This is a genomic window from Paenibacillus jiangxiensis (assembly GCF_046098255.1).
GTDB lineage: Bacteria > Bacillota > Bacilli > Paenibacillales > Paenibacillaceae > Paenibacillus > Paenibacillus jiagnxiensis.
In genome coordinates, this window is record NZ_JBJURI010000031.1 from 1 (window position 1) to 81,702 (window position 81,702).

At 48.7% G+C, this 81,702-nt stretch carries 79 protein-coding genes and 1 pseudogene; 67 read left to right on the forward strand and 13 right to left on the reverse strand.

What is annotated here, in order from left to right; all coding sequences use genetic code 11:
- Positions 1-261 precede the first annotated feature (261 nt).
- The 4 genes from ACI1P2_RS24745 to ACI1P2_RS24760 all read left to right on the forward strand — a co-directional run bounded on the left by ACI1P2_RS24745 (position 262) and on the right by ACI1P2_RS24760 (position 2,910).
- Complete coding sequence (locus tag ACI1P2_RS24745) at positions 262-462, forward strand: hypothetical protein (protein WP_355324261.1); 201 nt, start codon at positions 262-264, stop codon at positions 460-462.
- Positions 422-733 (forward strand): YqeB family protein, encoded by a 312-nt coding sequence (locus tag ACI1P2_RS24750; protein WP_355324264.1) that lies wholly within the window; start codon positions 422-424, stop codon positions 731-733. Before ACI1P2_RS24745 ends, ACI1P2_RS24750 begins: the two co-directional genes overlap by 41 nt.
- A gap of 107 nt (positions 734-840) precedes the next feature.
- On the forward strand, positions 841-1,773 hold the full coding sequence (locus tag ACI1P2_RS24755; protein WP_355324267.1) for a LysR family transcriptional regulator: 933 nt from the start codon (positions 841-843) through the stop codon (positions 1,771-1,773).
- Positions 1,774-1,788: 15 nt separating this feature from the next.
- On the forward strand, positions 1,789-2,910 hold the full coding sequence (locus ACI1P2_RS24760; RefSeq protein WP_355324270.1) for a 5-methyltetrahydropteroyltriglutamate--homocysteine S-methyltransferase: 1,122 nt from the start codon (positions 1,789-1,791) through the stop codon (positions 2,908-2,910).
- Here ACI1P2_RS24760 and ACI1P2_RS24765 read toward each other — a convergent pair.
- Positions 2,907-3,830 (reverse strand): DNA-3-methyladenine glycosylase family protein, encoded by a 924-nt coding sequence (locus tag ACI1P2_RS24765; protein WP_355324273.1) that lies wholly within the window; start codon positions 3,828-3,830, stop codon positions 2,907-2,909. The genes ACI1P2_RS24760 and ACI1P2_RS24765 overlap by 4 nt on opposite strands.
- A 308-nt stretch (positions 3,831-4,138) precedes the next feature.
- Between ACI1P2_RS24765 and ACI1P2_RS24770 the strand changes: the two genes are divergently transcribed.
- Together ACI1P2_RS24770 and cysI are read left to right on the forward strand one after the other, a co-directional pair.
- Positions 4,139-5,959: an assimilatory sulfite reductase (NADPH) flavoprotein subunit gene (locus ACI1P2_RS24770; protein ID WP_355324276.1), complete on the forward strand. Its 1,821-nt coding sequence runs from the start codon at positions 4,139-4,141 to the stop codon at positions 5,957-5,959.
- Between the two features lie 293 nt (positions 5,960-6,252).
- Positions 6,253-7,980, forward strand: coding sequence for an assimilatory sulfite reductase (NADPH) hemoprotein subunit (cysI, locus tag ACI1P2_RS24775; protein WP_355324280.1), 1,728 nt, complete (start codon positions 6,253-6,255; stop codon positions 7,978-7,980).
- A 67-nt stretch (positions 7,981-8,047) separates the two neighbouring features.
- Here cysI and ACI1P2_RS24780 read toward each other — a convergent pair whose 3' ends face one another.
- On the reverse strand, positions 8,048-9,166 hold the full coding sequence (locus tag ACI1P2_RS24780; RefSeq protein ID WP_355324283.1) for a mandelate racemase/muconate lactonizing enzyme family protein: 1,119 nt from the start codon (positions 9,164-9,166) through the stop codon (positions 8,048-8,050).
- A 213-nt stretch (positions 9,167-9,379) separates the two neighbouring features.
- Here ACI1P2_RS24780 and ACI1P2_RS24785 point away from each other — a divergent pair, with 213 nt between their 5' ends.
- The gene (locus ACI1P2_RS24785) at positions 9,380-10,465 is read left to right on the forward strand and encodes a glycosyltransferase (protein WP_355324286.1); all 1,086 of its coding nucleotides are present in this window, start codon (positions 9,380-9,382) and stop codon (positions 10,463-10,465) included.
- Here ACI1P2_RS24785 and ACI1P2_RS24790 read toward each other — a convergent pair.
- The gene (locus tag ACI1P2_RS24790) at positions 10,449-11,750 is read right to left on the reverse strand and encodes a DUF6395 domain-containing protein (protein WP_355324289.1); all 1,302 of its coding nucleotides are present in this window, start codon (positions 11,748-11,750) and stop codon (positions 10,449-10,451) included. The genes ACI1P2_RS24785 and ACI1P2_RS24790 overlap by 17 nt on opposite strands.
- 19 nt (positions 11,751-11,769) lie before the next feature.
- A complete protein-coding gene (locus tag ACI1P2_RS24795) occupies positions 11,770-12,363 on the reverse strand; it encodes a polysaccharide deacetylase family protein (RefSeq protein ID WP_355324292.1) in 594 nt (197 codons plus the stop codon).
- A gap of 356 nt (positions 12,364-12,719) precedes the next feature.
- On the opposite strand from ACI1P2_RS24795, the gene ACI1P2_RS24800 reads away from it, so the two are divergent.
- From ACI1P2_RS24800 to ACI1P2_RS24810, 3 genes are all read left to right on the forward strand, one after another.
- Positions 12,720-14,075, forward strand: a complete 1,356-nt coding sequence (locus tag ACI1P2_RS24800) for a nucleotide sugar dehydrogenase (RefSeq protein WP_355324295.1) — start codon at positions 12,720-12,722, stop codon at positions 14,073-14,075.
- Positions 14,076-14,182: 107 nt separating this feature from the next.
- On the forward strand, positions 14,183-15,529 hold the full coding sequence (locus tag ACI1P2_RS24805; RefSeq protein ID WP_355324298.1) for a phenylacetate--CoA ligase family protein: 1,347 nt from the start codon (positions 14,183-14,185) through the stop codon (positions 15,527-15,529).
- A gap of 100 nt (positions 15,530-15,629) precedes the next feature.
- The gene (locus tag ACI1P2_RS24810; protein WP_408976338.1) at positions 15,630-17,309 is read left to right on the forward strand and encodes an AMP-binding protein; all 1,680 of its coding nucleotides are present in this window, start codon (positions 15,630-15,632) and stop codon (positions 17,307-17,309) included.
- A gap of 134 nt (positions 17,310-17,443) precedes the next feature.
- On the opposite strand, the gene ACI1P2_RS24815 is transcribed toward ACI1P2_RS24810, so the two are convergent.
- Genes ACI1P2_RS24815 through ACI1P2_RS24825 form a run of 3 tightly spaced genes read right to left on the reverse strand, consistent with a single transcriptional unit; the run spans position 17,444 to position 18,886 of the window.
- Positions 17,444-17,914 (reverse strand): hypothetical protein, encoded by a 471-nt coding sequence (locus tag ACI1P2_RS24815; RefSeq protein ID WP_355324304.1) that lies wholly within the window; start codon positions 17,912-17,914, stop codon positions 17,444-17,446.
- Between the two features lie 5 nt (positions 17,915-17,919).
- Positions 17,920-18,534, reverse strand: a complete 615-nt coding sequence (locus ACI1P2_RS24820) for a hypothetical protein (protein WP_355324307.1) — start codon at positions 18,532-18,534, stop codon at positions 17,920-17,922.
- Between the two features lie 49 nt (positions 18,535-18,583).
- Entirely contained in the window at positions 18,584-18,886 is a 303-nt protein-coding gene (locus tag ACI1P2_RS24825) for a hypothetical protein (RefSeq protein WP_355324310.1), read from the reverse strand.
- Between the two features lie 258 nt (positions 18,887-19,144).
- Here ACI1P2_RS24825 and ACI1P2_RS24830 point away from each other — a divergent pair, with 258 nt between their 5' ends.
- The 9 genes from ACI1P2_RS24830 (at position 19,145) to gerPC (ending at position 25,228) form a co-directional block, all read left to right on the forward strand.
- The gene (locus tag ACI1P2_RS24830; protein ID WP_355324313.1) at positions 19,145-20,491 is read left to right on the forward strand and encodes a hypothetical protein; all 1,347 of its coding nucleotides are present in this window, start codon (positions 19,145-19,147) and stop codon (positions 20,489-20,491) included.
- A gap of 18 nt (positions 20,492-20,509) precedes the next feature.
- Positions 20,510-21,463: an aldolase catalytic domain-containing protein gene (locus tag ACI1P2_RS24835; protein ID WP_355324315.1), complete on the forward strand. Its 954-nt coding sequence runs from the start codon at positions 20,510-20,512 to the stop codon at positions 21,461-21,463.
- Between the two features lie 72 nt (positions 21,464-21,535).
- Positions 21,536-22,126: a 4-hydroxybenzoate synthetase gene (locus ACI1P2_RS24840; RefSeq protein WP_355324318.1), complete on the forward strand. Its 591-nt coding sequence runs from the start codon at positions 21,536-21,538 to the stop codon at positions 22,124-22,126.
- 149 nt (positions 22,127-22,275) lie between these two features.
- Positions 22,276-23,067 carry an alpha/beta fold hydrolase gene (locus ACI1P2_RS24845; protein ID WP_355324321.1) on the forward strand — a complete coding sequence of 264 codons (792 nt, stop codon included), beginning with the start codon at positions 22,276-22,278 and terminating at the stop codon, positions 23,065-23,067.
- Between the two features lie 257 nt (positions 23,068-23,324).
- Positions 23,325-23,555 carry a spore germination protein gene (locus ACI1P2_RS24850; protein ID WP_355324324.1) on the forward strand — a complete coding sequence of 77 codons (231 nt, stop codon included), beginning with the start codon at positions 23,325-23,327 and terminating at the stop codon, positions 23,553-23,555.
- Positions 23,555-23,827: a spore germination protein GerPB gene (locus ACI1P2_RS24855; RefSeq protein ID WP_355324327.1), complete on the forward strand. Its 273-nt coding sequence runs from the start codon at positions 23,555-23,557 to the stop codon at positions 23,825-23,827. Before ACI1P2_RS24850 ends, ACI1P2_RS24855 begins: the two co-directional genes overlap by 1 nt.
- 82 nt (positions 23,828-23,909) lie before the next feature.
- Complete coding sequence (locus tag ACI1P2_RS24860) at positions 23,910-24,083, forward strand: spore gernimation protein GerPD (RefSeq protein ID WP_355324490.1); 174 nt, start codon at positions 23,910-23,912, stop codon at positions 24,081-24,083.
- A 3-nt stretch (positions 24,084-24,086) separates the two neighbouring features.
- Positions 24,087-24,455: a spore germination protein GerPE gene (locus ACI1P2_RS24865; RefSeq protein ID WP_355324330.1), complete on the forward strand. Its 369-nt coding sequence runs from the start codon at positions 24,087-24,089 to the stop codon at positions 24,453-24,455.
- Positions 24,456-24,628: 173 nt separating this feature from the next.
- Positions 24,629-25,228, forward strand: a complete 600-nt coding sequence (gerPC, locus tag ACI1P2_RS24870; protein ID WP_355324333.1) for a spore germination protein GerPC — start codon at positions 24,629-24,631, stop codon at positions 25,226-25,228.
- On the opposite strand, the gene ACI1P2_RS24875 is transcribed toward gerPC, so the two are convergent.
- From ACI1P2_RS24875 to erm, 3 genes are all read right to left on the reverse strand, one after another.
- Positions 25,207-25,578 carry a YmaF family protein gene (locus ACI1P2_RS24875; protein WP_355324336.1) on the reverse strand — a complete coding sequence of 124 codons (372 nt, stop codon included), beginning with the start codon at positions 25,576-25,578 and terminating at the stop codon, positions 25,207-25,209. The genes gerPC and ACI1P2_RS24875 overlap by 22 nt on opposite strands.
- 7 nt (positions 25,579-25,585) lie before the next feature.
- A complete protein-coding gene (locus tag ACI1P2_RS24880; RefSeq protein WP_355324339.1) occupies positions 25,586-26,017 on the reverse strand; it encodes an Hsp20/alpha crystallin family protein in 432 nt (143 codons plus the stop codon).
- A gap of 261 nt (positions 26,018-26,278) precedes the next feature.
- Complete coding sequence (erm, locus tag ACI1P2_RS24885) at positions 26,279-27,139, reverse strand: 23S ribosomal RNA methyltransferase Erm (RefSeq protein ID WP_355324342.1); 861 nt, start codon at positions 27,137-27,139, stop codon at positions 26,279-26,281.
- Between the two features lie 104 nt (positions 27,140-27,243).
- Between erm and ACI1P2_RS24890 the strand changes: the two genes are divergently transcribed.
- The 28 genes and pseudogenes from ACI1P2_RS24890 to phnE all read left to right on the forward strand — a co-directional run bounded on the left by ACI1P2_RS24890 (position 27,244) and on the right by phnE (position 57,626).
- Positions 27,244-27,486: a hypothetical protein gene (locus tag ACI1P2_RS24890; RefSeq protein ID WP_408976339.1), complete on the forward strand. Its 243-nt coding sequence runs from the start codon at positions 27,244-27,246 to the stop codon at positions 27,484-27,486.
- Positions 27,487-28,113: 627 nt separating this feature from the next.
- On the forward strand, positions 28,114-29,133 hold the full coding sequence (locus tag ACI1P2_RS24895) for a response regulator transcription factor (RefSeq protein WP_355324348.1): 1,020 nt from the start codon (positions 28,114-28,116) through the stop codon (positions 29,131-29,133).
- Positions 29,130-30,941, forward strand: a complete 1,812-nt coding sequence (locus tag ACI1P2_RS24900) for a sensor histidine kinase (protein WP_355324351.1) — start codon at positions 29,130-29,132, stop codon at positions 30,939-30,941. Before ACI1P2_RS24895 ends, ACI1P2_RS24900 begins: the two co-directional genes overlap by 4 nt.
- Positions 30,938-32,458 (forward strand): extracellular solute-binding protein, encoded by a 1,521-nt coding sequence (locus tag ACI1P2_RS24905; RefSeq protein WP_355324354.1) that lies wholly within the window; start codon positions 30,938-30,940, stop codon positions 32,456-32,458. The genes ACI1P2_RS24900 and ACI1P2_RS24905 overlap by 4 nt, the downstream gene beginning before the upstream one ends.
- Positions 32,459-32,763: 305 nt before the next feature.
- Positions 32,764-34,128 carry an MFS transporter gene (locus ACI1P2_RS24910; protein WP_355324357.1) on the forward strand — a complete coding sequence of 455 codons (1,365 nt, stop codon included), beginning with the start codon at positions 32,764-32,766 and terminating at the stop codon, positions 34,126-34,128.
- Positions 34,129-34,238: 110 nt separating this feature from the next.
- Entirely contained in the window at positions 34,239-35,786 is a 1,548-nt protein-coding gene (locus ACI1P2_RS24915) for a sulfatase family protein (RefSeq protein WP_355324493.1), read from the forward strand.
- A gap of 192 nt (positions 35,787-35,978) precedes the next feature.
- Positions 35,979-37,307 (forward strand): amidohydrolase family protein, encoded by a 1,329-nt coding sequence (locus ACI1P2_RS24920; RefSeq protein WP_355324360.1) that lies wholly within the window; start codon positions 35,979-35,981, stop codon positions 37,305-37,307.
- 136 nt (positions 37,308-37,443) lie between these two features.
- Positions 37,444-38,229, forward strand: a complete 786-nt coding sequence (locus ACI1P2_RS24925; protein ID WP_408976340.1) for a class I SAM-dependent methyltransferase — start codon at positions 37,444-37,446, stop codon at positions 38,227-38,229.
- Between the two features lie 248 nt (positions 38,230-38,477).
- Complete coding sequence (locus ACI1P2_RS24930) at positions 38,478-40,016, forward strand: spore germination protein (RefSeq protein WP_355324366.1); 1,539 nt, start codon at positions 38,478-38,480, stop codon at positions 40,014-40,016.
- A 6-nt stretch (positions 40,017-40,022) separates the two neighbouring features.
- Positions 40,023-41,201 (forward strand): Ger(x)C family spore germination protein, encoded by a 1,179-nt coding sequence (locus ACI1P2_RS24935; protein ID WP_355324369.1) that lies wholly within the window; start codon positions 40,023-40,025, stop codon positions 41,199-41,201.
- Between the two features lie 24 nt (positions 41,202-41,225).
- The gene (locus tag ACI1P2_RS24940) at positions 41,226-41,450 is read left to right on the forward strand and encodes a hypothetical protein (RefSeq protein WP_355324371.1); all 225 of its coding nucleotides are present in this window, start codon (positions 41,226-41,228) and stop codon (positions 41,448-41,450) included.
- A 15-nt stretch (positions 41,451-41,465) separates the two neighbouring features.
- Positions 41,466-42,554 carry a GerAB/ArcD/ProY family transporter gene (locus tag ACI1P2_RS24945; RefSeq protein WP_355324373.1) on the forward strand — a complete coding sequence of 363 codons (1,089 nt, stop codon included), beginning with the start codon at positions 41,466-41,468 and terminating at the stop codon, positions 42,552-42,554.
- A 48-nt stretch (positions 42,555-42,602) separates the two neighbouring features.
- Positions 42,603-42,686: pseudogene (locus tag ACI1P2_RS24950) on the forward strand (3-hydroxybutyrate dehydrogenase); the annotation flags it as partial.
- A 635-nt stretch (positions 42,687-43,321) separates the two neighbouring features.
- Positions 43,322-43,411, forward strand: coding sequence for a helix-turn-helix domain-containing protein (locus tag ACI1P2_RS24955; protein WP_355324376.1), 90 nt, complete (start codon positions 43,322-43,324; stop codon positions 43,409-43,411).
- A complete protein-coding gene (locus tag ACI1P2_RS24960; RefSeq protein ID WP_355324379.1) occupies positions 43,396-43,620 on the forward strand; it encodes a transposase in 225 nt (74 codons plus the stop codon). The genes ACI1P2_RS24955 and ACI1P2_RS24960 overlap by 16 nt, the downstream gene beginning before the upstream one ends.
- 484 nt (positions 43,621-44,104) lie before the next feature.
- A complete protein-coding gene (locus ACI1P2_RS24965) occupies positions 44,105-44,623 on the forward strand; it encodes a GrpB family protein (RefSeq protein WP_355324382.1) in 519 nt (172 codons plus the stop codon).
- Complete coding sequence (locus tag ACI1P2_RS24970) at positions 44,620-45,423, forward strand: inositol monophosphatase family protein (RefSeq protein WP_355324385.1); 804 nt, start codon at positions 44,620-44,622, stop codon at positions 45,421-45,423. Before ACI1P2_RS24965 ends, ACI1P2_RS24970 begins: the two co-directional genes overlap by 4 nt.
- Before the next feature lie 549 nt (positions 45,424-45,972).
- Positions 45,973-46,740 carry a DeoR/GlpR family DNA-binding transcription regulator gene (locus ACI1P2_RS24975; protein ID WP_408976341.1) on the forward strand — a complete coding sequence of 256 codons (768 nt, stop codon included), beginning with the start codon at positions 45,973-45,975 and terminating at the stop codon, positions 46,738-46,740.
- A gap of 369 nt (positions 46,741-47,109) precedes the next feature.
- Positions 47,110-47,892, forward strand: a complete 783-nt coding sequence (locus ACI1P2_RS24980; protein WP_408976342.1) for a carbohydrate ABC transporter permease — start codon at positions 47,110-47,112, stop codon at positions 47,890-47,892.
- Positions 47,893-48,017: 125 nt separating this feature from the next.
- Complete coding sequence (locus ACI1P2_RS24985; protein WP_408976343.1) at positions 48,018-48,731, forward strand: carbohydrate ABC transporter permease; 714 nt, start codon at positions 48,018-48,020, stop codon at positions 48,729-48,731.
- A gap of 24 nt (positions 48,732-48,755) precedes the next feature.
- Positions 48,756-50,078, forward strand: a complete 1,323-nt coding sequence (locus ACI1P2_RS24990; RefSeq protein WP_355324397.1) for an ABC transporter substrate-binding protein — start codon at positions 48,756-48,758, stop codon at positions 50,076-50,078.
- A 16-nt stretch (positions 50,079-50,094) separates the two neighbouring features.
- On the forward strand, positions 50,095-51,597 hold the full coding sequence (locus tag ACI1P2_RS24995) for an alkaline phosphatase family protein (protein WP_408976344.1): 1,503 nt from the start codon (positions 50,095-50,097) through the stop codon (positions 51,595-51,597).
- Positions 51,598-51,901: 304 nt separating this feature from the next.
- Positions 51,902-53,110: a pyridoxal phosphate-dependent aminotransferase gene (locus ACI1P2_RS25000; protein ID WP_355324406.1), complete on the forward strand. Its 1,209-nt coding sequence runs from the start codon at positions 51,902-51,904 to the stop codon at positions 53,108-53,110.
- 6 nt (positions 53,111-53,116) lie between these two features.
- Entirely contained in the window at positions 53,117-54,256 is a 1,140-nt protein-coding gene (locus ACI1P2_RS25005) for a M20 family metallopeptidase (protein ID WP_355324409.1), read from the forward strand.
- 65 nt (positions 54,257-54,321) lie between these two features.
- A complete protein-coding gene (locus ACI1P2_RS25010) occupies positions 54,322-55,068 on the forward strand; it encodes an HpcH/HpaI aldolase family protein (protein ID WP_408976345.1) in 747 nt (248 codons plus the stop codon).
- Positions 55,069-55,118: 50 nt separating this feature from the next.
- Positions 55,119-56,036 (forward strand): phosphonate ABC transporter substrate-binding protein, encoded by a 918-nt coding sequence (gene phnD / locus ACI1P2_RS25015; protein ID WP_355324415.1) that lies wholly within the window; start codon positions 55,119-55,121, stop codon positions 56,034-56,036.
- A gap of 23 nt (positions 56,037-56,059) precedes the next feature.
- Positions 56,060-56,842 (forward strand): phosphonate ABC transporter ATP-binding protein, encoded by a 783-nt coding sequence (phnC, locus tag ACI1P2_RS25020; protein ID WP_355324418.1) that lies wholly within the window; start codon positions 56,060-56,062, stop codon positions 56,840-56,842.
- On the forward strand, positions 56,835-57,626 hold the full coding sequence (phnE, locus tag ACI1P2_RS25025) for a phosphonate ABC transporter, permease protein PhnE (RefSeq protein ID WP_355324421.1): 792 nt from the start codon (positions 56,835-56,837) through the stop codon (positions 57,624-57,626). The genes phnC and phnE overlap by 8 nt, the downstream gene beginning before the upstream one ends.
- 79 nt (positions 57,627-57,705) lie before the next feature.
- Here phnE and ACI1P2_RS25030 read toward each other — a convergent pair whose 3' ends face one another.
- Positions 57,706-58,230 carry a GrpB family protein gene (locus tag ACI1P2_RS25030; RefSeq protein ID WP_355324424.1) on the reverse strand — a complete coding sequence of 175 codons (525 nt, stop codon included), beginning with the start codon at positions 58,228-58,230 and terminating at the stop codon, positions 57,706-57,708.
- A gap of 42 nt (positions 58,231-58,272) precedes the next feature.
- Complete coding sequence (locus tag ACI1P2_RS25035) at positions 58,273-59,061, reverse strand: AraC family transcriptional regulator (RefSeq protein WP_355324427.1); 789 nt, start codon at positions 59,059-59,061, stop codon at positions 58,273-58,275.
- Positions 59,062-59,183: 122 nt separating this feature from the next.
- On the opposite strand from ACI1P2_RS25035, the gene ACI1P2_RS25040 reads away from it, so the two are divergent.
- Together ACI1P2_RS25040 and ACI1P2_RS25045 are read left to right on the forward strand one after the other, a co-directional pair.
- Positions 59,184-61,433 carry an FAD-dependent oxidoreductase gene (locus ACI1P2_RS25040; protein WP_355324430.1) on the forward strand — a complete coding sequence of 750 codons (2,250 nt, stop codon included), beginning with the start codon at positions 59,184-59,186 and terminating at the stop codon, positions 61,431-61,433.
- 116 nt (positions 61,434-61,549) lie between these two features.
- Entirely contained in the window at positions 61,550-62,314 is a 765-nt protein-coding gene (locus ACI1P2_RS25045; RefSeq protein WP_355324433.1) for a TrmB family transcriptional regulator, read from the forward strand.
- 18 nt (positions 62,315-62,332) lie between these two features.
- Here the strand turns inward: ACI1P2_RS25045 and ACI1P2_RS25050 are convergent, their stop codons facing one another.
- Positions 62,333-63,475, reverse strand: a complete 1,143-nt coding sequence (locus ACI1P2_RS25050) for an MFS transporter (protein WP_355324436.1) — start codon at positions 63,473-63,475, stop codon at positions 62,333-62,335.
- A gap of 236 nt (positions 63,476-63,711) precedes the next feature.
- Between ACI1P2_RS25050 and ACI1P2_RS25055 the strand changes: the two genes are divergently transcribed.
- The 18 genes from ACI1P2_RS25055 (at position 63,712) to ACI1P2_RS25140 (ending at position 81,558) form a co-directional block, all read left to right on the forward strand.
- Positions 63,712-64,839, forward strand: coding sequence for an ROK family transcriptional regulator (locus ACI1P2_RS25055; protein ID WP_355324439.1), 1,128 nt, complete (start codon positions 63,712-63,714; stop codon positions 64,837-64,839).
- Positions 64,840-65,023: 184 nt separating this feature from the next.
- Positions 65,024-65,989, forward strand: a complete 966-nt coding sequence (locus ACI1P2_RS25060; RefSeq protein WP_355324442.1) for an ROK family protein — start codon at positions 65,024-65,026, stop codon at positions 65,987-65,989.
- Positions 65,958-66,683 (forward strand): glucosamine-6-phosphate deaminase, encoded by a 726-nt coding sequence (locus ACI1P2_RS25065; protein WP_355324445.1) that lies wholly within the window; start codon positions 65,958-65,960, stop codon positions 66,681-66,683. The genes ACI1P2_RS25060 and ACI1P2_RS25065 overlap by 32 nt, the downstream gene beginning before the upstream one ends.
- 67 nt (positions 66,684-66,750) lie before the next feature.
- On the forward strand, positions 66,751-68,061 hold the full coding sequence (locus tag ACI1P2_RS25070) for an ABC transporter substrate-binding protein (RefSeq protein WP_355324448.1): 1,311 nt from the start codon (positions 66,751-66,753) through the stop codon (positions 68,059-68,061).
- Positions 68,062-68,142: 81 nt separating this feature from the next.
- Complete coding sequence (locus tag ACI1P2_RS25075) at positions 68,143-69,063, forward strand: carbohydrate ABC transporter permease (protein ID WP_355324451.1); 921 nt, start codon at positions 68,143-68,145, stop codon at positions 69,061-69,063.
- Between the two features lie 3 nt (positions 69,064-69,066).
- A complete protein-coding gene (locus tag ACI1P2_RS25080; protein ID WP_355324454.1) occupies positions 69,067-69,906 on the forward strand; it encodes a carbohydrate ABC transporter permease in 840 nt (279 codons plus the stop codon).
- 19 nt (positions 69,907-69,925) lie between these two features.
- A complete protein-coding gene (locus ACI1P2_RS25085) occupies positions 69,926-71,314 on the forward strand; it encodes a family 4 glycosyl hydrolase (RefSeq protein WP_355324457.1) in 1,389 nt (462 codons plus the stop codon).
- A 20-nt stretch (positions 71,315-71,334) separates the two neighbouring features.
- Positions 71,335-73,458: a glycoside hydrolase family 3 N-terminal domain-containing protein gene (locus tag ACI1P2_RS25090; protein WP_355324460.1), complete on the forward strand. Its 2,124-nt coding sequence runs from the start codon at positions 71,335-71,337 to the stop codon at positions 73,456-73,458.
- Between the two features lie 159 nt (positions 73,459-73,617).
- Positions 73,618-73,986, forward strand: coding sequence for a GntR family transcriptional regulator (locus tag ACI1P2_RS25095; protein ID WP_355324463.1), 369 nt, complete (start codon positions 73,618-73,620; stop codon positions 73,984-73,986).
- 7 nt (positions 73,987-73,993) lie between these two features.
- Positions 73,994-74,872: an ABC transporter ATP-binding protein gene (locus tag ACI1P2_RS25100; RefSeq protein WP_355324466.1), complete on the forward strand. Its 879-nt coding sequence runs from the start codon at positions 73,994-73,996 to the stop codon at positions 74,870-74,872.
- Positions 74,862-75,548: a hypothetical protein gene (locus tag ACI1P2_RS25105; protein ID WP_408976346.1), complete on the forward strand. Its 687-nt coding sequence runs from the start codon at positions 74,862-74,864 to the stop codon at positions 75,546-75,548. The genes ACI1P2_RS25100 and ACI1P2_RS25105 overlap by 11 nt, the downstream gene beginning before the upstream one ends.
- Positions 75,549-75,829: 281 nt before the next feature.
- Positions 75,830-76,462 carry a YkoP family protein gene (locus ACI1P2_RS25110; RefSeq protein WP_355324472.1) on the forward strand — a complete coding sequence of 211 codons (633 nt, stop codon included), beginning with the start codon at positions 75,830-75,832 and terminating at the stop codon, positions 76,460-76,462.
- A gap of 87 nt (positions 76,463-76,549) precedes the next feature.
- The gene (locus ACI1P2_RS25115; RefSeq protein WP_355324495.1) at positions 76,550-77,176 is read left to right on the forward strand and encodes a YqaA family protein; all 627 of its coding nucleotides are present in this window, start codon (positions 76,550-76,552) and stop codon (positions 77,174-77,176) included.
- Positions 77,154-77,675 (forward strand): phosphatase PAP2 family protein, encoded by a 522-nt coding sequence (locus ACI1P2_RS25120; protein ID WP_355324475.1) that lies wholly within the window; start codon positions 77,154-77,156, stop codon positions 77,673-77,675. Before ACI1P2_RS25115 ends, ACI1P2_RS25120 begins: the two co-directional genes overlap by 23 nt.
- Positions 77,676-77,699: 24 nt before the next feature.
- On the forward strand, positions 77,700-78,866 hold the full coding sequence (locus ACI1P2_RS25125) for an MGDG synthase family glycosyltransferase (protein ID WP_355324478.1): 1,167 nt from the start codon (positions 77,700-77,702) through the stop codon (positions 78,864-78,866).
- A 30-nt stretch (positions 78,867-78,896) separates the two neighbouring features.
- Positions 78,897-79,598, forward strand: a complete 702-nt coding sequence (locus ACI1P2_RS25130; RefSeq protein ID WP_355324481.1) for a polysaccharide deacetylase family protein — start codon at positions 78,897-78,899, stop codon at positions 79,596-79,598.
- Positions 79,599-79,718: 120 nt separating this feature from the next.
- Positions 79,719-80,942, forward strand: a complete 1,224-nt coding sequence (locus tag ACI1P2_RS25135; protein WP_355324484.1) for an MFS transporter — start codon at positions 79,719-79,721, stop codon at positions 80,940-80,942.
- Positions 80,920-81,558, forward strand: a complete 639-nt coding sequence (locus ACI1P2_RS25140; protein WP_355324487.1) for a DedA family protein — start codon at positions 80,920-80,922, stop codon at positions 81,556-81,558. The genes ACI1P2_RS25135 and ACI1P2_RS25140 overlap by 23 nt, the downstream gene beginning before the upstream one ends.
- The last annotated feature ends 144 nt before the right edge of the window (positions 81,559-81,702 follow it).

The window sequence follows — 81,702 nt, forward strand, 5'->3', positions numbered from 1 at the left end:
CAATCCCGAGAATACCCTACTTTTTTATGATCCGACTAGATCACAAATATTGGTACACAAACAATTTTACACCGTCTAGACTCTTGTTTTTGCTCAAATAGCGTCACTCACACCCGTTAGATTTTGTTCGCGCTTTTTTGCGCTGTCCCACCTGTCCCACGGTCAAGCACCGCTTTCGGTTTTGACCCCAATTTTTCCGGAATTGCTTATCTCTTCTCCACTGCGCTGATTTCTTATCATTTCACCGGCAAAGAGGACTTGATGAACAATACGCTGATGTATTTGACCCAACTGGAATGGTCCTACATAGGCGAAAAAGTCTGGCTGAAGCTGACTCCTTCGGAAAAATTAGCCGCCTTTATTGAGTCAAGCCTGGATTATCAGGCCACATATCGTCTGAACAACACTGGCTGGGAGAATTATGGGAGAAAACAGGACGATATTAGGGATAAATACTTTTGAAAAATCGCTTATCATTGCAATTTGTACTATACTGGGAGCTGTTATCGGATGGTATTTGCCTGTTATTGCTGATTGGGTGTTAAAGCTGCCGATTATCCCTATGGAACAATGGGTACGTTTTATTTCCTCGCTTGATCATTTTTGGGTTTCTGTGACTGCTGCAGGGGTTGGCGTCATTGCAGGTCTGAATTTGCGCGAGGAGCTTGCGGAATTAGGTGTTGTTATTTGGGACAAAAGAAATGGTCAATTCGCCAGACGGATTCATGGATAAGAAAAACGTCTATCGCCGTACATTCAAAGAGCCAGACCGCGTTTAGCGGAAGTTTTTCTTGCGATATAGGAAGCAAAATGGCATCCGGCAGGAAGGGGGGGGACGGATTGACACTACAGCAACTGCGGTATGTGATCGAAATTGCAAACTGCGGCTCCATGAGCGAGGCGGCCAAAAGGCTGTTCATATCCCAGCCAAGCCTCTCCAATGCGATCAAAGAGCTGGAGAGCGAGCTGGGGATCACGATATTCGAGCGGACCAACCGCGGTATCAGCCTCTCCGTCGAGGGGATGGAATTCCTGGGATATGCCAGGCAGATGATTGAACAGGCTGACTTCATCGAAAACCGCTACAGCGGAAAGCAGCACAGCAGCAACCGTTTTGCTGTGTCTACTCAGCATTATGCATTTGCCGTGGATGCGTTTGTGAGGCTGATGAAGCAGAGTGAATTGAGCGACTACAGCTTTCATTTACGCGAAACGCAAACCTATGAAATCGTGGACGATGTCAAAACTCTGCGCAGTGATTTGGGGATATTGTATATCAATGAACGCAATTCCAAAGTGTTAAACAAGCTTTTCAGCGACGGAAGCTTAAAATTCACGCCGCTTTTTAATACAAATCCGCATGTATTTATCCGTGCAGGCCATCCTTTGGCGGGCAATAAGACGATTTTGCTTGAGGATATCTCGCCTTATCCTTTTATCAGCTTCGAACAGGGGGACAATAACTCACTGCACTTTGCGGAGGAGATGGTGGTTGCTGCCCGTATCGATAAAAGCATCAAAGTGAACGACAGAGCCACCTTATCCAATCTGCTGACAGGCACGGACGGATATACGATCGGCACAGGCCTTCTGGCCTCGGAGCTGGACGGAAATTCCATCATCACCATTCCGGTGGAGAGTGGCGAAATGTTTACGGTCGGCTGGATAACGCATAAGGAGCGAAAACCAAGTCCAATTGCGGCAGCCTACATTGATCTGCTGAATGATTTGGTTTCCAGACATTTCTTTAGTATCAATCACTTCTTACTTTAGCCCAGGAGGAACTATATGCCAACATCTATTACGGGGAGCAAGCGAAATACACCGCCGTTTCGGTATGATATCGTCGGCAGCTTTCTCCGTCCTGAAAGTCTGAAAGAGGCGCGCCGCCGTTTCGCAGAAGGAGAAATCACAGAGCAGAAGCTGCAAAACGTGGAAAATGAGGAAATCGCCAAACTGGTCAGCATGGAAAAGAAGCTTGGACTGCAGGCCGTAACGGACGGCGAATTCCGCCGTTCCTGGTGGCATCTCGATTTCTTTCTCGGGATCCAAGGCACCCGGAAGATTTCGCTTAACCAGGGAGCCGGGCGGCCAGAAGCCGGGACACGGGCGGAATCCTTTCAGATTGTGGATAAAATAGCCTTTGACCATCACCCCATGGTCGAGCATTTCAAACAGCTTCATGCCCTGGCAGGAGCTTCGGCAGTTGCGAAGATGTGTATTCCTTCTCCGTCGCTGTTCCATTTCGTCCAGTATTATAACGGAAATGCAGTGTATGCCGATCAGGAAGAGCTTTACCGCGACATCATCCAAGTGTACCGGTCAGCCATTCAAGCCTTTTACAATGCGGGCTGCCGTTATCTGCAATTGGATGATACTGCTTGGGGCACGCTGTGCAGCACAAGGCACCGGGAGCATCTGCAATCGGTTGGCATGGACCCGGACCAGCTTGCCGCAGATTATGTGCGCCTGATTAATGAAAGCATCGCGGACAAGCCGCAGGATATGGTCATTGCACTGCATGTTTGCCGCGGGAATTATCAATCCACCTGGTTTGCGGCAGGGGGATATGAACCTATCGCTGAGCAGTTGTTCTCGCAGGCAAAGGTCGATGCTTTCTTCCTGGAGTATGACAATGAGCGTGCAGGTGATTTTCGGCCTTTGCGCCATATCCGCGATCAATTCGTCGTCCTCGGGCTGGTCACGACCAAGCATGGAGGGCTTGAGAGCAAGCAGCAGCTTAAGGAAAGAATTGCCGAAGCTGCTCAATATGTAGATATTGATAAGCTCTGTCTTAGTCCACAGTGCGGCTTTGCCTCGACTGAGGAAGGCAACTTGCTGTCAGAGGAAGAGCAGTGGGATAAAATCCGGCTTGTGATTGATACCGCAAATGAGGTCTGGACTGACTAGTACAGCACCCTCCACAAATAAAAGGTGGCATAAGCTTCCCACGGTGCCCAGTTGGCGGAGAGCTGCAGCAGCTCCTGCTTGGTCGGCTTGCGGTCGGAGCCGAGCAGCGCTTTAACGGAGTTATGCAGTCCTACGTCATCAATCGGAAAAGCTGACGGGAAGCGCAGGCACCTCATCAATACATAGTTGGCCGTCCAGGGGCCAATGCCGCGGATGGAGGTCAGCATTCGCTCCGCTTCTTTGATGCTGCCTGCTTGCAAGAGCTGCTCCTTGTTGAGCTGCCCGCTTGCGATCAGGCGGGCGGTGTCAATAAGATATTCACTTTTTCTGGCGGTGAAGCCGAGAACCTTAAGCTCTTCTGCCGTGAGAGACGCAATCCGTCGGGGAGAGGGGAAGATCCAATATGGCTCGCCTCCATATAATACGGAGCTGCCGTAGGCTTCAACGAACCTCCTTTTCAAAGTATAAGCAAACGCGAGGTTGATCTGCTGCCCGATGATGCCCCAGCAGACGGCTTCGAACAAATCGGGAATTCCCATAATACGCAGGCCATAGAACGATTTGGCCGTCTGGCTTAGCAGCGCATCCGCTTGGGCCATCTCGTAGAAAGGAGCAAGGTCCCTATCCAGATCGAACCAATCACGTATGTAAATTGCAATATCCTCGCGAAGCTGACTGCTTATGCTGCCTGATTTCTCCAAAAAGCGGACATGCAACCCGCCGTTCTCATCCGGACCGATTTCAACCATCACGACTTCTTGTCCTGCCTGAATGGCCTTATAGACTTTGCCGTCATGAATCTGCAGCATGCACTCGTTGGTCGATCTGGCGAGGTATTTCAAGTTCTCCTGGAAGCTGAATTCAACCGGCACAGGCACAGTAATGCCATCCGGCAGATCCGTCCAAAGGGGCGTATTCATAAGCTCTCTTCATTCCTTTCTATACAAAATCCCTCATTATTGGCTTCGCGCAATCATAAGAACATATGTTCACATCTATCTTAATATGCAATATGGAGCTTAGCAAGCAAAATAAATTCGCCGCGGGAGAGGCGGGGACCTCTTATTTTCCCGGGCCTTTCCTTTTTATCAGCAGAATTGATAAAACATATAAAATGAATATAATTGACCTGCATCGCCTGCTGTGATAGGTTCAATAGAGCGAAAAATAATTTGGATCAAAATACTAGGAATTCATATTACAGCAGTTTTTGCGAGGTGGGATATCGTTGGAATTACAAGTAACTAATAGCCCTTTTAATCAGGAACAAGCGGAATTGCTGAATCGTGTTTTGCCTACGCTGTCACCGGTACAACGGATCTGGCTGAGCGGATATCTCACGGCACTTCAGAGTGCCGTGGCTCCGGAGGCATCTGCTGATGCAGTTCCCCAGACATCTCTCCCGGCCGCGGTAAGCGTATCCAAGGAGGCCACAGTACTCTTCGGATCCCAGACGGGCAACAGCAGCGGGCTGGCGAAAAAGACGGTCAAGCTGCTCGAAGATCGCGGCTTCCAGGTAACAGTGACCTCCATGGGAGATTTTAAGCCCAATACATTGAAAAAGCTGCAAAATCTGCTGATTATCGTCAGCACCCACGGCGAAGGCGAACCGCCGGATAATGCAATTGCCTTCCATGAATTTCTGCACAGCAAGCGGGCTCCTCAGCTGGAAGAGCTGCGTTATTCCGTGCTGGCGCTGGGTGATACTTCCTATGAGTTCTTTTGCCAGACAGGTAAAGACTTTGACAAGCGCCTGGAGGAGCTTGGAGCCAAGCGGATCGTGCCGCGTGTGGACTGCGATGTTGACTTTGACGAGCCGGCAGCGGAATGGATGAACCAAGTGGTTCAGGAACTGGGGCAGGCATCCGCATCGGCGGTCACCCCCGTTTCCGCAGGCTCGGCTGTTGGAAGCGGAGTGGAAACGGAATATTCGCGCACCAATCCCTTCCATGCAGATGTTCTTGAAAACCTGAATCTGAACGGCCGCGGTTCGGACCGTGAAACCCGCCACATCGAGCTGTCTCTGGAAGGATCCAATTTGCAGTACGAACCAGGGGACAGTCTGGGCATTTATCCGGAAAACCACCCTCGCTTGGTGGACGAACTGATCACCGCGATGGGCTGGAAGCCGGAGGAATCCGTCACGCTGAAGAACGGCGACGTGCTGACTTTGCGTGATGCGCTGATGCGCCATTATGAAATTACCGTTCTGACCAAACCGCTGCTGGAACAGGCTGCACAGCTCATTCCTGACAGCGGAATTTCCAAGTTGCTGGAACCGGGCAAGGAGCAGGAGCTGAGAAGTTATATCGAAGGCAGAGACCTGCTGGATCTGGTGCAGGATTACAGCCTGAAGGGGGTTCCTGCTTCAGCATTTACAGGAATACTGCGGAAAATACCTGCCCGTCTGTATTCGATCGCCAGCAGTCCGAAGGCATTCCCGGAAGAAGTGCATCTGACGGTGCGGACAGTGCGCTATGAATCGCAAGGACGGGATCGGTACGGCGTATGCTCCGTCCAGCTTGCGGAGCGCGTTCAGCCTGGCGACAAGCTGCCGGTGTATGTTCAGCATAATCCAAGCTTCAAGCTGCCGGAAAATCCGGATGCTCCGGTGATCATGATCGGACCGGGCACGGGTGTAGCCCCGTTCCGAGCTTTTCTCGGGGAACGTGAAGAGACCGGGGCCGCAGGGAAGACATGGCTCCTTTACGGGGATCAGCACTTCAGCACGGACTTTCTGTACCAGGTGGAATGGCAGCGCTGGCTCAAGGAAGGTATCCTCACCCGCATGGATGTGGCGTTCTCCCGTGACACCGACCGGAAGGTGTACGTCCAGCATCGCATGCTTGAAAAGAGCCGTGACCTCTATCAATGGCTGCAGGAAGGCGCCTATATTTATGTCTGCGGTGATGAGAAGAAGATGGCGCATGATGTCCATGCCGCCCTTGGAACCATCCTGGAGCAAGAGGGCGGTCTAAGCTCGGAGCAAGCCTCGGAATATCTGATTCGTATGCAACAGGAAAAACGTTATCAGCGGGACGTATATTAGAAGTTGTTCAAAAAGTCATCTTTTGATCACGAAGGAAGTCAGGAAGCGGGCTCGACATCGAATCTTGAATTCAGCCGGGCCTAAGCGGATGCTTCCGAAGCATGTTTCCTGCGGAAACATTTCAGGTGCTCACGTACCCCAAGTACGCTCCGCTCCTCAGTCCCTAGCTTCATCCAACTCAAGCGTTTTGAAAAAACGCACTTCGGAAGCATAGGCTTCGGTGCTGAAAACCTGACTTTTTGAACACGTATTATTCGACGACAGTCCCCATGATTACGAGAGGAGATGCAAGCATGGCACAAAATCAATTTTATCCGCCGCATGACCGGCCTCACAGCGATGTTGAGGATATCAAGCGCCGCAGCAACTATCTCAGGGGCAGCCTGGCCGAAACGCTGCAGGACCCGATTACCGGATCCATTCCCGAGGATGATAACCGGCTGATGAAGCATCACGGCAGCTATATGCAGGACGACAGGGATCTGCGGAACGAGCGGGCCAAGCAGAAGCTGGAGCCTGCTTATCAGTTCATGCTGCGCGTACGAGCGTCCGGCGGGGTGGTCACCCCCGAGCAGTGGCTGATGATGGACCGGATTGCTCATAAATACGGTAACGGCACGATCCGTCTGACCACACGCCAATCCTTCCAACTGCACGGAGTATTGAAGTGGAATCTGAAAAATACAATCCGCGAAGTCAATGATGCGCTGCTTAGTACGCTTGCGGCCTGCGGTGACGTGAACCGGAACGTCATGGCTAGCCCGAATCCTCTCCAATCCGATATTCATGGTGAGGTGTACGAGTGGGCGTGCAAGGTGAGCCAACATCTTGATCCACGCACCAGAGCGTACCATGAGATCTGGCTGGACGGGGAGAAGGTCGCGGACAGCAGGGATCAGGGGGAAGAACAGGAACCGATTTACGGTGCGGTGTACCTGCCGCGCAAATTCAAGATTGGCATTGCGGTGCCCCCAACCAATGACGTGGATGTGTTTTCGCAGGATTTGGGCTTCATCGCTATCGTGGAGGACGGCAAGCTGCAGGGCTTTAATGTTACCGTAGGCGGCGGTATGGGTATGTCGCACGGCGATCCGAAAACGTATCCGCAGGTGTCCAAGGCAATCGGGTTCTGCACACCGGAGCAGATGATTGAGGTCGCTGAGAAAACGGTAACCATTCAAAGGGACTTTGGGGATCGGGCGGTACGCAAGCACGCCCGGTTTAAGTATACGATTGACGACCGTGGTCTTGACTGGTTCGTACAGGAATTGAGCAGCCGTCTGGGCTGGAGTCTAGCGGAGGCACGCCCATACCATTTTGACAGCAATGGAGACCGGTATGGCTGGGTGAAGGGCAGCGACGGAAAATGGCATTTTACGTTGTTCATCCAGAACGGCAGAATCAAGGACGAAGAGGGCTACATGCTGATGACGGGGCTGCGCGAGATTGCCAAGACCCACACCGGCGATTTCCGGCTCACACCAAACCAGAGCCTGATTATCGGCAGCATCGGCCCGAAAAAGAAGAAAAAAATCGAGAAGTTGATCAGTGAATACGGGCTCACGGACGGCATTCATTATTCCGCTCTGCGCAGAAATTCCATGGCTTGTGTCGCTCTGCCGACCTGCGGCCTGGCGATGGCCGAATCCGAACGGTATTTGCCGACGCTGCTGTCTAAAATCGAGCCAATACTGGAAGAGGCCGGTTTGCGGGATGAGGATATTGTGATCCGCATGACAGGCTGCCCGAACGGTTGCGCCCGTCCTGCGCTGGCCGAGCTTGCCTTTATCGGGAAAGCGCCAGGCAAGTACAATATGTACCTGGGCGGCGGGTTTACAGGCAACCGCTTGAACAAGCTGTATAAGGAGAACATCGGAGAGGCTGAGATTCTCGAAGAGCTGCGGCCGATCATTAGCCGTTATGCCAAGGAACGCCAGGAGGGCGAGCATTTTGGCGACTTTGTGATCCGGGCCGGTTATGTAGAGGAGGTGCTTGACGGGCGCCAGTTCCACGTGTCCTGAGAGCATGAATGAAGAAGGATATCCACGCTGATGCAGGCGATGGATATCCTTTTTTTCATCCTGCTTTTCAAGAATAAACGGCCCCGTCCCAGGTGTAGAAGCGGATTCTGTCCATATCCGGCTCGACGCCGATGCCCGGCTTTTCCGGCACGTGGCACATGCCGCCTCTGCGTTGTAACACGAATATGTCATTCAGCGGATTGTCCATGGCGTCCCATTCGACAGGCTCAATGGGCCCGAAGTCGGCTTTGCCGCAGGGAGGCAGGCATGCTTGAGCCATGACGGCAAAGATTCTCGATAACGGCCCGTCAAAACAATGGGGAGACACCGCCATGCCGAATACACGGGCAAGCTGAAGTGTATTCCGGTAGGCCTCAATACTGCCGAGTTGAGCCGGATCAGGGTGAAGGTAATCGAGCGCTCTGTTAGTGAGCCAAGGGAGATAACCGCTCGTCTCCCGTATGTTTTCACCGCCGGACAGAGGTGCAGCCAGCGTGTTTTTGAGACGGACATAATCTTCTGTTTGATTCAGGGATACAGGCTCTTCAAGCCACATCCAGTTGGCGTAAGAATCCATCATTTTTTTCCACTCCAGCACGGCGGGGGGCAGATAGCTTTGGTTCGCATCGAGAGCGATCCGGATATTCGGTCCGAAATAATCCTGAATCATGCGTACATGCTGCTGGTCCTCGGCTGTGGATCTTCCGCCAATTTTGACTTTGATGAGGTTAAAGCCTGCGATCACTTTTTTCTCCACATCACGCAGTGAGCTATCCTGCCAATCGAGTGCTTCACGATAGGATTGAAAAGAGGCATAGAGCGGAATCTCCGCCCGCTGCCTGCCGCCCCAATATTCACACAGGGAAATGTCCGCTGCCTTGGCGGCCAGATCGGCAAGTGCCATGCTGACGGCTGCAGCCGCTCTACGATGCCACTTGGCCACTGTTTTCTCGATCAAGCTTCTGTCCAATACGGTTCGGCCGAGCAGAAACGGAATGATGCGGTCCCGGAAGCCGATGTGAAGCGTAGGCAGCCAATCCGAGCATTCACCCCAGCCGGACAGGCCATATGCGGTCTGAATACGAATCAGAAAGAGGGAGCGGTAGCGTTTATAGCCGTTGGCATCCCCATAGGGAACGGGCACTCTGTAATATAGGGGATAGGTTTCAACCGCTGTAATGATCATGTAGGTCACCTGAAATTTTCATGAATTGGGTTGTTCGCCAAAGGAGAACTGTTCCATTATTCCCTAATGACAAGGAAATATCAGGTGCCCGGGAAAATAAAGTCTGTAATGATGTAAACAGGCACGAATAGACATCAGCCTACATACACAAGAAGAGGCTTTTCAGCCAATATTGAAAACAAATGCGGAGATCGGATGAACGGGGGATTATTAATGAGTGAGGGCAGAATACTTTTTGTTCCGACAAACGGGAGTGGTTTGGGGCATTTAACCCGCCTTCTTGGCTTGGCAAGGAGGATCAAGAAGCTTAACGAGGAGTTGGAAATCATCTTTCTAAGTACGAGTCCAGCCATGCACCTTATTATGAGAGAAGGTTTTTTAGGATATTATCAGCCTGCCAGGAGCTCGTTTTCACAGGATTTTACAGTCAAATCGTGGAACGAATTATTAAACAAACTACTATCTACGATATTGCAATTACATAAACCCAATATACTGGTTTTTGATGGTGCAACTCCATATGACGGAATTGTTTCAACTTTCCATGAACATGAATCCATGCAAACCATATGGATCAGAAGGGAACAAAATAAGAAGAGGCCGAACGGACAAACCCGAAATGAAGGCAGTCTGTTCGATAAGATCATCGTTCCGGGTGAAGCGGGAGTTGAATTTAGAAAGGAATCAGAACATGTAAGCTACTGTGAACCTGTAATATACTTGGACAAATCCGAACTGCTGCCAAGGGAAACCGTACGAAAAGAATGGCGGCTACACCCAAACGATAAACTGGTCTATATCCAGCTGGGTGCGGGCAATATAAACGATATCCATTCGGTAATAGCCACCATAATATCCGTTGTAGAGAAAAGACAAGATGTGAGAATCGTACTCGGGGAGTCGATGATTGGAAAGAGGCTGTTTTTTGATAACGACAAAGTAATGATTCTGCGCGATTATCCTAATTCGCTCTACTTTAACGCCTTTGATTTAGCCATTTCCGCTGCAGGATATAATACCTTTCATGAATTAATGCATTTTAGTGTGCCGACGATTTTTATTCCCAATGAAAATACCAGCCGGGATGATCAGGTGGAAAGAGCAACCCGCGCAGAAAAATCCGGTTCGGGAATATGTTTAATAAACCCGGGCTCAGAGGAGCTTGCTCATGCTTTGAAAAAGGGTCTTGACTCAAAGATAAATCAAGAAATGAGAGAATCCGCCGCTCGCCTTGTGCCCAAAAATGGCGCTGATGAAATGGCGCAGTTATTGCTTACTTATATTACAAAGGACGCATGAGATGGCTATCCAAAGCCATCCTTAACTCGGCTGAATATTGTTGGAATTCATCCGTAGCACGATAGGTCTCCAAATCCCAGCTCTCCGCCTGCCGCTCATCTTCGGAATTCATCACATCCAGGCGTTTCGTGATTTGCTTTTCAACGGAGCGACGATACTTTTCAGGCAGCAGGCGAATAGAAGGCTGATACCATTTTTCCATCCATTTCACAGGAAGCGTATCGCCTCTTGTTCTCTTCTTCAATTTATTCATAATCGGATGATCCCCGTCATAATGGGCGGTAATATAAGTGATGATATTCTCCGAATGGATAGGAAACATATTCAATGTCCTCTTGATGTGAGGAAGACTGAAGAATCGATCAAATTCGGTATGACTTGGTGTTGACCCATCCAGAACACGATCCAGCAAACCTTTTCTGAAGCATTTCCAGCATGTACCACATGGCATCTTTGCAGTTCCACGCATGCAGGAGCGGGCAATTGTACGATAGGATGAGTTTTTCACAATGATCGACGTACCTACTTCACAGATTCCCCCGGTTACCTGGTTAAAAGGCATGCCTACGAGTTCAAAAAGCTTCCCCCATCGAATAAAGTGAAGTCTTTGGCTATAGTCGGCGAATTTAAGATGACTAACCTGATAAGTTGAGTCCATCACGGTACCCCAGGCGACACTGTCAAGCCCGACATAATCCGATAACAACAGGCCCGGGACCGCGTTTGCTATATCCACTGGAAAGCCAACGGGTTCTCGTACATACTCAAGATTTGATTTAATGATATATACATTTCGTCCTTCTTTATGCAGCGTATTGCAGGCCAACAAAGCTGCTTCCTTGTTATATATTGTTTTTTGATGTAACGGGGTGATCCTTTCCAGGAAAATAACGCACGAATCACCAGGCAGCAGCAATAACGCAGCAGTAGAATCGATTCCACCGCTAAAGGCTAAAGCCGGGACGGAATGGTGTGGAGCTTTTCTTGGAGTTAAGTTTGGATCTACAGGTAGAATTTCTTTTTTTGTAGTTCGTTTGAACAAGTCATGAAATGACTGGCTTACCCCATGAGGCAATTCGATACGGGATCCGGCAAATGGATAGATGATCAATATGGAAGCCAGTGCGATGACATCGGGGTGGACCTTGTCAATGTCCCAATCAGGAGGCATATGGATTTCACACGAGGCTTCTCCCATTTTGATGCCGGATTTGGATAGGTCGTCATGTCCTAAATGAAAGTGATATTCCAGCAGTCCCTTCGTACAACGATATTCGATTTGCATGATAAACCCCCACTGAAGGTTATTCATTTCCGTCGACATAATTCAGAATTAATCTTATGAGTTGTTCAGCGGACAAATCACCTTCGCCTGCGTTAATGCGTTTAACAAGGATTTGTTTTGAAGGATTCAGCCCTCTGCGAACCGTGAAAAATAATTCAACCCCCATGCTTTGGCCAATCTCTATGACCTTGTTATTATAAGCCCCGAAGGGAAAGCTCAGTAATTTCGTCTTTTCGCCAAGCTCTTTGTCTATCCTGTAATTCATGAATGAAAGATCATTCTGAACTCGACGTTCATATTCCAGCTCGGATTCCAGCCGGTTCTCTTTCTCCAGAAATAGAGGATGTGTAAGAAGACGTTTGTTCTCTCCGTAATTGGTATTGCGGTGAAGATCGTAAGTGTGGCTATAGAAGCTGAATCCATTTTGCTTCATTTCGCGCATTTGGTCCCAGCTGAGTCCGCGGCCGGCATCGATTTTCTTGCCTATGATGAAGTTGGTGGCTGTAATAGATCTTTGTTTAAGTAGAGGATACGCATAAGTGTAGAAGCTTTTTTCACCGTCATCAAAGGTGATGACTACAGCATTCGGAGGAATGTGCTCTCCTGTCTTCATGAACTTCAGGAAGCTTTCCATATTTATAATGTTGAAACCGTTTTCTATCAATGTATCCAAATGATTGCCAAACAGACTTGGGGTTAGACAATATGGTGAATTGAAATGGACGTCTGGATCGAGTTCATGATACGTAAGTACAACTGCACAACCTCTATAGTAAACTTTGTTTTTCCTCTCAGATCGGGACACTGTTCAACCTCCCTTCTGTGCTTAAATATATGCTTTTCTTCAGCCGAAGTGTGGGAAGTGCACCAGACCGCCAATAAAATCAACCGCTGCCCAAGATGTGGCCCATACCAAAATATACAAATCCCCATAGCTTGTAAAATACGATGTGGTAAAGGGGGATAGCCATGAGCCTAAGCAATATGTACCCTGATCATTCAAACGAACAAATCGCGATCATTGGGCTAGGTTTTGTAGGGTTGCCATTAGCGATGCTTCTTGTGCATAAGGGCTTTAAAGTAATTGGAATCGATATCGATATTACAAAGATCAACAACCTTAACGAAGGGAAAAGTCTCAGTCCGGATATTGACGGTAAAGAGGTAAAAGAATTGGTATCTGCAGGCCAGTTAACGGTTACCACTGATTACGACAGAGTGAAAGATGCTGACATCATCATTATTGCTGTACCTACACCGTTAGGCGAGGATCAAAATCCGGAGCTTTCCTATTTGGAGAGTGTTGGTAGAGCGCTGTCTCCCCGCATACAAAAAGGGCAGCTAATCATCCTGGAGAGCTCAAGCTTTCCTGGGACAACCAGAGATATACTGATGCCGCTTCTCAAAACCAGCGGGCTGCAAATCGGCCGAGATGTTCACTTGGCCTATTCGCCCGAGCGTATTGATCCCGGCAATAAGGATTTTAGTTTGGCGCAAATTCCAAAAGTTGTAAGCGGGCTTACTGAAAAGTGTGCGGATCATGTGTTTCGGTTCTACAGTAAAGTTTTTGATCAAGTCTTCAAGGTTTCATCACTTGAGGTTGCGGAGCTTTCCAAATTGCTCGAAAACACGTATCGGCTTATTAACATTTCGTTTATGAATGAATTCGCGCAACTATGCGACGAGCTGCAAATTGATGCATGGGAGGTCATTAACGCATCCAGCACGAAGCCTTACGGCTTTCAAGCTTTTTATCCGGGTCCGGGAATAGGGGGGCATTGTATACCGGTTGATCCTTTATATTTGCAGTGGAAAGCCAAACAAAGCGGTTTTCAGAGCCGATTCATCACACTCGCTCACATCATGAATGAGCAGATTTCAAATTATATTGCGGATCAAATTAAGGAGCATTTATCGTGCGAGGCAGATCTCAAAGATGTAAACATCCTGATTTATGGAGTCACCTATAAAAAAGACACCTCTGATATCAGAGAATCCCCTGCTCTGTCCCTCATTCGCGTGTTACTAAACTGGGGTGCATCGATCCATTACCACGATCCCTACATCCCTGAATTTTCACTTGACGGCCTCAAATACAGCAGCGAGCCATTCACGGACGACATTTTCGAAAAAACAGACTGTGTTCTCATTGCTACAGACCATTCTCAAATTCCAATTGAACACATATTGGAAAAATCAAAATTTGTCTATGATACACGAAACGTAACGAAAGATTTGTCGGGCAAGGCCAACGTGGTTCGATTTGGAGGGGGAGGCCCGGGCAGGGCTCTTCATAAATATGTGTCCGAAAACTCGGCAGTTTAATCAATTTATCGTCTCCTTCTTCTATTTGGACATATGTCGATTGTGGCCTTTTTTTTGATTACTTATCATAAACGGAGTGTTAGGAGAATAAAAGAGGAGGTTTGCACATGAGATCCCAGTCTCATAAGATGACCGTGTCCATCGACCAGCATTCATCGCATTTGGAACCGATAAGAACATTCTTCAGTCAATTGGACAGCGAAGACAAAACGATCGAAAATCTGTCTCGTCAGCAGCGTGATGAATATCAGCTGAAAGCCATTAATTTAACGCTTGAACATGTCTGGAAAAACAATGAGTTTTATAGAGAAAAGCTGGAGGAAGCCGGGTTTAAGCAGCCGGCAATTGATCGTCTCGAGCAATTATCTTCTGTACCTATGCTGCAAAAAGACGTCATTCGCGGGGACAAAACAAAGCTTCTGTGCGTTGATCCTAAAGAGATCGGCCAGGTCCACCTTACAAGCGGAACGACGGGAAAACCGATTTACACTTCATACACCTTAGCAGACCAGTATATTTACGATTTATTGCCCAAATATCCGATTTTGTTTCCGGAAACGCCAAACGACGTGGGCGCCGTTGCGCTTCCATATGAGTTCGCACTGCCGGGGCTGGGGTTCCAGCGATTGTTCCAGTTTTCTTTCGGGACGACGGTTCTTTCCCTTGGCAAAGGCGGATACATGGCGCCTGTCGACAAATCATTGGAGTTAATGAAGGAGTATCAAGCGAGCGTGCTTGTTACCACCCCATCATATGCGGCACTTTTAATGGAAGAAAGCGAGCGTTTTGGAATAAGGCTGGGCGAAGACATTCGTTTGCGGCGCATACTGCTTACGGGAGAAGGGTGCTCCAATACGTTCCGCAGCCGGTTGGAAAAAGCGTGGGGATGTGAGGTATCGTTCTTTTACGGATCGACAGAATGCGGCGGAATTGCAGTTGAATGCAAGGAGCACAAAGGTTATCACGTCATGGAAGGCCATGTTAAAGTGGAAATTGTCGACCCTGTATCCGGGAAACCGCTTGATTACAATCAAACCGGTGAAATCGTCGTTACGACACTGCTGAGGGACGGAATGCCGATGGTTCGCTACCGCAGCGGTGATATCGGCTATTTGCAAAAATCCCAGTGCGATTGCGGAATTACGATGGACATTTTGCATCTTAGAGGCAGAATGGAAAGTATGCTGCATTTGAACGGTAACGATTATTCGCCGTTTTTATTGGAGCATTTCCTGATGGAAATTCCAGACATTAGCTTATGGTACCATTTCATTGTCGATAAAGGGAATTTAACCATCGAGGTTGAACCGTACCGCACAACATTAAGCGATGAACAATTGGCGGAAAAAGTTCAGAAACATATGTTGGATAACCTGGGTATTCCCTGCAATGTTGAAATTAAACGCTCGCTGCCCCGCACATTCGGCAAAGCAACGAGAATTTTCATTCGTTGAGGGGGGAGTTTTCTCAATGTCCAATACCCATATGAACAGGGAGCACAAATTTCGAAATCTGCTGAGAAGTATAAAGAAAACATCTCTTTATAGAGATAAATTGGCAGCATATCACTCAGACAATGTCGGGTTGGAACAGATCCTTACTCTGCCGCTAACCACGAAAGAGGAGCTTCGAAAGGGCGGCGCTTTCAGCTATCTGGCTGTTGATATGAAGGAAGCGGCGCAATATCATGAATCATTCGGGACGACGGGAGAGCCTTCGGCATCATGGTTTACCAAGGAAGATTTGGAGACCGGAGGGAAACAGATTCGGGCGTGTGGTGTTGGTTTAAAACCGGAGGATGTCGTGCTGGTTCGGTTTCCTTATGCGATGTCGCTTCCCGCTTTTTTGGTGCAGCATGCAGCAAGGCAAGCCGGCTCACTTATCGTGCCTGCCAGCAGCCGCACTCCGGTCACGCCTTACCCCAGAGTGCTGGAGCTTATGAAGCGCCTGGGCGTTACTGTTATCACGGGACTTCCCAGGGAGATGGAGCTGCTCGCCGAGACGGCACGTCTGCTCGGATCGGACACGAAAACGGATTTTCCTTCCCTGCGGGCGATATGCACTGCCGGGGAATTGATGAGCGAAACCCGCCGGGAACATATCGCAGGGCTGTGGGGAGTCCCTGTATACAATCTGTATGGTTCCACCGAAACCGGCAATATCGCAGCCATGTGTGAGCAGGGTGTCATGCACGTCGTTGAGGAAGATTTTCTCGTTGAGGTGTTGAACGAAGAGGGCTCCGCACCCATTGCCCCGGGAGAGAGAGGATTTGCAGCGGTGACGACGCTGTCCCATCAAGCCTCCCCGCTGCTGCGTTACTTTAATGAGGACATTGTCTCCATCGAACCCAGCGATTGCTCCTGCGGCCGAAGCGGAGGGAAACTGGTTCACTTCGGCCGGCGCAAAGAGCGGATTCGCATTGGCGGGGTAACGTTGGACAGCAAGGATATTCAGGATGCTGTATATTCATTGTCACCCGTGCCGGATGCCTGGAAAGCGGTTCAACAAGTAAACGGTCTTCATTTTATTTTGGATTCACATCAATTTTCCAAGTGGGAGAACCGGAGCATTCAGGCCCATTTATTCGAACTGTTGGGTGTGCCTGTAACTGTGGAGATTTCCGAGCCGGGCACTTTATTGAACCGTGACGAACTTGTGCGTAACGACATTTCAAAGAAGCCGGTATATATCCAAAGGCTCGAATCCAGCGATTCCGATGCAGCACCCAATGCCCCCTTTCAGGATCTTCTACACCAAGGACGCCGAAAATTAACGGACCGCAAGCCGAATGAAGCACGTGAATTATTCGAGAAGGCAGTTGCATTAAAGCCTGACTCTGCGGAAGCACATGCTTTCCTCGCAGGGGCATACGGTCTTTTAATTGAGGAAGCCCATATCATAGAGAAAATAAAGCTTCTGCCTTTTTTGGAAAACGAAATCAAGGCGGCTCTTGAACTCGATTCAGCGCTTCCTTTCGCACGAAGAGTTAACGGAACAAGACTGCTGAATACACCGGATACGCTTGGAGGAGACCCGGCGGCGGCGGCCATGGAATTTCGCTATTGTATAGAACATGGAATGGATGAAGCTGACATATGGGTGTCCCTTGCTGAGTGTTATATCAAAATGGAGGATGCGGGCAAGGCGGGCGAGGCACTAAAGGAAGCGTTGGTTCGTGAACCGCGGCATGAAAGGGCTACTGAATTAGTGCAGCAGCTCGGCGGGGGAAATTAATATAAGCCAAATTAAAAGGAAAGCGAAAACCTGCGCGAATGAACTGCGCAGGTTTCTTTGCGAACAATAATATCCCTAGTTCCATGTTATGAGAAGAATAAGGTCCGATTCGGCGATTCTGGCCTTTCCGTGTTTTAGCTTTTTCTAACTTTGAATGTTTTGATCATCTGAGTGATATCCTCTACGACGTTCATCATTTTTTCGTTGGCCATACTTGTGCCGTCTTTAACGGCTTCCCTTAATTTTTTTGCATCAATCGGGTCCGGCTTAACGGAGTCTTCCAGTGCAGTTATCATTTTTTCACCGACAAAGACGGCGCCTTCTTTGACGGAATCTGAAACTTTATGAATTAATACAGAGGAAGGCTGAATAAATTCATCGACTGACTCCAGGATCTTATTATTTTCGCCTTCTTTAACGGCAGTCATCAATTTTTCGACAAGCACAGAAGACGGTTCAGCGAACTCATTTACCGCCTTCATGATTTTGCCACTGGATTGATCGGCACCTTCTTTAACAGCATCCGCGAATTTGTCGGTTAAGTTAGTGAACTCATTCAATAATTGATTCGCGAAAACAGAAAAATCGCGCTTTATATTTGTCATTTGCTTCACCTCCCGCTGCTCTCTTTTTCATCCATTCCAATTTGCAGTTTTTGCTCTACCAGACGGTGGTACTCCGGATCCTCTGTCTGTTTTAGCAGCTTGCTCCAGCACATTTTGGCCTCCTGCAGACGATCGACCCGGTGGTATGCCTCACCGAGCTCATAGATCAGTTTATTATATGTTTCTAGTGAGAGGCTGCCTGGGTTACACAGTTCTTCGTTGATGAGGAAGAGATAATCCTCGATCACCGTCTCCGTCCGGTGGAAAATTTCCTCCGGCAGTCGAAATGCGATGTTGCCGCGCAGTTTGCGGATTCTGCTTTCCGTTGGAGCGGAAGCCACCGACTCATCTAATAGCTTCAAGCTGCGATTCGCCCATTGAAAACGTGTCAACGGATTGGATTCATCCCGGGCAATCAATGACATCACGCTGCCGTGGAATGCATCGGCAAGCGGATGGCCCGGATGATCCGTGCGCAAGCTTTCAAATTCATGGTGTGCTTTCCATACAGCGTCCGTATTGCCTCTGACAGCTTCATTATGCAGTTCGACCGCCTTGGCGAATCGCTGCTCGAATGAGTGCGGCTCGTTTTGCTCTTGTGCCGATTGTTCATTGATCATAGGTGCACCTTCCTTTTTCGTATTGGTCTTTGCGACTGATCAGGTTCAATTAATGCAGTTCTCTCTTCGAATGAGCGTAAATTTCATAGCTGGCGGTATCTGTATCTGCCGACTTATCTTCTCTGACAGTGACTGTCTCAGCCGGCCACATCTCGGGCTGGAGGGGATCTGTGGGGGCCGATGCCTGCTCGGGTTCGGTCTGAAACAGCGAAAACAGTGTTCCTCCTTTTCTATGGTTTTTCGATATCATCACGACAGTTGCAATAAGGATAAATATCAGGACAAATACGGTAAATGAAAGACAAAAAACGAATAATAACGTCTCCGCTGTGCTCCTTGTTTTTTTATTCATCTGTTTCATCTCCTTAAGTTCCGCAACTATATGTTTTTCAGTGTATGGTAAACATCCAATAGAAGTGTTGGGCATCTGTGCTTGGTGGAACGCTGATGTATACCCGTTTCTGCGGAAAGAACTTCTGTAAGCCGGTGACATGGGTCATGACACATTGTGCGGGAACTGAATTTGAAGTTCCGCTCTTGTGGGTATCGAATAAGAGTTCCCTGTAATAACATGTCATAAAAATCATTAAACGGGCTGGGAGGAACATCTGTGAATGATAAGTTATCTTTACAAGATGATGATAGGGAATGGAGGCAATTTATCCAGTTTGAACTGAGCAAATTACAACCCAACAATGAAGACAGTTCAAAGGGGCGCAGAGTTGTACCGGAGGCACTCCAATTTGCGTTTCGTCATGCTGCGTCCTACCTGATGGCGCAACTGAAAAAAAAGAATCATTCCAACAATGATTTGGAATTGGAGGAGCCAGAGGAAGAGGAAGAGGAAGCAGCAGAAAACGACAACCTTGATGCTGAGGAGAAGGATTCAAACGCGGAGCCCCTCAACTCAAATCTTGCAGAAGAGGTTGAATCTCCGGAGACGGAGCCGGCGATAGACGATGAGGAACAGTGGAGGCAATTTATTCAGGAAGAGCTGGGTAAATATCAGTCTGGAGAGGCGGACAAATCGCCGATTGATGCCATCACTTCGACGCTGCTTCCCTTCGCGTTCCGCCATTTGGCTTCCTACCTGATCGAACGAGTAAAAAAAGCCGCAGAGCAAAAAGGTGCGACAAGTGATTTTGCGCCCGAACGGACACCGAATCATCCAGAATCACGTCCCTCCAACGAAGAAGACGGTCTCGAAAAGGATAGGGAAACCAGGAAGCCCGTCACCCCAAACAAAGAAGAAGTTCCGGCCGTTCCCTCCGAGACCGAACAGAAACTGGATGATCATCTGCCCCATCCTTACAACGATAAAGCGGAACTTAAAGAGAATGCGAATGTATGGAAGGAAGAGCCTGCAGGAAGCATTGACCCGATTGTTTCAGAAAAAACAGGGGAACAAGGAGCTCCGGCAGTTGATTCTGTGTTCGAGCAGGTCCCCCCGCACACAGTACAAGCTGTGGGCATCCTGAATTTGGTACCAACACAGAATACAATTCCTCCACAAGAGTCGGAGAAATTACCTGTTGGCACAATCACGCTGAAATCTCCCCCTGTCCCGTTTGATCCTTTGGTGCGATCGATCAACACTCAACAAAAGCAAACAGAGCAAGGTAATGAAAGCGCGCAGCCAACACATACGAAGGAGTCTAATGAGCAATTGTTCCAAGAGAAGGAAAAAACAGCAGCGGCAAGGGGGGCTATACGAGCTCCAGGATCGAGAACATCGAAAAGCTCTTCACGGCGGAAGAGCAGAAATAAAGGTTTCTCATCCAAAAGGAGTTTGACAAGGAAGCTTCGCAGGAAAGCCCGGTCCCCCAAAATGGCAAAGCTGAGAACCAAAAAAACAGGCCTTAGACGACTGCGTGCCGCCAGACGTGTACGAAAATTCGTAACGGGCACACGTCAAAGAAAGAAAATAAAGGTCGGCAAAATTAACAGGATAGGATAGGGAAGGAGTCTATTTCGTATGAATGATAGGACGAATCACAAAATTATCGACTGCACCATACGTGACGGGGGGCTTGTAAACAATTGGGATTTCAGCGTCGAATTCGTACAGCATCTCTATAAATGTTTGAATGAAGCCGGCGTTGATTATATGGAGATTGGTTACAAAAATTCACCTAAGCTGCTGAAAGGCTCTGAAACCGCTGGTCCTTGGCGTTTTCTAGATGATGATTTTGTACGCAATGTCATTCAGGATAAACAGTCCACCAAGCTGTCTGCTTTGGTCGATATCGGCCGGGTGGATGAAAACGACATCCTGCCGCGCGAAAAAAGCCTGCTCGATCTTATCCGCGTAGCATGCTATATCAACGAGGTTGATAAAGCGCTTGAGCTGGTGCAGCTGTTTCATGACCGCGGATATGATACAACATTAAATATTATGGCGCTGTCCAACGTTAATGAGGATCAGCTTGACGAAGCGCTCGAGATGATTTCCGACAGCGCCGTAGATGTTGTGTATATCGTTGATTCTTACGGAAGTCTGATGCCAACCGATATCCGCTGCCTGGTGAAAAAGTTTAAGAAGCACCTGCCAAAAAAGCGCATCGGTGCCCATATGCATAATAACCTTCAGCTCGGCTTTGCCAATACGCTGGAAGCCGCGAATAACGGTGTTGAGCTGCTGGATTGCTCCGTCTACGGGATGGGGCGCGCTGCAGGCAACTGCCCTACGGAACTATTGCTTTCCCGGTTGGAGAATGTGAGGTACAGCGTTGGTCCCGTACTTGATATGATAGAAAATTACATGATTCCTCTTCGAGAAAAAGAAGAATGGGGATATATCATACCCTACATGATCACAGGAATGCTCGGTGAACATCCGCGTTCTGCCATGGCATTTCGAAAATCCGCCGCTAAGGATAAAGTACTTCAATTTTATAATATGCTGACTGTACCTAATGTTGAAGGATGATCAGACCTCCTGAAATAAACCTTTGAAACATCTGCTTAAAACTCATTAACGCAAATTGATGGAGGGTTCAGAATGACGAGTAGTGAAATCAAGGACATAGACTCAGCGTTGAACTTTCTGCAGATGCTTTTGTTTAAAATATTGTTGATTACGGATGGACGGACTACAGATATACTCGAAACGTTGATGGATGAAAGCATGTCTGTTCAGGTGCTCCGGCAGGAGCAAATCGATAAAGAGCAGCAAGCTTATCCGGGCGGCGATTCAGGAGCTCCCTTTTATTTAAGAGAATCCATTTTAATAGGTGTAAAAAGTAAATTTGTTGTATCTCACAATATTGCGCTCGTGAGCTCGAAACACGTGCCTTCCGTCATGTTTGAGGCCATTGCAGCAAAACAGGAAGGGATCGGAAAAACCATCAGCACATTTGGTTTACAAACCTCGCGCAAGATTGTCGATTACGGGTGGAGAAGCGATGATGAAACGGTCGATTTGTTCCAGCAGCCGCTTAAGCTTTATTTTTCCACGATGAAAAATGATAGGACGCCTTACAAGACATATTCTATCGATTTCGGCTCTTATTCGGGCATTTATTTACTCGAATATTTTAATCCGAACATGATTGCTTACCGGTTAAAACAAGTGTTGAGCGAAAACGTTTAATGGGTGGATAAGTGACTAATCGGGGTGTTCTCCATTGGTTTCTGTATGGACAAACATGGTTGCCAGCGTGGATACCCCGAATTCAACAGAAAAGATGATCATGAATAATGTGCAATTAGTGTGAGATTTGAAGCGGGGAGTGGTTGATGTTGAACAAGGTATTCGTCAATGGCGTAAATATATGTTACGAATCGGTCGGGGAAGGAGTTCCATTGATCGGCATTTTGGGGAAAGATAGCAATATGAATTGGTGGAACCCGGCAATGAGGGAGGGATTAAGCGAAAGCAACCGCTTCATCATGCTTGATAACCGTGGAACAGGGGGGAGCGATGCACCGGAAGAGGCTTACAGCATTTCAGATATGGCCAAAGATGTCGTCGGACTGATGGACGCGCTTGATATCGACAAAGGACATATTTTAGGTATTTCGATGGGCGGCATGATCGGGCAGGAGATTGCGATTGAGTTCCCCAACCGTGTGGAGAAACTGGTTTTATGCAGCACAACCTGTGGAGTAACCAGGGCGCTGCCTTCTTTACGGATGTTAAATTGGATGTCACGATCGCGAAAATCCCCGGGGTTTTCCCCACAGGATACGCTGCAAATGCTTTTTTCCCATACCTATATCCAAGAGAATCCAGACAGGATTAGAGAGTTCATCAAACGGATGCAAATCGATATACCGAATCCCAGAAGCGTGGAGATTCATCAGCAGGCTGTCAAAAAATTCGACTCCTATGATCGGCTCGGAAGGATCACTGCGCCAACGCTTATTCTACACGGCGAAGAAGACTGGGTCTTCCGTCCGAGGCACGCCAAGATTCTGAACCAGCGCATCGCCGGCTCCAAGCTCATTATGGTACCGAACGCCGCCCATGGCATCTTCTCGCAGGAGGGTTCCAAGGTGCTCGAGGAGATCCGTCGATTCATCAAAAAATAACATTATGCAGCTTAATTCAGAACGAAACGCCTTTCCCGTTTCACGGGTACATAGGCGTTTCGCTTCTCACCTCCTTCACTTGGTAAACGCCTTCAATTTGCTGGTAATAAAACAAGCAAGATGAGATTGATCAAAAAACGTAACGAAATGACGCTTAGCCCCATATGATATAGGGGCTGAGATCATGGTTATTTACCCAAGAGAATAACATCCATCCTAAAGCACGGGACGAACCGGAGGAAGAAGGTGTCTAGCGCATGCCTGCAATCGTCGGGAACATAAAGATAATTAGCGTTGGTTCCAGTGGAGTGGTGCAATTTGGCGATGCTCTGGTCATATCCCCGCAGAGCTCATCGAAAACATTTGCGGGCTCGGGATCCTTCAATACTGGGGATCTTCCTGTTACGAACAACGGCTTGAGTGCGACCCAAACCTTTGATCCTGATGTTGTCGATAACACGATCGCCAAGGGGGGGACCGTGGCTTAATGATAAAAGTACAGCAGACCATTACGATTGGTTGCCTCCGCATCAACGGTATTTCGAATTCTTCGGTGCTGCAAATCGGAACGGCCGGGATCATAAAATCGTTATCCAATCTGTACAATACCGGAGGGTTTACCGGCCCCGCTCCGACGGTTGCCCCAACTGGTCCAACTGCTCCAACTGGTCCGACTGCTCCAGTTGCTCCAGTTGCTCCAGCTGGTCCGGCTGGTCCAGTTGCTCCAGCCAGGCCGTTGGTCCCTTTTGCCGGCCGATGATAACCCTACACAGTACATATGGTTAAGCCGACTGAGGTCTAGAATGCCAAGGTGAAAGGTGTTGAAAAGAGTGAAGGAAAAAATTCGCTTGGATGTGACAAATGATAAAATCCTGGTTGACAACATTAAAATTTTGGGAGTAAGCAGCTCGTCGGTCGTTTTAATTGGGGATACCGGCTCCATTCGATGTTCCTCCCTGTTTGATACTCCGCCGGAATCCCTCATTGTTGGGCCGCTTGTTCCTTTTGCGATGTAGACTATGATACGGACAGCCTGTGTCAATCAGTTGAAGGTGAACTTGGTGATTTATTCCTCTTTTCTTCATGTAGGGGATGTTTGGGGGATCTTTCCCGATTCAAAGGTGCTCGCTATACAACGTGAAGTTCCTGTCTTTTGGGGGGACGAGGGAAAGTTGACGAATATACCTCTGTTCGTTCAACCGTTTCCCTATCCCGAAATCAATGAACAAGTCATTTTTACGCAAAAAAATAAAAGCTCCTGCATTGGCGTGAACAATGTTTATATCGTGGGTCTTTCAACTTCCGCAGGGCTGCAAATCGGCAATACCGTGAAGGTTGACGCTAAGAACCGTACCAAGCATATCAGACATCTTATACCCAGAGATTAACTGTTAAGCGACCAGTCATTGCAGAGCCAGGCTGAAGGAGAGTCCGGAAATTTTTTTCATTATACCGGGCTCAGTTGATCCGTGCGATGGACATGCCTTTATGCATCTAATTCATTGCAAGACGGACGAAGGATTGGCATATCATTGAAAAAGAAAAGAAAGGAGGAGGCGCGTTGTCGGGTCATTATCCTAATCATTGGCTGGAACAAATCAATCATGCCTTACGCTGGCAGCACGATAAAATATTTCATCTGGAAAATGAAATTTCGGCGCTGAAAAAGCAGCTCCAGGAACTGCAATCCATGCCAAGGCAGCATATCGAAAAAATAGACTATAATTTTGAGCAGTTGAAAGTAGAGAACCTCAACGGCACCCTGATCATCGGAATCAGTCCTAATGATCAAGGAACGGTTGAGGATCTTTGGACAGCCGGCAAACATACGGAGGATGTCAATCTTGGTCAGAGCCCCGGGAATCTAAGCGATTCAACTTTCAAAACCATCAAAATTGAAGTGCAGAGATACATAAAAGAGGACATTTCCTCCTTGCTCGCCGAGAAAGCAAACCACCGTAACGTGAACCTCTCGGCCGATCAGCTGCAATCCATCTTAGACGACATGGCCCGACAAGTCGAGGAGCGCCTAACCTTTTATATGAGCCAAGGGCAAGCGGGTGCGGATGTTCATGAACAGGTTGAGCGGCGTTTAAAGGATGATCTTCTGCAAGCGACGGACCAATATATCGATTACTTTCACCAACAGGAAGGCTCATAACCCAAAGGGGGGCCAGTTTGCCCGTGAAAACCGTGGCGATGCCGCGGGATGTTAAGCAGAGTTTTATAGTATTGACCTTTAAATTCGAACGGCTCGTCATCGACAACACCGTCAATCATGTGAACATGAGATCCGTCAGGCAATGCGATTGGCGGGCTGGTGTAGCCGTCAAATCGATGAAAATGTTGATCCCGGTAGAACGTGATCCCCCTATAACGATGAAAATGCAAATCGCCTGAATTTCCATTAACAGGATATGTGAAAAAACGGATGCTATGTTGGTGCCCCAGATTAAGGGATGTCAATCCATGAAACTCGTGCGCATGCGCCTGGCCATTCGTCACAAACATGGAAGATTCATTCCTCCTTTTCGCTTTCGATCAAGACATCGCGAAAATTTTTGGACTCCGGCAGCTTGGGCAATTGGATTTCCAAAACTCCATCCCTATATTTTGCGCGGACTCGTTTGGGATTCACTTGTTTTTTGAGCTGGATTTCCTGTGTCTCCCCGCTCGGTAAAACGATCCGCAGCTTGTTGCGATTCACCGAGACTTTGGTTTGTTCTGCTGCGACCTGGTCTGGAACGGGCAAGCGGACAATCACATTGTGGTGTGTTTCGTGAAGGTCGCAGCTCATCACGCTTTTCACTTTACCAAAGATAGGAATATTGAAATCAGTTGACATGGATTTTTGAAGCTGCTTTTGAACAAAATCGCCTACCCAGGAGAGATTTCTGTCGTCATTGGCATGCGTAAAATTTTTCGGCAAAAAAGGAAACCGCTCCAGCATTTCCTTTTCGAAATCCTCCCAGCTCGACAACCCGTCATTATTTTGCATGTGGCATCACCTGTATACATTTATGTCTAAGTTTATTCAGCGGAGCATGTTCATGTTCAAACGGATCAAGAGCCGAAGAAGGTGAGAAGGGGAGCAGCTTAGTCTTAATGATGATTGCTAACCCCCGCTCAGACCGTTGACAAGTATATTTTTCACCGGGGAATCGTCCAATACAGGCTCTATATCAAGTGAAAGCGGACGATACAACCTTACTTATCCGGGGCCCCTCTTCTTTTTGGCTCGCTTGGGCCAGCGGTAAGGGGGTACTTTCTCACGCATCGTTTGAAAAATGACGCCCCAATCCCGTTCCCGCAGCGAGCACACAGGCACTTTTCGGTCCAGCTTTAGTTGCTGCAGCAGCAGCCTGATTTGAACGGGAGTAAAAATTCCGGCCAGCGCTTCATCCACCGGCATTACCGGATACGCAAGCCCGTATTCCGCCAGACCCGCGAACGTTTGCCGGTCTTTGGCTTCCACCCTAGGAGCACTGCGGCGGCGGATGCGGAGAATGGCCGCGTCAACGCGGGGCGGCGGTGAAAAGTGCCTGCGCGGCACGACTTTCACCAGCTCCAGGTCAAACCACATCCGCCATATGAGCAGCCTGGGGCTGCGGATCATCCTTGAAGACAATCCCTTGGCCGCTCCGTGCTGTACGATCAGCACCGCACCCTGGAATGGAGAGTTCGGCGGGTCAAGCAGCTTTTCCAGAATAGGCGTCGTGATAAAAAAGGGAATGTTAGCGACTACATGAAACGGTTCCTTTGGCAAATACGTATCCCGGATGTCCCGTTCGATGACGGACACATTGTGGCAGAGAGCTGATTTTTGCCGGAGCGCCGCCGCAAGGGCGGCGTCGTTCTCGATGGCCAGCACTTTGCCAGCCCGCTCCGCAAGCGGCATGGTGATAGCCCCGCGCCCGGCGCCCAAATCGAGCACCACGTCGGCGGCAGTGATTTCCGCCAGCTTGATCATTTCGTGAATGACCGGTTGATGGTGCAGCAGATGCTGCCCCCTTGCTGCGGGTCTCTCCGCGATGCTCTGCATTCCCGCTTTTCGTTGTTGTTGTTTTTGCATGAATGAATCCCTCCGTTACTCAGCGATATCAGATTCTGATCGGCTGAGCTGTGAGGCAGGGAAACGCAGGAAATGCCCGGATTCGCGTCCGAGCCCGGCAGGTCATGGACATGGCCACAGCATGGGAACGGAAGGATGCGCCAATTGAAGAGAACACCGCCATGAGCCGGACTAAGGCGCGGGTGACGTCGTCTCACATGAGCATTTATTTCCTGGAGATAAAGAAGGTTACCTGTAAAAAAGGGCAGACCTACCCTGAGTTTCTCTGTACACAGCAAAGCCAACGGCTTTTTGTCTTAGCAGCTGTACACTGTGCGAACCCGGATAAACTGATCTACCACACGTAACCCTCCTTGTCCTGAAAATACGAAATACGAAAACCTGAAAACAAGCACAAAAAAACACAGGCATTCTGCCTGTGTAACGTTTCGCGGAGAACCTTTGCAGGTGCAAGGAGATACGCTCCTTCACCGCAGGATATAAGGTCAAATCGGAAGAAGAACGTCTTCGGCCTGATCGGCAAGAGGCATAATAGCTTCCTGACCTATCAGGTGCACGATTCATTCTTTATCCGTGAGCAGTTTTCTTAAAGGCGGGCTGAAAAATACTTTCTAATATCCGTGAGAATTACAGCCCTGATTCAATGTATGCAGTACATATAAGGTTACCTTTAAAAAATGGCAGACCAATCCCGAGTTCTCCGCGTACAAGCAGAGATGTTTGCAATATTTATTTGCAAAACGTGCGAACCCGGATAAACTGATCTACCACACGTAACCCTCCGTTCATTGTGAATTAACAACAGGCTAACATATCCATCCATTTTTAGCAAGTGACTCACCAGCAATGGCTCTGGAGCGTACCTGTCGAATGGGTTAGGCAAGAAGGTTGAGACATAGACGATTGACAGGACAAAAATCAAATGATATTTTGTAAGCGTTTTAATATTTATCAACAAGGGGGAACAACAACAAATGTACCATGTACTGGTCGCTGAAGATGAGATGTGGATCAGGAACGGACTGGTAGAGATGATAGAACGGTCCGGTCTCGAGTTCAAGGTAGTTGCCCAGGCCGGGAGCGGCCAGGAAGCATGGAATCTGATCAATGAAGTTTGGCCGAATGTCATGATTACCGACATCGTCATGCCGGAAATGGACGGATTGTCCATCCTGCGCAAGTGTGATGAGTACAAGCTCCCGATCGTTCCCATCGTCATCAGCGGTTTTGAAAATTTCACCTATGCTCGGCAAGCGATCCGGTACGGAGCATCGGAGTATCTGTTAAAACCCGTGATAGAAGAAGAACTGTTAAATGCGCTGCAGCGTTCTGTGGAAAGGCTTCAGAGCAATGCCCATTATTATCAGCCTCTGCATCAAATCCAGGAGTTTCTTGGCTTTCTGGAGCTATGGGATCACCAAAGGCTGGTGAACGAGGCCGTCCGGATCGTCAAGCAAATTCTGAATATGAAAACAGCCAACCGTGGCATTAACATCGGCCTACTGCGCATATATGCCAATAAGCTGAATGAGCAGCTCAGCAGCCTGAATCCGCAATTTCAGAAGACTGAGCTGGAGGATGTATCAGATAAATCCGCCATTCAAGCTTATTTCATCGGTATCCTTGAGCAGTGGTCCCGCCATTTGAATAGCGCCTCTAGCGGGAAGAAGAGCCGTCTGGTGTCCAAAAAGGTCAATGATTATATTGAGCAAAACTATGCGCAGGAGATTACACTGACATATATCGCGGAGCATGTAGACTTGAGCGTATCCAGATTTTGTGTGCTTTTTAAGCAGGAGTATGGGGAATCCTTCATCAATTACTTGAATAACTACCGTATGGAGAAAGCCAAGCTGCTGCTGCTGGAGCCGGACTTGAAGGTGTACGAGATCGCGGATATGGTGGGCTTCTCTTCCTTGCCTTACTTTAACCGTTTGTTTAAAAGCATGAACGGCCTGTCGCCGAATGAATATCGGCGGAGCCTCGGCTTATGAAGGACAGGCTGGCGTCACTGAGATCCATCCAGCAGAGAATGATCATCTATTTTGCGGCAGTAAGCCTTGTAGCGGTAGGTTTGACAGCAGGCTTTTCCTATTTTTTCTACAGCAAAGCGGTCAAAGAGGAATTTGTAATGATCACGGAAGAAGCGACTGGCCGCTTGAACCATCATATGGAATTCTACTTTCAGCAGATGAAGAAATCGACCAGTACGCTGCTGAATACCCGGCTGGTGCAAAACTGGTTGAGCGGGGTGCCTGATACGAATCTGGACGATATCACAGGATTAGAAAAGGAGATGAACAGCTACGTTTCCTTCAACTTCCCTGAAATCAATAACATGTATCTCGTATCCAATGACAGGCGCATCTATTCCTTAAATAATACTTATGTCCCCAAGGATCGCTCCGTCATCGAACAATGGTATGTGGACGTAAATGAAGTGACTCTGACGCCTACGCATCGGCTGCCTGGAAACGGCCCCTTGGTGATGGATATGATCATTCCGGTATTCAGTACACAGACAACGGAGAAAATCGGCAAGCTGGTGCTGCAGTTTTCCTTATCTGAGCTTGATGCCGCTTTTGATAAATCCAGACTGGGTGAAACAGGATACTTCTTTCTGCTGTCCTCCAATGACATCATTGTCAATCATCCGAACAAGGCATGGGTGGGCGAGCCGCGGACAGAAACTCCTTTGGGATGGCTCGACCTCGATATCCGGCAGGGAGTCCGTATACAGAAGGGCAATGGAGAAAGCTATCTGGTATCGGTGTTCAAGTCGGGATATACCGGGTGGAACATCGTTTCTATCGTGCCATATTCTGAAATGGCCAAAGGGCTGCACTCAGCCGTCTTCTCGACGATGATTACCTTGGCTATCCTCACAGCCGGCATTAGTCTGGTCATTCCATATTTGGTAGCGCAGTTTGCAGGGCCGATTCAACACATTAAGCAGCGGATGGAAATGCTGTCCAAGGGCAATCTGGGCATCCGGGCCAGGGAGATGTCAACGATTACTGAGTTTCAGATTCTTACCGATGGGTTTAACCATATGGCTGAACAGTTAAACGGGCTTATGCGGGAGATTTCGGAATATAAGGTCAAGGAGATACAACTGCAGCTCAGGCAGAGCGAGGCTACCGTCAGAGCGCTCCAAAACCAGATCAATCCTCATCTGCTGTACAATACGCTTGATATTATTAAAAGTATGGCCTATCTCGAAGAAGTTCCGCTTATTGAGAAAATAGCCGTTAATCTTGCGGATGTATACCGTTACGCGTCCAAGTGGTCGGAGCATGAGGTGACTCTTAAGGAAGAGCTGGCTACCTTAATCAAGTATCTGGAAATTGTCCATATCCGATATCCGAAGAAATTTGTAAGCTCGGTCCATGTGAATGAGAAATTTTTGAATTGCCCGATCATTAAGCTTACGATTCAGCCCATTGTCGAGAATGCCGTCAAATATGCGGTGGAAGCCAAGGGAGGAAAAGCCGCCATCATTGTGACTGCATTTGCTGACCGGCAGGACTTGGTCATTGAAATTGCGGATAACGGACCAGGTATCCCTGAGGAAAAGCTTGCCGAGCTCCGGGCGTTTTTCAACCGCGATGCTGCTAATGAAGATCCCTTCAAAGGCGAGTCGATCGGTCTGGCCAATGTTCATGCAAGGCTTTCCTTGAAATATGGTTCACCCTACGGGATATCCATCGATTCATTTCCGGAGCGGGGCAGTGTGATCAGCATGAGAATTCCGTACAGTAATGCAGAAGTGAACCGTATGACAAAATGGGGGCAGATATGAACAAGCGCACTTTAACGCTCATTTCCATAAGCTGTATTTTGTTGGCTGTCAGTTTATTCCTGATTGTGAAGAACGGACAGCAGAACGGCGGTTCTGCCGGGGACAAGAAGGGAAATACCGGAGCTCCGATTCAATTAAATATGATGTCCTATAGCTTCAACGGCGGAGGCTGGCCGGAGGGCAATATCATGGTCGAACAATTGGATCACAAATTAAATATGAATTTAAAGATCAACTGGACACCGCTGGATAACTATTCCCAGAAGCTCAATGTACTGGCAGCATCCAACGAACTTCCGGATGTGTACTCCATAGAGGACACCGAGTTCAACAAGTGGAAGGACAAGGGAGCTTTTCTGGACATTGCCCCGCTTCTGCACAATTATCCGAATCTGTCCAAATTCCTGACGGCAGACAGCCTGGCGTTTATGAACCCGAAAGGAAGCATCTATGGTCTTCCTTATTATTTTACTGAAACTCGAGACTCCCTGGTTATTCGTCAGGATTGGCTGGACAAGCTTGGCCTTGAAGCGCCGAAAACGATGGACGAGTTTCTTGCGGTTGCCGAGGCTTTCGCCGCGCAAGACCCGGATGGCAACGGAAAGGCGGATACGTCCGGCTTTTCCTTTAGCCTCGTGAATGACAGATTTTATAATGCGGATTATTTGCTTGGAGCTTTCGGGCTTGGCAATGAGTGGATCGAAAAAGAAGGCAAGCTGATTCCGATGCAGATTCAAACGCAGGAGCTAAAGCAGTTTCTGGCTTTCATTCATAAAGCTTATAAAACGGGGGCGCTTGACGGGCATTTCGTTACGAATAAGCTGAAGGACCCGCTTGCTAAGCTGGAGACCGGGGAAACCGGAATAACCACCGTCGTTCCCAGCGAATTTTTCGCTTTCACCGTTCCGGTGGTGCATCAACGTTATCCGGGCGCCAAGCTGGTGCAGCTCGTTCCGCCAATGGGACCAACCGGTTTGCAGGCGACCCAAACGATGAAGAGCACTAACAAGGTGGTTATCAATGCAAGAATCGATCCCGCCAAACAGAAAAAAGCGCTTGAGCTGCTCGATTATCTTTTGTCTGACGAAGGTTATGATCTGAATAAAAACGGGATCGAAGGTGTGCATTATACGCAACGGTCGGACGGCTCATTCCGGAAGCTTCCGGCCTTTGATACCGACAGGCCGCAGCTGCTGACGACCTGGTTTTTCCGGAGAGAGGATCCGGATGTGCAGGTGCGCAAGTGGGATGACCCCGGTTATGTAAACAATGTAAGCAAATTTTATGCCGTTAATGAAAAGTATCGCTGGGCGAACCCTGCCGCAGGATTGACAAGTGAAACGCAAACTCAAAAGGGGGCATTCCTGCAATCAAGATGGATGGATACCATCCTGAAAGTAGCAGTTGGCGAGCTGCCCATAAGCGCGGTTGACGATGCGGCAGAGATGTGGAAGAAGGATGGCGGAGAGCAAATAATTGAAGAGATCAACAGGGAGTACCGGGAAGCAAAGCATTAGGATAACATAGAATTTATAGTGGACTCGATTAATTCTCTTATGTCAATATAAATTTCACATTAATCGCATGAATATAATTGGTATTAAATTTCGACCGGACGACCGGAGACACGGATAGTAAAGGGATAAAATAACCCTTTACTTTCCAGTGTCTCTTTTTTGTTTCGGCAGCTTTAGGCCTGACCCAGAAAAATAAGGCAACAAACAATAGGATTGTGTAAGGAAGAAAGAACGAGCCGTGTGTAAAGTAATACACATAGAGGCGCTGTAAGCGCTTTACAAACTAAAAACACCAGGAGGCAATCATGAACGAAAAACAGGTTCCTTTTCACGAACGAATCAGCTACGGATTGGGGGATGTGGCTTCCAACCTGGTCTTTACTGTGATCAGCTCCTATCTGATGTTTTTTTATACCGATGTCTTCGGTTTAAATGTAGCAGTCATAGGAACCTTATTCCTCGTCGCCCGCATTATCGACGCTTTCGACGGTCCGGCTTTCGGAATCCTGATTGACCGTACAAGTACAAGATGGGGAAAATCGAGGCCTTATTTTCTCTGGCTTGCGATTCCATTTGGCGTGGTTGCGGTTCTGACCTTTATGACACCGGATTTAAGTCCTGGCGGCAAGCTAATCTACGCTTATGTGACCTACATCCTGCTTGGAATTCTGTATGCGGGCATTAATATTCCGCTGTCCTCACTGCTGCCCAGCTTAACCAGCAATTCGCGGGAAAGAACCGTCGTCAATACGTACAGAATGGTCGGCGCACAGATTGGCGCTTTGATCGTCAATGCTGCGGTCCTTCCTTTGGTTGCCTTTTTTGGAGGAGGTAATAAGCAAAACGGCTTTTTCTATACCATGCTCATGTTTGCCTCGATCGCTGTCGTGCTGTTTTTCGTCACATTTGCCAATACCAAGGAACGGGTGCAGGCGAATAACAACAAACCCATTCCTTTTAAAGAAGGGATCAAGGCCCTGAAAGGAAATACACCATGGTGGATTCTGCTGATCGTCAACGTTCTCCTGTTCATTTCGGTTATTATGGGGAACCAGTCCAGCATTTTTTATTTGACCTATAATTTTAATCGGCCTGATCTGGTGCCTTTGTTCAACGGTTTGTCCGCTTTGACGCTGGTAGGCATCCTGCTGGTTCCGTTTACGGCCAAATGGCTGGGCAAGCGAAATACACTTCTGACGGGTTTTTCCATCGCGGTTTGCGGCCAGTTATTGATCTACTTTGGTGTTGAGGCCTCCTCTGTAGCACTGCTGATTACGGGCAGAATTTTGGGAACGGCAGGACTTGGCCTGGTCTCCGGTCTGAAATTTGCCATGATTGCCGACACGGTGGATTACGGGGAATGGAAGTCGGGGGTCAGAGCGCCCGGGTTGTTAATGGCGGCATCCACTTTTGGCGTAAAATTCGGCATGGGGCTCGGCGGCGCGATTGCAGCATGGATCATGGCCGCAGGAGGATATGTGGCCAACCAGGCACAAACGCCATCGGCGCTGCTGGCCATTCAATTCAACTTTGTTTGGGTTCCGCTGATTTGTTATGTAATTTCCATCGTAATTATCTCGTTTTATCGGCTGGATAAAGTGGAATCGCAAATTAAAAACGATCTGCTAACGAAAAATCAGCAGCCTCCCGCGCTGACCAGCACAAACTAGACAGAAAGATAGGACAATAAATAATAGGATTCTGCAAGGAAGAAAAGGCGAATGGAATATAAAATAAGTTGAGCTGTTTAAGAAAATAAACCAGCGGAGGATGATGCATGATGAGGATTTTATTTTTGGACCTGGATTCTACCAGCCCGGATCATTTGGGCTGCTACGGTTATCATCGCAACACTTCACCTAATATTGACAAAATCGCGGCCGATGGCGTTCGTTTTATCAACTACTATACATCAGACGCGCCCTGTGCTCCTTCCCGGACAGCTTTGATGAGCGGACAGTTCGGCATCCGCAACGGGCTTGTGGGTCATGGCGGAACTGCCGGCGATATGAAGCCTGAGGGTGAGAAACGCGAGCTTATGGGCAGGCTGACGCGGGGAGGCGCATTTCCGTCCTATCTGCAATTGATTGGTGGCCTGAACACTACCTTGATCAGCCCTTTTGCGCAGAGGCATTCCACATTTGCCTTTTATGCCGGCTTTAATGAAATCATCAATACAGGGCGGCTTGGCAATGAGTCTGCCGAGCATGTCACACCGGTTGCGCTGGACTGGATCGAACGCAACGCAGCCAAGGATGATTGGCTCCTGTATGTGAACTTCTGGGATCCGCATACGCCATACCGGGCTCCCCTGGAGTATGGAAATCCTTTTGAAAATGAGCCCCTGCCAGAATGGATGACCGAGGAGATGCTGGAGCGCCATAAGCAGATGGTAGGCTCTCACAGCGCACGCGAGCTGAATATCGATTACGTGAACAAAACTTACGATAATGCCTCGCCACCGGAGTTCCCGCGCCATCCAGGGGAAATTGTGGATATGGAAGGGCTGAAAAAGATGGTCGATGGCTACGACTGCGGTATCCGCTATATGGACGATCATTTGGGCAAGCTGTTTGGGGCTTTGGAAAAACAGGGAGTCATGGACGATCTCATCATTATCATTACGGCTGACCATGGCGAGAATATGGGGCAGCTGGGCATATATGGGGAGCACGCCACCGCGGATCAGGGGACCTGCAGAATCCCCATGATCATCCGCTGGCCGGGCACGAAGAGAGGCACGGTGAACGAGAGCTTGCATTACCATCTGGATCTGCTGCCAACCGTCGCCGAGCTGATCGGACATGACCCGATGCCGGACTGGGACGGGGTCAGCTATGCGCCGATCCTTCAGGAGGGAACGGATTGCGGCCGGGATTACCTGGTTGTATCGCAATGTGCCCATGTCGTTCAGCGAAGCGTGCGCTTTGGCGACTGGATGTATATCCGAAGCTATCATGACGGATACCATCTCTTTGACAAGGAAATGCTGTTCAACCTGAAGCAGGACCCGTTTGAGCAGAATAATGTCGCAGCAGCACATCCCGACGTATGCAGGGAAGCGGTGTACCTGCTGAACGAATGGCATGATGAGATGATGACGCGCTCCAGAGATGACCGGGACCCGTTATGGACAGTCATGAAGGAAGGCGGGCCATTCCATGCTAAAGGGTATCTGCAAGGGTATATGAAGCGGCTGGAGGAAACCGGCAGGGAAGAGCAGGCGGCCGAACTGGCACGCAGGCACTCAAGGGAATTCCCGCAGCCGGTCTCCGAAATTGAGCGGCTGGTCCGCATGAGAACTTCCGAGCAGATGAATAAATTCTGATTCTCTAAAATTGGCCCTTTTCGCCTTTGCTGGCGAGGGCCGATTTTTTGGTTGACAAGCAATGATCATGGTTCGTGTTATTCCCTGTCGGCGTAAAATCTTATCGGGAATCATATCTATAAATTAGCAATATTATTCAACTAGTACACATCATGCTCAAATCAGTATCCATTTTAAAAAGGGGATGAATGCATGACTCATAAGTACTTGATCAAGAACGGCTGCGTATTGACCATGGACAAGTTGATGGGAAATTTCACAAAAGCGGATATTCTCATTCATGGTGCTCGTATTGTGGAGATTGGACCTGACCTGCACAGCTCCGACTGTGAAATGATCGATGCCGCCGGTATGATCGTCATGCCCGGATTGGTTGATACTCACCGCCATGTGTGGGAATCCCTGGTCCGCAGTATCGGTACGGATTGGTCATTGCCCACCTATTTGCAAAATATTTATTACAGCGGATATGGGAGCAGGTTGCGGCCTGAGGACAGCTACATAGCTAATTTACTGGGGGCCCTTGAAGCATTAAATGCCGGTGTAACGACATTGCTTGACTGGAGCATGAGCTACTCGCCTGATCATACAGACGAGCTTATTCGCGGACTGCAGGATTCCGGAATTCGGGCGGTTTTTGCTTTGGGGGTTTCCGGTGAGCTGGAATATTGGAATCGCGAGAGCACACTCATTGTTACGGATGATGTGAAGCGGGTAAAACAGCAGTACTTCTCGTCTAACGACCAGCTGCTGACTATGGGTCTGGCTATGCGCGGTCCTGAATTCAGCCATTGGGATACTACTGTTGAAGAGCTGCGGATTGCCAGAGAGCTGGGTATCCCCAGCTCCATGCACCTGGGATTCGGCAACTGGGGACCCCATGACGGTTCCTTACAAAAGCTGTACGAGGCCGGCTTGCTTGGACCTGATGTGAACATTGTTCATGGAAACACCATGAAATATGAGGAATACAAACTGCTGGCCGATTCCGGCGCATCATTGTCCGTTACTCCCGAAATCGAAATGATGATGGGGCACGGATATCCGGCTACCGGATTCCTCATTGAAAATGGAGGAACTCCAACCATTGGTGTTGATGTGGTCACGTCAACCGGAGGAGACATGTTTACTCAGATGAAGTTTTTGCTGCAAGCAGAAAGAGCGCGGGTTAACGAGATGATTTTAAAAAACAATGAAATGCCGACTCAGCTAAATCTCTCAACCTCGCAGGTGCTGCACTTTGCTACTGCAGCAGGAGCCAAAGCGTTGCTGCTTGATCATAAAACAGGTACCCTTGCTCCCGGCAAAGAAGCGGATCTGATCATGATTCGGACTACGGATCTTAATATGTTCCCGGCCAACGATCCTGAAGGGGCTGTTTTACAATTTGCCAATCCCGGAAATGTGGATACGGTGTTTGTTGCCGGACATCCTGTAAAGCGTCATGGAAAACTTCTTCATGCCAACTTGAAGCATGTGCTGAAGCTGGCGGAAAAGAGCAGGGATTTCATTTTTCAATAGGTAGGCCAGCCGCGTAAGGTCCTTTATCCGAAAGAAAAATAAAAACTAAGCTGATTCGAGCCTGATGTCTTGAAGCTTGCGGAATCGGACAGAGAGAGGCAAAATGGAGTCATCATCTGACGAAGGGGATGCTGCTATGCCAATTGATTTTCATTCGGATAGAAACCGTTTCACCTATGCGAGCCGGGAAGTGGATGCCAGTTGGTTGGAAAAAATTCGGGGAATTGCAGAAGTCAGTGGCAAGCAAGCCTTGGACCTGGCCTGCGGCGGCGGTATTTATACCAAAGGCCTGGTACAGTTGGGAGCTAGTCATGTCACAGGCCTGGACTTCTCGCAAGAGGTGATCGCAGGTGCCCGGATCAATTGCCAAGGCATCGAAAATATCGAGTTTGTTGTGGGCAATGCGCTCGATACCGGCTTACCGGGTTGCGGATATGATTTGATTCTGCAAAGAGCGTTGCTTCACCATCTGGATGAAGCCGGTATGAAGCAATGTTTATTGGAATGCAACCGTTTACTGCGCAAAGGCGGGGTGCTGCTTATCCAAAACCGCACACCGGAAGACTGCTTGCTGCCTGGGAGCAGTACCCATATTCGCGGTTACTTTTTTGAGCGTTATCCGAAGTTATCGTTCAAGGAGGTTAAACGCCGTTATGCAAGTGATGCAGTAATAAATAGCTTGCGGGATGCAGGTTTTACTAAGGTGGAAGAACATCAGCTTTGGGAGATTCGAAAAATCTACAATGAACCCGAACAGCTATCCGGCGATTTGCTGCAGCGCACGGGCCGTTCTTTGCTGCATGAACTGACCGACGAAGAGCTCGCAGGCCTTGTGGACTATATCGGGCAACAATTAGAATGGCAGACAGGTTCGCCAATCATTGAAAAAGACAGATGGACGATTTGGAAAGCGATTAAATAGATCATGTGAAATTCATAAGCGCAGAGAAGGGGATTATGCATCATTTGGCCCATTTTGTAGACATTTCAAAAAACTAGGCTGCAAGCTGGCGTCGGTACTTAACCGGCGTCAGCTTGTTCAATTTTTTTGAGGAACATTGATCGAAAAGCTGGTGAAAGATGGGATAATGATTACTGCTTTGGTTAGAATAACGACATGTTAAAAATGTTGAATAACCGTAAACAGAATTGATGACAGGAGGAGGGGGGATGCAGACACGATTTTCTGCTTCGTATGACAACTCCGAATCTAAAGATCGCACTTATCTGGTTGCTGACTTGGACCTCAATATAAAGGCACTCAAAGAGGTATTAGGTGAAGCAGACGACGTTTCATTTCGGTCCTTTCGGATTGGCGGAACGGTCAGGGCTGAACTCATCTATATTCCCGGCATGTCGGACAGGCAGGAGATTGACAACAGCATCCTGAAGCCTCTCATGCAATCGATGGATATAGCAGTCAACGATTTGCAGGCGGTGAAACTCAATCTTTTACCCGTCATTTCTGTCGATGAGTTTGCGTCAGCTGAGGAATGTGCCGGGCAATTGATCAAAGGAAATCCCGTGCTCCTTGTTGATGATTGTCCCGGTGCATTAATTTTCGGAATAGCTCAATGGGACAAGCGCAATGTAGAAGAGCCTCAGACTGAAACGTCGTTGCGGGGCCCGCGCGATGGCTTCACCGAATCGATCACGACCAACCTCTCCCAATTGCGGCGCAAAATCCAGAGTGTCAAGCTAAAAGTAAAATCGCTGAGAATGGGAAGTTATACGGGGACTGAAGTCTGTATCGCTTATATCGATGGCTTGGCTAAACCTTCCTTAATACAAGAGGTGCTAAGCCGGCTTGAACGTATCGATATTGACAGCGTGCTGGAAACCGGATACATAGAAGAACTGACAGAAGACCATCCATACTCTCCGTTTCCGCAGCAGCAGTTTACGGAACGGGTTGATATTGCGGCAGCGAGCTTGCTCGAGGGCCGCGTCGTTCTGTTGGTCGACGGCACGCCCGATGTGCTGATCGTTCCCGCGACGCTGGCAACGCTTCTTCAGGCTTCTGACGATTATTACAACCGAGCAATCTATTCCAGCTCATTGCGTTTTTTGCGGTACTGGACGCTTCTTATATCCATGGTGCTTCCGGCAGTGTACGTCGCGATTTTAAATTTTCATCATGAAATGGTGCCAGGCAAGTTGTTGGTCAGCATTGCCTCCGCTCGTGAGGAAATCCCGTTCCCCACTTTCGTGGAAGTCATGATGATGCAACTCGCGTTCGAGGTACTGCGTGAAGCCGGGCTCCGTCTTCCTAGGCAAATCGGTTCGGCTGTTACCATCGTCGGTGCGCTGGTTGTGGGAGAGGCCGCCGTATCAGCAGGACTTGTGTCGGCTCCGATCGTCATTATTATTGCGTTCACGGGTATTGCGGGATTTACAGCGCCGCACTATTCTTTGGAATTCGCCATTCGCCTGTTGAGGCTGCCGCTCATCGTGTTAGGCGGAACACTGGGCATGCTCGGGGTAATGTTTGGCATTATCGCCATTGCTACTCATTTGTGCATGCTGCGCTCTTATGGCGTCCCCTTTTTATCCCCGTTCGCGCCTTTTACTCCAAATGAAATAAAGGATACCATCATTCGGGCTCATCTCTGGAAAATGACAAAGCGCCCCGGTTTTGCGAGTTTGAAAAACCGACATCGGCTGGCACGGGGACAGAAGCCGGGCTCAGGCAGAGGAGGCGGGAAGTGACGTCATATGAACAGAAGGTTATCTTTTACCTGGACGCAAGCTTGTAAGCTGCTACTACTTGTGATGGCGATGACTGTTTTACTATTTACAACAGGATGCTGGGATCGAATGGAAGTCAATGATCTGGCGATTGTGACGACAGCAGGCTTGGACCGGAAGAACGATGGAAAGATTGAATTGTCCTTGGAGATTGTCATCCCCAAGGAGGGAGGAGGTAAGACACAGACGAGCAACAGCAACTCCAAAGGCAACGGATCGACTTTGATTTGGTCCGCTTCGGGAGCAACGGCGGCGGATGCTGCTTCCAGGGTGCAACACAAGCTGTCCCGCACCGTCTACTGGGGGCAGCTTGAAATGCTGGTTGTCGGAGAGGCTTTGTCCCGCAGCGAGTTTCGGGAACAGCTGGATTATCTCGTTCGCGACAACAATATTCGCCTGCGGGTTGAGCCTTTCATCTGCAAGGGAGCAGCACGGGACTTTCTCGCTTCTGCCTCCCCGCTCGAGCAGACCCGAGCGGATTTTCTGGGTGGTGAATCCCGGCGGCTTTTTGGCAGACCGATCACGCTAAACCGCCTGGTACAGCATCTCGACAAAATTTCAGAAGAGGCGATAGTTCCTTACGCCGATACTACGCATGATGGCAAGAAGGGTGTCCCATATGTAAAGGGGTACGCCGTCTTCTCCCGCGACCGAATGGCCGGAGTGATTCAAGGTAAGTCATTCTCGGGAATGAAATGGATATTGAAGCAAGTGAAGGGTGAAGTTGATACGGTGAAGCTGGAGCGGCCTTTCTCTTCGCTCATATCCCTTGAAGTCCTTTCTTCCAGCACCCGGCTGGTTCCTAAACTGGGGGGAGAAACGCCGCATATGAACTTGTTGATCGAAGCCGAGATGAGTGTTGTGCAAAATACGACTCGTTTCAAAACGTCTGATCCGAAATTTATTCACTATGTTGAGAATGCGGAGGCCGACAATATCCGCAATAAGGTTGAGACAGCAATCAAGCAGGCGCAAAGGCTGGAGACCGATATTTTCGGCTTCGGCGAAGCGATCAACCGCCGCAATCCCCGGGAATGGCTGCATTTACAAGGGCGGTGGAAGCAAATTTATCCTTCGATTCAAGCCAATGTAACGGTCAAGGTGAAGATCCGCCAAATTGGGATGAACAATGAACCCGTCGGTTAATCGTGAAAAGAGGTGTTGAGCTAAGTGACTTGGTTGAACGTGGCGGGAACAACCTTCGCAACCGCTTTGATGGTCTGGGCCGAATGGCGCTGTCTGGGAGATAAGCAAAAGAAAGAACGGGCATCGTTGATCGCCACCGCTGGTGTCGCATGGTTCATGGCTATGCTCATACTTCTATTTCCCAATATTCCAGGACCGGTCGAAATATTGAACAGTATATTTAATCCGGTGACTGCCGGGTTGAAGTGAGGGGAGTTTTACCTAATGGTGGAGAAAGGGAAGATTTCCGCAGCGCAGCTAGGTCTGCTTTTTTATTCGGTAGCTGCCTATGACGGAATTCTGTATATTCCGAAAATAACGGGGAAGGAAGCCGGACACGATTTGTGGATATCGCCAATCTGGGCTCACCTGCCGGGTTTGCTCTTCGTACTTATGGTGCTCCGCCTCAGCTGCATGTTTCCGAAGGAAACCATTTTCCAGTACAGCGAGCGGCTTCTCGGGCCCTGGTTTGGCAAAGTCGTGGGGCTTGCCGTCATCATTTACGGTATTAATCTGACCTCCGTTATTTTGAGGGAGTATAGCGATTTCATTTCGGCCGCCTTTTTACAAAAAACGCCCACCCTTGTCGCCATTGGCGGTATGATCTTGCTTGTATCCTATGCTGTCAGAGGAGGTGTGGAGGTTCTGGGGCGGCTAGCGCAGCTGTTCCTGCCGCTTACATTCTTGGTGTTCGGACTGTTGATTTTGTTGTCGATTCCTGAATGGGACGTAAACAATATTTTACCGATTATGGGCAAAGGGATTGCTCCGTCCGTTAAGGGGGCCATTATTCCGTTTAGTTGGTTCTCCGGATATTTGATGCTTGGACTATATTTTCCGTTCGTGTCGAATCAGAGGAAAACGATAGTGTACGTATTATTAACCTGGTTTGCTATCATGCTTACATTGTCTGTCTCTGGCCTGGTGTCCGTCCTTCTTTTTGGCAAGCACATCAGTACATTGAACTATCCGTTTATTGAAGTCGTTCGGTATATAGGGATAGGTAAGTTTATCCAGCACCTCGACGCTTTACTGCTGATCGTTTGGCTCCCCGGGACCTTTATTCAGTTAACCACCTATTTGTACACGGCAGCTTTGGGTGCGAGTCAGTTGTTCGGGCTCAATCAATACCGCCAGCTTGTGTTTCCAATTGGCATGCTTGCGTTGGTGATGAGTATGTGGGAAACTTCCAGCGTTGACGCATTCGAAAAATATTTGGGAACAAGCCATGTCATATTCGATTTCTTCTACATGGTGCTCGGCCTCCTCCTTTTCTTAACGGCATGGATTCGGAAGAGACTAGACCGATTGTAGCAGATTTCTGCGCAGCGTTGTTATACTCTGATGTTTCAGAAATTTGGTATTGCCGAGGCAAGAAAGGTGCCCGTAGAAAAAGTGTTTGAAGAAGTGATTTATCCCCTGGTGCCTCAGAAACGTTTGTTGTCAAATTAAGAGCAACCCCGAATTGGGAGTTGCTCTTAATTTTTATCGAAATGGTCAATGATGATTTTCTTTACATGTCTTTCTACATGACTATATCGGTCTTTTATAGGCTGACAAAGAATGACCTTCCAAGTGATCGGATGATGAAAGGGAACTTCAATGATGTCAGAGATATTGAAAAAATCATGAACTGGTGAAGGCAAAATAGTTATGAATCTTGAGTGTTTGGTTACTTGTAAAAGAAAGTCCCAAGACGCTGTGCTGGGCAAGGATTTCCCTATAGTATTAATTTATTTTACGGCTTATATAAAAAATTGGTTTTAGACAGAGCTTTGAAAGCGGTTTATTGTTAGTCTCGTAAGCGGTCTTAACATTTCTAGCTTTGACAAAATTAAATCATAAAAATGGATTTAACATGTTTCCGTGAGAAGTCCCCTTCCTCTGAGCCTATGCTTTCGAAGCGAGTTTTGTTTGAAGTTTATTCAGGAAGCAGCGCTCACAAAACTTTGAGTAGGGGATGAATCTCGGTTAGGCGAAGCCTAAATGCACTCGTCTATTGTATGAGGCGCGCACTTTCCTAGTCGAATGTTTGTGTGGTATGATGGGAATATACGTTCTTATTAAGGCGGTGACCCTTCGTGCAAATCACGTATCAATTTTGCCTCTACCCGACCCCTGAACAGGAAGAACTCATGATTCGAACGTTGATCTTGTGTCGGAAGCTGTAACGTATCTGTCGTATAAAGCCGCAAGACAGGGGAAGCGACTCGTACAAGTGCCCGCCCACGGCGCATCGCAAACCTGCATATGCGGTGCGGATGTTCCCAAAACGTTGGCGATCCGGCTTCATGAATGCAAAGCATGCGGACTGGTGCAGGACAGGGACATCGTTTCGGCCCAGGTCATTTTGCAGCGGGCTTTGAACATCGTAGCGTGATGGACTGAATACCGTAGGGAGGGTTTGCCCCGAACGGGATGCGTGCCGCATCGAACGCTTGTGGAGATCCAGTCAGACCTTTCCTACAGAAAGGCAGCGATCGTCGAAACAAGAAGCCCCCGCCTCTTCAGGCGATAGGAACATTCACGAGTGTACTTGGGCTGAATATTACCCCAACATCTTCTCTTTATAGCAATATTCTATTAATACTTGCTCTGGGTACCGCTTTCGGTATGCTTTTATATTGGATTTTAGTTGCTAGAAAATCGAATATTAATGTTAGTCCTTCTGAAGAAAATTGAACCAAACAAGATATAGGACCTCCAAACGACATTGAATCGGCGTGCAATTACATCTGCTTTGCGGGTGGTATCAGCTTCGCTGGTACTCCCCTTGTTCCTGATATGTTCACATCCACTAAATATGGTAATATTAATGGGTACTGGCCCACGTTAAAGCAAGTTAAAAAGTTGGGAGGTTAGTTATGAGAAAAGTTGAAGTAACGCCATACAACAAGCAATGGGCTTGGATGTATGAGGAAGAAGCAAACAAACTGAGACTTATCTTCGGCGAGCAGTTGGCCGCCATTCACCACATCGGCAGCACGTCTGTCCCAGGATTAGAAGCAAAGCCAGTCATCGACATCATGCCTGTTGTTAATGACATCAAATTGGTCGATGAATACAATCATTACATGCAAGAGATCGGATATGAACCAAAAGGCGAGAACGGAATAACGGGACGAAGGTTCTTCCAAAAAGGTGGGGACGACAGGACTCATCATGTCCATATTTTTCAAGTTGGGAACTTTGATATTGAACGACATCTAGCATTCCGGGATTATTTAAGAGAACACCCAAAAGCGGTTCAAGAATATGGGCAATTGAAACAACAACTGGCCGGGCAGTTTCCGTACGATATCGAATCGTATATCAACGGAAAAAACCAGCTCGTATTGGAAATCGAACGAAAAGCGATGGAATGGGAGGCTTCAAGAAAATGACTGATTCATACCTCCACGTTCTCAAAGAATGTGTCATCGAGACAGGGAAAAATAGTTTGCGGCACTTGGAAGGACATATTGATATAGGTTCGAAAGCATCGCACAAAGAATTAGTTACATTTGTAGACCGCCAAAATGAGCAAATGGTAGTCCAACGAATAAAGGAAAACTTTCCTCATCACAAAATTATGGGAGAAGAAAGTTACACAGGTGAAGTTTTTGAGCCGAATGACTACGTTTGGATTATTGACCCGATTGATGGGACAACCAACTATTTGCATCAAAAACAAAGCTTTGCGATCTCAATCGCTTTATACCAGAATGGACAAGGGATTTGTGGGGCCATTTATAATCCTTCCACTGATGAGCTTTTTTGGGCAGAGAAAGGTTCAGGAGCCTATCTGAACAATAAACGACTTTTGATGAATTCTGCATCTGTGGCATTAAGCCATTCATTAATTTCCGCGTATATTCGATATGATCAGGAAGAAAAGGAACTTGGGTTTGAAAAGTTTGTACATCATATAGCCAATGAATCAAGAGGAATCCGCATGATTGGATGCGGCTCTCTGGAACTGGCTTATGTGGCCTGCGGACGATTCAATGCGTATTTTAGTTCACTTCAAAAACCGTGGGATTTTGCGGCAGGTAAATTGTTAGTCGAAGAAGCAGGCGGTAAAATTACTTGTTTAAACGGAGACCCGATTAATGCATATCTGCCTGGCAGCAGTATTCTTGCGGCCAGTAAGGAACTTCATCAGGAAATATTAAATATGTCCAAGACAATTTTGTACATATAGACGCGAGTTTGACCGTAAACTGCTCCAGAGATTACATTTAAAACCGCTGCCAGGAAAAAAACAGCGCTGTCGAAACCGGACTAATTTGATTTAGCCCAAGAAATATTTCATACGATAACCTCCAGCCATATATAGTTGTTGTAACCCGGCTACGATTTCATTATGCACCTGCCCTGCGTTAGACCGGTAGTTCATTCATACAGATTTCTTGCCTAATTCTCCAGCGTTTGAAAAAAACAGGCATAACTCTACAGCAGATTACATCGCTTCAGTTGACTTGCTGACGGACACTACCAACAAGGTGGTGTCCGTTTTATTAATTAGATACATTTTAAATAAGAACAGCCCAAATCTGTGGTTTTTATGTTGTAAATACTACCGAGATACGATATCAGGATAAAATTACGTTGTTGTTGGATTGCAAATGACCAAAAAACAAGGTTAAACATGTCATTTCCCATGGATTCTTTGGTGTGATTCAGTTAAGATAAATGTAATGGTATGAAATACATAGTCTGGAGGGTAAGGATGCATTCTTCCTATAGCGAAGTGGAGAAAAGAAGGAAAGATATATTGCAGGAATTAGAGGAACGCGACAAAGTCTATGTAAAGGAACTCGCCGTAAAATTCGGCGTGACAACCGAGACCATTCGGCGAGACCTGGACAAGCTGGAGAGTCTGAACAAATTAAAAAAAATATTTGGTGGAGCGATCAAAACGAGTCACCAAAAGCTGGAATGGATATATAACGATCGGGAGTCGATTAATCTGGAGGTCAAAAGAAAACTGGCTGCTGAGGCAGCCGAATGGGTGGAGGACAATGATATTATATTCCTTCTGGCAGGAAGCACCGTCGCCCAAATGCCGCCATTCTTAAGAGAAAAAAAAGAGCTTACGGTGGTCAGCAATTCCGTTCCAATTATTTTTGAATTCGCTCAATATAAGCGAAATGGGGATTTTAACGGGCGAGTGATTCAAATTGGCGGAGAGTTTCAAGTTTCCTCAATGGGGATGTCGGGTGTACTTGCTCAAGACATGTTAAGAGACATTACCGTAAACAAAGCTTTTTTTTCCTGCGGAGGCTTTACGCCTGACAATATCAGTACGTTTCAAAGCGAGACCGCGCTCATGATGAAAAGGTTGCTAACTCAAAGCCAAAAGAAAGTGCTGATAGCAGATGCTTCTAAAATGGGAGTCAAGCATCTGTATAAAGTAACTTCCCTGCTTGAGGTGGACATGATTATTACGGATACTGACTTGCCTGAAGATTGGAAACCACACACTGAATTGTCCTTATTACAATGGGTGTCTATTTAATTTCAAGAGAATTGCGATATAAGCAGCACGTCGTTTGAAAACAAATGGCGTGTTGTTTTTATTTTGGTTTTTATTTGTATTTATGAAAATTTACAATAACAATATGTTGGTTTTATGATTATATTACATTTCCTTGTTATGATTTCGTTGTAGAAACCACATGAAATGAAAGGGGAAGCCAACCATCAATGATACAAAGGAGTGTGTATGGATAAACATTGGGTTTTTGAAAGGAAGAGGGGTTTGAGCGGGCAAACGGTGAAAAACAAAAAAGGCATAGCTAAATGGGCGTATACGAACTTGACTGCTTATATATTGGTTTTTCCAGCCATTTTTCTTCTTGTTGTATTTCATCTTTATCCAATGTGTATGACATTTTTTCTTAGCCTGACGGACTGGAATCTGATTGCACCTGATTTTAATTGGATTTTTGCAGGCAATTATGTTCGGATGCTTACCGCATCCGAATTTTGGAGTGTCGTTGGACACACGTTTATATTTGGAATCTTCTCCGTCGGCCTTACGGTCTTGCTGGCTACTGTGCTGGCTGTTGTACTGGACGAAAAAATGCGGGGCGTCAGGTGGTTTCGCTCGGTCGTATTTTTGCCCTACATTACGCCGATGGCGGCAATCGGAACCCTATGGGTATGGATGTACAACCAGAATTTTGGTCTGATCAACTGGGTGCTAGAATTCTTCTCTATTCCTCCCGCTCCATGGCTGGCAAAACCGGGGTGGGCCATGGCTGCGCTAATTATTACGAAAGTATGGAAGGTGGTCGGCTACTATATGGTGATTCTGCTGGCTGGCAAGCAAAACATAGCGGACTCCCTGTATGAAGCGGCCAAGATGGATGGAGCGGGAAGGCTGCAGTTATTTACCCGGATTACGCTGCCGCTGCTCTCTCCTTATATTTTGTTTGTTGTGATCGTCGCGTTAATTGGCGCTTTTGAAGATTTCGATCTGCTGTTTACGATGACCCGCGGCGGGCCGGCAGAAAGCACAAATATGATCATTTATTACATTTACCAGCATGCCTTTGAATTTTTTGATATCGGCTACGCTTCCGCAGCTTCATCGGCGCTTTTTGTTATCCTTATGCTCATCACATTTATCCAAATGAAAGTCTCCAAAAGGTGGGTGCACTATTAATGAGATTGCAGCAATTTGCTCTTAGATGGTTCGGATTCGCCCTTTTGAGTCTTTTTTCAATCGTTATGTTATTTCCTTTTATTTGGATGTTGAGCAGTTCATTAAAGAGCGCCGATCAAGTGTACATGTTTCCTCCTACGTTGATCCCGGAAGTGTTCCGCTGGGAAAATTACGTGGAAATATGGAAGCTGGCTCCGCTGGCCCGGTATCTATTCAATAGCTTATTTACAGCAAGTATCACTATCATGGTGCAACTGCTATTGATCATTCCAGCGGCTTATGCTTTTGCCAGACTTCGGTTTAAGGGAAGCGGTTTTCTGTTTCTCTTGGTCCTTGCTACCATGATGATTCCGGACCAGGTTACGTTTATTCCTAATTTTTTGACAATCAAACAATTAGGGTGGGTGGATACGTATATGGGTTTGATCGCGCCATTCACCGTAAAAGCCTTCGGCATATTTATGCTGCGGCAAGCCTTTATGCAAGTGCCGAAAGAGCTTGAGGAAGCGGCTATTCTCGATGGCTGCGGGCATACCAGAATCATGCGCCATCTTATGATGCCTTTATCGGGAGCGGCTGTTGTGACGTATATCTTGTTGTCCTTTATCTGGAATTACAATGAATTGTTTTGGCCGCTCATTGTAACCAACAATGAAAATTTGCGGACAGTTCAGTTAGGACTGTCGCGATTTATGGAAGAAGGCGGCGGCGGTAGCGGAGGAACGCAGTGGAATTTGGTCATGGCCGCTGCTGCAGTCATTATTGCTCCATTAGTCGTAATCTTTATTTCCATGCAGAAGTTTATTGTCAAAGGCGTGGCCACTACGGGTTTAAAGTAAGCGATAAGCCATTAAAAAAACGAGGTGAAACCATTGAAACGTACATTCATTAAAAGTGTTCTCGTGGCGTCAAGTTTGGTTATGGTACTTGCAGGTTGCGGGCAAGGAGTTTCGTCTTCCTCCTCATCAGAGCAAAATAGCAAGCAGGGTCCGGTACAAATCGAGTTCTGGTACGGCAATAGCGGCGTGATCGGGGAAACCACCAAAGATTTGGTCGAGCAATTTAATCAATCGCAAGATGAGGTAAAGGTCAATGCGGTGTTCCAGGAAAGTACGAATAATATCGGCAAGAAATTATTGACGGCTATTGTGGGCAATTCGGTACCGGATGTTGTTCAGTTGAACGCGAGATTCTGGCCAGCCTTTGCTTACAATAAAGCATTGCTGCCGCTTGACCCTTATATTCAAAATGATGCGGAGTTTGACTACAGCGATTTTGTGGACAGCTTTGTAGACGACACTTTAATCGAAGGAAAGACATACACCATTCCCTTCAACCGGAGTACACCGATCTTATATTACAATAAAGATATCGTGAAGGAGATCGGGCTTGATCCGGAGCACCCGGTAACCAATTGGGATGATATGATGGCCGCTGCGAAGAAAGCAACCGTCGTCAAGGATGGGAAGACAGAACGATTCGGCTATGCGTCATTGCTGCCTCCCCTCTATTACTACTCGTTGATGTGGTCCAATGGCGGAGATATTCTCAGCCCGGATCAAAAGGATGTTGTGATCGACCAAGCCCCGGCGATTCAAGGCCTGGAAATGTACCGGAAAATGATATATGACGATAAAACCATGATGCAGCCTCTCGGCGGGAATAGAGACGGCGATCAGGAAATGATCAATTTCCAAAACGGCAAGGTAGCTTTCCTGCTGGCCTCGACAGGAGACCTGAACCAGATCCAAAACAATGTCAAGTTTGAGCTTGGCGTCGATTTTGTGCCAAAGTTTAAAGAATATGCCGTTCCTTCGACTTCCGGGGGAAATCTCGCCATTGTGGCGAAGGCCCCAAAGGAAAAGCAAGATGCGGCCTGGAAGTTCATCAAGTTCCTTACCGATAAGCAGCAAACCATTTATTTTGCCCAGCATACCGGATATATGCCGATTCGAAAATCTGCTGTTGAAGCGCCTGAAATGGTGAAGTTTTATAAAGAAAATCCGTTCTTCAAAATCACTGTCGACCAACTTCCCTACGGTAGGGGAATCCCGGTTGTGCCTGACTTCGAAAAGATTGAGGCTGAAATCCAAAATGCGCTCGGGAAAACTTATGCTGAAAATGTTCCGGCCCAAGAATCGATGAAGGAAGCTGCCGACAAGATACGCGAGCTGTTGAAGAAATAGAGAGGACTGAGAAATCATGGGGAAAATGGATGAAAAGAAAAGTCCTTCGGGACAGCGGGTACTCATTATTGGAACGGACGGATTAAGGCCTGATCAGGTTGAAGCCGATACGATGCCTACTTATTACCAGTTAATGAAAAGCGGCACGGTGTTTACATCTTTTTATTCCGTTTATCCATCGCTGACACGGGTGTGCATGGCCTCATTAACGACTGGCTCCTATCCGGGGCAGCATGGTGTGATGGGCAATCTCATGTATGCGCCCCGTTTTTCGGAAGACGGATTGCTCCAGACAGGAGACCATAGGGAAATATTACAATTTAAGCAGCGAACGGGGGAAGAGGTGCTCTTGCTTCCGACATTAGGGGATCGATTAGCCCAAGCGAACTTGCGTTTAACGGTTTCGGCCGGAAGTTCGCCGGGAGCATCGTTGATCTGGAATTTTCATCATCCGCAGCATGTTATGAATCCGTCTACCGACTACGGTCTCCCGGAGCTTGGCCAATTGCATACTGCGCGTGGCCCGGTCGCTGACGAAACCGATGTCTCGATCCGCAAGAAGGAACGCACTTTATGGGCCGCTCGCACGCTCATTGAACAGCAATTGCCCGATGAACAGAATACCGTTATGGTGCTGTGGCTTCCCGAACCGGACGAAACGCAACATTATTGCGGGATCGGTTCGCAAGAGGCTAAACAAGCCCAAAGGCTGGTGGATCAATGTTTGTCCGAGATTTTGGAGGCTGTCTCACGACTTGGCCTTGAGGATGAATTGGATATCATGCTCATCAGTGATCACGGGCATTCTACTGCTAACATGGTTGGTAGTCTGGAGCATTATTTGAATCAAGCCCGGAAAGAATTGAATAGAGAACTGAATTTTATCGCGGTGGACGCTTTCATTTATGGGGACGAGCATCAAGTTGAGGAATTGCAGGCGCTCGCTGACTGGTTATCCGGTCAAACCTGGTGCGGTATGTTATTGGCGAAAGAACCACTTCATCAGCAGCTGAAAAATGCTCTGCCCCTAAGTTCGGTGATCGGCAGCATTGCTCACGAGAGAGCCCCTCTGTTGGCCGTTGTTCCAGCGTGGACCGATGAATTAAATCAGGATGGCATTCAAGGAGTTGTTCATTATTTAAATACCAAAACGGAGAATAAGGCCTACCATGGCTCCATCCGAAATGAAGATATGCGGCCGTTTTGCATGGGATTCGGCCCGAGCTTTAAAAAAGGTTATGTGACAGACATACCGGCAGGCATCATTGATATTGCGCCAACGGCTTTGCATTTAGTTGGAGTTACAGGCGAAAGCGGCTTTGCGGGAAGGGTTCTATTTGAAGGTTTGAAAGGCCACGAGGAGCAGGCGGTTCAGCACGACGCTGTGAAGTATGAGGACATATATGCGGATTCCGAACAAACAAAAGGAATTTCGATCGCTGAAGTGAATGGGTCAACATATCTCACCGATTGTTTTTGTGAAAATACGAGAAAAGCACTTTTGAAAACCAGGTTTTGAATCACATTCAGCCTTAAAAAGGTCGATTTTTCTGATAACAGAGAAATCGACCTTTTTTATTGCTTTTAGACTTCTGTGTGCAAAGATGCAAGGGGATAACTTCTCGGCATTGAGTTGATTGGAGATTGTCAATGCGAAAAAACAACATATTGCTTGGGAACAAATGATATGTTGTTTTTATTTTGTTTTATATTGGATTTTTAGAAAATTAACAATATAAATTATGTTGTTTTTACGCTCTTTTTACATTTGGATGTTATGATTTCATAGTAGAAACCACATAAAACGAAAGGGGAGTCAACCATTGAATGATCAACTGAGTCATCGGGTCCGTACGCTAAATCCTTATATCGGAGCAGAATTAAGAGATAAAGTCGAAGCACTTCGCCGATCGGGCCGCAAACTTATCGCCCTTAACGTAGGCGAACCGGATTTTCCCACACCGATGCATATTGCTTATGCAGGTATAGAAGCAATTATTAAAGGTGTGACGAAATATACCCCCGTGCAGGGTACACATGATGTTCGGCAGGCAGTATGCGACAAACTCAAGAGAGATAACAGTCTTAGTTATAGCCCGGAGGAGGTGGTCATCACCACTGGAGCTAAACAGGCCGTGGCGAATGCGCTGCTCTCGATTTGCAATGAGGGCGACGAAGTGCTTTTGCCGATTCCCTGCTGGGGAAGTTACCCTGAAATGATCGCCTATGCAGGGGCGGTTCCTGTATTTGTTGAAACCGAACCTGAACAAGACTTTCAACTGAACGTGGAGCGGCTTGACAGTAAAATAACCCCCAAGACGCGGGTTATTTTGCTGACAAATCCCAATAATCCAACCGGGACGGTTCTTGATCGGGAAACGTTGTATGCCATCGGCATGATCGCTGTTCGTCATGATCTTTACATTATTGCGGATGAAATCTATGAACATTTGATTTATGGCGAGAAAGTTCCTTCGATCGCGGCTTTAAGCGAGGAAATTAAATTACGGACGATTACGATAAACGGGTTATCCAAGGCGCATGCTATGACAGGCTGGAGAATCGGGTACGCTTGCGGTCCATTGCCCGTGATCCGCGCCATGACGGTCATTCAAAGCTACACCACCTCCAATCCAAGCTCGATCGGTCAATATGCGGCAATTGCAGCGCTCAAGGATGAAGGGGATTCGGTCAAGGAAATGACAAAATCTTTTGATGAACGAAGGCAATATCTGATTCGTGAAATTCGATCGATTGAGGGGTTGGCATGCCCCGATGCAAGAGGCGCTTTTTACTTGATGGTAGATGTGTCTCATTACTTTGGCTCTGTTTATGAGAAGGGGACGATTGCCAGCAGCAAGGACTTTGCAGAATTTTTGCTGGATCAAGCGGGTATCGTTGTGACGCCGGGGGAAATGTTTCAGGCTCCCCGTTTTATTCGGCTTTCCTATGCCACATCCATGACACAATTGCAGGAAGCCGTTGCATTGATCAGGACGGCGCTGACTTCATTAGCTGTAAAGAAAGGGTGAGGCGTTATGTCAACAAAATTTTGGGAAAACAAGGAATCGGACATGCTCGACCTGCTTGAGGAGCTTGTCAATATCGATAGCGGGACATTTGATAAAGCTGGTGTGGATCAGGTGGGGAATGTGCTGACCTCTGCTTACCAGGCTCTGGGATTTCAGGTTGCGGTCGACCGGCAATCCGAGCGGGGGGATCATTTGATCATTACTCATCCGGAGGCACAGCATCCGGACATCTTGATTATTGGACATATGGATACGGTATTTCCTGTGGGTACTGCACAAAGCCGGCCATTTTCACGTGATGAATCCTTTGCTTATGGACCCGGCGTATACGATATGAAGGCCAGCTTGATCATGACGCTGATTGCGGTAGAATCATTGGTCGAACAAGGAGATGAGAGCTTCAAGCGGGTCAAAATCATTCTGAATTCGGACGAAGAGCATGGTTCGATTTATTCCAGGAAATTGATTGAGCGGGAAGCGGAAGGCATGAAGTATGCTTTGATCGTTGAACCGAGTGATATGACGGGGGAGCTTGTAACCGGCAGACGCGGGGGCGGTAAATTCGAACTGCATGTAACCGGAAAGGCGGCGCATTCCGGAGAAGAACCGGAAAAAGGACGAAGCGCCATTGGCGAACTTGCGCATAAAATTATTCAACTTCATGCTTTGACCGATCCAAGTGCAGGCGTCCATGTCAATGTCGGGGTGATTAGCGGCGGAACAACTCCCAACACAATTGCTGCCCATGCCAAGGCTTCTATTGATGTACGAATGAAGACGCCGGAACAGGCCACAGAACTGGAGCGCAAAATCAAGCACATTTGCTCGGCGCCAACGATTGAAGGAACAACATTGGTCCTGCAAGGTGGGATTACAAGACCTCCGATGATAAAAAATGCGAACTCCGGGCATTTGTTGAATATCGTTCAGGAAGAAGCGCTGCAGTTGGGAGAGTCGTTAACGGATAAGAATATAGGTTCAGGGTCAGATGGCAACCTGACTGCGGCAGTTGGGGTAGCGACGATTGATGCGCTAGGTCCGCTTGGCGGCAACGCGCATACTGCGGACGAATTTATGGTGATCGAAAGCTTAGTGCCGAGAACAAGGCTGCTGGCTAACGTGATTAAACGGTTAGGCCGTGAATAAACCTTTTCAGATTTATTGTTGAATTGGCCATAATTTTTAAGGGGGATACTTCCTTGCGAAACAACATGAAGCAAAAGCTTTTGGCAGGTAAAGCAGCTTTAGGGGTCTCAATTATGATCCCTTCTGTTCAACTTGTAGAGATGGCCGGAAAATTAGGATACGATTGGGTGCTGATTGATTGCGAGCATGGCTCCATATCCTTGGAAACCGTCGAGTACATGGTAATGGCAGCGGAAGCGAGCAACATTACACCCATCATTAGACCGCAAAAAAACGATCCGGAGCTAATCGGGCAATACATGGATCGTGGTGTGATGGGGATCCAAGCGCCACATGTCAGTTCTGCGGCAGAGGCTCAGGAAATCGTAAACGCTGTAAAATACCATCCGATTGGCAACAGAAGTCTTGCCGTGGGAACACGCTCTGCCAATTACGGATTCGGGATCACTTTAACTGAATATTCTCAAGCAGCTAATCAAGATCTGTTGGTCTGCGTCCAAATTGAGGACAAGGATGCTGTGGATAATCTTGATTCTATCGCTAAAGTTGAAGGAATTGACGTGTTGTTTATAGGCCCATCCGACCTTTCCCAATCTCTTGGACATCCCGGAAATGCCGGGCATCCTGTGGTAAAAAAGGTTATAGATGATGCGATTTCAAAAATCATAGAATCCGGAAAATTGGCGGGTACGGCAGGTAATCTTGAATTAACGCCAAAACGTTTGGAGCAAGGCGTTAAATATTATTATACGCATTTAACAACACTGCTGGCTTATTCATCTTCCGTATTCTTAGGAAATGCCAAGGATTGAATTCCCAAACTATAAATTTTTAGCCGTTGATTATTGAGAGGAGTAATACCATGTCTATCATTAGAAGAGCACTGATTCCCTTATTATGTATCCTGTTCATCTTCGGAACGATTGGATGCAGCGGACAAGGTACTGGAGCTGCTGAAAGCAGCCAAAAGGAAGGTTCATCCTATACGCCTGACAAACTGAAAATCGGGGTTATTCCCAGCGAAGACAGTGAAAACGTTGAATCCAAAATGGAGCCTTTAAAAAATTATCTTTCCAAGAAGCTTGGTATGGAAGTTGAAATCTTTGTGGCCAATGATTATACAGCTGTAGTAGAAGCAATGAGGAGCAAGCAAATCGACGTCGCCCATTTAGGACCTTTTTCTTATCTCCTAGCTACTGACAAGGCCAACGCTGAGGCTTTAGTGTCGAAGGTTGATGCAGACACTGGATTGCCAACGTATAAGAGCGTTATCCTTACACACAAGGACTCGGGAATCAAGACTCTTTCCGATCTTAAAGGTAAGACTTTTGCATTTATCGATCCGGCATCCACTTCGGGAAATCTGGTGCCTAGAAATGAATTGTTGAAAAATGGTATTGATCCGGAAAAAGATTTTTCCACTAGTCTATATGCGGGTGGGGGGGATGCTTCAGCCCTGGCCGTACAGAATAAAAAAGTGGATGCTGGCGCAACTTCCGATACTGTATATAAAGAAATGGTAGCGAAAAACCTGCTCCCTGATGTAGACATTCTTCATGAATCAGCTCCTATTCCAACCTCTCCAGTAGCAGTAAGAAAAGACTTGGATAGAGGATTGAAAGAAAAAATTAAACAGGCATATCTTGATATGGATAAAGAATCCCCTGAATCTTTGAAGGTTTTGGGACTGGATAAATATGGTGAAATAACAGATTCAGCCTATGATAATTTGCGGGAAATAGCCAAAGTATTAAATCTGGACCTTACTACAGTGAAATAGCCCTAATAAAACGGAGGAAAAAAATGATTGAAGTGGTGGACTTGGTTAAAAGTTATGGCCAAGAGACAATTTTAAATAATATTAATTGCTCATTTGCGAACAATGACGCAGTGGTTTTGCTCGGCCCCAGCGGGGCCGGCAAATCAACCTTGTTGAGATGCATAAACGGGTTGATTGAGGCAACTGCAGGCAGTATTTACATCGATGGAAAAAAGCTTCCAAGCAATAAAAAGGAAATACGCCTGTTAAGAAAAAATATCGGAATGATCTTTCAAAATTTTAACCTTGTCAAGCGGCTCACAGTGCTGGATAACGTGCTTTGCGGGCGCTTGGCCTATAATCCGACCCTGCCGTCTTTTTTCAAGATTTATAAAAAGGAAGACTATGAATTGGCTTTTCATTACCTGGAGAAGGTAGGATTGGCTGATAAACGGAACAAAAGAGCCGACAGCTTGAGCGGCGGGCAAATGCAAAGGGTAGCTATTGCCAGAGCCCTGGTTCAGCAGCCCAAATTACTGCTTGCCGATGAGCCGGTCGCCAGTCTGGACCCCAAAACATCCCATTCCATCATGGAGCTTTTGATGCAAGTCTATGAGGAAGAGAAATTAACCATGCTTATTACCTTGCATCAGGTGGATCTGGCTCCAAAATACAGCAAAAGAATTCTTGGCTTGAATTCCGGGAAAATCGTGGCGGATTATCGTTCCGATCAGGTCAATGCATCTGAATTGTACCGACTTTACGAGAACAGTCAGGAAACAGGTGAAGATAGAGTTCATAACAATGAGGAGCACAGACATGATTGATGATCAGAAGAATAGGATGAATAACGCGAAAAGGAAATTCCCGATATGGTTATCAACCATAGCTGCTCTTGTGTTATTAGGCTGGAGTGCCCAGCAGGTTCATTTTAGTATTCCCGATCTGATCAAAGGGCTCCCCAATATATGGGATTTTATCTCCAGATCCTTTCCTCCTGATTTCACACATTTGGGCAAATATTCACTTTCCGTTCTTGAGACCGTGCAAATGGCTCTTGTTGGTACTGTACTTGCCGTCATCCTTGCAATTCCGCTTGGAATAGGTGCGGCGCAAAATATCAGTCCACATCCTGTGGTTTACAATATTTGCCGCACGATTCTCAACACGATCAGGTCGATTTCAGAAATGATTGTGGCGTTGATTTTTGTAACTGCAGTGGGCCTGGGACCGTTTCCCGGTGTGCTGGCTCTTGCCATCCATTCGGCAGGAATGCTCGGTAAATTTTACGCTGAGGCTATCGAAAATACGGATAAAGGCCAGATCGAAGCTCTGGAAGCTTCAGGTGCCAATCGTTGGCAGGTTATCCGCTATGCCATCTGGCCGCAAATTTTACCGGAATTTATAACTGTAAACCTCTATCGCTGGGAAATCAATGTAAGGTCAGCAACCGTGCTGGGACTGGTCGGAGCCGGGGGAGTAGGATTTGAACTGACCAGTACGCTCCGTCTTTTCCGCTACCAGGAATCACTTACCATTGTGATCTTAATCTTGATCACAGTCATGATTTTGGATAAGCTGTGTGCAAAAATTCGACAGTATATTTTATAGGAGCTTCGAAGGAAGCAGCAATCAATAGAGAAGCCGGTGGTCCTGACGACTGCCGGCTCTTGCTTCTAAACGGATAACGTTATTTTCGTTTTGGAGAATGCGACTTAGCCTGTTCAAGTAAGTTGGATACGTAATCGGCTTTTTCATCCGAATAAGAGAGCAGTGTGGTATATCCTTTATGGATGGCGTTGAGTTTTTTTTCACAATATTGCTTGGCAGCATGCGGGTTATCTCTCAAGTAATTTCTGATGAGAAGGTTATTTACCCATTGCTCGCCATTGCAAATGACGACGGCAAGATTATAGGCATGTTCTTGGCGCTTTCGAAAATATAATCTTCCCTTTACACCAGTTTCTCCAAACCCTTCATAACCAAGTTGAAATAGTTTGTTGGTTACGGAGTTGTTTAACTCAAGCGTTTTCACGCCGATCAAAATATCAATAATCGGTTTTGCAAACATCCCTTGTACCGAGGTACTGCCGAAATGTTGAATATCGATGGCATCGTCTCCAAAAGCATTAGAAAGTTTTACTTTTTCATTTTGAAATAAAATAGGCCACTGTTCATCATAAGGAACTACACTAATAATCTCATCAATTCTCATCCCCAATTTCACTCCTTTTATTGGGTGCATTGTATCTCACAATTACACCCGATGTGTTCTCCTGTAAAATGAGGGAGTCATGCCCCGCTTCTGGCGGAATATGCGGCTTAAATAAAATCCGTTCTCGTATCCGCTCAGTTGGGCAATTTTGTCGATGCTGAGCGTGGTTTCTTCAAGCAAACGGCTTGCCCGGTTAAGACGATGCTCCGTTACGAAATCGGAAGGATTCACCCCGTAAACCGCCCGAAATCTTCTGGTTAGCTGGACCGGGGTCAAACGAAGCGAATCAGCCAGGCTCCTCATGTTGATCGTGCCGTATGCGTTAGCCAACAAGTGCTGACGCGCCTGCAGCATATCGGGATCGGAACTTTTCTGGCCTGTATCTTTATGAAGTTCCCGCTCCATCGCCGCCAATTGCCACAGGTCGTTCAACAAATGCTGCTTATGGGCCAAAGCGGCGGCCGGATCGCGTTGCAGCGCCAGCAGCTTCAGGTATCGGTAATTGGACGACAACCGTTCCGCATCCGAAATACGTACCTTTCCGCTACATAAATACTCCTCGGCTATTCCCGCTTCCGGTTCCCAACAGAAATGGAGAAAGTGAAAGGTAAGCGGACTTAATGTTTTTCGATGAAACCATGTATTCGGAGGGCAAATGACCATGTCTCCGAACCCTGCTTCTCCCTCGAGGTCACGTATGGAAAACGCGAATCTGCCATCTTCAACGGCAAATAGGGTCCAGTAAGGATAACTGTCGCGATCGAGTGTGAACTGGTCCTTTCGGTGCCAATAATTATGCATCATCAACCGCATGTAACCACCGTGATTCATACCGACCTCCGTCCTTCTGAAATAAAGTATATAGTCGATTGTAATATGGTGCATGTCATCTGAAAAGCGCTTGTTTTATGATGAAACCATAGATATCAAATGATACCGAAGGAGCGAATGGCATGAGGCAAGAGATCGTAAAGTCGGATATCGCGGTTGTCGGCGGCGGCCTGGCCGGGGTCTGTGCCGCCGTGGCCGCCGCCAGGCTGGGCAGAACGGTTTCGCTGATTCAAAATCGGCCTGTGCTGGGGGGGAATTCCAGCAGCGAGGTGCGGGTATGGGTTTGCGGGGCTACCGCGCACGGAACGCATCGCTATGCTAGGGAAACCGGCATAATGGGCGAAATGTTCCTCGAGAATCAGTACCGCAATATCGACGGGAACCCGTATTTCTGGGATTTGGTTGTCCTTGAGACCGTAAGGGCGGAAAATAATATCCGATTATTTCTGAATACCGATATTCATGAAATGGAGGCCGACGGAGACGAGAATAATCGGACGATCCGTTCCGTCACCGGCTGGATGATGGGCTCCGAGCGTAAAATCCGTTTTGAAAGCGATATGTTCCTCGACTGCACCGGCGACGGCCTGGTTGGATTTCTGGCCGGCGCCAAATACCGCGTCGGCCGCGAGGCGAGAGAGGAGTACAATGAAGATTGGGCGCCGATCACAGCCGATGAGGTCACGCTGGGCAGCACATTGTTGTTTTATACGAAGGACGTCGGCCGCCCTGTGAAATATACACCGCCCAGCTTTGCCAAAGACATCACGCAAACCGCGATTCCGATGAAGCGCGTTATTCGAAGCGGTGATAACGGCTGCGCTTACTGGTGGATCGAGTGGGGTGGTGAACTGGATACCGTTCACGACAATGAACGGATTCGCGACGAGCTATGGGCTGTCATTTACGGGATATGGGATTATATCAAAAACTCGGGCCAATTCGATGCCGAGAACATGACTCTGGAATGGGTCGGTTCGATTCCGGGGAAACGGGAATATCGGCGTTTGGTCGGCGACTATGTGCTCAATCAGAACGATATCGTCGCGCAGCGTGAATTTGAAGACCGCGTTGCATTCGGAGGCTGGTCGATTGATCTGCACCCGCCGCAAGGCATGTATTCTACGGAGAGCGGCTCCAAGCACCTGCATATGGATGGAGTGTACCATATCCCGTTCCGTTCCCTGTATTCTGTCAATGTGAGTAATCTTCTCATGGCGGGCCGCGATATTAGCGCCACACACGTCGCCTTCGGCACAACCCGCGTAATGGCGACGTGCGCTGTGATCGGCGAAGCGGCAGGCACCGGGGCCGCTTTAAGCGTGGAGAAAGGCATTACACCGCGAGAGCTGCATAACAACCATCTGCGCGAGCTGCAGCAAGTTATGCTGCGGCAGGACGCTTCGATCATAGGTTTGCGAAACGAAGATCAGGCCGACTTGGCGCCGCAAGCGAACGTAACGGCATCCAGCACATTGACCCGGATAGCAGTGGAAAAAGCGGCCGAAGTCTATCCGCTTACAGCCGATGTCGGTCTGCTCCTGCCGGCGGATCCGGATATTGACGGTATCGAATTATTGATCGATGCCGAAGCGGATTCGACGCTGGAAGCCGAGCTATGGAATACGGGCCGCGGTGAAAATTATGTACCGCATTCATATCAAACGGCTGCATCGGCGAAGGTGACAAAAGGAAAGAAGCAATGGGTCAAGCTGGATTTGTGCTGGAAACCGTCAGCTCCGCAAAATGCATTCATCATGATCAAAACAAATGAGATGCTTTCCCTGCATTTGTCCGATCAGCCGCAAACGGGCGTTCTCACCTTCCTCAAAGGTCCTAAGCCGATCGTATCTTCGGAGCTTGAGGATCATCAGCCTCATCAGCCTGTCGTGCAGTGGAGCATGCGGCCGTTTGTGCGCAAGCCGTTCTGCTTCCGTTTGCTGTCGCCAACGAAAGCATTTTCTCCGGAGAAAGCTGTAGACGGCTACCATCGTCCGTATGCGGGGCCGCATATGTGGTCATCTGCAGCCATGCAGGAAGGCTCGCCGGAGTGGCTGGAGCTGAGCTGGCCGAAACAGGTGAATGTACGAGCAATTCATATCACATTTAATGACGATGTAAATGAAGACTTGATTAATCTTCATCACCATCGCACGCCGTTTGAGGCAATCCCGGAATTGATTAAAGATTACATCGTGCAGGTCTACGTGAACGGCGGCTGGATTACGGTGGCGGAAGGACATCTGAACCATAAGCGCAGGCATGTGCATACATTTCTTCCGGGTTGTACGGCGGATCGAGTCCGCATAGCGGCGGTATCGACTAACGGCTGTCCGCGCGCCGAAATCGTAGAAGTTCGCGTATATGAATGATTCTTATTGGATGCTCGGACCTTTGGACTTTTCACCTTGTTAGCACTTGAGTAAGATAGGTGAAGGAAAACATTGTTTTGCGGATTAAATAACCCTTAAGGAGGAGCAATGCAGCAATGCTACAAAAATTCGGCTATTCACAATATGAAAGCAAAGTTTATGAAGCGCTCGTTCAGAGAGGGGAACCGCTGGATGCAACGACTGTTGTCAAATTATCCGGCGTTCCCAAGGCCAAAATTTACGAAGTGCTAACCCGTCTGGCGGAAAAAGGCCTCGTGCTCGATGCGGTATCCGGCAAGAAGCGTACGTATGCCGCGCTCCCTATGGACAGCGTCATCGATAAGCTGAAGCGCGAGTTCGAACGAGACATTGCGGAGCTGCGCGAGACAGGCGTCCGCAAAACCTATCGGGATGACCAAATATGGAGCTTAAAATCGCATGCCTCCATTCAGGCCTATTGCAAGCAGATGGTAGAGGAGGCGCAGGAGTCTATCGTGCTTTCCATGTGGAGCGACGAATTCGCGGAGTTCGCTCCGGTGCTGGAACGAAAGGAGCGGGAAGGCGTACAGGTTGAGGTACTCGTTACGGGAAAAGATACGCCGATCGTCAGTATTTCGAAGCTGCACGTTTTGTGCCCCTCTGCCGACCATGAACACCTGGAGCGCTTTACGCTGCTTGTTACGGACGGAGACCAGGTGTTGTTTGCAGGCATGGAGCAGGGGAACTGGCAGGCAATCCGGACGATGGCTCAGCCATTCGTCACTTTTTTTACAGAATATTTCCAACACGATGTGGCGCTGACTGCAATTACGCGCAAATACGCGCCGGATTGGATGCAAGACGAAGAACTGAAATCGCTCTTGATGAGACTGCGGTATTGATCGTTGTGGTAATCGGCGCTATGCGCTGCGGGTAAGCGAAAAGACTGCGCAGCCGAGTGCGGCCAGAGCCAGAAGACCGCCAACCCAGAAATTGTTCGCCACCGAGCTCGTTTCGATGATGACGCCGCCAATCAACGATCCGCACGCGATACCGAGGTGCATGATGGACGAGTTTAAACTAAGCTGAACATCAGCCTCCTCCGGGGCGGTCTGGATCAGGTACATTTGCTGAGCCGGGGAGATGGCCCAACTGAGCGCGCTCCAGACCATGACGACAGCCAGAAACATGGAGAATGAGACTTTTGCCGCCAATGGAAGCATGAACATGGAGCAGGCGAAGCATGCCGTAATGACGATAAGCGCCTGCCTTGTGCTCCAACGGTCGGAAATCCAGCCGCCCAAACCGCCGCCCGCTACGGCCGCGATACCGAACAGGAAGTAGACGAGACTCAGAATTCCGGGACTGACCGGAAAGAGCGACTGTACGTAGGGTGCCAAGTAAGCATACAAGGTCAAATGTCCCATCAACAACAGAAACGAGATGAGTTGGCCACTGACAATTTTGCCGTTCTTGAGCAAAGCAAGCTGCTTGCGCAGGGGAACGGCCTTTTCCGGTGGTGACTTGTGGAAAAATACGGAGATGCCCACGATCGCTAAAGCGCTCATTCCGGCAATCAATAGAAACGGCGCTCGCCAACCGTAAGCGTCGCCTATCGTCATTCCAATCGGAACGCCCAGAACGAGCGAACCGCTGATGCCCATATAAATGATGCCGATCGCCCGACCGCTGTACGAAGGAGGAACGAGCCGGGAAGCGAGCGTGATGGACAGGACAATGATGACGGCTCCGCTCATGGCGGACAATGCGCGAGCGGATAAAATCAGGGCGTAACTGGAACTCAAGGCAACCAGCACGTTGGATAACAGGAATACGCCTAAACTGGAAAGATATAACGTCTTTCGTTCCATTTTGGCAGTCAGGTTCATGAGGATCGGGGCCGATAAGGCAAATGCGATGGAATACACGGTAATAAACTGACCCGCTGCGCTGACGGAAATGTGCAAGTCCGTCGCAATTAATTCCAGTATGCCTCCTACGATAAGTTCGACTGTACCGACAACAAAGGCGACAGCGGCCATCAAGATGATGCGGAAATTCAAATAGACACATCCTTTACTGTGATGAAAGTTACTACTATTATAGTAACCCTTATCGAAGGTGTGCAATGAAAAGATTTCATACATATCGGCTGCTACAAAAGCACGCAAGCGCAGGTTCGTTCTCTGTCGTGGCTGCAACGGATGAAAAGCAAGATCACCCTGCAGGTTCATCAATTTGACGAGTTTCATCCTATGGATTAAATTAAGCTTAAACAAAAAGCAGGGAGATTGGGATTGTGAGAAAAGGAAACTTGGAGCTTCTGAAAAAAATAAACCGGGATCTCGTACTGGAAACGATACGCTCCCAACAGCCGATCAGCCGCGCGAAAGTCGCGCAGCGCTTGAACTTCAGCCGTTCAACCGTCTCCTCCATCGTCGATGAATTGATTGCCAAGAAGTTCGTGGTGGAGACCGGGCTCGGGTCCTCGACCAGGGAAGGCGGGAGAAGGGCAATCGAGCTTGGGTTCAATCCGAAGTCCGGTTTCGGCGTCGGCGTCGAGCTGGTGGCGAACGGACTGCTTATCTGCATTACAGATTTGGACGGGAACATTGTGTGGAAGGAGCGCTCAGATGCTGGCAACGACTTCAAGACGATTTATGAGAGTATCCTTGTGAGCCTGGATAAAGCGTCAGTATCAATGGATGCCGTAATCGCGATCGGGTTTTGCATTCCCGGCCTCACGAACAGTAAGAAAGGAATCGTCGTGGACGCGCCGGAGTTTGGCTGGAAGGATGTTCCTTTCGTTGATGAGATGAAGAAGTATCTGGACAAGCCCCTCTATGCAAACAACGATGTGAACTGCGCGGCTCTCGGTGAACGTTGGGTCGGCGGGGCGAAGGACCTGGAGGACTTCATCTACATTTCTATCGGACCGGGATCCGGCGTCGGAAGTGCGATCGTCGCGAACGGGAACTTGGTGCATGGCAAAGATTTCATGGCTGGAGAAATCGCATATCTGATTCAGGAGGAAGATGTGTCCCGCAATCAAGTGAACGTGGCCGGACAATTCGGGGTTTTCGAGAAAAAGATTTCAGGCAAATCGCTTGCCGAGAACGAGAGCTCGGTGCAAGCTCTTTTTCAGGGGTATGCGCAAGATGAGCCGCGATCCGTTCAAACGGTGAACCGTTTCGTCACCCACCTGTCCATTGGAATCGCTAACATGGTCAGCCTGCTTAATCCCGAAAAGGTAATTCTCGGCGGTGAAGTGGCCGGATATCTGAATCCCTTGTTGGACGAAATTCAATCCAACGTAGGCCGGATGACCCCGATTCGAACGACGGTGGAGATTTCACAAATAGGGGCGGAAGCTGGCGTTCTCGGGGTTGTCGCATACGCCTTCGATCAGGAACAGAACGTCATTTAGAAGGTGCTGCTCGTTCATTCGCTTGCTTCATAGCGCGGCAGGTTCGTAAATCCAATACGAACCCGCCGCGTTTTTTTATATTGACATCGTTATGAAAACGGTTTATTATTCGTTTTAGTTAGTACGTGCTCAGTACAAACTAACTTCAAAAAAGCGGAAATTGGGGTGCCGACAGGGTGATTACATGGTGAAGAGAAACGAGACACAGTCGTCTCAAGCTGAACAGTTGTACAGTGTCGGAGTCGATATCGGCGGAACGAAGATCATGATTCTGATCGCCAATCAAGCCGGCGATATCCTGTACCGAAAGAAAGTGAACACCTCCGGCGAATTCGACGTCATCTCCGGGCACATTACGGAATGTCTGCGTACCGCGGCCATCTCGCTGGATCAAGTGGCCGCCATGGGCTTCGGCGTTCCGGGCATCGCCAACAGCGAGGAAGGCACCGTTATCGAAGCGCCTGCGCTTCAGTGGAATCACGTTCCGTTTCGGGAACGAATGCAACGGTACTTTGACAAACCGATCTTCGTGGACAACGATGTCAACTGCGCGGCTCTGGGCGAGAGGTGGCTCGGTTCCGCGCAGAATTTGAACGACTTCGTGGTGGTGGCGATTGGTACGGGCGTGGGAAGCGCCATCATATCCAACGGTTCGCTTGTGAAGGGCAGCAATCACATGGCCGGGGAAGTTGCATACCTGGTCTTGGAACAAGACGTTCTGGGCAACGGCGTCAATGCCTTCGGCGATTTCGGACAATTTGAGAAGAAGATCTCGGGAGTGGCCTTATCGCAGTATGGCACGCTGCCTCATGAACTGTTCGAGCAATACGCTCGTGGCGATGAGAAGTCGATATCGATTATCCAACAGTTCGTATCGGATTTGTCGATTGGCATTGCCAATATGGTAAGTCTGCTGAATCCCCAGAAGGTGATCCTCTGTGGTGGGGTCTCTCAATCGTTGTCGGCGGTGCTCGAACTGATTCGCACGACGGTGTCAAACTTGACGCCGATTCCGACTACGATCGAATTGACTTCCATCGGGGAGGAAGCGGGGGCAATCGGAGCGGTCGCTCTCGCGTTTGAGAAGGCAGGCATGATTAGAAAAAAGGAGGATCAACATGGAAACGCATATCGCACGCAATTACCATGAAATGTCGGAGCAAGCCGCCGAATTGATTATTCATCAAGTTAGGCAAAAGCCCGACTCGCTGGTGTGCTTCGCCGCCGGCACTACGCCGCTCGGTACGTTATCCTGTTTGGTGGAAGCGGTTCACAGCGGGAGGATAAGCTTCGATCAGTGCCGTTTCATCAGTCTGGATGAATGGGTTGGCCTCGGTGCTTCGGACGAAGGCAGCTGCCGGCAGACGCTTGACTCCCATTTCTTCGAACCGTGTGGAATTCAGGAGCAAAACATCCATTTCTTCAACGGAACCAGCGGCGATCTGGAAGCGGAATGCAAGGCGATGGACGATTTCATTCAGGCTCACGGGAAGATTGATCTGTTGCTGCTGGGAGTCGGAGTAAACGGCCATTTGGGCTTCAATGAACCTCACGTCGATGTCGAGCTGTATTCGCATGTGACGGACCTCGCCTCCGTTACGAAGCAAGTTTCCGTGAAATACTTTCCGGAACAGACGAATGTGCAAAAGGGAATTACGCTGGGGATCAAACATTTGATGCAGGCGAGTACGGTGATTTTGATTGCGGATGGAGACAAGAAAGCAGAGATCATGAGAAAAGCTCTGTTTCACGAAATTACCAGCGAGGTGCCTGTTACGGTTTTGCGGCAGCATCCGAATGTATATGTTTGCATGGATGAAGCGGCGGCGGCCCTCGTTCGCTAAAGAGCGCTTCCACAGCCTACTGCAACGAACGCAACAATGAATCCGAGATGATCAGGGGGTAACTCTAATGTCCAAAGTGAAAGCCAGTCTGTTGTTCGGCCTTCTGTCCGTCATGCTCGTCAGCCTGGTTGGTTGCGGTTCCAATAACGCGGGCAGTGCGGACACTTCGTCCGGTTCAGGTAAAATTACGCTGACCGTCACTTCCTCCATGACCGACGAAGCCCGCGTCAACATCATGAACGAAACCATCAAGATCTTCAACCAGACGCATCCGGATGTCACCATTGAGTACAGCCCGAGCGCGTGGTCCGAATACGCCCAAAACCTGAAGCTGTCGTTCAATTCCGACTCGGGGCAGGATATCGTCTACGTGGACGATACGATGCAGCAGATGCTGCAAAAGAATAACTACTTGATGGATATTACCGGCGACGTAAAGAGCCGAGGCTGGATCGACAAGGAAGTGGACGGAGCGATCGACTTCCAGAATGCAAGAACGCCCGGCAAGTACTACAGCGTGCCATTTGCGACGGCTCCCGTCGTCGTTTATTACAACAAGGACATTTTCGCTAAACTGAATCTGACGCCGCCAAAGACAATGGACGAATTTAACGCGATTCTGGCCAAGGTCAAAGAAGCCGGCTACGTTCCGATGGAGAACGGCGGCATGTCCAACATGCCGAAGATGTGGTCGGTATTCCACATGCTGTACAATCAAGCGCCGATGGACGACATTAAGCAGTTCTACTTTCAGAAAGGAATTACGCCCGAATTTGAGAAAGCGTTTACCTCAGCTCTGAATCAGGTCAACGAATGGGAGAGAAGCGGATACTACCGGCAGGAAGACGCTTCGATCGACGGCAGCGCAGTGCCGTCGTATTACGCAAAGGGGCAGTCCGCGATGGTGCTCGGCGGCAACTGGGACATCCCGAATTACGAGGGCACAAATGTGCCGACCGGCGCGTTCGCGTTCCCGAAGCAGGATGCAAGCAGCAAGACGCACGCGATCGTCAACGCGACGGACGGCGGCTGGGCGGTGAATGCGAAGCTGAGCGAAGAGAAGAAGCAAGCGGCACTGGACTTCATTGACACGTTTATGAACCCGGACGTCGTCAAGCTCTGGTATGAAGGCGGTACTACGCCAACGATCAAAGCGGACATGTCGGGTGCCCAAGCCTCAGATTTGAAGAAAGAAGTCGACCAAGCGATTCAAGGCACCCAAATGGGCTTCTTCCTCGACAATGCCGTTCCGGGACTGTTTGATATTGTGAACAAGCAGCTGCAATTGATGTCTTTCCAGAAAAATACGCCTGAACAGTCCTGGCAAGAAATCAAGCAGGAATACGAAAAGCTGTCCGTGGCAGCGCAAGGGCAATAGACCTTCGGGTTCATGGTTACGTTGTCCTTTGGCCCCCTCCGGGGCTGAAGGACATCCATTCTGTAAGATGAGGTGATCCTTGTGAGACAAGAAGCCATACCCCGGCGGAGGCTCACGTTCAAACGAAGGAGCCCGGAGAAGACCAATCCGCTCGCGTATTTGTTCCTTCTCCCGGCGTTTGCGATGGTGGCCATCTTCATGATCTGGCCGGCCCTGCAAACGTTCTATATCAGCATGACGAGCTGGGACGGGCTCAGTCCGAAGAAGTTCGTTGGATTGCAAAACTATATCCATCTGTTTACCGACGAGCCGATGTTTTTGCAGGCGATTAAAAACACGCTGCTATGGGTCGTCGGCGGCGCGACGATTCCCGTATGGCTGGGTCTTATTTTCGCCAGTTTCCTGGTCCGGGGCAAGATCCGATTCACCAAATGGTTTCAGATGGGTTTCTTCTTCCCGCAAATCATCTCTTCCGTTATCGCCGCTGTGATCTGGAAGTGGATTTACGACCCGAGCTTCGGGCCGCTGTCCGCGATTCTCGATCATATGGGCATCGCACGGCCGGTCGCGGGTTGGCTCGGCAATCCCGATCTCGTCATGTACGCGCTGTTTGTAATTTTTGTATGGGGCAGCTTCGGCTATACAACGATGATCTTCACCGCGGCGCTTCAGGGCGTGGACTCACAGCTGTACGACGCCGCCAACATCGACGGCTGCGGAGCGTGGGGCCAATTCCGCCACGTCTCGATCCCAGGCTTGAGGCAAACGGTCACAACGGTTGTGATCTTGATGACGATCGGTTCGTTCAGCGTGTTCGATATCGTCATGGCCACGACCAAAGGTGGTCCAGGGTATAGTTCGTATGTCATTTCGTATTACGTTTACACGCAAGGCTTTATCGTCAATCGACTGGGCTTCGCTGCGGCGGCATCGATCGTTCTGACGCTGTTCGTTCTCATTGTTTCGAGAAGCATCATCTGGATCAGGGAAAGGGATCAATAGCTTATGACAACAACTAGATCTTTGCTTATCCGACGCATGCTCGTTTATGTCATCATGATTTGTACGGTCTTACTGACGTTTTCTCCGTTTCTGCTCGTCATCAGCACGTCTCTGAAAACGATGAATGAAATCAACATCCATGGTCCACTGGCTCTGCCGCAAATTTTTCATTGGGACAATTATTCCCGCATTTGGGAAGTCGGCAATTTTGTGACCTATTATAAGAATAGTGTGATCGTAACCGTTGTGGTTGTCACGTTCGTCGTACTGCTGTCCCTGCTCGGCGCTTATCCGCTCGCGTATATGAAGTTCAAGGGTAAGGGGATATTCTTTCTGGTCGTGCTCTGGGGACTTACGGTTCCTTTGGATCTGATCATTATTCCGCTGTTCAACAATTTGAAGTCGATGGGGTTGCTGAATACGATCTGGTCGCTCATCTTGCCGCAAATCGCGATGAACATCCCGTTCTCGATTTTCCTGCTGAGAGGGTTCATGAAGGATATCCCGTATGCCCTGCTGGAATCGGCCCGGATTGACGGCTCGACAGAAGTGAAAAATTTGTATTATATCATCATGCCGATGTTGTATCCGCCAATGGTGTCCCTGATCGTTTTTACGGCGATCGGAACCTGGAACAACTTTATGCTTCCGACGATCTTGATTCAGAACGACCAATTACGCACGCTGCCGGTCGGCCTGAACTATTTTCAAACCAAGTTTACGATGGACTATCCCATGATTGCCACGGCTGCCGTCGTCTCGGCGCTCCCGGCTGCTATCGCGTACATCGTCTTTCAGCGGAACATCATTTCAGGCGTGATGGTAGGAGCTTTGAAGGAATAAATTACAAAGGAGTTCGATTATGATGAAAAAGATGAAGATTGCTTTAATCGGAGCAGGAAGCGTGTCGTTCGCACTGGGAGCCTTGCAGGATATCGTGCTGTCCGCGCGGCTCAGAGATGAAGTGAAGCTCGAGATCGCACTCATGGATATTAGCGAGGAGAACGTTAACCGGACGCATCGATATGCAAAAGAAATGTTTGATTCTTTCTCCCATCCAGCCGCCATCTGGCAGACGACCGATTTGGAGCCGGCGCTGCAGGGCGCCGATTTCGCCATCGTCGCGATTGAGGTCGACCGGTACTTCTACTGGTCCCAGGATTTTCACATTCCGCGCCGCTACGGCAGCAAGCAAATCTACGGGGAGAACGGCGGGCCGGGATCGATGTTTCATACGCTCCGCAACCTTGGACCCATGCTCGAAATTGCCCGGACTATGGAGAAGGTGTGCCCGGACGCTTGGTTCATCAACTACACAAATCCTGAAGCGAAGCTGGTCGAAGCCCTTTCCAAGCTGACCTCAATTAAAATCGTCGGGCTCTGTCACGGGTTGGATATGGGCATTCATCAATTGTGCGAGTTTCTGGAGCGGAAGCCGGAAGAAATCGGCATCGAAGGCGGCGGCTTGAACCATTTCGGCTTCTTTACGAAGATTTGGGACAAGAAGACGGGCGAGGATCTGTACCCGCTGTTCCGCGAGAAGGAGCAGAAGGCGAACCGTCTGGCACAGTTCGATCATATCGGGCTGTCGAGAGCGATGTATCACATTTACGGCTATTATCCATACCCGGGGACGAACCATTCCGGGGAGTATATCTCTTACGCGGACGATTTTTACGCCGGGTTGTCGCTGCAATACCGTTATAATCCGATTCGTGAGCAGCTGTGGAAGAAAGGTTCAAGAACGCCGGATTTCGTCTATGCTGCGAGCGGCAACAGCCTGGACAAAGGACTGTTCGACAGCGTACAGTCTCAGGAGAGTTGGGTTGAACAGGCTTACACATTCGATAAAGAGAAAGTTAGCCCGAGCAACGAATACGCCATTCCGATCATTGAGGCGATCTTCTTCGATGACGAGGTGCAGATCAACTCCGTCAATTTGCCGAACAATGGCGCCATCCGCGGTCTTCCTGATGATATGGTGATTGAGACACAGGCGATCGTGAACGGGCAGGGCATCGTGCTGAAGCCGATGGCCGTCGAACTGCCGACGGCGGTGATTGGCACGATCCACATTCAAGGCACCATTCACAAGCTGCTGCTCGAAGCGTTCGTTGAGAAATCGAAGACGAAGCTGCTGCAAGCGATCCTGCTCGATCCTAGCGCGCCGACTTATTATCAGGCCTGCGCGATGATCGACGAGATGTGCGAGCTGCAAAAGGATATTTTACCCGCCCTTGAATGGGTGTAATCCGGGAGAGAGGCCAGACGATGAATGATGATCGATTGCAAGAGTTGCTGGCGTCGATGACGCTGAAGGAAAAGTTCGGACAGCTGACACAAATTACGGGTGAGCTCTACGTCGGCCAAGTCGAGGAGGAGATGGTCGAGACGGGACCAGCGTACCCGCAGCATATTCTGGATGAAGGGACGATCTACACGATCGGCAGCGTCATCGGCGCATCAGGCGCCAAGACGACCAACCGGATTCAGGCGGAGTACCTGCAGCGGTCCCGGCTGAAGATCCCTTTGCTCTTCATGCACGACGCGATTCACGGCTACAGGACGATTTTCCCCATTCCATTGGGACTGTCCTGCAGCTGGGACGAACGGCTCGTGCAGCGGGTGGCGGAGGAGACGGCATCCGAGCTGCGGGCGGCCGGCATCCATGTCAACTTCTCGCCGATGACGGATCTGGTGCGGGACGCTCGCTGGGGCCGGGTGATGGAATCGTTCGGCGAGGACCATTTGCTGTCCGGTGACCTGGGCAAGGCCATGATCCGGGGGTATCAGAAAAACAGCGAGGGACAAATTCCGCCGGCCGGTGTGGCGGCCTGCCTGAAGCACTTCGCTGCTTACGGTGCGGGAATCGCCGGGAAAGATTACAATACCGTCGACATGTCGATGCGGGAGTTTTTCGAGTACTACGGCAAGCCTTACGAGATCGCGTTGCAGGAGCGTCCGAAATTCGTCATGAGCTCGTTCAACGTGTTCAACGGGGTTCCGGTAACGGCCAGTCCGGTGATGCTTAAGGAGATTCTGCGAGGCCATTACGGATTCGAAGATCTGGTCATCTCCGACTGGGGCGCGGTGACGGAGCTGCAGAGGCACCGCGTGGCCCGGGACGGACGGGAAGCGGCTGAATTGGCGCTGGGTGCGGGTATCGACATCGAAATGGTCTCGACCCATTACCTGGAGCATTTCGAGGCGATTGTCAAAAAGCAGCCTGAATTGCTGAAGGATGTGGATGCGGCCGTTCTGAAGCTGCTGCGGCTTAAAAACGAAATGGGTTTGTTCGAAAATCCATATGCGGACGAAGCCGCGGAAGATGCTGTTCTTCTGAACTCGGCATCCCTGGCGCTTGCCGAAGAAGCGGGCATCCGAAGCAGTGTCTTGCTAAAAAACGAGAACAAGACGCTGCCGCTCCGTCCGGAGCATCGCAATCTCGTCCTCGTCGGACCGTTCGCCCGCACCCAGGAATTGCTTGGCAACTGGTCATGTAAAGGACGCTTCAGCGATGTTGTGACGCTGGAGCAGGGCTTGAAGCAGGCCGATGGCTCGCTGTCGGTTGCCGCCTTCGAAAAGTTGGAGGATTGCCCGCAGGACGTGCTGGCCCGGTGCGATTACATTGTCGTCACCGTCGGCGAATATTGGGAACGAAGCGGGGAGGGGCACAGCAGTGTCAAACTCGAACTGGAGGAAGAACAGAAGCGGTTGATTCGGGCTGTAAAGGCAACCGGGCTGCCTTATGCATGCATATGTTTCTCCGGTCGGCCGCTGGCGTTGCAGGATATCGTCGACGATATGCCGGCGCTGCTGTGGTCCTGGTACCCGGGGACGAGGGCAGGAGCGGCCGTCGCGAAGCTGCTGACCGGCCAGGCGACCCCGAGCGGGAAGCTGACGATGTCGTTCCCGCGCGCTTCGGCGCAAACGCCGATCTATTACAACGAGTACAGCACAGGCCGGCCCGCCAACGCATCCAGCTACAGTAGCCGGTATCAGGATTGCGACATCGGCCCGCTGTTCACATTTGGCCATGGGCTGACCTACACTGGAGCGACCTACTCTGACTTCGCTATATCGGGCCGCCGTATCACGGAGACCGAGGATTTGAAGGTGACTTTTAAGATTAATAATCCCAGCCGCTACGACTACCCGGAGACCGTCATCCTGTATATCGAAGATGTGATATCCAGGGCGGTTCGTCCGGTACGGGAGATGAAAGCTTACCAGGTCGTTCCGGTTCCGGCCAACGGTTCCGTGAACGTCGAGATGTCCATCTCCCTTGAAGATTTAAAATATTTGGATGCCGATTTGCGTCGGACGGTCGAACCCGGAGAATTCCGGATCTACGTGAACGATCTTGAACGTCCTGTTTTTACGATCGAGTACTGAGCCATGAAGCGTCGGAGACAATTTTCTGTCTCTGGCGCTTTATTTCTTTTCGTAAACCATTTTAGTTAGGATGCCGGCTATGCTGAAAAGGTCTATTGACAGATGAATCCAGTGGTCTTATAGTATGTTATATGACTAACATACTGATAGGGTGAGCTAATGATGGTTATCTTTGATGACAGCCAGCCAATCTTCCAACAAATCGCCCACATGATCGAAGATGATATTCTGAACGGAACTTACCGGGAGGACGATCAGATTATTTCTATGGCACAATTTGCGAGTACCTTTCAAGTAAATCCGGCAACTGTGGTGAAAGGCATCTCTTTATTGGTTAATGAAGGGATTTTATACAAAAAAAGGGGATTGGGCATGTTTGTTGCAGCTGAAGCTAAACAGATTATTATGGGGAAACGACGGCGCAGATTTTACGATGACTTAATTATGAAGTTGCTTGATGAGGCGGATAAACTCGAACTAACTACAGAAGACATTATTGATATGATTCGACGAGGGAAGAGGAGCTGAATGACCTGTGACCGCCATACTTACTTGTACGAACGTAAACAAAAGCTACGGAAATAAAAAGGCTGTTCACAATTTGGATTTGAAGCTGGAGGAAAACACCATATACGGATTACTTGGCCGAAACGGAGCGGGAAAAACGACGCTGCTCAACATGATTTCCGGTGGATTGTTTCCCGACAGCGGCGAAATCGAGATCGCAGGATCGCGATTATATGCGGGGGATACGCCTTCGGATACTTGTTATGTAAGGGAAAAGAACCTCTTCTTCGGAGGCGCCAAAGTCATAGAAACGCTTGAGTGGGCATCCGTCTTTCATAACAACTGGGATTGGAGCATTGCCAATAAACTTGTAAAAACGTTCAAGATAAACCCGGACCAAAAGATACGGCAGCTTTCCAGAGGGATGGAGTCGCTCCTCGGCATCATTATTGGTTTGGCGAGCCGAGCGCCGCTTACCATCTTTGACGAGCCTGTGCTCGGACTTGACGTTCTCATGCGGGAGAAATTTTACCGCATTCTGATGGAGGATTACGCCGAGAATCCGCGAACGATACTTCTATCTACACATTTGATTGACGAGATCGCCAGCGTGGTAGAGAGAATTTTTATTATGGATGCTGGAAGCATATTGTTGCATGACGACGTGGACAAAATCCGAATTAACTCCCATTTGATGAGAGGCAGCAAAGAGGCCATTGGGAAATTTACGAACGGAAAACGCGTGATTTATCAAGAGTCGTACGGCAGCGGTGCCCTTGCAGCGGTATATGACAAGATTGGGGAAGAGGAAAGAGCTATGGCAACCAAACTGGGAATATCCATTGACGGACTGCCGCTGCAAAAGTTTTTTGCATATTTAATAGAAGAGGGCGAACATGATGAATAAGTTGATGGTACTATTGAAGGCTTCTTTTTCGCAGCTTCGAATTTACTTATTATGCATTACGGGTATAGTTGCGGCAAACGTTATAGCCAGTGTGATTGTGTACCTGTCTCTTGGTGGCGAGCACCAGGACGATGTGTCTGTCGCTAATCTGTTTACGATATTCCTCATTTTTGTGGCAAGTGTCCTTCCTGTCAGCTTTTTCAAGAGAATTATCAATTTAGGCGCATCGCGCAAAGAGTATTATGTCGGGGTATTGATAATTTACACAATATGGTCTGCTGTGTTCTCTTTGTTCAACATATTATGGTTGCAAATTGAAATTGGGATCATCCGGAAATATGAACATACCCTTAACATTCTTGAGATATTTCATTGGGATCAATTCGGTTTAGTCGGTATGTTTGTTTACCAGTTCGGGGCTTATATGATGCTAATGTCATTGTTAAATCTGCTGTTTTCTGGATTGCGGCATTTCGTAGGATGGATTATCTGGGCATTGCTTATTGCGGCGATACCGATTGGGACGTCTCTCTCCTCTCTCCGGCCTAAGGTGGCAGAGGGACTCCTAACGCTGCTCTTTAACGATTCGCTACTTCAGGGGTTTGGACTCACGTTCTTATTCAGCTGTATATTTCTGGCAGGCGGTTGGTTGTTTACCAGGAGACGGACGATCTAAGAGTTAATCCATTTGAATGGGAATCAGATCGAAAACCATATTACCCTATTTGCAAATATTGATTGGATTATTCAATCAACAATTTTTAATAGGCAACCGGATGTATCCGGCCTCCGTCTCAAGACGGGGTTCCAACCTGTACCTCAGCCCGTATGCTCTTTTCGTTAAATCGTCTATCATAAAATTAACGGAAATAAGGAATTCACATAGAAATATTATTTCAGTTTGACAATTTCTATGAAATTCGTCGATTAAAATAAGAATGAGGGATGGATGGATCAATGTTGCTTCGTTTATGCAAATCTTCAATGCAGGCGGCCTGGATGGTTTGGGAAAGAGCGTTCGATTGGATTTCACGCTTTCGCGGCTCGCACACTTCGCACTTTGGAATTTGCAAAGTCATGATTAAGAAACACCGAGGGGAGAGCATCGTCTGTGCGGACTCCACCATCATCGATAAAGGCGATCTGGTCGGGGAACTGCATCTCAATAATGAAACGATTCTGACACTGATCAAATCCGAAGGCTCAGACCGCGCGGCCCTCATGACGGCCCGGCTTACACGGAAATCCATGCAGCAGATCAGCGAGGCGTTCGCAAGTCAGCCGGAGTTCAGAGAGGTGAAGGCGTTAGTCGGCATTACGCTGCTTCATCGTGGTTTGACACATGGCCTTGGTTTCGAACAACAACCGATGAAGTCCGATCTGTTGCAACGCATAACAACGGCTTATCTCCGGTTATTGTTATCCGTCATGCACCCTGAGGGCAAGAAGCGGATTGGCCGCAAGACCGAACAATTGATACCGATGATGCTGATTCACTCCCGCAGCTCGCTGAGGAACCGATTTATGAGGGTGAAGAGGCTGTCCGTTCCAGAGGAATTATGTCTACCCAATTCAAGCTCCAATTCATGAAAACAAAAGATACTAAGAGCGTGGTGAGTAAGTTGCTTTTCATCATGCTCTGCTACAAAGGCGGGATAGGCATTCATGGATAAAGTTATGGAATTTTTACAGAACTTCGGAGCGACGGGACTTTTCATCCACGCTATGCTCGATGCGATTATTTTCCCCATCCCGGCGTTCTTCCTGCAGCTTTCTTTAAGCGCGGTGCAGCCGGAGTCGGCTTTATGGCTCGCTACGGTTGGCTTTGCCGGAAGCCTGCTTGGGACACCGATCGGTTATGGGATCGGCAAGGTGTCGGGAAAGCATGTTTTGGCCAGTGTAATGAAGAAAAAATGGCTGGATTCGGCAAGCGACTTATTTGCCCGCCGCGGCGAGGCCGCAATCCTGATCGGATCATTCACTCCGATCCCGTTTAAAATATTTACGATTTTATCCGGATGCATGAATTATCCGTTATGGAAGCTGCTCAGCTATGCGGCCATTGGCCGGGCGGTGAAGTTTTATGTAGTCGGTTTTCTCTTCTTTATATATGGCCGTGCGGCGGAGAATATGGTGAATCAAGTTCTCACGATTACGCTGGTGGGCGTTGGCGCAGCGATTGCGGCAATATGGTTCTTGATACGGAAGCTGTACGAGCGGAGGAAGATAAGGGATGAACATCAATCGATCGAAAAAACAGGGAACGGAGGCGGAAAGCAGGATGCAGTGGATAAGGCGAATTGATCAAACGATGTTCTTCTGGTGCAACCATCGGCTGAGCAGTCGGGCCCTGGACCGATTGTTCGGATGGATTACCCATTTGGGCGGAGCTTTGTTTACCATCATTTGCGCAGTGTCCTTGGCATGGTTCGCTGAGGGGGAGTTGAGCAGAATCGGGCTGCAAAGCTTGATCGCACTGGCTGTTAGCCATATCGTTGCTGTCCTGATTAAGAGAAAGGTGCGCAGAGACCGGCCTTTCCGCAAGCTGGAGCAGGTGAAGGTAGGCAAATTCCCGTTGAAGGATTATTCCTTCCCATCCGGCCATACAACCGCTATTTTCGCCCTGGTTACACCTTTTATGTTGGCCTCATCGCTGTCAATTATGCTTGTCTTGATGGGTCTGGCCTTGTTGGTGGCCATATCCCGGGTTTATTGGGGCTATCACTATCCGATCGATTGTGTGGCTGGTGGGATGGTCGGATTCCTAACGGCGGTGCTGGTTGTTTTGTTTATACATAGTTGAATTTCACGAGGGAGGTGATTGTTGATGAATAGCATGAAACGGGAAAAGCTGCTGATTCTGTCCGGCGCACTCGGGGATGGACATATGCAGGCGGCCAAGGCGATTTTGGAGGCATCGGTGCTGTATAAATTGGAAGTAGAGGTGGTCGATTTCATGGAATGGATCCATCCCCGCATGCATGTGGTTGAACGGTATTGCTTTCTGCAATGGGTGAAGCATTTTCCTTCTTCCTATGGATATATGTATCAGAAGACCCGGACGGACAGTGCACTTACTTTCTTCCTGAAGCATTTTCTCACGACCAGTCTGCAGCGGCTGCTCAAACTTCTGAACGAGGAACAGCCGACGTTGATTGTCAGTACGTTCCCGCTGGCATCGGCCGCCATTTCCTTGCTTAAGGAAAAAGGGATGACGGATCTGCCTGCGGCAACGGTCATTACCGACCATTCCGATCACAGCTATTGGATACATCCGTCTACGGATCTGTATCTGGTTGGCTCCGAAGGCGTGCGTGCAGCTCTGCAGAGAAAAGGCGTTGCTGATCACAAAATCGCTGTAACGGGCATCCCTGTTCGCCCATCCTACAGTCAGTCCGACAATAAAGACCGGCTGCGCGAGAAGCTGGCTTTGGCTCTTGATGCCTTTGTCGTGCTGGTGATGGGCGGCGGCAGCGGGATTATCGATAAATCCTTCATCGAGCAAATGCAATCTGACTCTTTTCCCCCTAACGTGCAATTTGTCATTGTATGCGGACGCAATGTGAAGCTGCTGCACCGCCTGCGTGAAGCGTTGGGAGACAGGGATAACGTCATGCTGACAGGCTTCTTGGAGGGAATCCATGAATGGATGGCGTCCGCAGACGTATTGATTACCAAGCCGGGCGGACTGACGACCTCCGAAGCGCTGGCGCTTCAGCTTCCCATGCTGCTGCTGGAGCCACGGCTGGGGCAGGAAAAGGATAATGCTGATTATTTGATTCAAGCGGGAGTAGCGTATCTATGTCAGATTGACAATCTGCAGGATCAGCTCCAGCGGCTGGTTCAGCAGCCTTCCCTATTGGAAGAAATGAGGGAGAAGGCAGGGCTGTGCAGACAACAGGATTCCGCCAGACATGCGGTCATGCAAATCCTGAGCATGCAGAGCGATACACAGGAAGAAAAATGGGTTTGCTCCTTGCAGCAGTATGCTTAAGCTTTATTTTCGCTAAGGGGGATAAAGACGTTGCTTGTTAAATATTTGTTGATTGGGCTGATAGGCTTCATCAGCCTGTATATGCTAATCCCTAGTTTTCTACCGCGAATAATGAGATTTGGTGCCTTTCGCAAGGGAACGACCAAGAACCAGGTAGCATTCACGTTCGACGATGGGCCGCATCCGAGATATACACCGGAATTATTGGATTTATTGCAGGGTTATCAAGTGAAGGCCACATTCTTCGTGCTTGGCTCGCAGGCGGAGCTGCACCCGGATCTGATCAGAAGAATGCATCGTGAAGGTCATCAGATTGGAATCCACAATTACGATCACACCTCCAATTGGCTGATGCTTCCCTGGACGGTGCGGCGTGATCATATGGAACGGACCGCAGATATTATTGAATCCATTATCGGAAAAAGGCCGGATCACTATCGCCCGCCGTGGGGGCTCATGAATGCTTTCGATTTCTTTCATCCCAAATCGTACCGCATCGTGCTCTGGTCCTTGAAGGCGGGGGACTGGCGCAGCAGAAGCTGCCGCAAGAAGCTGAAGGCAACGTTGCTGAACGGAATTACGGACGGATCTGTTATTTTGCTGCATGACAGCGGAGATTCGCCGGGAGCGGACCGTCACGCGCCATATTTTATGCTTCGGGCTCTGGAGGAAGTGCTGCATCAATTACAGGGACGCAACTTGCAATTCGTTCGTCTTGATGAAATGGCTTGATAAGTGAAATGAGGTGACAATAGTGGAACAGGAACCGCAAATTTTAATTTTAACGGCCGATTACGGAGAAGGTCATCATTTGTTTCCTGGGGCAAGTCCCTTAAGAAGGAGTGGAATATGATGAGCGGGAGGAGCGCGTTCAAGCTTTCTGCTCTGACGCTGTTCACGGTGCTTTTTTGCACAGAGTTTGTCCGAAGCGCTTTCTTGTTCTCGTTCCTGCCGAACTTTGCCGTCAACGAGTCGGGGCAAACCGTTGCTTTGGTCGGTCTTGCCGTCTCGCTTCATTATACAGCCGATACGCTGATTAAATGTGTGGCTGGATATTTGCTGGACAGGTTTTCGCTGCGCTGGCTGCTGCCGGCCACTTTCGTCCTGATGCTGTCCGGACTAGCCGCCGTGTTCTTTAGTCCGTATGCCTGGGGGCTCGTTGCCGGTTCCGTGATGCTTGGGATGGGAGCGTCGCCTATATGGCTCATTTGTCTGGAGAAAATCCGGCTGACGGAGCGGGCGGCCCAGATGGGGGCGATATATACCGTGTGGCTGGCCTGCATCGGTCTGGGGCCGGTCACGATCAATCTCACCTTCGATTATGGCTTCGAACCTGCTTTCCAGCTGATGGTTGCGCTGCTCGCCATCGGCTGCATCGCATCGTTCGCGATTAACAGTACAACCCCCTTGCATCTCCAGAACGTCAGCTTTGCCGAACAAGCGGCAGGACTGCGAAGAATGCTCGTTCAGCTGAAATGGCTGCTGCCAGGCATGGTCCTGCAGATGACCGCCGCGGGAGTGCTGCTGCCGATACTGCCCGGTTTTGCCGCTGATCATCTCGGTCTGAGCCAGCCGCAATATTCGCTAATGCTCATATTGGGCGGGGCCGGCGCGATGCTGTTTCTTGTCCCGATGGGGAAGCTGGCCGATCGATGGGGGCACAAGCAAATGCTGGTTGCCGGTTTCGTATCGCTTACGGCCGTATTGGCTCTGTTAGCAGTATCCATGCCGCCGCCTGTATTAACGATGCTGTTTGCCTTTATGCTGGGATTGTCTTACTCAGCCGTGCTTCCCGCCTGGAATGCGGTGCTGTCGTACCTTGTTCCGGAGGATCAGAAGGGGACCGGGTGGGGAGTACTCTCCGGGATTGAAGGGCTCGGCATTATGATTGGCCCGGTCATCGGGGGATGGATAGCCAGCCAGTATACGAATGCCGCTGCCATTAGTATCAGCGCTGCTTTGCTGGCGGTTCTTGCGCTTTTTTATTTGATTTTGCCGCAAAACAAGCTTATCTCAGCTGGCGGGACTTTGCAGCACAAGAGGGAGAATGCTCATGGACCTGATCGGGTTAGTTGAACAATTGTTTCACGAATATGGATACCTGGTCCTGCTCATCGGCTTGCCGCTGGACTTCATCGCGCTCCCCATTCCGCCGGGCAACAGCACCTTGGCCTATACCGGTTTCTTAGCCTCTAAAGATGTGCTTCACGGGCTGTCGGCTATTGCGATGGCCCTGGCGGGATCGATTATAGGGGTCACCATCACGTACGTGATTGGCTACAAGGTCGGTATGCCTGTGATCGAGCGTTACGGACGCTGGCTCTTCCTCAAGCCGGAGCTAGTCGAGAAGACGCGCCGCTACTATGACAAAAACGGGGACCGGTTGCTGCTGGTCAGCTTCTTCATTCCTGGAGTCAGGCAGTTTATCGGCTATTTTATCGGCATTATCCGGGTGCCGTACCGCAAAGTGTTCCTATATGCCTATACCGGGGTCGCTCTATGGGTCATTGCATTTTTCTCAATCGGCTATTTCTTCGGGGAGCAGTGGCAATATATGTTCAGCATCATTGAGCAATATTTGAAGTTCTTTTTTATCGGAGCGGCTGTTCTCGCGGGGGTGTGGTTGCTGGTTCAAGTTCGAAGCGCGAGGGGGAATCGCAGTAAAGGGAACGTAAGGAGCGGAGGGAAGTGAATCCTATTAAGCCCCCTAATTGGATTGGAGAGTATCTAGGGAAATAAGGTACTATTTATTTAGGGGGGAGCACAAGATGAGACAACGAAATAATGCGTTTAAAGAAGTTCGTTATAAAGTAGCCCAAGAAGCACTCGCTGGAAT

What these genes read in the sequence shown, in the direction of transcription:
- ACI1P2_RS25095 (WP_355324463.1), top strand. Translation starts at nt 73,618, where the DNA reads ATGATGGTTATCTTTGATGACAGCCAGCCAATCTTCCAACAAATCGCC.
- ACI1P2_RS24890 (WP_408976339.1), top strand. Translation starts at nt 27,244, where the DNA reads ATGGACATGGCCACAGCATGGGAACGGAAGGATGCGCCAATTGAAGAG.
- ACI1P2_RS24760 (WP_355324270.1), top strand. Translation starts at nt 1,789, where the DNA reads ATGCCAACATCTATTACGGGGAGCAAGCGAAATACACCGCCGTTTCGG.
- ACI1P2_RS24985 (WP_408976343.1), top strand. Translation starts at nt 48,018, where the DNA reads ATGTTTCCTCCTACGTTGATCCCGGAAGTGTTCCGCTGGGAAAATTAC.
- ACI1P2_RS24835 (WP_355324315.1), top strand. Translation starts at nt 20,510, where the DNA reads ATGAATGATAGGACGAATCACAAAATTATCGACTGCACCATACGTGAC.
- ACI1P2_RS25080 (WP_355324454.1), top strand. Translation starts at nt 69,067, where the DNA reads ATGACAACAACTAGATCTTTGCTTATCCGACGCATGCTCGTTTATGTC.
- ACI1P2_RS24925 (WP_408976340.1), top strand. Translation starts at nt 37,444, where the DNA reads ATGCCAATTGATTTTCATTCGGATAGAAACCGTTTCACCTATGCGAGC.
- ACI1P2_RS24840 (WP_355324318.1), top strand. Translation starts at nt 21,536, where the DNA reads ATGACGAGTAGTGAAATCAAGGACATAGACTCAGCGTTGAACTTTCTG.
- ACI1P2_RS24805 (WP_355324298.1), top strand. Translation starts at nt 14,183, where the DNA reads ATGAGATCCCAGTCTCATAAGATGACCGTGTCCATCGACCAGCATTCA.
- ACI1P2_RS24765 (WP_355324273.1), bottom strand. Translation starts at nt 3,830, where the DNA reads ATGAATACGCCCCTTTGGACGGATCTGCCGGATGGCATTACTGTGCCT.
- ACI1P2_RS25110 (WP_355324472.1), top strand. Translation starts at nt 75,830, where the DNA reads ATGTTGCTTCGTTTATGCAAATCTTCAATGCAGGCGGCCTGGATGGTT.
- ACI1P2_RS24910 (WP_355324357.1), top strand. Translation starts at nt 32,764, where the DNA reads ATGAACGAAAAACAGGTTCCTTTTCACGAACGAATCAGCTACGGATTG.
- ACI1P2_RS24915 (WP_355324493.1), top strand. Translation starts at nt 34,239, where the DNA reads ATGAGGATTTTATTTTTGGACCTGGATTCTACCAGCCCGGATCATTTG.
- phnE (WP_355324421.1), top strand. Translation starts at nt 56,835, where the DNA reads ATGATTGATGATCAGAAGAATAGGATGAATAACGCGAAAAGGAAATTC.
- ACI1P2_RS25005 (WP_355324409.1), top strand. Translation starts at nt 53,117, where the DNA reads ATGTCAACAAAATTTTGGGAAAACAAGGAATCGGACATGCTCGACCTG.
- ACI1P2_RS25120 (WP_355324475.1), top strand. Translation starts at nt 77,154, where the DNA reads ATGCAGTGGATAAGGCGAATTGATCAAACGATGTTCTTCTGGTGCAAC.
- ACI1P2_RS24780 (WP_355324283.1), bottom strand. Translation starts at nt 9,166, where the DNA reads ATGATCATTACAGCGGTTGAAACCTATCCCCTATATTACAGAGTGCCC.
- ACI1P2_RS24875 (WP_355324336.1), bottom strand. Translation starts at nt 25,578, where the DNA reads ATGTTTGTGACGAATGGCCAGGCGCATGCGCACGAGTTTCATGGATTG.
- ACI1P2_RS24785 (WP_355324286.1), top strand. Translation starts at nt 9,380, where the DNA reads ATGAGTGAGGGCAGAATACTTTTTGTTCCGACAAACGGGAGTGGTTTG.
- ACI1P2_RS25045 (WP_355324433.1), top strand. Translation starts at nt 61,550, where the DNA reads ATGCTACAAAAATTCGGCTATTCACAATATGAAAGCAAAGTTTATGAA.
- ACI1P2_RS25135 (WP_355324484.1), top strand. Translation starts at nt 79,719, where the DNA reads ATGAGCGGGAGGAGCGCGTTCAAGCTTTCTGCTCTGACGCTGTTCACG.
- ACI1P2_RS24970 (WP_355324385.1), top strand. Translation starts at nt 44,620, where the DNA reads ATGACTGATTCATACCTCCACGTTCTCAAAGAATGTGTCATCGAGACA.
- ACI1P2_RS24825 (WP_355324310.1), bottom strand. Translation starts at nt 18,886, where the DNA reads ATGAATAAAAAAACAAGGAGCACAGCGGAGACGTTATTATTCGTTTTT.
- phnD (WP_355324415.1), top strand. Translation starts at nt 55,119, where the DNA reads ATGTCTATCATTAGAAGAGCACTGATTCCCTTATTATGTATCCTGTTC.
- ACI1P2_RS24900 (WP_355324351.1), top strand. Translation starts at nt 29,130, where the DNA reads ATGAAGGACAGGCTGGCGTCACTGAGATCCATCCAGCAGAGAATGATC.
- phnC (WP_355324418.1), top strand. Translation starts at nt 56,060, where the DNA reads ATGATTGAAGTGGTGGACTTGGTTAAAAGTTATGGCCAAGAGACAATT.
- ACI1P2_RS25035 (WP_355324427.1), bottom strand. Translation starts at nt 59,061, where the DNA reads ATGAATCACGGTGGTTACATGCGGTTGATGATGCATAATTATTGGCAC.
- ACI1P2_RS24930 (WP_355324366.1), top strand. Translation starts at nt 38,478, where the DNA reads ATGCAGACACGATTTTCTGCTTCGTATGACAACTCCGAATCTAAAGAT.
- ACI1P2_RS25060 (WP_355324442.1), top strand. Translation starts at nt 65,024, where the DNA reads ATGGTGAAGAGAAACGAGACACAGTCGTCTCAAGCTGAACAGTTGTAC.
- ACI1P2_RS24865 (WP_355324330.1), top strand. Translation starts at nt 24,087, where the DNA reads ATGATACGGACAGCCTGTGTCAATCAGTTGAAGGTGAACTTGGTGATT.
- ACI1P2_RS25115 (WP_355324495.1), top strand. Translation starts at nt 76,550, where the DNA reads ATGGAATTTTTACAGAACTTCGGAGCGACGGGACTTTTCATCCACGCT.
- ACI1P2_RS25090 (WP_355324460.1), top strand. Translation starts at nt 71,335, where the DNA reads ATGAATGATGATCGATTGCAAGAGTTGCTGGCGTCGATGACGCTGAAG.
- ACI1P2_RS24855 (WP_355324327.1), top strand. Translation starts at nt 23,555, where the DNA reads ATGATAAAAGTACAGCAGACCATTACGATTGGTTGCCTCCGCATCAAC.
- ACI1P2_RS24820 (WP_355324307.1), bottom strand. Translation starts at nt 18,534, where the DNA reads ATGATCAATGAACAATCGGCACAAGAGCAAAACGAGCCGCACTCATTC.
- ACI1P2_RS25065 (WP_355324445.1), top strand. Translation starts at nt 65,958, where the DNA reads ATGGAAACGCATATCGCACGCAATTACCATGAAATGTCGGAGCAAGCC.
- ACI1P2_RS24980 (WP_408976342.1), top strand. Translation starts at nt 47,110, where the DNA reads ATGACATTTTTTCTTAGCCTGACGGACTGGAATCTGATTGCACCTGAT.
- ACI1P2_RS24790 (WP_355324289.1), bottom strand. Translation starts at nt 11,750, where the DNA reads ATGCAAATCGAATATCGTTGTACGAAGGGACTGCTGGAATATCACTTT.
- ACI1P2_RS25040 (WP_355324430.1), top strand. Translation starts at nt 59,184, where the DNA reads ATGAGGCAAGAGATCGTAAAGTCGGATATCGCGGTTGTCGGCGGCGGC.
- ACI1P2_RS24795 (WP_355324292.1), bottom strand. Translation starts at nt 12,363, where the DNA reads ATGAAGACAGGAGAGCACATTCCTCCGAATGCTGTAGTCATCACCTTT.
- ACI1P2_RS24815 (WP_355324304.1), bottom strand. Translation starts at nt 17,914, where the DNA reads ATGACAAATATAAAGCGCGATTTTTCTGTTTTCGCGAATCAATTATTG.
- ACI1P2_RS24965 (WP_355324382.1), top strand. Translation starts at nt 44,105, where the DNA reads ATGAGAAAAGTTGAAGTAACGCCATACAACAAGCAATGGGCTTGGATG.
- ACI1P2_RS24745 (WP_355324261.1), top strand. Translation starts at nt 262, where the DNA reads ATGAACAATACGCTGATGTATTTGACCCAACTGGAATGGTCCTACATA.
- ACI1P2_RS25030 (WP_355324424.1), bottom strand. Translation starts at nt 58,230, where the DNA reads ATGAGAATTGATGAGATTATTAGTGTAGTTCCTTATGATGAACAGTGG.
- ACI1P2_RS25140 (WP_355324487.1), top strand. Translation starts at nt 80,920, where the DNA reads ATGGACCTGATCGGGTTAGTTGAACAATTGTTTCACGAATATGGATAC.
- ACI1P2_RS24800 (WP_355324295.1), top strand. Translation starts at nt 12,720, where the DNA reads ATGAGCCTAAGCAATATGTACCCTGATCATTCAAACGAACAAATCGCG.
- ACI1P2_RS25105 (WP_408976346.1), top strand. Translation starts at nt 74,862, where the DNA reads ATGATGAATAAGTTGATGGTACTATTGAAGGCTTCTTTTTCGCAGCTT.
- ACI1P2_RS25010 (WP_408976345.1), top strand. Translation starts at nt 54,322, where the DNA reads ATGAAGCAAAAGCTTTTGGCAGGTAAAGCAGCTTTAGGGGTCTCAATT.
- ACI1P2_RS24995 (WP_408976344.1), top strand. Translation starts at nt 50,095, where the DNA reads ATGGGGAAAATGGATGAAAAGAAAAGTCCTTCGGGACAGCGGGTACTC.
- ACI1P2_RS25085 (WP_355324457.1), top strand. Translation starts at nt 69,926, where the DNA reads ATGATGAAAAAGATGAAGATTGCTTTAATCGGAGCAGGAAGCGTGTCG.
- erm (WP_355324342.1), bottom strand. Translation starts at nt 27,139, where the DNA reads ATGCAAAAACAACAACAACGAAAAGCGGGAATGCAGAGCATCGCGGAG.
- ACI1P2_RS24850 (WP_355324324.1), top strand. Translation starts at nt 23,325, where the DNA reads ATGCCTGCAATCGTCGGGAACATAAAGATAATTAGCGTTGGTTCCAGT.
- ACI1P2_RS24895 (WP_355324348.1), top strand. Translation starts at nt 28,114, where the DNA reads ATGTACCATGTACTGGTCGCTGAAGATGAGATGTGGATCAGGAACGGA.
- ACI1P2_RS24935 (WP_355324369.1), top strand. Translation starts at nt 40,023, where the DNA reads ATGAACAGAAGGTTATCTTTTACCTGGACGCAAGCTTGTAAGCTGCTA.
- ACI1P2_RS25070 (WP_355324448.1), top strand. Translation starts at nt 66,751, where the DNA reads ATGTCCAAAGTGAAAGCCAGTCTGTTGTTCGGCCTTCTGTCCGTCATG.
- ACI1P2_RS24750 (WP_355324264.1), top strand. Translation starts at nt 422, where the DNA reads ATGGGAGAAAACAGGACGATATTAGGGATAAATACTTTTGAAAAATCG.
- ACI1P2_RS24880 (WP_355324339.1), bottom strand. Translation starts at nt 26,017, where the DNA reads ATGCTGGAGCGGTTTCCTTTTTTGCCGAAAAATTTTACGCATGCCAAT.
- ACI1P2_RS24945 (WP_355324373.1), top strand. Translation starts at nt 41,466, where the DNA reads ATGGTGGAGAAAGGGAAGATTTCCGCAGCGCAGCTAGGTCTGCTTTTT.
- ACI1P2_RS24920 (WP_355324360.1), top strand. Translation starts at nt 35,979, where the DNA reads ATGACTCATAAGTACTTGATCAAGAACGGCTGCGTATTGACCATGGAC.
- ACI1P2_RS24905 (WP_355324354.1), top strand. Translation starts at nt 30,938, where the DNA reads ATGAACAAGCGCACTTTAACGCTCATTTCCATAAGCTGTATTTTGTTG.
- cysI (WP_355324280.1), top strand. Translation starts at nt 6,253, where the DNA reads ATGGCACAAAATCAATTTTATCCGCCGCATGACCGGCCTCACAGCGAT.
- ACI1P2_RS25125 (WP_355324478.1), top strand. Translation starts at nt 77,700, where the DNA reads ATGAATAGCATGAAACGGGAAAAGCTGCTGATTCTGTCCGGCGCACTC.